At 69.2% G+C, this 114,153-nt stretch carries 106 protein-coding genes, 4 tRNA genes, 5 pseudogenes and 1 riboswitch (1 of these 116 only partly in view); of the genes and pseudogenes, 84 read left to right on the top strand and 31 right to left on the bottom strand.

Going from position 1 to position 114,153, the window contains the following annotated elements; genetic code table 11:
- From mqnE to BIV24_RS03485, 4 genes are all read left to right on the top strand, one after another.
- On the top strand, nt 1-548 hold the end of the coding sequence (gene mqnE, locus BIV24_RS03500) for an aminofutalosine synthase MqnE (protein ID WP_071364626.1). Its footprint begins 616 nt before the window's first position; the window shows 548 of its 1,164 coding nt (coding positions 617-1,164); its start codon lies beyond the left edge, outside the window; the stop codon is at nt 546-548.
- A gap of 111 nt (nt 549-659) precedes the next feature.
- Nucleotides 660-1,184, top strand: a complete 525-nt coding sequence (locus BIV24_RS03495) for a GNAT family N-acetyltransferase (RefSeq protein WP_071364625.1) — start codon at nt 660-662, stop codon at nt 1,182-1,184.
- Nucleotides 1,185-1,280: 96 nt separating this feature from the next.
- Nucleotides 1,281-1,580, top strand: coding sequence for a DUF4229 domain-containing protein (locus tag BIV24_RS03490; RefSeq protein ID WP_071364690.1), 300 nt, complete (start codon nt 1,281-1,283; stop codon nt 1,578-1,580).
- A gap of 325 nt (nt 1,581-1,905) precedes the next feature.
- On the top strand, nt 1,906-3,111 hold the full coding sequence (locus BIV24_RS03485) for a cytochrome P450 (protein ID WP_071364624.1): 1,206 nt from the start codon (nt 1,906-1,908) through the stop codon (nt 3,109-3,111).
- 37 nt (nt 3,112-3,148) lie between these two features.
- On the opposite strand, the gene BIV24_RS03480 is transcribed toward BIV24_RS03485, so the two are convergent.
- Nucleotides 3,149-4,126: a DUF8017 domain-containing protein gene (locus BIV24_RS03480; protein ID WP_071364623.1), complete on the bottom strand. Its 978-nt coding sequence runs from the start codon at nt 4,124-4,126 to the stop codon at nt 3,149-3,151.
- A gap of 421 nt (nt 4,127-4,547) precedes the next feature.
- On the opposite strand from BIV24_RS03480, the pseudogene BIV24_RS03475 reads away from it, so the two are divergent.
- Nucleotides 4,548-4,817, top strand: a pseudogene (locus BIV24_RS03475) (cupin domain-containing protein); the annotation flags it as partial.
- Between the two features lie 209 nt (nt 4,818-5,026).
- On the opposite strand, the gene BIV24_RS03470 reads toward BIV24_RS03475, so the two are convergent.
- Complete coding sequence (locus tag BIV24_RS03470; protein WP_043442843.1) at nt 5,027-5,230, bottom strand: cold-shock protein; 204 nt, start codon at nt 5,228-5,230, stop codon at nt 5,027-5,029.
- 354 nt (nt 5,231-5,584) lie between these two features.
- On the opposite strand from BIV24_RS03470, the gene BIV24_RS03465 reads away from it, so the two are divergent.
- The 6 genes from BIV24_RS03465 (at nt 5,585) to BIV24_RS03440 (ending at nt 11,333) form a co-directional block, all read left to right on the top strand.
- Nucleotides 5,585-6,433 (top strand): menaquinone biosynthetic enzyme MqnA/MqnD family protein, encoded by an 849-nt coding sequence (locus BIV24_RS03465; protein ID WP_071364622.1) that lies wholly within the window; start codon nt 5,585-5,587, stop codon nt 6,431-6,433.
- A 66-nt stretch (nt 6,434-6,499) separates the two neighbouring features.
- Nucleotides 6,500-8,221, top strand: coding sequence for a serine/threonine-protein kinase (locus tag BIV24_RS03460; protein WP_071364621.1), 1,722 nt, complete (start codon nt 6,500-6,502; stop codon nt 8,219-8,221).
- Nucleotides 8,222-8,246: 25 nt separating this feature from the next.
- Nucleotides 8,247-8,498: a zinc ribbon domain-containing protein gene (locus BIV24_RS03455; RefSeq protein WP_342745235.1), complete on the top strand. Its 252-nt coding sequence runs from the start codon at nt 8,247-8,249 to the stop codon at nt 8,496-8,498.
- 210 nt (nt 8,499-8,708) lie between these two features.
- Nucleotides 8,709-9,923, top strand: coding sequence for a cyclic dehypoxanthinyl futalosine synthase (mqnC, locus tag BIV24_RS03450; RefSeq protein ID WP_071364619.1), 1,215 nt, complete (start codon nt 8,709-8,711; stop codon nt 9,921-9,923).
- Nucleotides 9,924-9,930: 7 nt separating this feature from the next.
- A complete protein-coding gene (locus BIV24_RS03445) occupies nt 9,931-10,575 on the top strand; it encodes an imidazolonepropionase-like domain-containing protein (protein WP_071364618.1) in 645 nt (214 codons plus the stop codon).
- A gap of 62 nt (nt 10,576-10,637) precedes the next feature.
- The gene (locus tag BIV24_RS03440) at nt 10,638-11,333 is read left to right on the top strand and encodes a demethylmenaquinone methyltransferase (RefSeq protein WP_071364689.1); all 696 of its coding nucleotides are present in this window, start codon (nt 10,638-10,640) and stop codon (nt 11,331-11,333) included.
- On the opposite strand, the gene BIV24_RS03435 is transcribed toward BIV24_RS03440, so the two are convergent.
- Nucleotides 11,320-11,649, bottom strand: a complete 330-nt coding sequence (locus BIV24_RS03435) for a PASTA domain-containing protein (RefSeq protein ID WP_281247686.1) — start codon at nt 11,647-11,649, stop codon at nt 11,320-11,322. The genes BIV24_RS03440 and BIV24_RS03435 overlap by 14 nt on opposite strands.
- Before the next feature lie 122 nt (nt 11,650-11,771).
- The gene (locus BIV24_RS03430) at nt 11,772-12,278 is read right to left on the bottom strand and encodes a GNAT family N-acetyltransferase (RefSeq protein WP_071364616.1); all 507 of its coding nucleotides are present in this window, start codon (nt 12,276-12,278) and stop codon (nt 11,772-11,774) included.
- A 174-nt stretch (nt 12,279-12,452) separates the two neighbouring features.
- Here BIV24_RS03430 and BIV24_RS03425 point away from each other — a divergent pair, with 174 nt between their 5' ends.
- Nucleotides 12,453-13,742 carry a geranylgeranyl reductase family protein gene (locus tag BIV24_RS03425; RefSeq protein ID WP_071364615.1) on the top strand — a complete coding sequence of 430 codons (1,290 nt, stop codon included), beginning with the start codon at nt 12,453-12,455 and terminating at the stop codon, nt 13,740-13,742.
- On the opposite strand, the gene def is transcribed toward BIV24_RS03425, so the two are convergent.
- Nucleotides 13,708-14,385, bottom strand: a complete 678-nt coding sequence (def, locus tag BIV24_RS03420; RefSeq protein WP_071364614.1) for a peptide deformylase — start codon at nt 14,383-14,385, stop codon at nt 13,708-13,710. The genes BIV24_RS03425 and def overlap by 35 nt on opposite strands.
- Nucleotides 14,386-14,468: 83 nt before the next feature.
- Between def and BIV24_RS03415 the strand changes: the two genes are divergently transcribed.
- Complete coding sequence (locus BIV24_RS03415; RefSeq protein ID WP_071364613.1) at nt 14,469-14,981, top strand: winged helix-turn-helix domain-containing protein; 513 nt, start codon at nt 14,469-14,471, stop codon at nt 14,979-14,981.
- A 191-nt stretch (nt 14,982-15,172) separates the two neighbouring features.
- Here BIV24_RS03415 and BIV24_RS03410 read toward each other — a convergent pair whose 3' ends face one another.
- Nucleotides 15,173-16,048: a C40 family peptidase gene (locus BIV24_RS03410; RefSeq protein ID WP_071364612.1), complete on the bottom strand. Its 876-nt coding sequence runs from the start codon at nt 16,046-16,048 to the stop codon at nt 15,173-15,175.
- Between the two features lie 786 nt (nt 16,049-16,834).
- Here BIV24_RS03410 and BIV24_RS03405 point away from each other — a divergent pair.
- From BIV24_RS03405 to nuoN, 14 genes are read left to right on the top strand one after another with little or no spacing between them, the layout of a single operon-like run.
- Nucleotides 16,835-17,194: an NADH-quinone oxidoreductase subunit A gene (locus BIV24_RS03405; RefSeq protein ID WP_003992243.1), complete on the top strand. Its 360-nt coding sequence runs from the start codon at nt 16,835-16,837 to the stop codon at nt 17,192-17,194.
- A 13-nt stretch (nt 17,195-17,207) separates the two neighbouring features.
- Nucleotides 17,208-17,762 (top strand): NuoB/complex I 20 kDa subunit family protein, encoded by a 555-nt coding sequence (locus BIV24_RS03400; protein WP_071364611.1) that lies wholly within the window; start codon nt 17,208-17,210, stop codon nt 17,760-17,762.
- Nucleotides 17,759-18,559 (top strand): NADH-quinone oxidoreductase subunit C, encoded by an 801-nt coding sequence (locus BIV24_RS03395; protein ID WP_071364610.1) that lies wholly within the window; start codon nt 17,759-17,761, stop codon nt 18,557-18,559. The genes BIV24_RS03400 and BIV24_RS03395 overlap by 4 nt, the downstream gene beginning before the upstream one ends.
- Nucleotides 18,556-19,938, top strand: coding sequence for an NADH-quinone oxidoreductase subunit D (locus BIV24_RS03390; protein ID WP_071364609.1), 1,383 nt, complete (start codon nt 18,556-18,558; stop codon nt 19,936-19,938). Before BIV24_RS03395 ends, BIV24_RS03390 begins: the two co-directional genes overlap by 4 nt.
- Complete coding sequence (nuoE, locus tag BIV24_RS03385) at nt 19,935-20,777, top strand: NADH-quinone oxidoreductase subunit NuoE (protein WP_071364608.1); 843 nt, start codon at nt 19,935-19,937, stop codon at nt 20,775-20,777. Before BIV24_RS03390 ends, nuoE begins: the two co-directional genes overlap by 4 nt.
- Nucleotides 20,774-22,156 carry an NADH-quinone oxidoreductase subunit NuoF gene (gene nuoF / locus BIV24_RS03380; RefSeq protein WP_425442509.1) on the top strand — a complete coding sequence of 461 codons (1,383 nt, stop codon included), beginning with the start codon at nt 20,774-20,776 and terminating at the stop codon, nt 22,154-22,156. The genes nuoE and nuoF overlap by 4 nt, the downstream gene beginning before the upstream one ends.
- Nucleotides 22,153-24,657, top strand: coding sequence for an NADH-quinone oxidoreductase subunit G (locus BIV24_RS03375; RefSeq protein ID WP_071364606.1), 2,505 nt, complete (start codon nt 22,153-22,155; stop codon nt 24,655-24,657). Before nuoF ends, BIV24_RS03375 begins: the two co-directional genes overlap by 4 nt.
- Entirely contained in the window at nt 24,654-26,021 is a 1,368-nt protein-coding gene (gene nuoH, locus BIV24_RS03370) for an NADH-quinone oxidoreductase subunit NuoH (protein ID WP_071364605.1), read from the top strand. The genes BIV24_RS03375 and nuoH overlap by 4 nt, the downstream gene beginning before the upstream one ends.
- On the top strand, nt 26,014-26,616 hold the full coding sequence (gene nuoI, locus BIV24_RS03365; protein WP_071364604.1) for an NADH-quinone oxidoreductase subunit NuoI: 603 nt from the start codon (nt 26,014-26,016) through the stop codon (nt 26,614-26,616). The genes nuoH and nuoI overlap by 8 nt, the downstream gene beginning before the upstream one ends.
- Entirely contained in the window at nt 26,613-27,455 is an 843-nt protein-coding gene (locus BIV24_RS03360; RefSeq protein ID WP_071364603.1) for an NADH-quinone oxidoreductase subunit J, read from the top strand. Before nuoI ends, BIV24_RS03360 begins: the two co-directional genes overlap by 4 nt.
- Entirely contained in the window at nt 27,452-27,751 is a 300-nt protein-coding gene (gene nuoK / locus BIV24_RS03355; protein ID WP_023547474.1) for an NADH-quinone oxidoreductase subunit NuoK, read from the top strand. The genes BIV24_RS03360 and nuoK (BIV24_RS03355) overlap by 4 nt, the downstream gene beginning before the upstream one ends.
- Before the next feature lie 14 nt (nt 27,752-27,765).
- Nucleotides 27,766-29,661, top strand: a complete 1,896-nt coding sequence (gene nuoL / locus BIV24_RS03350) for an NADH-quinone oxidoreductase subunit L (RefSeq protein WP_071364602.1) — start codon at nt 27,766-27,768, stop codon at nt 29,659-29,661.
- A 5-nt stretch (nt 29,662-29,666) separates the two neighbouring features.
- Nucleotides 29,667-31,238 carry an NADH-quinone oxidoreductase subunit M gene (locus tag BIV24_RS03345; protein ID WP_071364601.1) on the top strand — a complete coding sequence of 524 codons (1,572 nt, stop codon included), beginning with the start codon at nt 29,667-29,669 and terminating at the stop codon, nt 31,236-31,238.
- A complete protein-coding gene (gene nuoN, locus BIV24_RS03340) occupies nt 31,235-32,884 on the top strand; it encodes an NADH-quinone oxidoreductase subunit NuoN (protein ID WP_071364600.1) in 1,650 nt (549 codons plus the stop codon). The genes BIV24_RS03345 and nuoN overlap by 4 nt, the downstream gene beginning before the upstream one ends.
- A 74-nt stretch (nt 32,885-32,958) precedes the next feature.
- On the opposite strand, the gene BIV24_RS03335 is transcribed toward nuoN, so the two are convergent.
- Entirely contained in the window at nt 32,959-33,561 is a 603-nt protein-coding gene (locus BIV24_RS03335; protein WP_071364688.1) for a Uma2 family endonuclease, read from the bottom strand.
- A gap of 198 nt (nt 33,562-33,759) precedes the next feature.
- Here BIV24_RS03335 and recQ point away from each other — a divergent pair, with 198 nt between their 5' ends.
- A complete protein-coding gene (gene recQ, locus BIV24_RS03330; protein ID WP_071364599.1) occupies nt 33,760-35,784 on the top strand; it encodes a DNA helicase RecQ in 2,025 nt (674 codons plus the stop codon).
- Between the two features lie 94 nt (nt 35,785-35,878).
- On the opposite strand, the gene fahA is transcribed toward recQ, so the two are convergent.
- Complete coding sequence (gene fahA, locus BIV24_RS03325; protein WP_071364598.1) at nt 35,879-37,105, bottom strand: fumarylacetoacetase; 1,227 nt, start codon at nt 37,103-37,105, stop codon at nt 35,879-35,881.
- A gap of 224 nt (nt 37,106-37,329) precedes the next feature.
- Between fahA and BIV24_RS03320 the strand changes: the two genes are divergently transcribed.
- The 3 genes from BIV24_RS03320 to BIV24_RS03310 all read left to right on the top strand — a co-directional run bounded on the left by BIV24_RS03320 (nt 37,330) and on the right by BIV24_RS03310 (nt 40,961).
- Entirely contained in the window at nt 37,330-38,628 is a 1,299-nt protein-coding gene (locus BIV24_RS03320) for a carboxylate--amine ligase (protein ID WP_245766652.1), read from the top strand.
- Between the two features lie 27 nt (nt 38,629-38,655).
- Nucleotides 38,656-39,858 carry an FAD-dependent oxidoreductase gene (locus tag BIV24_RS03315; protein ID WP_071364596.1) on the top strand — a complete coding sequence of 401 codons (1,203 nt, stop codon included), beginning with the start codon at nt 38,656-38,658 and terminating at the stop codon, nt 39,856-39,858.
- Nucleotides 39,859-40,148: 290 nt separating this feature from the next.
- Nucleotides 40,149-40,961: an HAD family hydrolase gene (locus BIV24_RS03310; RefSeq protein ID WP_071364595.1), complete on the top strand. Its 813-nt coding sequence runs from the start codon at nt 40,149-40,151 to the stop codon at nt 40,959-40,961.
- A 121-nt stretch (nt 40,962-41,082) separates the two neighbouring features.
- Here the strand turns inward: BIV24_RS03310 and BIV24_RS03305 are convergent, their stop codons facing one another.
- Entirely contained in the window at nt 41,083-41,583 is a 501-nt protein-coding gene (locus tag BIV24_RS03305; RefSeq protein WP_071364594.1) for a transglycosylase SLT domain-containing protein, read from the bottom strand.
- Nucleotides 41,584-41,587: 4 nt separating this feature from the next.
- A riboswitch (cyclic di-AMP (ydaO/yuaA leader) is annotated at nt 41,588-41,761 on the bottom strand.
- 1,028 nt (nt 41,762-42,789) lie between these two features.
- Between BIV24_RS03305 and BIV24_RS03300 the strand changes: the two genes are divergently transcribed.
- The 4 genes from BIV24_RS03300 to BIV24_RS03285 all read left to right on the top strand — a co-directional run bounded on the left by BIV24_RS03300 (nt 42,790) and on the right by BIV24_RS03285 (nt 47,314).
- On the top strand, nt 42,790-43,800 hold the full coding sequence (locus BIV24_RS03300) for a polyprenyl synthetase family protein (protein WP_071364593.1): 1,011 nt from the start codon (nt 42,790-42,792) through the stop codon (nt 43,798-43,800).
- Between the two features lie 382 nt (nt 43,801-44,182).
- Nucleotides 44,183-45,406 carry a LolA family protein gene (locus tag BIV24_RS03295; protein ID WP_071364687.1) on the top strand — a complete coding sequence of 408 codons (1,224 nt, stop codon included), beginning with the start codon at nt 44,183-44,185 and terminating at the stop codon, nt 45,404-45,406.
- Nucleotides 45,407-45,438: 32 nt separating this feature from the next.
- Entirely contained in the window at nt 45,439-46,431 is a 993-nt protein-coding gene (locus BIV24_RS03290; RefSeq protein ID WP_107459179.1) for an ABC transporter ATP-binding protein, read from the top strand.
- Nucleotides 46,418-47,314, top strand: a complete 897-nt coding sequence (locus tag BIV24_RS03285; protein WP_071364592.1) for an ABC transporter permease — start codon at nt 46,418-46,420, stop codon at nt 47,312-47,314. Before BIV24_RS03290 ends, BIV24_RS03285 begins: the two co-directional genes overlap by 14 nt.
- Nucleotides 47,315-47,347: 33 nt before the next feature.
- Here BIV24_RS03285 and BIV24_RS03280 read toward each other — a convergent pair.
- Both BIV24_RS03280 and BIV24_RS03275 read right to left on the bottom strand, forming a co-directional pair.
- Nucleotides 47,348-47,949 (bottom strand): annotated as a pseudogene (locus BIV24_RS03280) (flavodoxin family protein).
- Between the two features lie 83 nt (nt 47,950-48,032).
- Nucleotides 48,033-48,566 carry an NUDIX domain-containing protein gene (locus BIV24_RS03275; protein WP_071364591.1) on the bottom strand — a complete coding sequence of 178 codons (534 nt, stop codon included), beginning with the start codon at nt 48,564-48,566 and terminating at the stop codon, nt 48,033-48,035.
- Nucleotides 48,567-49,036: 470 nt separating this feature from the next.
- Between BIV24_RS03275 and BIV24_RS03270 the strand changes: the two genes are divergently transcribed.
- Nucleotides 49,037-50,179 (top strand): hypothetical protein, encoded by a 1,143-nt coding sequence (locus BIV24_RS03270; protein ID WP_071364590.1) that lies wholly within the window; start codon nt 49,037-49,039, stop codon nt 50,177-50,179.
- 25 nt (nt 50,180-50,204) lie between these two features.
- Here the strand turns inward: BIV24_RS03270 and rarD are convergent, their stop codons facing one another.
- From rarD to BIV24_RS03240, 6 genes are all read right to left on the bottom strand, one after another.
- Nucleotides 50,205-51,197: an EamA family transporter RarD gene (gene rarD / locus BIV24_RS03265; RefSeq protein ID WP_071364589.1), complete on the bottom strand. Its 993-nt coding sequence runs from the start codon at nt 51,195-51,197 to the stop codon at nt 50,205-50,207.
- A 183-nt stretch (nt 51,198-51,380) separates the two neighbouring features.
- Nucleotides 51,381-52,460: a 2-oxoacid:ferredoxin oxidoreductase subunit beta gene (locus BIV24_RS03260; protein ID WP_071364588.1), complete on the bottom strand. Its 1,080-nt coding sequence runs from the start codon at nt 52,458-52,460 to the stop codon at nt 51,381-51,383.
- Nucleotides 52,453-54,381, bottom strand: a complete 1,929-nt coding sequence (locus BIV24_RS03255; RefSeq protein ID WP_071364587.1) for a 2-oxoacid:acceptor oxidoreductase subunit alpha — start codon at nt 54,379-54,381, stop codon at nt 52,453-52,455. The genes BIV24_RS03260 and BIV24_RS03255 overlap by 8 nt, the downstream gene beginning before the upstream one ends.
- A gap of 337 nt (nt 54,382-54,718) precedes the next feature.
- Nucleotides 54,719-55,378: a LuxR C-terminal-related transcriptional regulator gene (locus BIV24_RS03250; protein WP_281247688.1), complete on the bottom strand. Its 660-nt coding sequence runs from the start codon at nt 55,376-55,378 to the stop codon at nt 54,719-54,721.
- Nucleotides 55,379-55,725: 347 nt separating this feature from the next.
- Nucleotides 55,726-57,075, bottom strand: coding sequence for a sensor histidine kinase (locus BIV24_RS03245; protein ID WP_071364585.1), 1,350 nt, complete (start codon nt 57,073-57,075; stop codon nt 55,726-55,728).
- A gap of 226 nt (nt 57,076-57,301) precedes the next feature.
- Nucleotides 57,302-58,495: a sensor histidine kinase gene (locus BIV24_RS03240; RefSeq protein ID WP_071364584.1), complete on the bottom strand. Its 1,194-nt coding sequence runs from the start codon at nt 58,493-58,495 to the stop codon at nt 57,302-57,304.
- Between the two features lie 237 nt (nt 58,496-58,732).
- Between BIV24_RS03240 and BIV24_RS03235 the strand changes: the two genes are divergently transcribed.
- The 13 genes and pseudogenes from BIV24_RS03235 to BIV24_RS35940 all read left to right on the top strand — a co-directional run bounded on the left by BIV24_RS03235 (nt 58,733) and on the right by BIV24_RS35940 (nt 70,347).
- A complete protein-coding gene (locus BIV24_RS03235) occupies nt 58,733-59,155 on the top strand; it encodes an NADH-quinone oxidoreductase subunit A (RefSeq protein WP_071364583.1) in 423 nt (140 codons plus the stop codon).
- Nucleotides 59,146-59,814 carry an NADH-quinone oxidoreductase subunit B gene (locus BIV24_RS03230; protein ID WP_071364582.1) on the top strand — a complete coding sequence of 223 codons (669 nt, stop codon included), beginning with the start codon at nt 59,146-59,148 and terminating at the stop codon, nt 59,812-59,814. Before BIV24_RS03235 ends, BIV24_RS03230 begins: the two co-directional genes overlap by 10 nt.
- A complete protein-coding gene (locus BIV24_RS03225; protein WP_071364581.1) occupies nt 59,811-61,031 on the top strand; it encodes an NADH-quinone oxidoreductase subunit C in 1,221 nt (406 codons plus the stop codon). The genes BIV24_RS03230 and BIV24_RS03225 overlap by 4 nt, the downstream gene beginning before the upstream one ends.
- Complete coding sequence (locus tag BIV24_RS03220; RefSeq protein ID WP_071364580.1) at nt 61,028-61,996, top strand: complex I subunit 1/NuoH family protein; 969 nt, start codon at nt 61,028-61,030, stop codon at nt 61,994-61,996. The genes BIV24_RS03225 and BIV24_RS03220 overlap by 4 nt, the downstream gene beginning before the upstream one ends.
- Before the next feature lie 110 nt (nt 61,997-62,106).
- Nucleotides 62,107-62,622, top strand: a complete 516-nt coding sequence (locus BIV24_RS03215) for a 4Fe-4S binding protein (RefSeq protein WP_071364684.1) — start codon at nt 62,107-62,109, stop codon at nt 62,620-62,622.
- On the top strand, nt 62,619-63,251 hold the full coding sequence (locus tag BIV24_RS03210; protein WP_079167968.1) for an NADH-quinone oxidoreductase subunit J family protein: 633 nt from the start codon (nt 62,619-62,621) through the stop codon (nt 63,249-63,251). Before BIV24_RS03215 ends, BIV24_RS03210 begins: the two co-directional genes overlap by 4 nt.
- On the top strand, nt 63,251-63,616 hold the full coding sequence (gene nuoK / locus BIV24_RS03205) for an NADH-quinone oxidoreductase subunit NuoK (RefSeq protein ID WP_071364579.1): 366 nt from the start codon (nt 63,251-63,253) through the stop codon (nt 63,614-63,616). Before BIV24_RS03210 ends, nuoK (BIV24_RS03205) begins: the two co-directional genes overlap by 1 nt.
- Nucleotides 63,613-65,604, top strand: coding sequence for an NADH-quinone oxidoreductase subunit 5 family protein (locus BIV24_RS03200; protein WP_071364578.1), 1,992 nt, complete (start codon nt 63,613-63,615; stop codon nt 65,602-65,604). Before nuoK (BIV24_RS03205) ends, BIV24_RS03200 begins: the two co-directional genes overlap by 4 nt.
- Before the next feature lie 6 nt (nt 65,605-65,610).
- Nucleotides 65,611-67,185, top strand: a complete 1,575-nt coding sequence (locus tag BIV24_RS03195; protein WP_071364577.1) for a complex I subunit 4 family protein — start codon at nt 65,611-65,613, stop codon at nt 67,183-67,185.
- The gene (locus BIV24_RS03190) at nt 67,182-68,681 is read left to right on the top strand and encodes an NADH-quinone oxidoreductase subunit N (protein ID WP_071364576.1); all 1,500 of its coding nucleotides are present in this window, start codon (nt 67,182-67,184) and stop codon (nt 68,679-68,681) included. The genes BIV24_RS03195 and BIV24_RS03190 overlap by 4 nt, the downstream gene beginning before the upstream one ends.
- A gap of 217 nt (nt 68,682-68,898) precedes the next feature.
- Entirely contained in the window at nt 68,899-69,762 is an 864-nt protein-coding gene (gene htpX / locus BIV24_RS03185) for a zinc metalloprotease HtpX (protein ID WP_071364575.1), read from the top strand.
- Nucleotides 69,759-69,922, top strand: a pseudogene (locus BIV24_RS35945) (YccF domain-containing protein); the annotation flags it as partial. The gene htpX and the pseudogene BIV24_RS35945, both read left to right, overlap by 4 nt.
- A 119-nt stretch (nt 69,923-70,041) precedes the next feature.
- On the top strand, nt 70,042-70,347 hold the full coding sequence (locus BIV24_RS35940) for a tetratricopeptide repeat protein (protein ID WP_079167967.1): 306 nt from the start codon (nt 70,042-70,044) through the stop codon (nt 70,345-70,347).
- Nucleotides 70,348-70,409: 62 nt separating this feature from the next.
- On the opposite strand, the gene BIV24_RS03180 is transcribed toward BIV24_RS35940, so the two are convergent.
- A complete protein-coding gene (locus BIV24_RS03180; RefSeq protein ID WP_071364574.1) occupies nt 70,410-70,811 on the bottom strand; it encodes a YccF domain-containing protein in 402 nt (133 codons plus the stop codon).
- 117 nt (nt 70,812-70,928) lie between these two features.
- Here BIV24_RS03180 and BIV24_RS03175 point away from each other — a divergent pair, with 117 nt between their 5' ends.
- Both BIV24_RS03175 and BIV24_RS03170 read left to right on the top strand, forming a co-directional pair.
- The gene (locus BIV24_RS03175) at nt 70,929-71,219 is read left to right on the top strand and encodes a YccF domain-containing protein (RefSeq protein WP_079167966.1); all 291 of its coding nucleotides are present in this window, start codon (nt 70,929-70,931) and stop codon (nt 71,217-71,219) included.
- 203 nt (nt 71,220-71,422) lie between these two features.
- Nucleotides 71,423-71,989 (top strand): SMI1/KNR4 family protein, encoded by a 567-nt coding sequence (locus BIV24_RS03170; protein ID WP_071364573.1) that lies wholly within the window; start codon nt 71,423-71,425, stop codon nt 71,987-71,989.
- Between the two features lie 127 nt (nt 71,990-72,116).
- Here the strand turns inward: BIV24_RS03170 and BIV24_RS03165 are convergent, their stop codons facing one another.
- A complete protein-coding gene (locus BIV24_RS03165) occupies nt 72,117-73,376 on the bottom strand; it encodes an APC family permease (protein WP_071364572.1) in 1,260 nt (419 codons plus the stop codon).
- A gap of 191 nt (nt 73,377-73,567) precedes the next feature.
- Between BIV24_RS03165 and BIV24_RS03160 the strand changes: the two genes are divergently transcribed.
- Nucleotides 73,568-73,834, top strand: coding sequence for a GlsB/YeaQ/YmgE family stress response membrane protein (locus BIV24_RS03160; RefSeq protein ID WP_071364571.1), 267 nt, complete (start codon nt 73,568-73,570; stop codon nt 73,832-73,834).
- Between the two features lie 98 nt (nt 73,835-73,932).
- On the opposite strand, the gene BIV24_RS03155 is transcribed toward BIV24_RS03160, so the two are convergent.
- A complete protein-coding gene (locus BIV24_RS03155; protein WP_071364570.1) occupies nt 73,933-74,421 on the bottom strand; it encodes a YajQ family cyclic di-GMP-binding protein in 489 nt (162 codons plus the stop codon).
- Nucleotides 74,422-74,645: 224 nt separating this feature from the next.
- On the opposite strand from BIV24_RS03155, the gene BIV24_RS03150 reads away from it, so the two are divergent.
- Nucleotides 74,646-74,727: transfer RNA gene (locus tag BIV24_RS03150), tRNA-Tyr, on the top strand.
- A 324-nt stretch (nt 74,728-75,051) separates the two neighbouring features.
- Here the strand turns inward: BIV24_RS03150 and BIV24_RS03145 are convergent.
- Nucleotides 75,052-76,005 carry an IS481 family transposase gene (locus BIV24_RS03145; protein ID WP_071364683.1) on the bottom strand — a complete coding sequence of 318 codons (954 nt, stop codon included), beginning with the start codon at nt 76,003-76,005 and terminating at the stop codon, nt 75,052-75,054.
- Between the two features lie 355 nt (nt 76,006-76,360).
- Between BIV24_RS03145 and BIV24_RS03140 the strand changes: the two genes are divergently transcribed.
- Together BIV24_RS03140 and BIV24_RS03135 are read left to right on the top strand one after the other, a co-directional pair.
- Nucleotides 76,361-76,576 (top strand): hypothetical protein, encoded by a 216-nt coding sequence (locus tag BIV24_RS03140; RefSeq protein ID WP_071364569.1) that lies wholly within the window; start codon nt 76,361-76,363, stop codon nt 76,574-76,576.
- Nucleotides 76,577-76,891: 315 nt separating this feature from the next.
- Nucleotides 76,892-77,212 (top strand): annotated as a pseudogene (locus BIV24_RS03135) (M1 family peptidase); the annotation flags it as partial.
- A 100-nt stretch (nt 77,213-77,312) separates the two neighbouring features.
- Here BIV24_RS03135 and BIV24_RS03130 read toward each other — a convergent pair.
- Complete coding sequence (locus BIV24_RS03130) at nt 77,313-77,627, bottom strand: hypothetical protein (RefSeq protein ID WP_071364567.1); 315 nt, start codon at nt 77,625-77,627, stop codon at nt 77,313-77,315.
- Nucleotides 77,628-77,657: 30 nt separating this feature from the next.
- On the opposite strand from BIV24_RS03130, the gene BIV24_RS36165 reads away from it, so the two are divergent.
- Nucleotides 77,658-78,302, top strand: coding sequence for an Lrp/AsnC ligand binding domain-containing protein (locus BIV24_RS36165; RefSeq protein WP_071364566.1), 645 nt, complete (start codon nt 77,658-77,660; stop codon nt 78,300-78,302).
- Nucleotides 78,303-78,460: 158 nt separating this feature from the next.
- Here BIV24_RS36165 and BIV24_RS03120 read toward each other — a convergent pair whose 3' ends face one another.
- The 3 genes from BIV24_RS03120 to BIV24_RS03110 all read right to left on the bottom strand — a co-directional run bounded on the left by BIV24_RS03120 (nt 78,461) and on the right by BIV24_RS03110 (nt 80,242).
- On the bottom strand, nt 78,461-78,643 hold the full coding sequence (locus BIV24_RS03120) for a hypothetical protein (protein WP_071364565.1): 183 nt from the start codon (nt 78,641-78,643) through the stop codon (nt 78,461-78,463).
- A 135-nt stretch (nt 78,644-78,778) separates the two neighbouring features.
- Nucleotides 78,779-79,126 (bottom strand): ATP-binding cassette domain-containing protein, encoded by a 348-nt coding sequence (locus BIV24_RS03115; protein WP_425442508.1) that lies wholly within the window; start codon nt 79,124-79,126, stop codon nt 78,779-78,781.
- 69 nt (nt 79,127-79,195) lie between these two features.
- Nucleotides 79,196-80,242 (bottom strand): S66 family peptidase, encoded by a 1,047-nt coding sequence (locus BIV24_RS03110; RefSeq protein ID WP_071364563.1) that lies wholly within the window; start codon nt 80,240-80,242, stop codon nt 79,196-79,198.
- 402 nt (nt 80,243-80,644) lie between these two features.
- Between BIV24_RS03110 and BIV24_RS03105 the strand changes: the two genes are divergently transcribed.
- The 3 genes from BIV24_RS03105 to BIV24_RS34985 all read left to right on the top strand — a co-directional run bounded on the left by BIV24_RS03105 (nt 80,645) and on the right by BIV24_RS34985 (nt 81,874).
- A complete protein-coding gene (locus tag BIV24_RS03105; protein WP_071364562.1) occupies nt 80,645-80,974 on the top strand; it encodes a hypothetical protein in 330 nt (109 codons plus the stop codon).
- Between the two features lie 149 nt (nt 80,975-81,123).
- Entirely contained in the window at nt 81,124-81,657 is a 534-nt protein-coding gene (locus BIV24_RS03100; protein ID WP_143064555.1) for a hypothetical protein, read from the top strand.
- 4 nt (nt 81,658-81,661) lie between these two features.
- Nucleotides 81,662-81,874, top strand: a complete 213-nt coding sequence (locus BIV24_RS34985) for a hypothetical protein (RefSeq protein WP_079167964.1) — start codon at nt 81,662-81,664, stop codon at nt 81,872-81,874.
- 182 nt (nt 81,875-82,056) lie between these two features.
- Here the strand turns inward: BIV24_RS34985 and BIV24_RS03095 are convergent, their stop codons facing one another.
- Entirely contained in the window at nt 82,057-82,713 is a 657-nt protein-coding gene (locus tag BIV24_RS03095) for an NAD(P)H-binding protein (protein WP_071364560.1), read from the bottom strand.
- A 172-nt stretch (nt 82,714-82,885) separates the two neighbouring features.
- Nucleotides 82,886-84,133, bottom strand: coding sequence for an amidohydrolase family protein (locus BIV24_RS03090; RefSeq protein WP_071364559.1), 1,248 nt, complete (start codon nt 84,131-84,133; stop codon nt 82,886-82,888).
- Nucleotides 84,134-84,445: 312 nt separating this feature from the next.
- On the opposite strand from BIV24_RS03090, the gene BIV24_RS03085 reads away from it, so the two are divergent.
- From BIV24_RS03085 to BIV24_RS03050, 8 genes are all read left to right on the top strand, one after another.
- Nucleotides 84,446-84,518, top strand: a tRNA-Thr gene (locus BIV24_RS03085).
- A 46-nt stretch (nt 84,519-84,564) separates the two neighbouring features.
- Nucleotides 84,565-84,637: transfer RNA gene (locus BIV24_RS03080), tRNA-Met, on the top strand.
- Nucleotides 84,638-84,730: 93 nt separating this feature from the next.
- Nucleotides 84,731-84,895, top strand: coding sequence for a 50S ribosomal protein L33 (gene rpmG, locus BIV24_RS03075; protein ID WP_004571794.1), 165 nt, complete (start codon nt 84,731-84,733; stop codon nt 84,893-84,895).
- A gap of 212 nt (nt 84,896-85,107) precedes the next feature.
- Nucleotides 85,108-85,563 (top strand): MaoC family dehydratase N-terminal domain-containing protein, encoded by a 456-nt coding sequence (locus BIV24_RS03070; protein WP_071364558.1) that lies wholly within the window; start codon nt 85,108-85,110, stop codon nt 85,561-85,563.
- 4 nt (nt 85,564-85,567) lie between these two features.
- The gene (locus BIV24_RS03065; RefSeq protein ID WP_071364557.1) at nt 85,568-85,996 is read left to right on the top strand and encodes a MaoC family dehydratase; all 429 of its coding nucleotides are present in this window, start codon (nt 85,568-85,570) and stop codon (nt 85,994-85,996) included.
- Between the two features lie 164 nt (nt 85,997-86,160).
- The gene (locus tag BIV24_RS03060; protein WP_177198612.1) at nt 86,161-86,727 is read left to right on the top strand and encodes a TetR/AcrR family transcriptional regulator; all 567 of its coding nucleotides are present in this window, start codon (nt 86,161-86,163) and stop codon (nt 86,725-86,727) included.
- 100 nt (nt 86,728-86,827) lie between these two features.
- Nucleotides 86,828-88,264, top strand: a complete 1,437-nt coding sequence (locus BIV24_RS03055) for a DHA2 family efflux MFS transporter permease subunit (RefSeq protein ID WP_071364556.1) — start codon at nt 86,828-86,830, stop codon at nt 88,262-88,264.
- Nucleotides 88,265-88,390: 126 nt separating this feature from the next.
- Nucleotides 88,391-89,446 carry a UDP-N-acetylmuramate dehydrogenase gene (locus BIV24_RS03050; RefSeq protein WP_071364555.1) on the top strand — a complete coding sequence of 352 codons (1,056 nt, stop codon included), beginning with the start codon at nt 88,391-88,393 and terminating at the stop codon, nt 89,444-89,446.
- A gap of 257 nt (nt 89,447-89,703) precedes the next feature.
- On the opposite strand, the gene BIV24_RS03045 is transcribed toward BIV24_RS03050, so the two are convergent.
- Nucleotides 89,704-90,336, bottom strand: a complete 633-nt coding sequence (locus BIV24_RS03045) for an NAD(P)-dependent oxidoreductase (protein WP_071364554.1) — start codon at nt 90,334-90,336, stop codon at nt 89,704-89,706.
- Between the two features lie 66 nt (nt 90,337-90,402).
- Between BIV24_RS03045 and BIV24_RS03040 the strand changes: the two genes are divergently transcribed.
- Complete coding sequence (locus BIV24_RS03040; protein ID WP_281247683.1) at nt 90,403-91,026, top strand: TetR/AcrR family transcriptional regulator; 624 nt, start codon at nt 90,403-90,405, stop codon at nt 91,024-91,026.
- Between the two features lie 54 nt (nt 91,027-91,080).
- Here BIV24_RS03040 and BIV24_RS03035 read toward each other — a convergent pair whose 3' ends face one another.
- Together BIV24_RS03035 and BIV24_RS03030 are read right to left on the bottom strand one after the other, a co-directional pair.
- Nucleotides 91,081-92,109, bottom strand: coding sequence for an adenosine deaminase (locus BIV24_RS03035; protein WP_071364553.1), 1,029 nt, complete (start codon nt 92,107-92,109; stop codon nt 91,081-91,083).
- A 137-nt stretch (nt 92,110-92,246) separates the two neighbouring features.
- The gene (locus BIV24_RS03030) at nt 92,247-93,473 is read right to left on the bottom strand and encodes a pyridoxal phosphate-dependent aminotransferase (RefSeq protein WP_071364552.1); all 1,227 of its coding nucleotides are present in this window, start codon (nt 93,471-93,473) and stop codon (nt 92,247-92,249) included.
- 472 nt (nt 93,474-93,945) lie between these two features.
- On the opposite strand from BIV24_RS03030, the gene BIV24_RS03025 reads away from it, so the two are divergent.
- The 16 genes from BIV24_RS03025 to BIV24_RS33780 all read left to right on the top strand — a co-directional run bounded on the left by BIV24_RS03025 (nt 93,946) and on the right by BIV24_RS33780 (nt 113,769).
- Nucleotides 93,946-94,018 (top strand) — tRNA-Trp (locus BIV24_RS03025).
- 109 nt (nt 94,019-94,127) lie between these two features.
- A complete protein-coding gene (secE, locus tag BIV24_RS03020) occupies nt 94,128-94,412 on the top strand; it encodes a preprotein translocase subunit SecE (protein ID WP_071364551.1) in 285 nt (94 codons plus the stop codon).
- Nucleotides 94,413-94,492: 80 nt separating this feature from the next.
- Nucleotides 94,493-95,314 carry a transcription termination/antitermination protein NusG gene (nusG, locus tag BIV24_RS03015; protein WP_071364550.1) on the top strand — a complete coding sequence of 274 codons (822 nt, stop codon included), beginning with the start codon at nt 94,493-94,495 and terminating at the stop codon, nt 95,312-95,314.
- Between the two features lie 169 nt (nt 95,315-95,483).
- Nucleotides 95,484-95,918 (top strand): 50S ribosomal protein L11, encoded by a 435-nt coding sequence (gene rplK, locus BIV24_RS03010; RefSeq protein WP_071364549.1) that lies wholly within the window; start codon nt 95,484-95,486, stop codon nt 95,916-95,918.
- A 94-nt stretch (nt 95,919-96,012) separates the two neighbouring features.
- Nucleotides 96,013-96,738, top strand: coding sequence for a 50S ribosomal protein L1 (gene rplA / locus BIV24_RS03005; RefSeq protein WP_071364548.1), 726 nt, complete (start codon nt 96,013-96,015; stop codon nt 96,736-96,738).
- Between the two features lie 202 nt (nt 96,739-96,940).
- Nucleotides 96,941-97,897 carry an SCO4651 family lipoprotein gene (locus BIV24_RS03000; RefSeq protein WP_245766651.1) on the top strand — a complete coding sequence of 319 codons (957 nt, stop codon included), beginning with the start codon at nt 96,941-96,943 and terminating at the stop codon, nt 97,895-97,897.
- Between the two features lie 299 nt (nt 97,898-98,196).
- Nucleotides 98,197-98,727, top strand: coding sequence for a 50S ribosomal protein L10 (gene rplJ / locus BIV24_RS02995; RefSeq protein WP_071364546.1), 531 nt, complete (start codon nt 98,197-98,199; stop codon nt 98,725-98,727).
- A 114-nt stretch (nt 98,728-98,841) separates the two neighbouring features.
- The gene (rplL, locus tag BIV24_RS02990) at nt 98,842-99,228 is read left to right on the top strand and encodes a 50S ribosomal protein L7/L12 (RefSeq protein ID WP_071364545.1); all 387 of its coding nucleotides are present in this window, start codon (nt 98,842-98,844) and stop codon (nt 99,226-99,228) included.
- A gap of 684 nt (nt 99,229-99,912) precedes the next feature.
- Nucleotides 99,913-103,398, top strand: a complete 3,486-nt coding sequence (gene rpoB, locus BIV24_RS02985) for a DNA-directed RNA polymerase subunit beta (RefSeq protein ID WP_071364544.1) — start codon at nt 99,913-99,915, stop codon at nt 103,396-103,398.
- A gap of 97 nt (nt 103,399-103,495) precedes the next feature.
- Nucleotides 103,496-107,395 (top strand): DNA-directed RNA polymerase subunit beta', encoded by a 3,900-nt coding sequence (locus BIV24_RS02980; RefSeq protein ID WP_071364543.1) that lies wholly within the window; start codon nt 103,496-103,498, stop codon nt 107,393-107,395.
- Nucleotides 107,396-107,957: 562 nt separating this feature from the next.
- The gene (gene rpsL / locus BIV24_RS02975) at nt 107,958-108,329 is read left to right on the top strand and encodes a 30S ribosomal protein S12 (RefSeq protein ID WP_003948652.1); all 372 of its coding nucleotides are present in this window, start codon (nt 107,958-107,960) and stop codon (nt 108,327-108,329) included.
- Nucleotides 108,330-108,331: 2 nt separating this feature from the next.
- Entirely contained in the window at nt 108,332-108,802 is a 471-nt protein-coding gene (gene rpsG, locus BIV24_RS02970; RefSeq protein ID WP_003992340.1) for a 30S ribosomal protein S7, read from the top strand.
- Between the two features lie 39 nt (nt 108,803-108,841).
- A complete protein-coding gene (fusA, locus tag BIV24_RS02965; protein WP_071364542.1) occupies nt 108,842-110,968 on the top strand; it encodes an elongation factor G in 2,127 nt (708 codons plus the stop codon).
- 143 nt (nt 110,969-111,111) lie between these two features.
- On the top strand, nt 111,112-112,305 hold the full coding sequence (gene tuf / locus BIV24_RS02960) for an elongation factor Tu (RefSeq protein ID WP_071364541.1): 1,194 nt from the start codon (nt 111,112-111,114) through the stop codon (nt 112,303-112,305).
- 207 nt (nt 112,306-112,512) lie between these two features.
- Entirely contained in the window at nt 112,513-113,424 is a 912-nt protein-coding gene (locus BIV24_RS02955; RefSeq protein ID WP_071364540.1) for an RpnC/YadD family protein, read from the top strand.
- 135 nt (nt 113,425-113,559) lie between these two features.
- A complete protein-coding gene (locus BIV24_RS33780) occupies nt 113,560-113,769 on the top strand; it encodes a hypothetical protein (RefSeq protein WP_143064554.1) in 210 nt (69 codons plus the stop codon).
- Here BIV24_RS33780 and BIV24_RS02950 read toward each other — a convergent pair.
- A pseudogene (locus tag BIV24_RS02950) lies at nt 113,741-114,153 on the bottom strand (helix-turn-helix domain-containing protein); the annotation flags it as partial. The gene BIV24_RS33780 and the pseudogene BIV24_RS02950 overlap by 29 nt on opposite strands.

Genomic DNA, 114,153 nt, shown 5'->3' with positions numbered 1-114,153 from the left:
ACGAGAAGGGTCTGAAGACCCCGTGCACCATGCTGTACGGGCACATCGAGGAGCCCCGTCACCGGGTGGACCATGTGCTGCGGCTGCGTGAACTCCAGGACGAGACCGGCGGTTTCCAGGTCTTCATCCCGCTGCGCTACCAGCACGACTTCGTGGACATGAAGGACGGCAAGATCCGCAACCGTCTTCAGGCGCGTACGACGATGGCGACCGGCGCGGAGGCCCTGAAGACCTTCGCGGTGTCGCGGCTGCTGTTCGACAACGTCCCGCACGTCAAGGTCTTCTGGGTGATGCACGGCGTGCAGACCGCGCAGCTGGCCCTCCAGCACGGCGCCGACGACATGGACGGCTCGGTCGTCGAGTACAAGATCACGCATGACGCGGACAACTACGGCACGCCGAACAAGCTGACCCGTGAGGACCTGCTCGACCTGATCCGTGACGCGGGCTTCAGGCCGGTGGAGCGGAACACGCGCTACGAGATCATCCGGGAGTACGAGGGCCCGGACCCGGCGCGACGGGACGAACCGCAGTCCATGCGCTTCTGAGCAGCGCCCCACAGCCTCGACAGGCCCCGGCTTCGGCCGGGGCCTGTCGTATGTACGGCGGTGGCGGGAAGGGGCTTGAGCCGCCGAGATGGTAATAGATACTCTCCCTCTATGCCCCTTACCTTTGAGCTCGATCCGGCCATGACCCCTGCCTTCCGCGACGACGTTCTCGACCTGTGGACCGAGGTGTCCAACGCGGGCGGGGCGGTGGGCTTCGTCCCGCCGGTCACGCGCGAGGAGATACGTCCGAGCCTCGTCAGGCAGCTGGCCGTGATGAGCGAGGGGCGCGCCCGGCTGCTCGTCGGGTACGACGAGCAGCGAAGGGCGGCCGCCACTGCCTTCCTCACCTTCAACACGGACCGGATGTCGGCGCACTGGCTGTGGCTCTACACGGTGATGGTGCATCCGCGGTACCAGGGCAAGGGCTACGGCCGGGACCTGATGGCCGCCGCGGCGGACGCGGCCCGCGGCTTCGAGGGCGTCGAGGCGATACGGCTCGCCTGCCGGGGCGGTCTCGGTCTGGAGCGGTTCTACGGCTCCTGCGGCTACAAGGAGGTCGGCCGGGTGCCCGGTGCGATCCGGGTGGCGAGCGGGGACGACCGCGACGACATCACGATGCTGCTGCCGCTGGGGTGAGGCGGCCGAGGCCCAACCCCCGTGCAAGATCAGGGCACCGGTCGTGTTTCACTGGACGGTGTTTGGGATTGTCCGGAACGGATGGAGTGGATTGAGATGCTCCGGTACACGCTGATGCGCCTCGGTATCTTCGTGGGCTGCCTCGTGGTCGTCTGGGGCCTCGTCTACTCGGGCATCGCCCCACGCGGCCTCGGCGACTCCAACGGCCTGTGGGTCATCCTGCTCGCCCTGGTGATCTCGGCCCCGATCAGCTTCGTGGTGCTGCGCAAGGAGCGGGACCGGGCCTCCGTGCAGATCGTGGGGAAGGTCGATCGCATGAAGGCCAACCTCGACGCGAACCGCACGCAGGAGGACAGCGCGGACGACGCCGTCAGGGCGCAGAGCCAGACGCCGTAACCATCGGCGGCCGACCGTCTGCCGGGTGCGCGGCACGCGTCCCGCGTGCTCGCACTCTCTGGTCGTCGGACAACTCCCGAGGTCTCGGTGGGGGCCTGTGGCCCCGCCGCGGTGAGGTGGCCCCGGTGCCTAGGCCGTCTCACCCGATCGCAAACGACTGCTAGCCCACCTGGCCCCAAGCGGTGGCGATGATGGCGGGCGTCCACTGCCCTGCGTGCTTCCATCTCGCAAGGAAGCTCACACGACGGCGGAGGACCGACAGCAGGACACCCACCCGCGAGCGGGTGCGGCGCGGCCTCGGCGGCTGGAAAAGGAGAACCGCGCGATGACCCCTGGCAGAGAAGCGATCACCTGTCCGTTCGACTTCAGCAAGGGGCTGGAGTTCGATCCCGCGTTCGCGGAGCTGATGGCCCGCGACTCCCTCACCCGGATCCGTCTGCCGTACGGCGACGCCGACGCCTGGCTGGTCACCGGGTTCGACGGGGTACGCCAGGTGACCACCGACCAGCGGTTCAGCCGTGCGGGGATCATCGGGTCCGACTACCCGCGGCTGACGCCGGAGCCCATCGTCTCCCCGGAGTCGATCAATGTGATGGACCCTCCGCACAGCAGCCGTCTCAGGCACCTGGCGTCACAGGCCTTCACCCCGCGGCACGTGGACCGGATGAGGCAGACGATCGTCCGGCTCGCGGACACCCTGCTCGACGAGATGGCTGCGCAGGGGCAGCCGGCGGACCTGGTGCACCATCTGTCGAACCCGCTTCCCCGGCAGACCATCTTCGATCTGCTCAGCATCCCCGAGAACGACTGGCCCCGGATGCAGGAGTACGTGCACCAGTTGCTCGCCACCGGCCCGGACAGCCGAGAGACCGCCGCGGCGGCCAAGGCCGAACTGCGGGCGTACTTCGGCGACTTGGTCGAACAGCGGCGGCGTTCCCCTGGGAAGGACCTGATCAGCGCGCTGGCCGCCGCCAAGGAGGGCGACGACACGTTCGACGACCAGGAACTGGCCGTCATGGCGCTGACGTTGACACTCAGCGGTCAGGACACGGCCACCTGCCAGATCAGCAACATCGCCTACCTCCTGCTGACCCGTCCCGAGCTGATGGATCACCTCAGGAGCCGGCCCGAGAGCCTGACAAACGTCCTGAACGAACTGCTCCGCTACATCCCCTTCCGCAAGGGCGTCGGTATCCCCCGGGTGGCGCGGGAGGACGTGGAGATGGACGGCGTACGGATCCGGGCAGGCGACTTCGTCCACGTCTCCTACCTGACGGCGAACCGCGACCCGGAGCGCTACCCGGACCCGCACGTCATCGACCCCGACCGGCCCTCCACGCCGCACATGACCTTCGGCTGGGGCGGACACCGCTGCATCGCCGTACCGCTGGCCATGGCGGAACTGGAAGTGGCCATCGGCCGGCTGCTGGAGCGCTTCCCGGGGCTGAGGCTGGCGGTACCGCCCAAGGAGGTGCGCTGGGACACGGAGACGATCCGCCGCTTCCCGATCGAGTTGCCCGTGGCCTGGTAGCGCCGGTGGCGGTTCAGCCGCTGTGGGGCCGCCCGTTTCAATTGGCGGGCGGCTCCTTGTAGAGGCGCACGGTGCTGAGGATCTTCCGCACGGTACTGTCCGGTATCTCGTCCTTCGCCCCCTTGACGCCCTCGAACGTCCATGACGCGAAGTCGCCTTCGGCGTTCTTGAAGGCGAACGTCATGGCCTTGCCGTCGAAGTCGCACTTGTCGCGCTTGCTGACGCCGGAGGACGTCGCCGTGCCCAAGCTGCCCGTGAGGCCGGACTTGGTGGTGTACGGCTCCACGGGACCGTTCTTGACGAGGTCCTTGTGCGGCTGGGTGTACCCGCCGTAGACCCAGAGGGCCGGGTCCTTGCCCGCGACCTCCTCCGTGCTCCGGGAGCCTTTGTTGCCCTTGGTGCCGGCGCCTCCCAGGGGGGTGTAGTCCACGGTGCCGTCCTTGTCGTCGTCGGACGCGCACCACTGTTCCTTGAGGAAGGCGGGCGCGGCGAAGGCGACGAGGGGCTTGTCCGACGGGTCGGTGTCCTCCGAGACATAGGACACCCAGCTCGTCGACTTGCGCGACCAGTCCGGCGGTACGTCGAATGCGATGCCCTGCTTCGGGTTCACGACGACTTTCCAGCCGGGGATGGTCGGCTTGTCCGTACCCCCGCTGCGTGGATTGCCCGACTCCGTGGGGTTCGACGTGTCCGACGTCGACGGATCCGGGTCGGCCTTGTCGTCCTTGCCGCCGCCCAGAACGACGAATCCGGTGACGCAGGCCGCGATCGCCACGGCGGCTGCGGCGACCGTCGCGATGACGGTGGTCCTGCGCTTGCCCTTGCGTGGCGGCTCGGGCGGGCTCGCGGTCAGCGTCGGCGCGTTCCACGGCGCCTGCTCCTGCCCCGGTGGCTGCTGCGCGTACGGGTTGGGCTGCTGGTACCCCGGCTGCTGATACGGATTCTGCCCCGAAGGGTTCGGCTGCTGTCCCTGCGGATTCTGCCCGCCCCCTGGCGGCTGCTCTCCTGGCCACATGGGCTGCAACCCTACGGGTTGTGCCGTGACCGAAGTCGGAGGGTGTCGGCCATGGTGATCATGGGATCTAGTGCTGTGGCCGGAAAGGTTCACCGGCTCGCGGCGTCCGGTGCTGGGGGCACCTCCCGAGCAGTCGAGCTACCGAACACTTGCCCAGTGCTCCACCCTTCAGGGTGGAGGTGAAGGGCGTCCGGTCCCTTGCGGCCCGGAGGGCCACAGCGGCATGGCTACGACTGCGTCATCCGATGACGGAGTTGTCGGATCTACCGCCGGACGGGCGGAAAGTGACGCCTGTGCAGGCCCCTGTAAGACCGATCTCCCCGGAGAGCGGCAAGGGCCGGTGAAGCAGGAACCCGAGGTGGCACCGCGTAGCGGTGCGGACCGCAATCTCCTGCCCTCGGGCAGGAGAGGACGTCAAACGGCGACCCTGCTCTCGGCGAGCCCGCCGGGTACCCGACGGGACATCTGTCAGGTCTGGTTGGAGCCGGGATCGGTGCGCGCGTCGGAGCCGCACCTCCCGGGTTCGATGGAGCACCTGGTGGTGAGCGCGGGGCGGGTCCTCGCGGGGCCGCGCGGCGAGGAGGTGGAGCTCGGCCCTGGCGACTACATGGCCTACCGCGGCGATGTGCCGCATTCCTATGAGGCGCTGGCGCCCGGGACCATGTTCGTGCTGATCATGCAGCACGTGTGAGTGGGTGGAGGGCGCGGTGCGAAGGGGCGCGAGGGGGGCGGCCCGGGCCGGGCGGCCGCCAAAAATGCAGGAGCCCCCTGCGCCGGAGGGCGCGCGGGGCTCCTTGGGTACTGCTGTCCGTTCCGGATCAAAGCATCGGGCTCAGTGAGCTCAAAGGCCCTGCGAGCCGAAGGCCTGGAACCGAAGACCGAAACTCCGAGACCGAGACCTCAGATGGCCGTGACGTTCTCCGCCTGCGGACCCTTCGGGCCCTGCGTCACGTCGAAGCTCACCTGCTGGTTCTCCTCGAGCGAGCGGAAGCCGTTCGCATTGATCGCGGAGTAGTGGACGAAGACGTCGGGGCCGCCGCCTTCCTGGGCGATGAAGCCAAAGCCCTTTTCGGCGTTGAACCACTTCACGGTTCCGGTAGCCATAAGCCCTCCTTGGGCCCAAAGGGTTGCCCTGCTCCAGAACCTGCAAGTGTGAAAACTGAGCGCCGCACAACTGCATATGTCTGAAAACGACGAGAGCCCGCGGTTACATGCTCCGCAGGCTCTGTACTGCAAGGAAACCAAACTGCAACTTGCGGCGAGCCTAGCACGCGGGCAGCCGAAAGCAATAGAGGTCAAGATCACGTCACCCGGATGTGGGCGCGGGCGGCGATCCGACTTGACGTCATTGCGTCTCATGGTAATCGCAGAGGTTGACACCAGGGGTACGGGGGGTCATTTAGGTCGCCTACGGGCCCTGGGGGGAGCACCGTACCGCATGGGGTCTAGTCTCGCGATGTGGACAATTCTCGCACCAGGCCACGCGTAGGCCACATTCAGTTCCTGAACTGCCTGCCCCTGTACTGGGGGCTTGCGAGAACCGGAACGCTCCTGGACCTCGAGCTCACCAAGGACACCCCCGACAAGCTCAACGAGATGCTGGTGCAGGGCGATCTCGACGTGGCGCCCGTCAGCCTGGTCGAGTTCCTCCGGAACGCCGACCAGCTGGTCGCCTTCCCCGACATCGCCGTCGGCTGCGACGGCCCGGTGATGTCCTGCGTGATCGTCTCCCAGGTTCCGCTGGACCGCCTCGACGGCGCCCGGGTCGCCCTGGGATCCACCTCACGGACGTCCGTACGCCTTGCGCGGCTGCTGCTCGCCGAGCGGTTCGGAGTGACGCCTGAGTACTTCACCTGCCCGCCCGACCTCAGCCTGATGATGCAGGAGGCCGAGGCGGCGGTGCTGATCGGCGATGCCGCCCTGCGTGCCAACCTGGTCGACGCACCGCGCTACGGCCTCGCCGTGCACGACCTCGGCACGCTGTGGAAGGAGTGGACGGGTCTGCCGTTCGTCTTCGCGGTGTGGGCGGCCCGGCGCGACTACCTGGAGCGCGAGCCGTCCATCACGCGCCAGGTGCACGAGGCCTTCCTGGCCTCCCGCGATCTGTCCCTGGAGGAGGTCGGCAAGGTCGCGGAGCAGGTGGCGCGCTGGGAGGCCTTCGACGAGCAGGCCCTGGAGCGGTACTTCACCACCCTCGACTTCCGCTTCGGCGGGCCCCAGTTGGAGGCGGTCGCCGAGTTCGCCCGGCGGGTCGGCCCGACGACCGGGTTCCCGGCGGACGTGAAGGTGAAACTCCTGGAACCGTAGGGGAGTTACGGCGGGAGCGGGCACTACCCTGCTGGGGACTCGAGGCGTATGGGGGAAGGGGACGCCATGCAGCCGCTCGAGGCCGGTGAGCCCATCGTCGTGGGGCCCTACCGGCTGCTCGGCAGGCTCGGCTCCGGCGGGATGGGCCGCGTCTATCTGGGGCGCAGCGCCGGCGGTCGCACGGTCGCGGTCAAGGTCGTGCATCCGCACTTCGCGCTGGACGAGGAGTTCCGTGCCCGCTTCCGCCGCGAGGTGGAGGCCGCGCGGCGGGTCGGTGGCGCGTGGACCGCGCCCGTCCTGGACGCGGACCCTCAGGCCCCGGTGCCATGGGTGGCGACCGGGTACGCAGCCGGTCCCTCGCTGGCCGCCGCCGTCGCGGACGGCGGCCCGCTGCCCACGCATTCGGTACGGGCCCTGGGCGCGGGCCTCGCGGAGGCGCTCACGGCGGTACACGGGCTGGGCCTGGTCCACCGGGACGTGAAGCCGTCGAACGTCCTGCTGACCCTGGACGGCCCCCTCCTCATCGACTTCGGCATCGCACGGGCCATCGACGGCACGGCGTCGCTGACCTCCACGGGCGTGTCCATCGGTTCGCCCGGCTATATGTCCCCCGAACAGATCCTCGGCAAGGGCGTCACGGGCGCGGCCGATGTCTTCTCACTGGGGGCCGTGCTGGCGTACGCGGCGACCGGGGAGTCCCCCTTCCCCGGCGACTCGTCCGCGGCACTGCTGTACAAGGTGGTCCACGAGGAGCCCGAACTCGGCTTGCTGGAAGGCGAGGTGCGCGAGCTGGTGGCCGTGTGCCTGGCGAAGGACCCGGCCGCGCGGCCCGCCCCGGCCGAGGTGGCCCGCCGCCTCGCCCCGCAGGGCGCGGCCGGCCTGGTGACGGGCGGCTGGCTGCCGGGCCCGCTGGTGGAACAGGTCAGCCGGAGCGCCGTACACCTGCTGAACCTGGAGGTGACGGAGGCGACGCCGTCGGGACCGGTGGGGTTCAGCAGGGCGTCGACGGGGGAGGTGCCCTGGGCGCCTGCCGGTGTGCCGCCGACCGGGGACGGCTCCGCCTCGGCTTCGGATCCGTCGGGGAGGTTCGGGCCGCCGCCCGCCGGCGTCTTCGGTCCGCCGCCCGACATGGCCGCACCCAAGGTGCCTCCCGCCCCCGTGCCGCAGGCTCGGCCGTCGAACGACGCGTCCCCCGCCGACGGCGGGCCCGGGAAGCTCTCCGTGAGTGTGGCCGCGACCTCCGCGCCGGGAGCGGGCGGGCGGGGCCGCCGGGTGAGCTGCACGGTCGCGCTGGTGGTCGCGGGAGCGCTGGCCGCCGTCACCATCGGGTCGGCGTTCGTGTCCGGGCTGTTCGACAACGGCTCCTCGAGTCAGGGGGGCGACTCCTCCCCCCTGCCCGACAGCAGTTCGGTCCCCTCCGGTGACGGCCGGGCCGGCGGCGTTCCCGCGGCCTACCTCGGCACCTGGGAGGGCGAGGCGAAGGCCCTCGGGGGCACGCTGCCGGCGGGCACGTTCCACCTGACCGTCCACCGGGCCGCCGCGGGCGAGGAGTTCGGCACGCTGCGGCAGACCGACCAGCTCGGCGGCATCTGCGAGGACGTACTCATCCTGGACAAGGCCACGAAGACACAGCTCGCCGCGACGAGCATGGCCAAGGCGACCAACCGCGCCGTGTGCACGAAGGGCAGGCACACCGTACGGCTGACCCCCGTCGGCGACGATCTCAAGGTCGAGATGCAGGACTCGGACGCGGGAAATCCGACGGCACGGCTGACGAAGATCAAGTAAGGGCGGTCCCGGATCGCGCGCGGTGGTGAACGCCCGGCAGACGGAGGACGGGTACAAGGCCGCCGAACACGGCCGGGTCTTCGTCAAGGTGGACCGGTCCTTCCTGTCGCCGCAGGTCTGCTCGGCCTGCGGCTTCAGGGACGGGCCCAAGCCCCTGCACGTGCGGGCATGGATGTGCCAGAACTGCGGCAGCGAGCACGACCGGGACCACAACGCAGCCAGGAACGTCCTTTCGAAGGGCGTCGGATCGTCGCCGCCGGACGGGCGGAGACGCTGAACGCCTCGCCGAGCGCAGACACCTCACGGTCGCAGCGCGGTGAAGCAGGAAGCCCCCGAGACGGTCAGCCGACCGTGGCATGAATCCCCGTCCATTAGGACAAGGAGCACGTCAAGTACGCTGGTTCGGTCCATCCGTCCGTCCCCCCAGCACCCTTGTTCGGAACGCGCTTCGCGCCTGTTTTTCTCCCCCTTACGAAAGGCACGCCCGGTGACCGAGAAGGCCGACCTCACGTCCATTGATGTCACAGCCGTCCTCGACCGTGCCGCCGCCGGTGGGCGGATCACTCCCGAAGAAGCGCTCGTCCTCTACCGTGACGCGCCGCTGCACGCGCTGGGCGCCGCCGCCGACGCCGTACGCCGCCGCAAGTACGCCGGCACCGAGCACATCGCCACGTACATCATCGAGCGCAACATCAACTACACGAACGTGTGCGTGACCGCGTGCAGGTTCTGCGCCTTCTACGCGGCCCCGAAGGACACGGCCAAGGGCTGGACGCGCGACCTCGACGACATTCTGCGGCGCTGTGCCGAGACCGTCGAACTCGGCGGCACCCAGATCATGTTCCAGGGCGGCCACCACCCGGACTACGGCGTCGAGTACTACGAGAAGCACTTCCGCGCCATCAAGGAGGCCTTCCCGCAGCTGGTCATCCACAGCCTGGGGGCGTCCGAGGTCGAGCACATGGCGCGGATCTCGGGTGTGAGCGTGGAGGAGGCCATCACGCGCATCCACGCCGCAGGGCTCGACTCGTTCGCCGGTGCCGGCGCCGAGCTGCTGCCCGAGCGGCCGCGCAAGGCCATCGCGCCGCTGAAGGAGAGCGGCGAGCGCTGGCTGGAGATCATGGAGATCGCACACGGGCTGGGTGTCGAGTCGACGTCCACGATGCTCATGGGCACGGGCGAGACCAACGCCGAGCGCATCGAGCACCTGCGGATGATCCGTGACGTACAGGACCGCACGGGCGGCTTCCGGGCCTTCATCCCGTACACCTACCAGCCCGAGAACAACCATCTGAAGGGCCGCACCCAGGCGACCATCTTCGAGTACCTGCGGATGATCGCGATCGCCCGCATCTTCCTCGACAACGTCCAGCACATCCAGGGCTCGTGGCTGACCACCGGTAAGGAGATCGGCCAGCTGTCCCTGCACTACGGCGCGGACGACCTCGGCTCGATCATGCTGGAGGAGAACGTCGTCTCCTCGGCCGGTGCCAAGCACCGCTCCAACCGCCAGGAGATCATCGACCTGATCCGGAAGGCGGGGCGGGTTCCGGCCCAGCGCGCCACCACGTACGAGCACCTCGTCGTCCACGACGACCCGGCGAACGACCCCGCCGACGAGCGGGTCGTGTCCCACATCTCCTCGACGGCGATCGAGGGCGGCACGGCGCATCCGGAACTGAAGCTGCTCCCCTCCAACTGACCTTCCCATGCTGACGATCCATGCCGCCGACCTTCTGATCACGGGGGACCGCCGGCGGCCGTCCGTAGCGGCCGGCGCGGTGCTCGTCGACGGCCGGGAGTGTGCAGCCGTCGGTCCGTTCGAGGAACTGGCGGCGGCGCATCCGGCCGCCCGCGTCCGGCGCTGGCCCGGGCTCCTCACGCCGGGGCTGCTGAATCCTTACGGTCCCGAACTGCTGGAGCAGGCCTACCATCCCGACCCGCGCGAGGCGGACCAACTGGGCACCGAACCGCTCATGGGCGAGGCCCTCGCGGCGCTCCCCATGGCCGACGCCCGCTGGGGCGCGAGCGCGCGACGCGGCGTGCAGCGGATGCTGGCGCACGGAACCGTCGCCGTGGCGGGGGACCTGTGGCGCCCCGCGGTGGTGGACGCCGTGTACCGGGCGGGACTGAGCGTGGAGGAGCGGTTCAGTGCTCCGAGTGGCCGGCCGAGCCTCGATCCGCTGGCCGGACGGAGCCTGGCGGAGGCGATGGTGTCGCCGTTCCCGCCGGAGGGCGTGGACGCCACGTTCGCGGTGTTCGACGTCCCGGACGAGGCCACGCTGACCGGACAGGGAGCCGGTACCTGCGTGGCGACGGTCGTCGCGGGACGCCTGGTGTACCGCCGCCGCTGAATCCCCGGCGCTCGGGCCGGGTGCCTGCGTCACGCCCTGCCCGTACTGCCACAATGGGGACCGTGACCCGCGCATCCCTGGACAAGCAGCCGCACGAAGTCGCCTCGATGTTCGACGGCGTGGCGGAACGGTACGACCTGACGAACGACGTGCTGTCACTCGGACAGGCGCGACTGTGGCGCAAGGAGGTCGCGAAGGCGGTCGACGCACGCCCCGCGCAGAAGGTCCTCGACCTGGCGGCGGGCACGGCGACCTCGTCGCTCCCCTTCACGCGCACCGGTGCGTACGTCGTCCCCTGCGACTTCTCCCTCGGGATGCTCCAGGTCGGCAAACAGCGGCACACCTGGATGCCGTTCACGGCGGGCGACGCGACGCGGCTGCCGTTCAAGGACGACGTCTTCGACGCGGTGACCATTTCCTTCGGGCTGCGGAACGTGCAGGACACGGACGCGGCCCTGCGCGAGCTGTACCGGGTGACGAAGCCGGGCGGACGGGTCGTGATCTGCGAGTTCTCGCATCCGACCTGGGCGCCCTTCCGGACCGTGTACACCGAGTACCTGATGCGCGCCCTGCCGCCGGCGGCCCGCGCGGTGTCGTCCAACCCCGACGCGTACGCCTACCTCGCCGAGTCCATCCGCGACTGGCCCGACCAGCCGGGCCTCGCCGAGCGGCTGCGCACGGCGGGCTGGTCGAAGGTGGCGTGGCGCAACCTGACCGGCGGGGTGGTCGCCCTGCACCGCGGCTTCAAGACGTCCTGACGGCCAGGGCTCGCCCGAGCAACCTGTCCCCCGGCTCGTCGAGTTCGCGGTGGCTCCCGCCCGGTGGCGGAATGGGCAGCCGCGGCTCGCGGACCCCCGCGCCTCCGTCGCCCTCGCCCTCACCGAGGTCGAACCACACGGTGATCGCGGCACCGCGTGGCACCTCGGCGCCGGGGGGGGGGAACTGGCGTACCACGTAATCGACGACGGTGCGGTGGAAGTCCGGGCGGTCGGGCGCGGCGAGCAGGGCGCCCCGCTTCGCGGCGGCCTCGCGTGCGTCCACCGCCATCAGTCCGACCAGTCGTGGCACACGCACTTCGGGTGTCTTGGGTGTTATGGGCACAGATGCCACCCCCAGCGGTAACCGGGAACGGTAACCGGCCGAGGGTGTCACCCGGAAGCGTTATCTGTCGTTCTGTAGCCTTCGATGACTCAGCGTCACAGATCGAGCCGGTAGCAGTGCCCCTCCTGCTGTGACTCGGGGGTGGTGAAGACCTCGGCGAGGTGCATGCCCAGCCGCCGGGTGACCGCGATCGACCGGGTGTTGCGGGCGTTGACCATGGCCACCACGCTGCCCACGCCCGCCGCCCGCACCCGCTCCAGCGTGGTGAGCGCGGCCGCGGTGACGTACCCCTTGCCCCAGTGCGCCCGGCCGAGCCGCCAGCCGATCTCGATCTCCCCCTTCGGGCCCCACTCGCGCGGCCACGGCTGCGCGCCCGTGAATCCGATGACCCCGCCCGCCTCGTCGAGCATGGTCCACAGGCAGAAGCCGTGCTCGGCGTCGTGCCTGCGCTGGCGGGCGGTGAGCTCCTCGTAGACGGACAGCTCGGCGGCCCGGCCGCCGTGGAACTCCATGACCTCGGGGTCGTCGAAGAGCCGGTGCCAGGCGACGGCGTCCTCGTCGGTGGGAACGCGCAGCCGTACATCGGGGAGGGTTCGGTTCACGGGAGGCAGCCCTTCAGCCGGGAGATCGGTACCGCTGAATAGACTGCCCATGTCCAGCGCCCGTCAGCACGCCGTTTTTGCCGCGGTTCTTCACCGTGGTTCTCGTGGCCGTTGTCGCTGCCGCCGCCGCTGGTGCCGTCACCGCCCGTCGTCGAGTCCCGTGGAGAACCCGTCGTGACCGAACCCCAGCCCCTTACCGAACACACCGCCGATGTGATCGTCGTCGGGGCCGGGCCAGCCGGTTCCACCACCGCGTACTACCTGGCGAAGTCCGGGCTCGACGTGCTGCTCCTGGAGAAGACCGCGTTCCCGCGCGAGAAGGTGTGCGGCGACGGGCTCACGCCCCGCGCCACCAAGCAGCTCGTCTCGATGGGCATCGACATCTCCGAGGAGGCCGGCTGGCTGCGCAACAAGGGCCTGCGCATCATCGGCGGCGGGGTACGGCTCCAGCTCGACTGGCCGGATCTCGCCTCGTACCCGGACTACGGCCTCGTCCGCAAGCGTGACGACTTCGACGAGCAGCTGGCCCGGCAGGCGCAGAAGGCGGGCGCCCGCCTGTACGAGCGCTGCAACGTGGGCGCGCCGATCATCGACGACCGCACCGGCCGCATCACCGGCGTGCACGCCAAGCTCGGCGAGGAGAAGCGCGAAGTCACCTTCCACGCGCCGCTGGTGGTGGCCGCGGACGGCAACTCCTCGCGTCTGTCGCTGGCGATGGGCCTGCACCGCCGCGAGGACCGCCCGATGGGCGTCGCGGTCCGTACGTACTTCACCTCCCCGCGCCACGACGACGACTACCTGGAGTCCTGGCTGGAGCTGTGGGACCGGCGCGGCGGCCAGGACCGGCTGCTGCCCGGCTACGGCTGGATCTTCGGCATGGGCGACGGCACGAGCAACGTCGGTCTGGGCGTCCTCAACACCTCGGCCTCCTTCAAGGAGCTGGACTGGCGCGAGGTCCTCAAGGCCTGGTGCGCCTCGATGCCCGAGGACTGGGGGTACACGCCGGAGAACATGACCGGCCCGATCCGCGGCGCCGCCCTGCCCATGGCCTTCAACCGCCAGCCGCACTACACGAAGGGCCTGCTGCTCGTCGGCGACGCGGGCGGCCTGGTCAACCCCTTCAACGGCGAGGGCATCGCGTACGCCATGGAGTCGGGCCAGATCGCCGCGGACGTCATCGTCCAGGCGCTGGCCCGCGCGACCCCGGCCCAGCGCGAACTGGCCCTGCAGAACTACCCGAAGATCCTCAAGGACACCTACGGGGGCTACTACACGCTGGGCCGCGCCTTCGTGAAGCTCATCGGCAACCCGAAGGTGATGAAGATCGCGACGCAGCGGGGCCTGACGCACCCGCTGCTGATGAAGTTCACGCTGAAGCTGCTGGCCAACCTGACGGACCCGACGGGAGGCGACGCGATGGACCGGGTGATCAACGGTCTGTCGAAGGTGGCCCCGAAGGCGTGACCTCTTGGGGGGCGCTCAGCTCCGCCTCCTTCGCCGCGCGCTGCGCGAACACCTCCTCGCGCCGGTCCGTCATCTGTCGAAGCGCGTCCTTGCGGTCGCGCTTCGACAGCCGGTCCAGATACACCTGCCCGTACAGGTGGTCCGTCTCGTGGAGGAGGCAGCGGGCGAAATAGCCCTTGCCCTCGAGGACGAGCGGTGTGCCGTCCTTGTCGTGGCCCCGGACCACGGCACGGTCGGGCCTCGGCACCTCCCGCCAGGCGCCCGGCACGGACAGGCAGCCCTCGGGCTCGTCGAGGAGGCGCCGGCCCGTGGTGTCCGGCTCGTCCACGACCGGGTTGACGATGTGGCCGACGTGGCGGTTGCCGTCCTCGTCGGGGCAGTCGAAGACGAAGAGACGGAGGTCCACGCCGACCTGGTTCGCCGCCAGGCCGCAGCCGTCGGCCACATACATCGTCAGGAACATGTCGTCGATGAGGGCGGCCAGGTCCGGGGAGCCGAACTCCGCCGCGGTGACCTCCCGGCAGGGCCGGTGCAGCACGTCCTCGCCCACCTCGGTGATCCGCCGCACGGCACCGCGGCGCGCCTCCGGTGCCGTCGCCGGGTACGAGGCTACGGGCTTCCCCTGCACGAACACTCCCGGCATCACTGCTCCTTGCTCCTGTGGCGGGCCATGCGGCCGCCGCCCACCGTTTGCCGATGGCTTTGCAAAGTAGCAGACTTTGCAAAGTGACCGAAGACGACGCGAGCCGTGTGTCCGAAACGCTGCCCGAGCACGAAGTGCGCACCGCCCTGCTGGAGTTGCTGGCCGAGGTGGGCACCGTCACCGCCACGGAGGCCGCCGCCCGGCTCGGCTACAGCTCCGGCCTGTGCTCCTTCCATCTGCGGCAGCTGGCACGGTACGGGCACATCGAGGAGGTTCCGGTCAGCCGGGGGCGGGCCAAACCGTGGCGGCTGCGGGGACAGAGCTCACAGCCCGTGGGCTTCGGGGAGCTGGCGCGGGGCCTGGAGGACGAGAGCTACCAGCAGTGGCTCGCGCAGAAGGAACGGGTGCCCGAACAGTGGCGGCGGGACGAGGCGTTCAGCGCGGTCGTCTATCTCACGCCGGAGGAGATGGCGTCCGTCGCGGACACCGTGCGCCGTGCGCTCGCCCGCTACCAGGACCGCGAACAGCGGCCCACCATCCGGCCGGACGGGGCCCGACCCGTCGCTGTGGTGACGCGTGTGTTCCCTTTGGTCTGAATCCGCAGGGCGTGAGGATGCCGCGCACGGCCGTGCGACAGCACGACAACGTACCGCCGGGCGCAGATGGTTCGGGCGCCGGGTGGCGCCGTGGGTGAGCGCTGTACGCACACATGCGGAGGGGCCGCCGCGCCAACCGGCGTGGCGGCCCTCATCCGTGGAGCCGATGGAGCCCGCCAGGGGCCCTGTGCTCAGAGCACGCGGACCGCGCCGGACGGCGGGTCGTACGACAGCGGCTTCTCGACGACGCCGGTGGCGGAGTTCTGCGCGCCGACGAACATGCCGCCGCCGACGTACACCGCCACGTGGTACGCGCTGCCCGCGCCGCCCCAGTAGAGGATGTCGCCCGGCTGCAGATTGCTCAGCGAGACCTGGGTGCCTGCGGTCGACTGGGCCTGCGAGACGCGCGGCAGGTTCACGCCGACCTGCTTGAACGCGGCCTGGACGAGACCCGAGCAGTCCCAGGAGTTGGGACCGGTGCCGCCGGAGACGTACGCGTCGCCGATCTGCGCCTTGGCGAAGGCGATGACCGTGGCGGCCGAACCGGTGGCCGTGGAGCTGCTGTTCTTCGCGGTGCTGGACGGCGCGCTGCTGGTCGAGGCGCTGACCGGCGCGGCGTCGGTGAGGACGGTGCGCTGGGCGCTGCGCGAGGCGGCGGCCTCGGCGGCCTTGCGCTCGGCTTCGGCCTTCCTCTCGGCCTCGGCCTTCTTCTTGGCCTCGGCCTTCCGCTTGGCCTCCGCGGCCTTCTTCTTGGCCTCGGCGAGGTCCGTCTTGGCCTGCTTCGCGGCCTTTGCTGCGGCGGCGTCACGCTCGGCCTGCAGCTGGTAGTTGGCGGCGGCCTGCTGAGTGGCCTCCGCGGACTGGGCGACCTGCGTGGCCAGGTCGGCCGTGAGGGTGGGCAGTTCGAGAGTCTGCGTCACCGGCTCGGCGGCGTACGCCGAGGCCGACGAGCCGGCCACGGCCAGGGTTCCGATGACGCCACCGGCAACTCCGGCCCGCATCGCGATCGTCGACGCGCTGCGGTTGCGGGGCTTCCGGTGGTTGCGTATGTGAGCGGTGTGGGACATGGCTACTAGCGGTATCAGGGGCCCCTCCATACCTTCAAGAAACGTGTGCTGCGCCACAGTTGTTCAGGTGGTGTCCTGAATCCCGGGCGTGTCGCTCTTTATTGACGCCGTAACGGGCATAGCGGACACTGATGATCAAGCCTGTGATCATGGGTTTTCGCTGTTACGCCCGAATTGCCCCGCGCCTACCATTCGTGGACCTGCATGGCCAAGCCCGCTTTATGCGGGCCTCACGCAGATGTGGCGGAGGTCACGGAACGGTCACCGCAGCGAGCGCGTCTCGCGCGTGACCCGCACTCCTCGTCCCGGCTGCGCGCAGGCGCCCTCTGTCCGCGAGGGGAGCTCCCGCTCGTGAACGCGTGCACGTGTCCACTTTCGTCCTCACTCCTCCCCTCAACGTGTGAACGCGACCTCCTATCAAGGGATCCGGTCCAGGGCCAATTTGCCTCGAGTGATCTCCGCTTGATAGTGCGAAACGGCCTCTACCTGCGACGACGATCGAAAATGTCACCTCTTGGTGATCACTTGGCTGCTTCGCGTACGAAGGTCACCGCTCATCCGACTTCATGATCCTTCGTCGGGTGGTAAAGATCACAAAGTACGTGGGCACCCCCGTGTCGCAGATCACATACGGCCGGGCATAAGATGCGGGACAGTTGGGCTTGTGACCTGCTTCACATGTACGCGATCTTCGCTGAGGCGAGCGGGGCTCGTGGGACAGGTGTGACCGCTGTGGGTCCAGTGCAACCGCCAGCAGTCAGTGCCGACTGAGAGGAGCGAGGAGCGGTGAACGCGTATGCGCCCATCCTCGTACTGGGAGCCCTCGGGGCAGGCTTTGCGATCTTCTCCGTGGTCATGGCCACGCTGATCGGTCCGAAGCGGTACAACCGGGCCAAGCTCGAGGCCTACGAGTGCGGTATCGAGCCGACCCCCACGCCGGCCGGTGGCGGGCGCTTCCCCATCAAGTACTACCTGACGGCGATGCTCTTCATCGTCTTCGACATCGAGATCGTCTTCCTCTATCCGTGGGCCGTCACCTTCGACGCCCTCGGGATCTTCGGGCTCGTGGAGATGCTGCTCTTCGTGCTCACCGTCTTCGTCGCCTACGCGTACGTATGGCGGCGTGGCGGCCTGGAATGGGACTGAGGGGCTTTACGTCATGGGACTCGAAGAAAAGCTGCCGAGCGGCTTCCTCTTGACCACCGTCGAGCAGGCCGCGGGCTGGGTGCGCAAGTCGTCGGTCTTCCCGGCCACCTTCGGTCTGGCCTGCTGTGCGATCGAGATGATGACCACCGGCGCCGGCCGCTACGACCTGGCGCGCTTCGGTATGGAGGTCTTCCGCGGCTCACCCCGCCAGGCGGACCTGATGATCGTCGCAGGCCGGGTCAGTCAGAAGATGGCGCCGGTGCTCAGGCAGGTCTATGACCAGATGCCCGCTCCCAAGTGGGTGATCTCCATGGGGGTCTGCGCCTCCTCGGGCGGCATGTTCAACAACTACGCGATCGTCCAGGGCGTCGACCACATCGTCCCCGTCGACATCTATCTCCCCGGCTGTCCGCCGCGGCCGGAGATGTTGATGGACGCGATCCTCAAGCTCCACCACAAGATCCAGACCTCCAAGCTCGGCGTCAACGCCGAGGAGGCGGCCCGCGAGGCGGAGGAAGCGGCGCTCAAGGCCCTCCCGACGATCGAGATGAAGGGGCTGCTGCGATGAGCGACGCGAAGAGCAATCACGCGAACACTCCGGGCAACGGCGCGAACGGGGCCGCGGCGAACGGGAGCGGCGGCAACGGCACCAACCCCGAGAAGGACCTCGGCGCCGCCAACCTCCCCGGCATGCGCGGCGACCACGGCGAGGAGATCCGCGTTCAGCGCGGCATGTTCGGCGCCAACAACGGCGGTGACACCTCCGGCTACGGCGGTCTGGTCCGCCCCGTGCGGCTCCCGGGCGCGGCCACCCGCCCCTACGGCGGCTGGTTCGACGAGGTCGCCGACGAACTGGAGGGCGCCCTGGAGGAGCAGGGCATCGTCCCCGAGAACGCCATCGAGAAGACCGTCGTCGACTGCGGCGAGCTGACCTTCCACATCGAGCGCGAGTTCCTCGTCGCCGTCGCCCAGATCCTGCGCGACGACCCGGCGCTCCGCTTCGAACTGTGCACGGGTGTAAGCGGAGTGCATTACCCGGGCGACAAGGGCCGGGAACTGCACGCCGTTTACCACCTGCGGTCGATCACCCACAACCGGCTGATCCGTCTCGAGGTCAGCGCGCCCGACGCCGACCCGCACATCGCGTCGCTCGTCTCCGTCTATCCCACGAACGACTGGCACGAGCGCGAGACGTACGACTTCTTCGGCCTGGTCTTCGACGGCCACCCGGCCCTGACGCGGATCATGATGCCCGACGACTGGCAGGGCCACCCGCAGCGCAAGGACTACCCCCTCGGCGGCATCCCCGTCGAGTACAAGGGCGCCCAGATCCCGGCTCCGGACCAGCGGAGGTCGTACTCATGAGCACACAGACCCCTTCCTCCTCCCACCCGTCGCCCGGCCACCACTCCTCATCGGGTTCCTTCGGGACGCAGAGTTCTCCGCGCGAGACCACCGAAGGCACCGTCTACACGGTCACCGGCGGCGACTGGGACGAGGTCGTCCAGTCCGCGGCCCGCGCCGACGACGAGCGCATCGTCGTCAACATGGGCCCGCAGCATCCCTCCACGCACGGCGTGCTCCGGCTCATCCTGGAGATCGACGGCGAGACCGTCACCGAGGCCCGCTGCGGCATCGGCTACCTGCACACCGGTATCGAGAAGAGCCTCGAATACCGCACGTGGACGCAGGGCACCACGTTCGTGACGCGCATGGACTACCTCACGTCGTTCTTCAACGAGACGGCGTACTGCCTCGCCGTCGAGAAGCTCCTCGGCATCGAGGATCAGGTCCCGGACCGCGCCACGATCATCCGCGTGCTCCTGATGGAGCTGAACCGGATGTCCTCCCACCTGGTGTGCATCGCCACCGGAGGCATGGAGCTCGGCGCCACCACGATCATGATCTACGGCTTCCGCGACCGGGAGATGATCCTCGACCTCTACGAGCTGATCACCGGCCTGCGGATGAACCACGCCTACATCCGCCCCGGCGGGCTCGCCCAGGACCTGCCGCCCGGCGCGGTGGACCAGATCCGCGAGTTCGTGAAGAAGATGAAGAAGAACCTCCCGGAGTACGACAAGCTCGCCACCGGGAACCCCGTCTTCAAGGGCCGTATGCAGGACATCGGCTATCTCGACCTCGCCGGCTGCATGGCCCTCGGCGCCACCGGTCCGATCCTGCGCTCGGCGGGCCTGCCGCACGACCTGCGCAAGACGCAGCCCTACTGCGGTTACGAGACATACGACTTCGACGTCCCGACCGCCGACACCTGTGACTCCTACGGCCGCTTCCTCGTCCGCCTGGAGGAGATGCGCCAGTCGCTCAGGATCATCGAGCAGTGCCTGGACCGGCTGCAGCCCGGCCCGGTCATGGTCGCCGACAAGAAGATCGCCTGGCCCGCCCAGCTCGCCCTGGGACCGGACGGGCTCGGCAACTCGCTCGACCACATCAAGAAGATCATGGGCACCTCCATGGAGGCCCTGATCCACCACTTCAAGCTGGTGACCGAGGGCTTCCGTGTCCCGCCGGGACAGGCGTACACGGCCGTCGAGTCACCCAAGGGCGAACTCGGAGTGCATGTCGTGTCCGACGGCGGCACCCGCCCCTACCGGGTCCACTTCCGCGACCCGTCCTTCACCAACCTGCAGGCCATGGCGGCGATGTGCGAGGGCGGCCAGGTCGCCGACGTGATCGTCGCCGTCGCGTCCATCGACCCCGTGATGGGAGGCGTCGACCGGTGACCAACAGTTCTTCGGAGCGCGGCGTCGGCCTGGGCATGCCCCAACTGCCCGCGCCCGCCTACCCGGACGACGTTCGAGCCCGGCTCGAACGGGACGCGCGCGAGATCATCGACCGCTACCCGGACTCGCGGTCCGCCCTCCTGCCGATGCTGCACCTCGTGCAGTCGGAGGAAGGCCATGTCACGCGTACCGGGATGCAGTTCTGCGCAGACATGCTGGACCTGACCACGGCCGAGGTCACCGCGGTCGCCACCTTCTACACCATGTACCGCCGCAAGCCCTCCGGTGACTACCAGGTGGGTGTCTGCACCAACACCCTGTGCGCCGTGATGGGCGGCGACGCGATCTTCTCCGCCCTCCAGGAGCACCTGGGCGTCGGCAACGGCGAGACCACCGGCGACGGCAAGGTCACCCTGGAGCACATCGAGTGCAACGCGGCCTGCGACTTCGCGCCGGTCGTGATGGTCAACTGGGAGTTCTTCGACGACCAGACCCCCGAGAGCGCCAAGCGCATGGTGGACGACCTGCGCGCGGGACGGCAGGTCGAGCCCACCCGCGGCGCCCCCCTGTGCACCTTCAAGGAGACGGCCCGGATGCTGGCCGGCTTCCCCGACGAACGGGACGGGGCCGTCGAGGCGACCGGCGGCGCGGGCCCGGCCTCACTGGTCGGACTGCGGCTGGCCAAGGGGGAGACCCCCGCCGCGCGCGTGGTGCACCCGCGGCACGGCGGGCCGCACGACGAGCCGCAGGACGCGGTGCAGGACACATCGGCCCCCGACCACCCGTCGCCCAACCGCACGTCTGATTCGGCCGGGCCCGTCGACGAGGAGGGGCAGTGATGACTTTGGCACCCGAGAACGGGGGCACCGCCCGCGGATTCGAGAGCGAGGGAGAGAGCAGCCCCGAGAAGCTGCTGACACCCGTCCTGTCGGCCTTCTGGGACGAGGACAAGTCCTGGACGCTGGACGTCTACCAAAGGCACGAGGGGTACGAGGGGCTCCGCAAGGCCCTCACCATGTCACCGGACGACGTGATCGCGTACGTCAAGGACTCCGGACTGCGCGGACGCGGCGGCGCGGGGTTCCCCACCGGAATGAAGTGGCAGTTCATTCCCCAGGGTGATGGCAAGCCTCACTATCTGGTTGTCAACGCCGACGAGTCGGAGCCCGGAACCTGCAAGGACATTCCGCTCCTCTTCGCGAACCCGCACAGCCTCATCGAGGGCATCATCATCGCGTGTTACGCCATCAGGTCGTCGCATGCCTTCATCTACCTGCGGGGTGAAGTCGTCCCCGTACTGCGGCGGTTGCACTCGGCCGTGCGCGAGGCCCATGCGGCGGGCTACCTCGGCAAGAACATCCTGGGCAGCGGACTCGACCTCGAACTCACCGTGCACGCGGGCGCGGGCGCGTACATCTGCGGTGAGGAGACCGCGCTGCTGGACTCGCTCGAAGGCCGCCGTGGTCAACCGCGGCTGCGTCCCCCCTTCCCTGCCGTCGCGGGCCTCTACGCGTGCCCGACTGTTGTGAACAACGTCGAGTCGATCGCTTCGGTTCCCGCGATCCTGAACCGGGGCAAGGAATGGTTCCGGTCGATGGGCAGCGAGAAGTCCCCGGGCTTCACGCTCTACTCGCTCAGCGGCCATGTCGCGAGCCCCGGCCAGTACGAGGCCCCGCTCGGGATCACGCTCCGCCAACTCCTCGACATGAGCGGCGGTATGCGGCCCGGTCACCACCTGAAGTTCTGGACGCCCGGCGGCTCCTCCACGCCGATGTTCACCGACGAGCACCTCGACGTCCCGCTCGACTACGAGGGCGTGGGCGCCGCCGGTTCCATGCTCGGCACCAAGGCCCTGCAGTGCTTCGACGAGACGACCTGCGTGGTCCGCGCCGTCACCCGCTGGACCGAGTTCTACGCCCACGAGTCCTGCGGCAAGTGCACGCCCTGCCGCGAGGGGACGTACTGGCTCGTGCAACTGCTGCGGGACATCGAGGCCGGCAAGGGCACGATGGCCGACCTCGACAAGCTCGCCGACATCGCCGACAACATCAACGGCAAGTCGTTCTGCGCCCTCGGCGACGGCGCCGCCTCGCCGATCTTCTCCTCCCTCAAGTACTTCCGCGCGGAGTACGAGGAGCACATCACGGGCCGGGGCTGCCCCTTCGACCCGGCCAAGACCACGGCCTGGGCGGACAAGCCCGCGGAGGTGAACGCATGACCATGGCGACCAACGCTCCCGCCGGGGGCGGCCAGGCGGGCCTCCCGCCGGAGGACCTCGTCACGCTGACGATCGACGGCGCCGAGATCAGCGTGCCCAAGGGCACCCTCGTCATCCGCGCCGCCGAACAGCTCGGCATCGAGATCCCCCGCTTCTGCGACCACCCCCTGCTCGACCCGGTCGGCGCCTGCCGCCAGTGCATCGTCGAGGTCGAGGGCCAGCGCAAGCCCATGGCGTCCTGCACGATCACGTGCACGGACGGGATGGTGGTGCGCACCCAGCTCACCTCGTCCGTCGCCGAGAAGGCCCAGAAGGGTGTGATGGAGCTTCTGCTCATCAACCACCCGCTGGACTGCCCGGTCTGCGACAAGGGCGGCGAGTGCCCCCTGCAGAACCAGGCCATGTCGCACGGCCAGGCCGAGTCCCGCTTCGAGGGCAGGAAGCGTACCTACGAGAAGCCCGTCGCGATCTCCACGCAGGTCCTGCTCGACCGCGAGCGGTGCGTGCTGTGCGCCCGCTGCACCCGGTTCTCCAACCAGATCGCGGGCGACCCGATGATCGAGCTGCTCGAGCGGGGCGCGCTCCAGCAGGTCGGAACCGGTGAGGGCGACCCCTTCGAGTCGTACTTCTCCGGGAACACCATCCAGATCTGCCCGGTCGGCGCGCTCACCTCGGCGGCGTACCGCTTCCGCTCCCGCCCCTTCGACCTCGTCTCGTCGCCGTCGGTGTGCGAACACTGCTCCGGCGGCTGCGCGACCCGTACCGACCACCGGCGCGGCAAGGTCATGCGGCGCCTCGCGGCCGAGGACCCCGAGGTCAACGAGGAGTGGATCTGCGACAAGGGGCGGTTCGCCTTCCGGTACGCGCAGCTCAAGGACCGGCTCGACCGGCCGCTCGTGCGGCGCGAGTCCGGTGAGCTGGAGCCCGCGTCCTGGCCGGAGGCACTCCAGGTCGCGGCACGGGGCCTGCTGGCCGCGCGCGGCCGGGCCGGTGTGCTGACCGGCGGACGGCTCACCGTCGAGGACGCCTATGCGTACAGCAAGTTCGCGCGCGTGGCGCTCGACACGAACGACATCGACTTCCGCGCGCGCGTGCACAGCGACGAGGAGGCAGACTTCCTGGCCGCCCGGGTCGCCGGACGCGGCCGCGACCTCGACGGGACGGGTGTCACGTACACCTCCCTGGAGAAGGCCCCCGCCGTCCTGCTCGTCGGGTTCGAGGCCGAGGAGGAGGCACCCGGTGTCTTCCTGCGGCTGCGCAAGGCCTGGCGCAAGCACGGGCAGCAGGTCTTCTCGCTCGCCACGCACGCCACCCGGGGTCTGACGAAGACCGGCGGCACGCTGCTGCCCGCCGCGCCCGGCACCGAGACCGAGTGGCTGGACGCGCTCGCGAGCGGGACGGGCCTGCAGGAGGACGGCGCACGGGCGGCCGAGGCGCTGCGCACCGAGGGCGCGGTCATCATCGTCGGCGAACGCTTCGCCGGTGTGACGGGCGGGCTCACCGCTGTCGTACGGGCCGCGGTGGCGACCGGCGCCGAGCTGGTGTGGATCCCGCGCCGGGCCGGGGAACGCGGTGCCATCGAGGCGGGTGCGCTGCCCTCACTGCTGCCGGGCGGTCGTCCGGCCATCGACCCGCGCGCGCGGGACGAGGTCGCCGCCGCCTGGGGCATCGCCGCACTCCCGCACCGCTACGGCCGCGACACGGCCCAGATCGTCGAGGCCGCGGCCGGCGGCGAGCTGCGGGCGCTGGTGGTCGCCGGCGTCGAGGTCGCCGATCTGCCCGATCCGGCACGCACGCGTGCCGCACTCTCCGCGGTGGACTTCCTGGTCTCCCTCGAGCTGCGTCCCAGCGACGTCACCGAGCACGCGGACGTGGTGCTGCCGGTCGCGGCGGTCGCCGAGAAGGCCGGCACCTTCCTCGACTGGGAGGGACGGGCCCGCCCGTTCGAGGCCGCGCTCAAGCCCGACCAGATGACCCGCCCCCTGGCACCCACCGACGCGCGCGTGCTCCAGATGCTCGCCGACGCGATGGACATCCATCTGGGGCTGCCCGATCTGCGCACCGCGCGCACGGAGCTGGACCGGCTCGGCACCTGGGACGGAGCGCGGGCGGACGATCCGGTGGGGACCTCCGACCGGCTGCCGCGCCCGGCCGCCGGGGAGGCCGTGCTCGCCGGGCACCGGCTGCTGCTCGACCAGGGCCGCCTCCAGGAGGGCGACGACGCGCTCGCCGGAACACGGCACGCCGCACGCGCGCGCGTGTCGGCCGCCACCGCCGCCGAGGCCGGCGTCGAGGACGGCGATCCGCTGACCGTGAGCGGCCCGTCCGGAACCGTGCAATTCCCGTTGCAGATCACCGAGATGCCCGATCACGTGGTCTGGCTCCCGATGAACTCCACCGGCGGCGGCGTCACGTCCGACACCGGGGCGCTGCCCGGCACCCTCGTCCGCATCGGCCCGGCCGCGCCGACCGCCGAAGCCCCCAAGGAGGCGAAGGCATGAGCCCGTACCTCGCCGCTGAAGACCTCTCCATGTTCGGCCACGACCCCTGGTGGCTGGTCGTCATCAAGGCGGTCTTCTGCTTCGCCTTCCTGATGGTGACCGTGCTGTTCTCCATCGTCTGGGAGCGCAAGGTCGTCGCCTGGATGCAGCTGCGCATCGGCCCCAACCGGCACGGCCCCTGGGGCATGCTCCAGTCGCTCGCCGACGGCGTGAAGCTGATGCTCAAGGAAGACGTCATCGTCAAGCGCGCGGACAAGGTGGTCTACGTCCTCGCGCCGATCGTCGCGGCCATCCCGGCCTTCATGGCGATCGCGGTGATCCCGTTCGGGCCCGCAGGCAACGAGATCTCGATCTTCGGCCACCGTACGACGATGCAGCTCACCGACCTGCCGATCGCGTTGCTCTACATCCTCGCGGTCGCCTCGGTCGGCATCTACGGCATCGTGCTGGCGGGCTGGAGTTCCGGATCCACCTATCCGCTCCTCGGCGGTCTGCGCTCCTGCGCGCAGATGATCTCGTACGAGATCGCCATGGGTGCCGCCTTCGCCTCCGTGTTCCTCTACTCGGGGTCGATGTCGACGTCGGCGATCGTCGAGCAGCAGCACGACCGCTGGTACATCGTGCTGCTGCCGGTCTCCTTCGTGATCTACATCGTGACGATGGTCGGTGAGACCAACCGCGCACCCTTCGACATGCCGGAGTCCGAGGGAGACCTGGTCGGCGGCTTCAACACCGAGTACTCGTCGATCAAGTTCGCGATGTTCATGCTCGCCGAGTACGTGAACATGGTGACGGTCTCGGCCGTGTCGACCACGCTCTTCCTGGGCGGCTGGCGGGCCCCGTGGCCGATCAGCACCGTCTGGGAGGGTGCGAACCACGGCTGGTGGCCGATGCTCTGGTTCGTCATCAAGGTCCAGCTGCTGCTGTTCTTCTTCATCTGGCTGCGCGGCACGCTCCCGCGCGTCCGCTACGACCAGCTGATGAAGCTCGGCTGGAAGGTTCTCATCCCGGTCTCCGTGGTCTGGCTGATGCTCGTCGCGACCGTGCGTGCGCTGCGCAACGAGAACTACGGCTTCGGCGACATCGCCCTGTACGTGGCCGGCGGCGTCATCACGCTGCTGGTGCTGTCGTTCGTCGTCGACATGTTCCGCGGCGCGAAGGCGAAGGAGGACGCGCAACCCGCCGGGGAACCGGCCGCCTTCGACCCGATGGGGGGCGGCTTCCCCGTACCGCCGCTGCCGGGACAGACGCTTCCGCCGGTGCCGCGACGCCGCTCGCGCCGGGAGCGGGAGCTGATTGTCAGTGGCGGAACGGACACTGTCAGTGACGGAACTTCGGATGGAAAGGAGGCGTCCGATGGCTGAGGAGCCCAAGGAGACCGCACCCGGTTTCCTGAACCCCGTGGCCGGCTTCGGCGTGACCTTCAGGGCCATGTTCAAGAAGCGGCTGACCGAGCAGTACCCGGAGCAGAAGAAAACCACGGCTCCGCGTTTTCACGGCCGGCACCAGCTCAACCGCCATCCGGACGGCCTGGAGAAGTGCGTCGGCTGTGAGCTGTGCGCCTGGGCCTGCCCCGCCGACGCGATCTATGTGGAGGGCGCGGACAACACGGACGAGGAGCGTTACTCCCCGGGCGAGCGCTACGGGCGCGTCTACCAGATCAACTACGCCCGCTGCATCCTGTGCGGCCTGTGCATCGAGGCGTGCCCCACGCGCGCGCTGACGATGACGAACGAGTTCGAGCTGGCGGACTCCAGCCGGGCCAACCTCATTTACACCAAGGAACAGCTGCTCGCCGGCCTCGAAGAGGGCATGGTCGACACCCCCCACGCCATCTACCCGGGGATGGACGAACAGGACTACTACCGGGGCCTGGTGACGGAGGCCGCGCCCGGCACGGAGCGCCAGGTCGCCGTCTCCAAGGGCGAGAAGCCCGAGGAAGAGGGGGCTGACGCATGACCACGCAGCTTGCCGCCTACACCACCTCCACAGGCGAGGCCTTCCAGTTCTGGGTCCTCGCGACCGTGGCGGTGATCGGCGCCCTGTGCACCGTCTTCATGAAGAAGGCCGTGCACAGCGCGCTCTGCCTGGCCGGCACCATGATCGTCCTGGCGGTGTTCTACCTCGCCAACGGTGCCTACTTTCTCGGGATCGTGCAGATCGTCGTCTACACCGGCGCGATCATGATGCTGTTCCTGTTCGTGGTGATGCTGGTCGGTGTCACCGCGGCGGACTCCCTGCGGGAGACCATCAAGGGCCAGCGCTGGCTGGCCCTGCTGTGCGGGGTCGGCTTCGGTGTCCTGTTGCTCGGAGGCATCGCCAACGCGTCCCTGAAGGACTTCGACGGCATCGGCAAGGCGAACGCCGGGGGCAATGTGGAGGGCCTGGCCGCTCTCATCTTCACCAGGTACGTGTTCGCCTTCGAAATCACCGGTGCCCTGCTCATCACGGCCGCGGTCGGCGCCATGGTGCTCACCCACCGCGAGCGCACCGAGCGGGCCCGGACCCAGCGCGAGCTGTCGGAGCAGCGCGTACGGGAGGGCAAGCACGTACCGCCGCTGCCGGCGCCCGGCGTCTACGCCCGGCACAACGCGGTGGACATCGCGGGCCTTCTCCCGGACGGCACCCCGTCCGAGCTGACCGTCAACAAGACGCTGCGGGACCGCGGCCAGATCCGCGATGTCTCCGATGAGGCCCTCAGCGATCTCAAGGCCCTGGAACAGCGCGCCGCCGAGCGCCTGGAGCGGGCCGAGGACGAGCGGCCGACGCACAAGAGGACCGAGGAGGCGTCGAAGTGAACCCGGTCAACTACCTGTATCTCGCCGCCCTGTTGTTCACGATCGGCGCGACCGGCGTGCTGATCCGGCGGAACGCGATCGTGGTGTTCATGTGCATCGAGTTGATGCTCAACGCCTGCAATCTCGCGTTCGTCACCTTCTCCCGGATGCACGGCAATCTCGACGGCCAGATCATCGCCTTCTTCACGATGGTCGTCGCCGCCGCGGAGGTCGTGGTCGGGCTCGCGATCATCGTGTCGCTGTTCCGTACCCGCCACTCGGCCTCGGTCGACGACGCCAGCCTGATGAAGCTGTGAGGGGTCGCTGAATCGTGGAGAACCTGATTGCGCTGCTGATCGCGGCGCCCCTGCTCGGAGCGGCCGTACTGCTGTGCGGCGGCAGAAGGCTGGACGCGGTCGGCCACTGGCTCGGCACACTGCTGGCCGGCCTCTCCTTCGTGCTCGGTGTCGTCCTCTTCACCGACATGCTCGGCAAGGCCGCCGGCCAGCGCGCCGTGACCCAGCATCTGTTCAGCTGGATCCCGGTGGCCGGCTTCCAGGCCGACGTCACCTTCCGGCTCGACCAGCTGTCGATGACGTTCGTCCTGCTGATCACCGGCGTCGGCTCGCTCATCCACCTGTACTCGGTCGGGTACATGGAGCACGACGAGCGCCGGCGTCGCTTCTTCGGCTATCTGAACCTGTTCCTCGCGGCGATGCTGCTGCTCGTCCTCGCCGACAACTACCTGCTGCTGTACGTCGGCTGGGAGGGCGTCGGCCTCGCCTCGTACCTGCTGATCGGCTTCTGGCAGCACAAGCCCAGTGCGGCGACCGCAGCGAAGAAGGCGTTCCTCGTCAACCGCGTCGGCGACATGGGCCTGTCCATCGCGATCATGCTGATGTTCACGACGTTCGGGACCTTTGCCTTCGTGCCGGTCCTCCACAGCGCGGACAGTGCCGGCGAGGGCAAGCTCACCGCCATCGGGCTGATGCTGCTGCTGGCCGCGTGCGGCAAGTCCGCCCAGGTGCCGCTGCAGTCCTGGCTCGGGGACGCCATGGAGGGCCCGACCCCGGTCTCGGCCCTCATCCACGCCGCGACCATGGTGACGGCGGGTGTCTATCTGATCGTCCGCTCCGGCGCCATCTTCAACGCAGCGCCCGACGCACAGCTGGTCGTCACCGTGGTCGGCGCCGTCACGCTCCTCTTCGGTGCGATCGTCGGTTGTGCGAAGGACGACATCAAGAAGGCGCTGGCCGGCTCGACCATGTCGCAGATCGGCTACATGGTGCTCGCCGCGGGCCTCGGCCCCATCGGCTACATCTTCGCGATCATGCACCTGGTGACGCACGGCTTCTTCAAGGCCGGGCTGTTCCTCGGCGCCGGTTCGGTCATGCACGGCATGAACGACGAGGTCGACATGCGCAGGTACGGCGGCCTCAGGACGTACATGCCGGTCACCTTCGTGACCTTCGGGCTCGGCTACCTCGCCATCATCGGCTTTCCGGGTCTGTCCGGCTTCTTCTCCAAAGACAAGATCATCGAGGCGGCGTTCGCCAAGGGAGGCGCCGAGGGCTGGATCCTCGGCGGTGCGGCCCTGCTGGGCGCGGCCATCACCGCGTACTACATGACGCGCGTGATGATCATGACGTTCTTCGGTGAGAAGCGCTGGCAGCCGGACGAGCAGGGCAACGAGCCGCACCCGCACGAGTCGCCCGGGGTCATGACGATCCCGATGATCGTGCTCGCCGTCGGGTCGGTGTTCGCGGGCGGGTTCTTCTCGATCGGCGACCGCTTCGTGCACTGGCTGGAGCCCGTCACCGGTCACGCGGAGGGCAATTCGCCGGTCAGCGCGATGACGGTCACGGTCGCCACCCTGGTGCTGCTCGTCGTGGGCGCCGGCATCGCCTACGCCCAGTACGGCCGCCGTCCCGTTTTGGCCGTCGCCCCGCGCGGATCGCTGCTCACCCGCGCCGCCCGGCGCGACCTCCTCCAGGACGACTTCAACCACGTCGTCCTCGTCCGCGGCGGAGAGCACCTCACGCGCTCCCTGGTGTACGTCGACCACACCCTGGTCGACGGTGTCGTCAATGGCACGGCGGCCTCGGTCGGCGGCCTGTCCGGCCGGCTGCGCCGGCTGCAGAACGGCTTTGCGCGGTCGTACGCGGTCTCGATGTTCGGCGGCGCGGCGGTGCTCGTCGCCCTGACCCTGCTGATGAGGGCGGTCTGATAGCGATGTCCTTTCCTCTGCTGACAGCGACGGCGGCGCTCCCGGCCGTGGGGGCGCTCGCCACGGCAGCCGTACCGGCCGCCCGGCGCACCACTGCCAAGTGGCTGGCGCTGACCGTCTCGCTCGCCACCTTCGTCCTGGCGGCGGTGATCGCGGTCCGCTTCGAGCCGGGAGGCGCTCGCTACCAGCTCACCGAGTCCCATGCCTGGATCAAGGACTTCGGGGTGCGGTACGAGCTGGGGGTGGACGGCATCGCGGTGGCGCTCGTCGCCCTGACCGCGCTGCTGATCCCGTTCGTGATCCTGGCGGGCTGGCACGACGCCGACCCGATGGAGACCGGGAGTCGGCGCTGGCGGCCGACGCAGGGCTTCTTCGCCCTGATCCTGGCCGTCGAGGCGATGGTGATCCTCTCCTTCGAGGCCACCGACGTCTTCGTCTTCTACATCTTCTTCGAGGCCATGCTCATCCCGATGTACTTCCTCATCGGCGGCTTCGGGGACCGTGCCCATGAGCACGGAGAGAAGGCGGCGTCCACGCAACGGTCCTACGCGGCCGTGAAGTTCCTCCTCTACAACCTGGCCGGCGGCCTGATCATGCTGGCCGCGGTGATCGGCCTGTATGTGCAGGCGGGGAACTTCTCGCTCCCGGAGATCGTGCAAGCGCGGGCGAGCGGCTCGCTCCACATGGCGACCAGCACCGAACGCTGGCTGTTCCTCGGCTTCTTCTTCGCCTTCGCGGTGAAGGCGCCCCTGTGGCCGCTGCACACCTGGCTGCCCAACGCCATGGGGGAGGCCACCGCCCCGGTCGCCGTGCTGATCACGGCGGTCGTCGACAAGGTGGGCACATTCGCGATGCTGCGCTTCTGCCTCCAACTGTTCCCGGAGGCGAGCAAGTGGGCGACACCCGTCATCCTCGTTCTGGCGCTCATCAGCATCATCTACGGGGCACTGCTCGCGGTCGGCCAGCGGGACATCAAGCGGCTGGTGGCGTACGCGTCGATCTCGCACTTCGGCTTCATCATCCTGGGCATCTTCGCGATGACCAGCCAGGGCCAGTCCGGCGCGACGCTCTACATGGTCAACCACGGGATCTCGACGGCCGCCCTGATGCTGGTGGCGGGCTTCCTGATCTCGCGCCGCGGCTCGCGTCTGATCGCGGACTACGGAGGCGTGCAGAAGGTCGCGCCGGTGTTGGCCGGCACGTTCCTGATCGGCAGCCTGGCCACCCTGTCCCTGCCGGGGCTGGCGCCGTTCGTCAGTGAGTTCCTGGTCCTGGTCGGCACGTTCACGCGGCACCCGGCGATCGGCATCATCGCCACCCTCGGCATCGTGCTCGCCGCGCTCTACACCCTCGTCCTCTACCAGCGGACGATGACGGGCCCGGTGAAGGCGGAGGTCGCCGAGATGCCGGACCTGCGGGTGCGGGAACTCCTGGTCGTCGCCCCGCTGATCGCATTGCTGATCTTCCTGGGTGTCTACCCGAAGCCGGTCGCCGACATCGTCAATCCGGCGGTCCGGCAGACCATGTCCGACGTACATCAGACCGATCCCCAGCCCAAGGTGGAGGCGGCGAAGTGAGCACAGCAGCCGTCCACAGCCTGTGGACAACCGCGGCCGATCCGATCTCGAAGTTCCAGGCCCCGAAGATCGAGTACGGCCAATTGTCGCCGACGTTGATCGTCATCGGTGCGGCGCTCGTCGGGGTGCTGATCGAGGCGTTCGTCCCCCGCAAGTCCCGTTACTACGCACAGGTGTTCATCTCGGTCGTCGCGCTCGCCGCCGCGTTCGCCGCGGTGGTGGCGCTCGCGGCGGGCGGGTACGGCACCACCAAGGCGCACATCGCGGCGATGGGCGCGCTCGCGGTCGACGGACCGTCCCTGTTCCTGCAGGGGACGATCCTGCTGGCCGGCCTGCTCGGCGTGTTCACCTTCGCCGAGCGGCGCCTCGACCCGGAGGCGCACGGCAACCGGGTCGACTCGTTCGCCGCGCAGGCTGCGTCCGCGCCGGGCAGCGAGAGCGAGAAGGCCGCCGTGAAGGCCGGGTTCACGACGACCGAGGCGTTCCCGCTGCTGCTGTTCGCGGTCGGCGGCATGCTCGTCTTCCCGTCGGCGAACGATCTGCTGACCCTCTTCGTCGCTCTGGAGGTCTTCTCGCTTCCGCTGTACCTGCTGTGCGCCCTGGCCCGCCGCAAGCGGCTCATGTCGCAGGAGGCCTCGGTCAAGTACTTCCTGCTCGGCGCGTTCGCCTCCGCGTTCACGCTGTTCGGCATCGCACTGCTGTACGGGTACGCGGGCTCGGTGTCGTACGCGACGATCGCACAGGTCGTCGACGGCACGGTCGCGAACGTCGACCCGGCCCTGGCCAACACCATGGGCAACGATGCACTGCTGCTCGTCGGCGCCGCGATGATCGTGATGGGTCTGCTGTTCAAGGTGGCCGCGGTGCCGTTCCACATGTGGACGCCGGACGTGTACCAGGGTGCGCCGACTCCGGTGACCGGCTTCATGGCGGCGGCGACCAAGGTGGCGGCGTTCGGCGCGCTGCTGCGGCTGCTGTACGTGGTGCTGCCGGGTATGCGCTGGGACTGGCGGCCGGTGATGTGGGCCGTCGCGATCGTCACCATGCTGGGCGGTGCGATCGTCGCGATCACGCAGACCGACATCAAGCGGCTGCTGGCGTACTCGTCGATCGCGCACGCCGGGTTCATCCTCGCGGGTGTCATCGCGACCACGCAGAACGGCGTGTCCTCGGTCCTGTTCTACCTGGCGGCGTACTCGTTCGTGACGATCGGCGCGTTCGCCGTCGTGACCCTGGTCCGCGACGCGGGCGGCGAGGCGACCCACCTGTCCAAGTGGGCCGGGCTCGGGCGCAGGTCACCCTTGGCGGCGGCCGTGTTCGCGGTGTTCCTGCTGGCCTTCGCGGGCATCCCGCTGACCTCCGGTTTCGCCGGGAAGTTCGCCGTGTTCAAGGCGGCGGCGGAAGGTGGGGCGATTCCGCTGGTCGTGATCGGTGTGATCTCGTCGGCGATCGCCGCGTTCTTCTACATCCGTGTGATCGTCCTGATGTTCTTCAGCGAGCCGCGCCCCGAGGGGCCGACGGTGGCGGTCCCGTCGCCGTTGACGCTGACGGCTATCGGAGTCGGAGTGGCGGTCACGCTGGTACTGGGCGTGGCGCCGCAGTACTTCCTGGACCTGGCGAGCCAGGCGAGCGTGTTCGTGCGCTGACGGGTGGTTCCCGCACGCGGCGGCCCGGCACCCGCTCGGGGGGTGCCGGGCCGCCGTGCGTGTGCGGAACCGGGTTACTGCTTGGGCGCGTGGCGCGTCCTGATCTGGGTGAGGTCCAGGTCCATCGGGAACGGAACGTCCGCCTTCATCCGCTCGCGGAAGATTCCCACACTGGTGTACGTGCCCGTGGTGGGCTCCAGCTCGAAGGCGTGCACGGCGGCGCGGCCGTTCTCGTTCTCGATCCGCCAGTAGTGGGGGATCTTGGCCCTGGCGTACTTCAGGGGCTTGGTCTCCCGGTCGCGGGAGACGGAGTCCTCCGAGACGACTTCGATGGCCAGGACGACGGCATCGGCCGGGAACCGGGTTTGCTGCGGGTCCTCCACCACGTGACCGCGCACTACGACCACGTCCGGCTCGGGCCTGTTCTGCCTGTCGAGATCGATGGTGAACTCGCGGAACACCTCAAGGTCCGCAGGTGCCAGAGACTGTAGCTGCCACTTGAAGTAGTCGATGGCACGTTCGTGAAAGATGGTCTGCGGACTCACGAAGACCAGGCTCCCGTCGATCAGTTCCGTGTGTGGAGGCAGATTCGGAAGCCGGTCCAGGTCGTCGGCGGTCCAGCCGCCCTCGGGCGGGATCGGCCACGTGGATCCTGACGCCTTCGGTGCGACGCTCATCAGTGCTCCCATAAGACGGAGTCTCGCCGGTGCATTCAGACTATCGACCGGAATCGGGCAGGTCTCCCATGCACGTGTGAACGAGTGTCGTGTCCTTGACCAGCACGGGGCAGGCGGCCTGTGGATAACTTCGGGGCTGTCGGCGCGGGCCCCTATCGTGGATGCAGTGGTCGAGGGACGACGCACGGGGGACGGGCGATGGACGGGACGAGTGTGATGACCGAGGCGGGCGTGAGGCCGGCGCCGGAGAGCGGGAGCGAGGCGCTGGCCCAGCTGCACCGGGTCTTCGGATACGAGGCCTTCCGGGGCGACCAGGAAGCGATCATCGAACATGTGGTGTCCGGCGGGGACGCCGTCGTCCTCATGCCGACCGGCGGCGGCAAGTCGCTCTGCTACCAGATCCCGGCCCTGGTCAGACCCGGCACGGGCGTGGTGATCTCCCCGCTGATCGCACTGATGCAGGACCAGGTGGACGCGCTGCGGGCACTCGGCGTGCGCGCCGGGTTCGTGAACTCCACACAGGACTTCGACGAGCGGCGCGTGGTGGAGGCGGAGTTCCTAGCCGGTGAGCTGGACCTGCTCTATCTGGCCCCGGAGCGGCTGCGTCTGGAGTCCACCCTCGGCCTGCTCGCGCGCGGCAAGATCTCGGTCTTCGCGATCGACGAGGCGCACTGCGTGTCGCAGTGGGGCCATGACTTCCGGCCCGACTACCTGGCGCTGTCCCTGCTGGGCGAGCGCTGGCCGGACGTCCCCCGGATCGCGCTCACGGCGACGGCGACGCACACGACCCACCAGGAGATCACCGGGCGACTGAACATGCCGGACGCCCGTCACTTCGTGGCGAGCTTCGACCGGCCCAACATCCAGTACCGGATCGTGCCGAAGGCCGACCCCAAGAAACAGCTGCTGTCGTTCCTGCGGGAGGAGCACGCGGGCGACGCGGGCATCGTGTACTGCCTCTCGCGGAACTCGGTGGAGAAGACCGCGGAGTTCCTGACCCGCAACGACGTCGAGGCGGTGCCGTACCACGCGGGCCTGGACGCGGGCACACGCGCGGCGCACCAGTCCCGCTTCCTGCGCGAGGACGGCCTGGTCGTGGTCGCGACCATTGCGTTCGGCATGGGCATCGACAAGCCGGACGTACGGTTCGTCGCCCACCTGGACCTGCCGAAGTCGGTCGAGGGCTACTACCAGGAGACGGGCCGTGCGGGCCGTGACGGACTGCCGTCCACCGCCTGGATGGCGTACGGGCTGAACGACGTCATACAGCAGCGCAAGCTGATCCAGTCCGGAGAGGGCGACGAGGCGTTCCGCCGCAGGGCCCAGGCGCACCTGGACGCGATGCTGGCGTTGTGCGAGACGGCGCGCTGCCGCCGTGGCCAGTTGCTGACCTACTTCGGCCAGGATCCCGAGACCGGAGCCTGCGGAAACTGCGACACGTGCCTGGTGCCGCCCGACACCTGGGACGGCACGATCGCGTCGCAGAAGGTGCTGTCCACGGTGTGGCGGCTGGACCGGGAGCGGCGGCAGAAGTTCGGTTCCGTGCAGATCGTCGACATCCTGCTGGGGCGGCGCACGGCCAAGGTCATCCAGTTCGACCACGACCAGTTGTCCGTGTTCGGTAAGGGCGAGGAGCTGACCGAGGGTGAATGGCGGGGTGTCGTCCGGCAGTTGCTGGCGCAAGGGCTGCTCGCTGTGGAGGGCGAGTTCGGGACGCTGGTGCTGACGGAGGCGAGCGGGGCGGTGCTGCGGGGGGATCGCGAGGTGCCGTTGCGCAGGGAGCCGAAGAAGCCGGCCGTGTCCCGGTCGTCGTCGGGGACCGCCCGGTCGGACCGCAAGCCGAAGACGGCCGCCGCCGAGCTGCCCCCGGAGCTGGCACCCGCCTTCGAGGCCCTGCGCGCCTGGCGCGCCGAACAGGCCCGGGAACAGGGCGTGCCCGCGTACGTCGTCTTCCACGACGCCACGCTCCGGGAGATCGCCACGGTGCGGCCGTCGACGGTGGCGGAGCTGGGTGGCGTCAGCGGAGTGGGCGAGAAGAAGCTGGCGACGTACGGGGAGGGGGTGCTCGGGGTGCTGGCGTCACTGGGCGGTGCACCCGGGGCCGTCGCGCCGGCCCCGGACGACGCCCCGGGACCGGACGACTGGCAGGAGCAGGAGCAGGAGCAGGAGCAGGAGCCGGAGCCAGAGCCGGAGGACTGGCCGGAAGCCGGCCTGGCCGACTAGTGCCCCGGCGGGCACCGTTCGCCCCGTCGCGGCGCCCGGCACACCGGGCGCCGCTCCCGGACGGGTCGTGCCGTCGGCAGACGTGCGGTGCGCCTCAGACCGAGGTGTCGACCGCCGGTACCACCCGGCCCGTCACCTCGCCGAGCCCCACCCTCGTCCCGTCCGGCCCCGGCGCCCAGGCGGTCAGCGTCACCACGTCGCCGTCCTCCAGGAACGTCCGCTTGCCGTCAGGGAGTTCGAGCGGATCCCGTCCGTTCCACGTCAGTTCGAGGAGCGAGCCGCGCTCGTGCTCCGCCGGGCCGCTCACGGTGCCCGAGCCGTACAGGTCGCCGGTCCGCAGCGACGCCCCGTTCACCGTCATGTGCGCCAGCTGCTGGGCGGCCGTCCAGTACATCGTCGAGAACGGAGGCTCGGAGACGACATGGCCGTTGATCGCGACGGAGATGCGCAGGTCGTAACCCGCCGGTTCCTCCTGCGCGTCGTCCAGGTACGGCAGTAGCGCGTGCGTGCGCGCCGGTGGCGCCACCCGCGCCTCCTCCAGCGCGTCCAGCGGGGTGATCCACGCCGAGACCGACGTGGCGAACGACTTGCCGAGGAACGGTCCGAGCGGCACGTACTCCCAGGCCTGGACGTCCCGGGCCGACCAGTCGTTGAGCAGGCACAACCCGAACACATGGTCCCGGAACCCGGACAGCCCCACCGGCAGGCCGTGCTGCGAGGGGACCCCCACCACGAACCCCACCTCCGCCTCGATGTCCAGGCGGACGGAGGGGCCGAAGACCGGCGCCAGGTCCGTGGGAGCCTTGCGCTGCCCCTGCGGTCGCACGACGTCCGTGCCCGACACCACCACCGTCCCCGACCGGCCGTGGTAGCCGATCGGCAGGTGCTTCCAGTTGGGGGTCAGGGAGTCCGCCGCGTCCGGGCGGAAGATCTGCCCGACATTGCGGGCGTGGTTCTCGGAGGCGTAGAAGTCGACATAGTCGGCGACCTCGAAGGGCAGGTGCAGGGTCACCTCGGAGAGTGGGCGCAGGAGGGGCTCGACGGTCTCCTGGTGCGCGGGCACCGTCACCCAGGCCGTCAGCGCCCGGCGCACGTCCGACCAGACGGTGCGGCCCGCCGCCAGCAGCGGGCCCAGGGACGGTTGCGCCAGCAGGGAGGCGTAGGGGGAGCCGAGCGCCGTCGCCGCGGCGCCCGCGTCCAGCACGTGGTCGCCCAGCCTGACGCCCACGGTCCGCTTGTCGGAGCCGGCCGGCGAGAACACGCCGTAGGGGAGGTTGTGCGGGCCAAAGGGGTCGCCCTCGGGGACATCGAAGGGGGGCATGGGATGCTGCCTCGCTTTCGTGCACTCCAGATGTGCCGTACATGGGGTGCGTTCCATGTGGTCTCGCCCCACACGTTACGGGTGAGCCGCCTGTCTTGGGCAGTGTCTAAAGGGTTCGCAATGTCCGAATAGGTCTTGTCGGAGGGTCCAATTCCGGCTTAGCGTCCCTTTGGGGACACGGACGGGGTGGGTCCGGCCCATAGGGGGGACACGTGGGGGGACCCGTGGCCAGGAGCACCAGCGGTGTGCCGTTCGACGGGGACCGCGAGGTGCCGGGACTCATCGTGAAGTTCGGCGACTACCCGCTGCACCACGGTGGGGTGGGAGCCATCCGCAGCCTGGGCCGGCTGGGCATACCGATGTATGCGATCACCGAGGACCGCTACACCCCGGCCGCCCTCTCCCGCTATCTGCGGCGCGCCTTCGTATGGCCGACCACCGGGACGGAGGAACCGGAGCGGCTCGTGGAGGGCCTGCTGCGCATCGGGCGCCGCATCGGCCGGCCGACGGTCCTCATACCCACCGACGAGGAGGCAGCCGTCCTGATCGCCGAGCATCAGGGCGTCCTGCGCGGCCCCTTCCTGTTCCCGAAAGTGGACGCCGGGCTTCCGCGTCTCCTCGCCAGCAAGCAGGGCCTGCACGACCTGTGTGTGGAACACGGCATCCCGAGCCCGGCGGCGTCCTTCCCGCAGTCGTACGACGACGTCGTGCGGTTCGCCGAGAAGGCCCGCTTCCCGCTGGTGGCGAAGAACCGCGAGGCCTTCGTCCGCCGTGAACGACCCGCCGTGAACGGCACCACGAAGATCATCACACGCGAGGGGCTCCTCACGCTCGCCCGTGACTGGGGCGAGCGACCGGGCGTGATCCTTCAGGAGTACCTGCCCCGGGAGGAGGCCGAGGACTGGATCGTGCACGGGTACTTCGACCAGAGCTCGACCCCGCTCGCCCTGTTCACCGGTGTGAAGGTCCGCTCCTGGCCACCGCACGCGGGCATGACGGCGAACGCGTACGTCGTCGACAACCCGGAACTCGCGGACCTCGCCGCGCGTTTCATCAAACAGATCGGCTTCACCGGCATCATCGACCTCGACCTGCGCTTCGACCGGCGTGACGGCCAGTACAAACTGCTCGACTTCAATCCGCGTATGGGCGCCCAGTTCCGCCTCTTCGAGAACGAGTCGGGGGTGGACGTCGTCCGCGCCATGCACCTCGACCTGACCGGCCGCGCGGTCCCGGAGGGGGAACAGCGCGTCGGCCACCGGTACATCGTGGAGAACATCGACCTGCCCGCGCTGATCGCCTACCACCGCAGCGGTTATACGACGCCGCACGCACCGGCCCGCGCGACCGGTACGGAACTGGCCTGGCTGGCGGGTGACGACCTGCGGCCGTTCTTCACGATGCTCGCGCGTCTCGTGCGCCCGGGCACGAAGCACCTGTATCGGCTGTGGCAAACCAACCGCCGTGGCAGCAGCGCCGGTTCGGGTAAGCGGCCCGGTTCGACCGACTCCACCACGAAGTAGGCACGTCGCGTCCTGGGGAGGGACTTCGTGATTCAACCGGTAGCAGTCATCGGTGCCGGGCCGTTCGGCCTGTCCACCGCCGCCCATCTGCGGGCGCGGGGCATCCCGGTACGCGTCTTCGGCGAGCCCATGGTGAGCTGGCGCGACCACATGCCCGAGGGCATGCTCCTCAAGTCGACCCCGGCCGCCTCGAACATCGACGCCCCCCAGCGGGGGCACACCCTGGTCGACTACTGCGACGCGGCGGGCATCCCCCGGCTGGTGACCGACGAGGACATCATCCCGATCGAGACGTTCCTCGCGTACGGGGAGTGGTTCCAGCAGAAGCTGGTACCCGAACTGGAGCGGGTCCGGGTCGTCTCCGTGGACCGCCGCCAGAGCGGTGGCTTCGAACTGAAGCTGGACTCGGGGGAGTTGTTCGCCGCGCGGGCGGTGGTGGTGGCGACCGGCCTGTCGGGTCTCGCTCATGTCCCGCATGAGCTGTCCGGGGCGGCGCCGGACGGGCCCGCCCCGACGGGCCCGGTTTCCCACAGCTCCCAGCACCACGACCTGACCCGGTTCTCCGGCAAGGACCTGCTGGTCGTCGGTGCGGGCCAGTCCGCTCTGGAGACGGCGGCACTGGCGGCAGAGGCGGGTGCACGTGTACGCGTGGTCTCGCGCGGCCGGGGCCAGGTCGCCTTCGGCGCTCCGCCCTGGCGGCAGCCGAGGCTGCGCCCCGAGTCGCCGTTCGGCCGCGCCTGGTCGTTGTGGGCCCTGAGCTACTACCCGCACCCGTACCGTTTCCTGCCCGCCCAGACCCGCCACTACCTGGTCCGCCGCGTCCTCGGCCCGCTCGGCGCCTGGTGGCTGAAGAACCGGTTCGAGGGCAACGTGGGGGTGCGTGAGGTCTCCCGCGTCGTCCGCGCGTCCGCGCCGGACGGCAGCCTTGCCCTGACGGTCCAGACCCATGCGGGCCGCATGGAGGAACTGACCGCGGACCACCTCATCGCCGCGACCGGCTACCGCGTGGACATCGCCGCGATGGACTTCCTGGGCCATGAACTGCGCACGGAACTGGCGGCGAGCCGGGGCGCGCCGAGGCTCGGCGCGGGCTATGTGTCGTCCGTCCCCGGTCTCTACTTCACGGGCCTTCCGGCGGCGGCCTCGTACGGCCCGGTGATGCGCTTCGTGTGCGGCACGGACTTCGCCTCCCCGCGACTGGCGAAGCATCTGGCGGCGGCGCACGGCTGAGGACCGAGGGCGCAGAGGCACGCGAACTCCGCGCGGCCGCCTGCGTCGTTGGGTGTCACCCGCTGGAGACCCGCGCGTGACGCATCCGGTGCGGCGGGACGGGGAGCCCAGCGCGGCGCTGTCGCGCTTTCGTTCAACGTCCGCCCGGACAGCCGCTGTTGGGGACGGGCGCGGGGGCGGCGGCGCGAACCGGGAACGTCGAATCCTCTACCGTAGCGCGTCCATCACGGTGCGCACGGGATACTCGACGTCGTCCGGTCACCGGGCGGATCCGTCCGTATTCTCTGATCATGGCCGCACCCCTCGCATACTCCCTCATCGCCACTGACCTGGACGGAACGCTGCTGCGCGGCGACGACACGCTCTCCGACCGGTCAAGGGCCGTGCTGGAGCGGGCCGCGGCGGCCGGCGCGCGGCATCTCGTGGTGACGGGGCGCCCGGCACCGAGGGTGCGTCCGCTGCTCGACGACCTCGGCAGCACGGGGCTTGCGGTGTGCGGACAGGGCGCGCAGGTGTACGACTCCGGTGCAAGCCGGCTGCTGTTCTCCGTCACCCTGGACCGGGAGTTGGCCGAGACCGCGCTGGGCAAGATCGAGGCCGAGGTCGGGCAGGTGTACGCGGCCGTCGACCAGGACGGGGTGGACGGGTTCACGCTCATCGAACCCGGCTATCTGATGCCGCACCCCACCCTGCCCGCGGTGCGGGTCGAACGGCGCGACGACCTGTGGTGCGAGCCCATCAGCAAGGTGCTGCTGCGCCATCACACCCTGTCCGACGACGAGTTGGCGGCGGTGGCGCGCGAGGCGGTCGGATCCCTCGCGACGGTCACCATGTCGGGGCCCGGCACCGTCGAACTCCAGCCCTGCGGTGTCACCAAGGCGACGGGGCTCGCGCTGGCCGCGGAGTACCTGGGCCTGTCGCGGTCGGCGACCATCGCCTTCGGCGATATGCCCAACGACATCCCGATGTTCCGCTGGGCCGCGCACGGCGTCGCCATGGCCAACGCCCATCCGGAACTCAAGGCGGTCGCGGACGAGATCACCACGTCGAACGAGGACGACGGCATCGCCGTCGTCCTCGAAAGACTCTTCAGGGACCGCTAGGGCCTGTCGTCACACTCCCCTCGGGCGACGACGGGAATGTGATGACAGGCCCTGGTGCTCAGTGGCAGATCTCGGCCCAGTGCTCCCACAGGCGCTCGCGCTTGTGGGAGCACCAGCCGTCTCAGTAGGCGCTGTTGACGTTGTCGATCGAGCCGTAGCGCGCGGCGGCGTAGTTGCACGCGGCCGTGATGTTCGCGACCGGGTCGTAGGGGTCGAACGCCGTACCCGGCACGTGGTACGTGCGGAAGGTCGGGTCGATGACCTGGAGGAGGCCCTTGGACGGGATGCCGGCTTGGGCGTTGGAGTCCCAGAGGTTGATGGCCTTCGGGTTGCCCGAGGACTCGCGCATCACATTGCGGTAGATGCCGTTGTACGAACCGGGGATGCCGTGCTGCGCCATGATCGTCAGCGACTGGCGGATCCAGCTGTCGAGGGTGGTGCCCTGGGTCTGCAGGGACACCGTCTGAACGGACGGGCTGGGGGCGGCGAAAGCGCTGGTGGCGCCGATGACCGGGAGGGCGAGAGCGGCTGCGCCGGCTCCTGCGAGACCGAGGGTGCGGGCGAGACGGGTGGCCTTGGAGCCACGGTCCCGACGGCGAGTGGGCAGGGCGAAAGCGGACATGTCGTATTCCTCTCCTACGCCTGCGAGGTGAGCTGTCGGGTTCGGGCGGGGAGGTGCCCGGTCGTGTCCTCGGTGCAGAGGGCACGACTTCACCCCAAGCCGTTCCGGCGCGGTGTCCGGATCGGCGACTTACCTGGGTCCCCCGCTCCTGCCGTTATGGGGTCGATGGGTTCTCGAGCGGTGGCAGGATTCGGCGTCCGCTCGGGTGAAGGGAAGGTATGCGGAAGCACATGTCCGGAACAAGACCGGAAATCACTCTCCGGCCTAAATGACCTTGAAGTGCAGGAATAGGGAAGATGATCCATTTTGTTGGGTGAGGTTCAACTTCCCATATGCAAACGGAGAATTGGTGGACGCCCTGAAGTCGCCCGGCCCGACGCCGGCGTGACCCATTTCACTCACGCCGCCTTGATCTCAAATGGTAATTAAGCCCCGTAGGGCAGAAATTCGGGCAAAGTGGTCGAAATTATCCCAACGGTGAGGATTTGCATGAGGGCTTCGGCCCCTCGCCCGCCCGGTATGGAATCCGCCCCTCGCGGATCCGGTGGGGCGCCGTCTCCTCGCCTTCCCCGCCGCCCTTGCGGGCGCCCTCGCCCTGGCCGGGCGGTGAAGTCCGTGACGATGCGGGTGATCTTGGAGTGCCCCTTCACCCTGGCGCGCCGCCCTCTCTTCGGGTGGTGCGACCGGATCGATCGGTCCGGGCGAATGCGGGTGGTCGGCGGGCTCGAGCGCTCGATGGTGTGCGCCTTCCGTGCGCCCGCGCGCCCTCGGATCCTGACCGCCGGCCCCGCGGCCCGGGCGTGCCGTCGCGCCGGGCGGGATGTGGGGGAAGGGGGTGGCGGCGTGCGCGTCCTACCGGGTGGCGATCGCCGACGGCGTCCCTTGCGGCGACCTGTGTCGGGGTGGTGGATGTCCCGGCGAACGGGGTCGCTTCCGGCCGTGAGGGCTGGTCTTCAGATGTGTCGATAAATACCTATTTGTACTATCCGATCGAGAACATGCCGTTCGTGATCCGATACCGCCCGGCCTGGAGCAGCGGGCGCTCGTGGTGATCGAAACGTGACCGGATACGCTGAGTTGAGTGATGGCGGCGACAGATCGACAAACTCGATGAGTCACGTCGACGGGCAACGTCATCGACTCAGTGACCGTTCTTGAGACCGACCGTGCGATCGTCAGCAGACGTCAGCAGACAGGAGACCCCACGTGACCGTCGTCAGGCCGTTCGGGCTGAGCGTGCGGGGCCCGGCTCTGGAAGCCGATGTCCAGGCCGGATTGGCCGCTGTCGAGGAAGGGCTGCTCGACGCCACCAAGAGTGAGGTCCCCTTCATCACGCAGGCCGCACAGCACCTCGTGCGCGCGGGCGGGAAACGGTTCCGGCCGCTGCTCGTCATGCTCGCGGCGCAGTTCGGCGACCCGTACGCGCCCGGGGTCGTGCCCTCGGCTGTGGTCGTGGAGCTGACTCATCTGGCGACGCTGTATCACGACGACGTGATGGACGAGGCCGAGGTGCGGCGCGGGGTGGACAGCGCGAACACCCGCTGGGGCAACTCGGTCGCGGTCCTCACCGGTGACTTCCTGTTCGCGAGGGCGTCCCACATCCTGGCCGACCTCGGCCCGGAGGCGGTCCGCATCCAGGCGGAGGCCTTCGAGCGGCTGGTCACGGGCCAGATCCTGGAGACGGCGGGTCCCCGGGACGGCCGCGACCCGGTGGAGCACTACCTCGACGTCCTCGGCGGCAAGACGGGTTCGCTGGTGGCGGTGGCGTGCCGGTTCGGCGCCATGATGTCGGGCGCCGACGAGACGGTCGTGGATGTACTGACGCAGTACGGCGAGCGGTTGGGCGTGGCGTTCCAGCTGGCCGACGACGTGCTGGACATCGCCTCGGACTCGCACGAGTCCGGGAAGACGCCCGGGACGGATCTGCGGGAGGGCGTCCCCACTCTTCCGGTCCTGCGACTGCGTGAGCGCGCGGAGCGCCTGGGGCTGCCCGAGGACATCGCCCTGCGCGAGCTGCTGGACTCGGACCTCACCGACGACGCCCGCCACGCCGAGGCCCTCACCCGCCTCCGTGTCCACCCGGCGCTGGAGCAGGCCCGCCGCGACACCGTCCGCTATGTGGAGGACGCCCGGGCGGCCCTGGTCCCGCTGCCGGAGTGCGATGCGAAGGCGTCTCTCATGCAACTGTGCGACGCGGTGGTGCACCGGGCGGGCTGACGCCGCCCCACCGGTGTCACTCGCCCCCTCCGCGCACGCCTGACGCATCCGTGACCGGTCTCCCGCCGACCGGGTTGCACACCAGGTGCGATCGTCGGCGTTCCGTACCGGGCGGACTACGTCTTTGTGCGGAAGCAGGCCGGCGAGTCACCCGTTTGCCACGGCGCCGCCTCCGACAACCCCTACGGGTCGGGTGAGGCGCCGCCCCACGCTGTCATACCCCAGGATTACGCGGAGTTGAGCCCGCGGTCTGACGCTTCTCTCCGGCCGATTTGGTCAGATGGGTGACACCACCTCACAGGAGTTCGGGTGACAATGGCGGCGCAGGGGTGGACGAATGTACGGAAGACAGGCCGCCGCCGACGACGGAGGTAAGGCACACATGGCACCGTACGAATCCGACGACAGCACACCCGCAGGAGAGGTCGAGGACGTACGCGACGGGCGGCGCAGGGCCGCGCGGTACGTCGTCCCGGTTGCGGTGGTGGGAGTGGCCGCAGCGACCATCGGGCTGGCCCCGGCGTTCGCGGGATCCGGCGACCCCGACCTGCCGAAGATCAGCGCACAGCAGCTCATCGAGAAGATCGCCAAGTCGGACGTCCAGCAGATGTCCGGCACGGTGCAGATCAGCACGGACCTGGGCCTGCCGAACCTCGGCGGGCTGGAGAACAGCCTTGCCTCGGGTGCGGTCTCCCAGGGAGTGAAGGGCAAGGACGGCTCGGCCGCCGACCCGAAATCCAAGATGCTCGAACTGGCTTCCGGCACCCACACCGTGCGCGTCGCGTCCGACGGCCAGGACAAGCGGAAGCTCTCGCTCATCGAGAAGGCCGCCGAGTACAGCGTCATCCGCAACGGCAACGACGTGTGGGCGTATGACAGTGCGTCGAACGAGGCGTTCCACTCGATCGCGGGCGAGCACAGGGGCGGCAAGGTGACACCCGAGGACGTGCCTGCCACGCCCAAGGACTTCGCCGAGGAAGCCCTGAAGGCCGCCGACAAGACGACCTCGGTCACGGTGGACGGCACGGCCCAGGTCGCGGGCCGGGATGCGTACAAGTTGGTCATCAGGCCGAAGCAGTCGGGCACCACGGTCGGCGCGATCAGCATCGCGGTGGACGCGAAGACCGGGATGCCGCTGAAGTTCACGCTGACCCCGGCGACGGGGGGCGCGGCCGTCGTGGACGCGGGCTTCACCAAGGTCTCGTTCGCCAAGCCGGCCGCGTCGACCTTCACCTTCACGCCGCCCAAGGGGACGAAGGTCACCCAGGGCGACGATCTGACGGCCGAGCAGCGCAAGACGCAGCCCAAGGGCATGGAGAAGAAGGCGCCCGAGGGGGCCCAGCCGAAGACCATAGGCCAGGGCTGGAACTCGATCGTCGTGCTCGACACCGGCGGCAAGGGCAAGATGCCCTCGGGCGCGTCGTCCGACGGCAGCCCGGTGTCCGGTTTCCTGAACTCGCTCGGCGACAGCGTCACCGGCGAGTTCGGCAAGGGCACGGTCTTCTCGACCCGCCTGGTCAACGCCCTGATCACGGACGACGGCAAGGTGTACGCGGGCGCGGTGACCAAGGACGCGCTGGTGAAGGCGGCGAACGCGGGGAAGTAGGCCCCGCGCCGACGGTACGAGCAGGAGAGCCCATGCAGGAGTGGTCCGCCGCGGAAGCGGAAGCGGGGCCGGACGTGGTGGCGAGTGACCGGGATGCCCCGGTCATCGCCACCCGTGCCCTCACCAAGCGCTACCGCGGCGGCCAGCTCGCCGTGGACGGGCTCGATCTGACCGTCCCGGCGGGCAGCGTGTTCGGCTTCCTCGGGCCGAACGGCTCCGGCAAGACCACCACCATCCGCATGTTGATGGGTCTGATCGAGCCCACCTCCGGCACGGCGCGCGTCCTGGGGCGGCCCATGCCCCGTTCCTCGCGCGCCGTGCTCCCGCACATCGGCGCTCTGATCGAGGGCCCGGCGCTGTACGGCTTCCTCTCCGGCCGCGACAACCTCCTGCGCTACGACGCCGCCGACCCCACCGCCGACCCGAGCACCCGGCGCACGCGCGTCGGGGCCGCCCTCGACCGGGTCGGCCTCACGACGGCCGCCGGTAAGAAGGCGAAGGCGTACTCCCTGGGCATGAAGCAGCGTCTCGGCCTCGCGGCCGCCCTGCTCCAGCCCCGCAGGCTCCTCGTCCTGGACGAGCCGACCAACGGCCTCGACCCGCAGGGCATGCGGGAGATCCGCTCGCTGGTCCGGGAACTGGCGTCGGACGGCACGACCGTCTTCCTCTCCTCCCATCTGCTCGACGAGATCGAGCAGGTCTGCACGCACGCCGCGGTCATGGCCCAGGGGCGGCTGATCACGCAGGGCGCGGTGGCGGACCTGGCGGCCGGAGCGCGCGGACGGCTCGTCGTGACGACCCCGGACGTGAGCGACGCGGCCCGTGTCCTGAAGGAACAGGGCGTGGCCGACGTGGTGGTGGCGGAGGACCGGGTGACGTGCGAACCCCCGGACCGCGAACTGGCCGATGTGAACGCCGCCTTGGTGACCGCCAACGTTCGGGTGCGCGGTTTCGGCGTCGAACGTGCCTCACTGGAGGACGCGTTCGTGGCACTGACAGGAGAGGGCTTCGATGTCGCCGGTTGAGACGGCCGTCACCGCGCAGCCGCCGGTGGTCCAGAAGCCGAACCCCCTGTGGACGTTCGGGCTGCTGCGCAGCGAGCTGGTGACCACCTTCCGGCGTTGGCGCACGCTCGCGCTGCTGGCGGTGCTGGCCGCCGTGCCGGTCCTGATCGGGATCGCCGTCAAGAGCCAGACGAACGGTGGGCCAGGTGGCGGCGGACACGGCGCCGACGGCGGTCCGGCGTTCATCACGCAGGTCACCAACAACGGGCTGTTCCTGGTGTTCACGGCGCTGGCCGCGACGCTCCCGTTCTTCCTGCCGATGGCGATCGGCGTCATCGCGGGCGACGCGATCGCGGGCGAGGCGAACTCCGGAACGCTCCGCTACCTCCTGGTCGCCCCCGCCGGCCGTACCCGCCTGCTGTTCGCCAAGTACACGGCCACGATGGCCTTCTGCCTCGTCGCCACCCTCGTCGTCGCCATCTCGGCGCTGGCGGTGGGCGCCCTGCTCTTCCCGTTGGGCGACCTGACGACGATCTCGGGCACACGCATCAGCTTCGCCGACGGGCTGGGCAGAGCTTTGCTGATCGCCCTGGTCGTCGCCGCGTCCCTGGTCGGTGTGGCGGCCCTGGGGCTGTTCGTCTCCACCCTCACCAACAGCGGCATCGCCGCGATGGCGACCACGGTCGGCCTGGTGATCACGGTCCAGATCCTCGACCAGATCCCCCAACTGCACGCGCTGCAGCCGTACTTCTTCTCGCACTACTGGCTGTCCTTCGCGGACCTCATGCGCGACCCGGTCTACTGGGACGACCTGATCCACAACCTCGGTCTCCAGGCCCTGTACGCGGCGGTCTTCGGCTCGGCGGCCTGGGCGCGCTTCACGGCGAAGGACATCACCGCGTAGGACATCACCGCGTAGGACATCACGGCGCAGGACTCACACGAGTGCCGTCTCAAGTGACGTCTCGTACGGGAAGCGGGCGAGCGGCGCCTCCTGCGCGAAGAACGTCCTGGCGCGGTTCAGCGCCTCCCCGTCCGCCAGCACGTCCCCGGGCCTGCTGCCGTTGCCGAGCAGGACCCCGCCGAAGCGCATCTTCAGATACGCGGCCGAGTTGCTGAGCGTGCCGATCGGGGGTCGGCGACCTCCTGTTCCTGGTGCGCGAGTGCGGTGACGCCCCACAGGGTACGGCCGGCCATCGCCTTCTTGAAGTCAAGCCCGGGGGTGCGCAGCCAGCCCGACCAGTAGTCGAGATAGCGCTTGGTGTGGGCGGACACCGAGTACCAGTACAGCGGAGAGGCGATCACGATGTCCGACGCCGCGAGCGTGGCGTCGAGCAGCATCGCCGCGGTGCCCTCGGTGGGGCGCACATGGTCGTGGTCGTGACGCAGGTCGGCGAAGTCGGGCAGTGGATGCTCGATGAGGCGGATCCACTGCTGCTCGACGTCGGCAGGCAAAGACGCGGCGGCTCGGCGTGCCAGCAGCTCCGTGTTGCCGTCACGGCGGGCGCTGCCGAGGACGAAGAGGAAACGCCGACTCATAGGGACCCCCTGGAAGCGTGCCGGAGCACGGCATGCGTCCATTGCCGCCGCGCTATATGCACACACATTAAATGCGCGTGCAATTAATATCCAGTGGTGACGTCGAGCAGCAGGGCCATCACCCCCACCAGCGTGGCGCTGCTGACGATCTGCCCATCCGTGATCAGCGCCCGCACCTTCGGCAGCGGGATCCACTCCAGGCGGTCCGACTCATTGCGCTCGGTCGGTTCGCCGACACGGGTGGCGTCGTCCGTACGGAAGACGAAGTGCCGGGAGTCGGTGATGCCCGCCGCGGGCTGGGCGTGGATGAGCGGCCGCAGCGAGCCGGCGCGCCGGCCGGTCTCCTCCTCGAGCTCGCGCGCCGCCGCCTCGGCGGGCGACTCGCCGTCCTCGACGAGCCCCATGGGCAGCTCCCAGGCCCAGGTGTCGGTGACGAAGCGGTGGCGCCACATCATCAGGACGCGCTCGTCGTCGACGTCGGCGGTGACGGCAAGGTCCCGCAGCCGGACCACGTGGTAGTCGCAGCGGGTCCCGTCGGGCTGTTCGACGTCCAGGGAGCGCAGCCGCACCCAGGGCGTTTCGTAGAGCGGACGTTCCCCGTGGACGGTCCACTGCATGGCCACTCTCCTCGGTCGGTTGTCGCCGCTCGATCTTCGCCTAGGAGGTGGGCTTCCGGCACGGGGAACGGTTCCTGGGACGAGTCTGTGACGCTGCGGTGACGCGGGGCGGGGACACGGGCGGGAGACTCGAGTGCGTAGGTACGTCTCCGTACAGATGTCCGGAGCCGTGGACCGAGGGGGGTCGATGTCGCAACGGAGTGGGAGAGCCGTGGGGGAGGCCGCGGGCGGTCGAACGGGTGCTGTGCACACGCCGGTTGCCGGGGCGACAACGCCGGGCGGCGTCCGTGCGGTCACCGGGGCCACGCCGGTCGCGGGCGCTGTCGCGGGGCGGGCGGGCGATGTCGGTGCCGCGTCGTGCGGCCCGCGTACGCTGGGCTCCCGTGCGTTCTTCCCAGGAGACGCGGCGATATCGCCTTCCTCCGTCACCGTCGCCCTTGCCTCGACCGACCGACCCGAGTGAGGGAACGATGTCTCGACTCAGTCGCGAAGAGAAGCAGGGGCGTTCCGCCGCGGGGGGCGCGCCGATCGAGGTACACGTTCCGGCGGCCGTGGAGGAGGGGGTGACGGCCGACGGCACGCCGGTGTCCGCGGGGCCCGGGGAGACGGTCCAGCAGGCCGTCCTGAACCACCTCCACCGCCTCGCGCTCGCTACCGGACATCCCGTCCTCGCGACGGTTCACGACGAACGGATCGGCTTCGCCGTACCACTCCGGGTGCACGTCGACGGATCGAGCGAGTTCGCGGGGGAGCCGAGGCGCGAGGGAGCGCCCGCCGCTGCGCTTTCGCCGTCCGTGACCCAGGTCCCCCGACCCGCCGCCCCTGCCCTGCCGTCCGCCCCTTCGGTGGCACCGCCCAAGCCGCTGGGCGGCCCCGGCACGCCTCCCTCGGCCCCCGGCGTGGCGAGGCAGCCCGTCTGGCCCGCGCCCGCCCCCTCGTCCGTGCAAAGCCCCGAGATGGCTGTACCCCCGACCACGGGCACGGACCCCGAGCCCTACCGGATGCCCACACCACCCAAGAGGCCCGTTCCGGTAGCCAAGGAGGACTCGGGGGGCCAGGCCAAGGAGCCGCCCGTGCGCGAGTTCGACTCCGTGGCCGAGGCCGTTCTCGCGCCCGAGTCCGAGGCCGTGCCCGGCGGCGCGGGCGGGCCGGTCGCGGAGCCCATGGCCCGGATCAACGCGGCCGTGAAACAGGGCCGTATCGAGGACGCCGCCGCCCTCGCCGAGCGGGCCGTCGCCGAGTCGGCCGCGACCCTCGGCGCCGACCACCCGGACGTACTGCGTCTGCGCGAACTCAGCGCGTACATCGCCTATCTGGCCGGGGACCCCCTGCGTTCCTTCCATCTGTCGCTCGACCTGGCCCGGCTCCGCCATGGCCTGGGCGACCCGCGCGGCGCCTACGGAAACGTGCAGAGCGCGGCCGCCGCCTGGCGTGCCGTCCGCGACCCGATCCAGGGCCTGAACCTCGGCCGCGACCTGATCGCCGTATGGACCGAACTCGCCGCAGGCGAGGGTCCCGCCGCCGACGACCTCGACCAGCTCGAACGGGCCCGCAGCCGGATGGGCCGCCTCGCCGAACGCGCCCGCAGGGCCGCCGCCGACGAGTCCCGGTAGGCGGTGGTCCGGTGGCGCCCCTCCGTCAGGAGCGGGATTCGGTCACGGGTGTGCGTACACCGGTGGCCGTGTCGCCGGACGCGACGGTGGTGCCCGGCGCGGCGAGCCCATCGCCGAGCATGCGCGCTGCCCGGCGGGCCGTGCGCAGTGCGTCGCCGGTCAGCAGCGACAGCGCGAGCCAGACGAGTGCGAAGCCCGCCCAGCGCTCGGGCGGCATGGCCTCGTGGAAGTAGAGGATGCCCAGCAGGAACTGGAAGACCGGAGCCAGGTACTGGAGCAGACCGAGCGTGGACAGCGGCACCCGGATCGCGGCGGCGCCGAAGCAGACGAGTGGAAGCGCGGTGACCACACCCGTGGCGGCGAGCAGCGCCGCGTGCCCCGACCCGTGGTCGGTGAACGTCGAGTCGCCGTGTGCCGACAACCACAGCAGATACGCCAGTGCGGGCAGGAACTGCACGGCGGTCTCCGCGGCCAGCGACTCGATGCCGCCCAGGTTGACCTTCTTCTTCACCAGGCCGTACGTGGCGAAGGAGAAGGCGAGGCAGAGCGAGATCCACGGCGGGCGGCCGTAGCCGAGGGTCAGGACGACCACGGCGGCGAAGCCGACCGCGACCGCCGCCCATTGGACGGGCCGCAGCCGCTCCTTGAGTATCAGCACGCCCATCGCGATGGTCACGAGCGGGTTGATGAAGTAGCCGAGCGAGGCCTCCACCACATGGCCGGAGTTCACGGCCCAGATGTAGACGCCCCAGTTGACGGTGATGACGGCGGCGGCGACCGTGATCAGCGCCAGCTTGCGCGGCTGCCGCAGCAGCTCGCCCGCCCAGGCCCAGCGCCGCATCACCAGGAGCACGAGGGCGACCAGGACCAGGGACCAGACCATCCGGTGGGCGAGGATCTCCATCGCCCCGGCGGGCTTCAGCAAGGGCCAGAAGAGGGGGACGAGCCCCCACATTCCATATGCCGCGAAGCCGTTCAGCAGACCTGTCCGCCGTTCACCCTTCGACTCCTCGGCCACGGGCCCCTCCTTCTCGCACGCGTGGCTGCTCTGGTGCAGCCTCCAAGAAGGTAAACCCGAGCGCACCCGCCTGTCATGCCCGTATCGCCATACGGTCATGACACCGGCGGAGTGAGGCCGTCCGGACACAGGACGAGGCCCGGGCGGCGAGCGCCCGGGCCTCGTCAACGTCGGCCGGACCTGTCAGCCGACGACGGTCCAGGTGTCGCCGCCGGCGAGCAGCGTGGCCAGGTCGCCCTTGCCGTTCTGCTCGATGGCGGCGTCGAGCTGGTCGGCCATCTGCGTGTCGTAGACGGGTCGGTCGACGGAGCGGAAGACGCCGATCGGGGTGCCCTGCAGGGTGTCCGGGTCGGCCAGCCGGGACAGCGCGAACGCGTTCGTGGGGGAGGCGGCGTGGGCGTCGTGGACGAGGACGTCGGCCTCGTTCTCCGGGGTGACCGTGACGACCTCGAGGTCCCCGGTCCGCGCATCGCGTACGACCCCGCGCGCGTTGTCGGGGCCGAAGCGGATCGGCTGCCCGTGCTCCAGGCGGATCACGGCCTCCTCGGCGGACTGCCTGTCCTTGAGGACGTCGAAGGCGCCGTCGTTGAAGATGTTGCAGTTCTGGTAGATCTCGAGCAGGGCCGTGCCCGGATGGGCGGCGGCCTGGCGCAGCATCTCGGTCAGGTGCTTGCGGTCGGAGTCCACGGTGCGGGCCACGAAGGACGCCTCGGCGCCGATCGCCAGCGACACCGGGTTGAAGGGCGCGTCCAGCGAACCCATCGGCGTCGACTTGGTGATCTTGCCGACCTCGGAGGTGGGCGAGTACTGGCCCTTGGTCAGGCCGTAGATCCGGTTGTTGAACAGCAGGATCTTCAGGTTGACGTTGCGGCGCAGGGCGTGGATGAGGTGGTTGCCGCCGATCGACAGCGCGTCGCCGTCACCGGTGACCACCCACACCGACAGGTCAGGGCGCGAGGAGGCGAGCCCCGTCGCGATCGCGGGCGCCCGGCCGTGGATGGAGTGCATGCCGTACGTGTTCATGTAGTACGGGAAGCGGGAGGAGCAGCCGATGCCCGAGACGAAGACGATGTTCTCCTTGGCCAGGCCCAGCTCCGGCATGAAGCCCTGGACGGCGGCGAGGATCGCGTAGTCACCGCAGCCGGGGCACCAGCGCACTTCCTGATCGGACTTGAAGTCCTTCATGGACTGCCTGGCCACGGCCTTGGGGACGAGGGAAAGCGCCTCGATCGTGCCTCTGCCTTCCGTGGACGTCTCAGCCATCGATGGCCTCCTTGAGAGCCGTGGCGAGTTGTTCGGCCTTGAACGGCATGCCGTTGACCTGGTTGTACGAGCGCGCGTCGACCAGGTACTTCGCGCGGATGAGGGTGGCGAGCTGACCGAGGTTCATCTCGGGGACCACCACCTTGTCGTAACGCCTCAGTACCGTGCCGAGATTCCCCGGGAACGGGTTCAGGTGCCGCAGGTGCGCCTGCGCGATGGACTCGCCGGCCGCGCGCAGCCGCCGCACCGCCGCGGTGATCGGGCCATAGGTGGAGCCCCAGCCCAGCACCAGGGTCCGGGCGCCGTGCGGGTCGTCGACCTCGATGTCAGGGACGTCGATGCCGTCGACCTTGGCCTGCCGGGTGCGGACCATGAGGTCGTGGTTGGCCGGGTCGTAGGAGATGTTGCCCGTGCCGTCCTGCTTCTCGATGCCGCCGATGCGGTGCTCCAGACCCGGTGTGCCCGGGATCGCCCAGGGACGGGCCAGGGTCTGCTGGTCGCGCTTGTAGGGCCAGAACACTTCGGTGCCGTCGTCCAGCGTGTGGTTCGGGCCCTGCGCGAACTGCACCCGAAGGTCCGGCAGCTCGTCCAGCTCCGGGATGCGCCAGGGCTCGGAGCCGTTGGCCATATAGCCGTCGGACAGCAGGAAGACGGGCGTGCGGTAGGTGAGCGCGATCCGGGCCGCTTCCAGGGCTGCCTCGAAGCAGTCGGCCGGGGTACGCGGGGCGATCACCGGAACCGGCGCCTCGCCGTTGCGGCCGTACATCGCCTGGAGCAGGTCGGCCTGCTCGGTCTTGGTGGGCAGGCCGGTGGAGGGGCCACCGCGCTGGATGTCGACGATGAGCAGCGGCAGTTCCAGGGAGACGGCCAGCCCGATGGTCTCGCTCTTGAGCGCCACACCCGGTCCGGAGGTCGTGGTCACCGCGAGCGAGCCGCCGAAGGCCGCACCCAGCGCCGCGCCGATACCGGCGATCTCGTCCTCGGCCTGGAAGGTCCGCACGCCGAAGTTCTTGTGCTTGGACAGCTCGTGCAGGATGTCCGAGGCCGGGGTGATCGGGTACGAGCCCAGGAACAGCGGCAGGTCCGCCTGGCGCGAGGCGGCGACCAGGCCGTACGCCAGGGCCAGGTTCCCGGAGATGTTGCGGTACGTGCCCACCGGGAACGCCTGGGTGGCCGGCGCGACCTCGTAGGAGACCGCGAAGTCCTCCGTCGTCTCGCCGAAGTTCCAGCCGGCGCGGAAGGCGGCGATGTTGGCGGCCGCGATGTCCGGCTTCTTCGCGAACTTCGACCTCAGGAACGTCTCGGTGCCCTCGGTGGGCCGGTGGTACATCCACGACAGCAGGCCCAGCGCGAACATGTTCTTGCTGCGCTCGGCCTCCTTGCGGGTGAGCTCGAACTCCTTGAGCGCCTCGACGGTGAGGGTCGTCAGCGGCACCGGGTGGACGTTGTAACCGTCCAGTGAGCCGTCCTCCAGAGGGCTGGCGGCGTAGCCGACCTTCTGCATCGCGCGCTTGGTGAACTCGTCCGTGTTGACGATGATCTCCGCGCCCCGCGGCAGGTCGTTGATGTTGGCCTTCAGCGCGGCCGGGTTCATGGCCACCAGGACGTTCGGCGCGTCCCCGGGGGTGAGGATGTCGTGGTCGGCGAAGTGCAGCTGGAACGACGAGACACCGGGAAGGGTGCCTGCGGGGGCACGGATCTCTGCGGGAAAGTTCGGCAGGGTGGACAGGTCGTTGCCGAAGGCCGCGGTCTCCGAGGTGAAGCGGTCACCGGTGAGCTGCATGCCGTCACCGGAGTCTCCCGCGAACCGGATGATCACCCGGTCGAGGCGGCGTACGTCCTTCCTGCCCGCCGGTTTGCGCTGTTCTCCTACAACGGCTCCGTCGGCCTGCTCCGCTGGACTGCTGACCTGGCTGGTCACTGAACTGGACCTCCCTCGAGGCTGCTGTCGGGGAGCGGCCGTCCCGCCGACCTTCCCAGGATCAACCCTACGTCGGTGAGGGTCACCTTCCTGCGGCCGTTCGCATGATGGACCTGATGGTGAGACGGTCCGACGCCCTGATGTGTCATGGTGTGCACGCCCCCCGGCGCTGCTGGTGAAGACGTTTCCTGCTCATCCTTTGGTTCTGCTGGGTACTCGCTTGGTTCGCTGGGTATTCGCTGGTCAGGCAGCCGCGACGGCTCCCTGTCCGGGTCCGCGGGCGGCACGGGTCGCTCGCGGGCATCTGCCGCCCGGTGACCGGTCCAGTGTCGGCCGATCAGGAGTTGAGGTAGGTGAGCACGGCCAGAACACGCCGGTGATCCCCGTCACTCGGGGACAGTCCGAGCTTCAGGAAGATGTTGCTGACGTGCTTCTCGACGGCTCCGTCGCTCACCACGAGCTGCCGGGCGACCGCGGAGTTCGTCCGCCCCTCGGCCATCAGTCCCAGGACTTCCCGCTCACGCGGGGTGAGCGCGGCCAGTACGTCCTGCTTGCGGCTGCGGCCGAGCAGCTGCGCCACCACCTCCGGGTCCAGCGCGGTGCCCCCCTGGGCCACCCGCACCACGGCGTCCACGAACTCGCGCACCTCGGCGACCCGGTCCTTGAGCAGATAGCCGACGCCACGACTCGAACCGGCCAGCAGTTCGGTGGCGTACCGCTCCTCGACGTACTGCGACAACACCAGCACACCGAGCCCGGGATGCGCCTTGCGCAGTTGCACCGCGGCCCGGACGCCTTCGTCCGTATGGGTCGGCGGCATCCGCACATCGGCGACGACGACATCGGGCAAGGCGCCGCCGTCGGCCAGCTCGGTGATGGTCTTGATCAGCGCGTCCCCGTCACCGACGCCGGCGACGACGTCATGTCCGCGATCGGTCAGTAGCCGGGTCAGGCCCTCCCTGAGCAGCACTGAATCCTCGGCGATGACCACCCGCACCCTGTCCTCCACGATCCTCGGCCCCCCACAGCCTGTTTCCTGCCCGCACCGGCGTCGCACGCGGGTCGGTTGCCGTCCGTACGACAGCCCCTAGCATCCCAGCAATCGGATCGATGTGCGCCGGCCTTGGGAAGCCCGTGCCGTGACAGGGGGCCCCAGGGCGTATGCGGTCGGGGGGAAAACGGGGATGCGGTCGGGGGCAGGGGGAGGTGGAGGGGGAGACAGGGCGGATGCGGGGCCGCGACTACTACCAGGGCTGGGCGACCGCTACCAGGGCGGCGACTGTGGCTGGGTGCCCGCGCGGGGGCGGGCCGGTGCGGGAGGCGGCTCTCGCCGTGTTCCGGACCTCACGCCCGCCACGGCAGTTCCGCCGTGATCCGGGTGGGTCCCCCCACCGGCGAATCCACGACCAGAACCCCGTCCACCGCGTCGAGCCGCCCCGCCAGACCAGCCAGACCCGACCCGCCGGAGGCGTCCGCACCGCCCACCCCGTCGTCCGTCACCTGGAGCAGCAGCCGGTTCTCCACCCGCCACACATCCACCGTCGCCCGCGACGCCCGCGCGTGCTTGCTGACGTTCTGCAGCAGCTCCGACACCGTGAAGTACGCGATCCCCTCGATCGCCGGCACCGGCCGCGTCGGCAGATCCACCTCCACCTGCACCGGCACGGTGCACCGCGAGGCGACTGCGGACAGCGCCGCGTCCAGTCCCCGGTCCGTCAGTACCGCGGGGTGGATCCCCCGCGCCAGGTCCCGCAGTTCCTGCAGGGCCGTCTTCACCTCGCCGTGGGCCTCGTCCACCATTCGCGCCGCCGCCTGCGGATCCTCCGTCAGCTTCTCCTTGGCCAGCCCCAGATCCATGGCCAGGTTCACCAGCCGCGCCTGCGCCCCGTCGTGCAGATCCCGCTCGATGCGCCGCAGGTCGGCCGCCGCCGTGTCGACGACCACCCCCCGGTCCGACTCCAGCTCCACCACGCGCGTCGCCAGCCGCGACGGCCCGAGCAGCCCGTACACCAGCAGCCGGTCCACCGTCGTCAGCCCCCTGACGATCCACGGCGTGGCCAGCGTGATCAACAGCCCCACCAGTGCGGTCACCGTGATTTCGAACGGGTTGTCGAGGTAGAACTGGTGCGTCTCGTCGCCGTACAGCTGGATCCCGTTCTGACCGCCGTTCAGCGGGAGCGCCCAGAACCACAGCGGATAGGTCAGCAGCGACCACCCGCACGTCCAGAAGACCACCCCCACGACGAACGAGAACACCGCCCACGGGAACTGCACCACCGTGTACAGCATCTGCCGCCACGACGTCCCGCTCTTGAGGATCGCCCCGATCCACGCCATCGGCCCGTCCCCCTTGACCCGCAGGGGCTCCGGAGCGGCCACGTCGAGCCCCAGCAGCCCCCGCGCCCGGGCCCGCTCCAGCGCCGCGAAGCCGCGGCAGCCCGCGAGCGCCGCCGCGAGTACGGGGATTCCCAGGAACGTCACCAGCAGCCCGGCCCCGAGGGAGAACATGGTGACGCTGTACGTGAACATCACGATCCCGATCGGCAGGCTCAGCAGCAGATAGCAGAGCTCACCCCAGCTGCGTGCCTCGATCGGCGCCCGCAGCGCGGCCGGAAGCCGGTGCGGCCTCCCCCCGGCGCCCTGGGATCCAGGGTCGCCCCACTCTCCGTACCCCTGCCCGTACTGCGTGGCCATCGGCGTCGTCCGTTCCCTCGTCGTCCAGCCCGACCTGGTCGGCCTTGTAGCTCCACCCTGCTGTCCGCGCGCCCGCCCGACCATGGAGCGGGTCGGCGTCTTGGCACGGGGGTTATCCCCACCCCGCGCACATCCGGCGCCCACGGAAGCAAGCCCCGGGTACGCCGAGGCGGCCGTACGACGCGCGTACGACCGCTCCCGCAGTGCCCACAGCCCGCCGCGCGACCTACTGCTTTCGCGCCTGGTCCTCCGGGCCCCGCCAGGGCAGCTCCGCCGTGACGGTCGTCGGGCCGCCCAGCGGCGAGTCGATGACGAACAGGCCGTCGACCGCGCCCAGCCGCTCCGCGAGTCCCGCCATGCCGGTGCCGCCGTCCAGGCGTGCGCCGCCGCGGCCGTCGTCCCGCACCTGGATGAGCAGCCGTTCCTCGCTCCGCCACACGTCGACGGAGGCGGACCTGGCGCCGCTGTGCTTGCTGATGTTCTGCAGCAGCTCGGAGACCGTGAAGTAGGAGATGCCCTCGATCGCGGCGGCAGGCCGCACGGCCAGGTCCACGGTCACCTTCACCGGCACGGTGCAGCGCGAGGCGACCGACGACAGCGCGGCGTCCAGGCCGCGGTCGGTGAGGACCGCGGGATGGATCCCCCGTGCGAGGTCCCGCAGCTCCTGCAGCGCCAGCTTCACCTCGCCATGCGCCTCATCGACCATGGCCGCCGCCGAGTCGGGGTCCTCCAGCAGCTTCTCCTTGGCCAGCCCGAGCCCCATCGCCAGGTTCACCAGCCGGGCCTGCGCCCCGTCGTGCAGATCGCGTTCGATGCGCCGCAGATCGGCCGCCGCAGTGTCCACGACCACCCCGCGGTCGGACTCCAGCTCGCGGATGCGCCGCTCCAGCTCGTCGGAGGGGGACAGCAGGCCGCGCACCATGGCCCGGTCCACGTTCGCCAGCCCGCGCGCGAGGAACGGCAGGATGGGCCACAGGACGAACAGCGACACCAACGTCACCGTGAAGGTCAGGATCCCCCAGGGCAGCCGGATGAACTGGTACAGGCACGTCCGCCAGCCCACCGGGTCCTTCAACGCCAGCCACACCCGCTGAAAGATCCCGCCGCCCCTGCGCAACGGCAGTGGGCTCGGCTCCTCCACCCGCACCCCGAGCAGCGCCCTGGCCCGCGCCCGCTCCAGCTTGCCCAGCTGCCGCGTGCCCAGCAGACCCAAAGCCAGCGCCGGGAAGCCGATCACGGTCACCGTCAGCCCGGCACCCACGGACAGCGCCGTGACCACGTAGACGAACCCGACCAGCGCCGCCGGCAGATTCGCGAGGAGGTGCGCGATCTCCCGCCAGGTGTGGTTGTTCAGGGCAAGACGTGGGGGCGGCGGACGCTCGCCGTCCAGCGCGCCGGGGCTCGTGATGTGTTCGGTCATATCTGCCGGCCTCGTTCGGTCATGCCCGCAAGCCTGCCGTGCGTCGCGCCGCGATGCCATGAGGCGGACCGCCGAGGTTCACTGGGGGAAACCCCACCCTCGTGTGACGGGCTGCTTACCCTTTCTTTAGCAGGGCCTAGACTCCCGTGCGTACAGATCGTCGAATACAAGGTTCACCAAGGTCGCGAGGTCAGGGAGCGAGGAGCTGACGTGCCGGATCCGACCGCCGTTGCTGTCATGGCGGAGACCGGGAGCGCGAGGACCGCCGGAAACGCCGGGACCGTCGTCGCGGCGGGCTACTTCCACTCCTACTCCGTCGTCGGGTTGCTCGCTGTCGTCGGCGTGCTCTTCGTCGCCGTCGCCTTCGGCGCGAGCCGCCTGCTGCGCCCCATGGTGCCCACCCCCGAGAAAATCCTGACGTACGAGTGCGGAGTCGACCCCGTCGGTGAGGGCTGGGCCCACACCCAGGTCCGCTACTACGTGTACGCGTTCCTGTACGTGATCTTCGCGGTCGACTCGATCTTCCTCTTCCCCTGGGCGACGGTCTTCGCCGATCCCCGCTACGGCGCGACCACGCTCGTGGAGATGTTCGTCTTCCTCGGCTTCCTGGCCGTGGGACTGCTGTACGCATACAAGAAGGGCGTCCTGTCATGGACGTGAACCCCTCGACTCCTTTGACCTCCCCGTCTTCCGAGCCGGTGTCCCTGCCGGCGCCTGGGGGGCTTCCCGCCGAAGGCAGGGGGAGGCTGGGTACGCTCGCACGCCTTGCCCCCGAGCCGATGAAGGTGGTCCTGAACTGGGGCCGCCGCTACTCGCTGTGGGTCTTCAACTTCGGCCTCGCCTGCTGCGCGATCGAGTTCATCGCCGCGTCGATGGCACGCCACGACTTCATCCGCCTCGGCGTGATCCCCTTCGCGCCCGGCCCGCGCCAGGCCGATCTGATGGTCGTCTCCGGCACCGTCACCGACAAGATGGCCCCGGCCGTCAAACGCCTGTACGAGCAGATGCCCGAGCCGAAGTATGTGATCTCCTTCGGCGCCTGCTCGAACTGCGGTGGCCCGTACTGGGACTCGTACTCCGTCACGAAGGGTGTCGACCAGATCATCCCGGTGGACGTCTACGTCCCCGGCTGCCCGCCGCGGCCCGAGGCGCTCCTCCAGGGCATCCTCAAGCTCCAGGAGAAGATCGCGCGCGAGTCGCTGGGGAAGCGGTACGGGGCATCGCGGCCGTCGGCCGCGGCCCTGCAGAGCGGTCTGGTCCGGCCGCCGTCCGCGGCCTCGGGCCCGGAGACGGGCTCGGCCGCTGGGGAGGGGCGATGACCGCGGTCGGCTGGCTGCCCGCACCCGCCCAGGACCTCTTCGGACCCGAGGCCACGGCCGAGGAGGCGTATGACGTCCTGACGGTCGACGTGCCGCCGACGGGCTGGATCGAGGCGCTGCGCGTCGCGCGCGACGAACTGGGCTGCACCTACTTCGACTGGCTCAGCGCCGTCGACGAACCGGGCACGGGCCTGCGCGTCTCGGCCCATGTCGTGGCGCTGTCCCCGGTCCGCCGCCTTCTCGTCCGCACGACCGTCCCGCACGAGGCACCTGTTCTGCCCTCCGCCGTGGCGGTCTACGCGGGCGCCGCCTGGCACGAACGCGAGACCCACGAAATGTTCGGCGTGACCTTCGAGGGCCACCCGGCGCTGGACCACCTGCTGCTGCCCGAGGGCTTCGAGGGCCACCCCCTGCGCAAGGACTTCGTCCTGGCCGCCCGGGTCGCCAAGGCCTGGCCCGGCGCGAAGGAGCCCGGCGAGTCCGATCACGGCGGCCCCAAGCGCCGCCAGATGCTGCCGCCAGGTGTCCCCGACCCGAACGAGTGGGGCCCCCTGAAGGGCCAGCTTCCCCCGGCTCCCGCCCGCCCGGCCCGAGCCGCGGGGCGGGCGGCGGGCGACCGTCCGGTAAGCCGCACCCGCACGGCGGCGCAGGGCTCGGCGAGCCAGGCCCCGGCCGACGCCGAGGCCACGACGGCGCCGGTTGCACCGCGTCGTGCGCGGAGTGCGTCGCAGGGCTCGGTTTCGCAGCGCGGCGCGGAGGGCGGCGCAGTGCCGGCGGCTTCTCCCGCGTCGGGTCCGCGTCGCGCACGGAGTGCGTCGCAGGGCTCCGCCTCGCAACGCGGCGGGGGTGGTGAGCCAGCGGCTGCTCCCGCGGCCCCGGCCGGTCCCCGTCGTGCGCGCAGCGCTTCCGAGGGCTCCGCCTCGCAACGGGCGGATGCGTCGGCAGCCCAGGGCGCGGCCCCCGAGCCCCCTGTCGCGCCGCGCAGTTCGGACGCCCCCTGGCACCATGCCCGCCCGGCCTTCGACGAGTCCGAGCCCGAGTCCGTCGCCCAAGAACCGCCGACCGAGGCGGACGCGGAGGCGGACGGCGAGGACCAGGCGGCTGCCGTGCCCGGTACGGCCGACGGCAAAGCCGGCTCGGGCGACGCCCGGCCCCCGAAGCCTCCGGCCCCCGAAGCACCCCACACCCCCGACGACCCCTCCGGAGGCACGCAGTGAACGGCGCTCTCGACGTCGTCCTGCGGCTCCTCGCCGTGTTCGTCGTCTTCCTCACCTTCCCGCTGATTGTCGGCCAGACCGAACACAAGGTCATGGCCCATATGCAGGGCCGCCTCGGTCCGATGTACGCCGGCGGCTTCCACGGCTGGGCCCAGCTCATCGCCGACGGCGTCAAGTTCGCGCAGAAGGAGGACATCGTTCCGGCGGGCGCGGACCGACGCATCTTCCAGCTGGCCCCCGCCGTCGCCCTCCTCCCGTACCTCCTCGTCCTCCTCGCCATCCCGATCGGCCCGAGCGAGGGCGCCGTCGGCCAGGCCGTCGACGCGGGCATCTTCTTCGTCCTGGCCGTCATGGGCGTCGGCGTCCTCGGTTCGCTCATGGCCGGCTGGGCCTCCGCCAACAAGTTCTCCCTCCTCGGTGGCCTGCGCACCGCGGCTCAGCTCCTCGCCTACGAACTCCCCATGCTGCTCGCCGCCGCCTCGGTGGCGATGGCGGCCGGCACCGTCTCGCTGCCCGGCATCCTCAACGCCTTCCAGTGGTGGTGGCTGCCCTGGCAGATCGTCGGCGCGATCGTCTTCTTCGTCGCAGGCCTCGCCGAACTGCAGCGCCCGCCCTTCGACATGCCCGTCGCCGACTCGGAGATCATCTTCGGCGCCTACACCGAGTACACCGGCCTCCGCTTCGCCCTGTTCCTGCTTGCCGAGTACGCCGGAATCATCGTCCTGTGCGGTCTGACCACCGTCCTCTTCCTGGGCGGCTGGCACGGCCCCTGGGGTGCCGACGGCCTCGGCTGGCTGTGGACGCTCCTGAAGACCGCGATCCTCGCCTTCGTCGTCATCTGGCTGCGCGTGACCTACCCCCGCCTGCGCGAGGACCAGCTCCAGAAACTCTCCTGGACCCTCCTCGTCCCCCTCGCCCTCGCCCAGATCGCCCTCACCGGCATCGTCAAGGTGGTGATCTCCTGATGTCCCGCCCGACGCCCGACCAGCGCCCCTCGACGGCACCCTCCGAGCGGCCCCGCTTGTCGATTCCCGGCTCCGGCCTCGCCAAGGGCCTGGCCGTCACCCTCCGCACGATGACGAAGAAGTCCGTCACCGAGCAGTACCCCGACGTCCAGCCCGCGCTCCCGCCGCGCAGCCGCGGCGTCATCGGACTCTTCGAGGAGAACTGCACGGTCTGCATGCTGTGCGCCCGGGAGTGCCCGGACTGGTGCATCTACATCGACTCCCACAAGGAGACGGTCCCGGCCGCCACCCCTGGCGGGCGCGAGCGCAGCCGCAACGTTCTCGACCGCTTCGCCATCGACTTCTCCCTCTGCATGTACTGCGGCATCTGCATCGAGGTCTGCCCCTTCGACGCCCTGTTCTGGTCCCCGGAGTTCGAGTACGCCGAGACCGACATCCGCGATCTCACCCACGAACGCGACAAGCTCCGCGAGTGGATGTGGACGGTTCCCGCCCCGCCCGCCCTGGACCCCGGCGCGGAGGAACCCAAGGAGATCGCCGCCGCCCGCAAGACCGCCGAGAAGCTCGCCGCAGCCCGGACCGAACCGACCGAGGCCCCCGCCGATCCACAGGAAGGAGAGTCGTGAACCCCGCCTCCGCCGCGCTGGCCACGGCCGCCGCCGGCACACACGGCTTCCTCTCCCCGACCGGCGTCGAGATCGCCTTCCTCCTCGTCGGTGTCGTCACCTTCGGCGCCGCGCTCGTCACCGTCTCCACCAAACAGCTGGTGCACGCCGCCCTGTGGCTCGTGGCGACCCTCGGCGGCCTCGCCGTCGAGTACCTCCTGCTCACCGCCGAGTTCATCGCCTGGGTGCAGGTCCTCATCTACGTCGGTTCCGTCGTCGTCCTCCTCCTGTTCGGCCTGATGCTCACCAAGGCCCCCATCGGCCGCTCCCCGGACGCCGACTCCGGCAACCGCTGGGCCGCCCTCACCGTGGCCATAGCCGCCGCGGCCGCCCTGGTCTGGGTGGTGGTCGACGCCTTCCGCACGACCTGGATCGACCTGAGCGGCCCCGCGTCCGGCTCCACGGAGGTCACCGGCGCGAGCCTGTTCCAGCACTGGGTCCTCCCCTTCGAGGCGCTCTCCGTCCTCCTCCTCGCCGCCCTGGTCGGCGCGATCGTCCTCTCCCGCAAGGCCAAGGCGGACGCGGCGGCCACCGCGGCGAGCACCCCGACCGTCCCGGGCAGCCGGAGCGAGAAGGAAGGTGTCCGCTGATGCACCTCGCCTATCCCGCCGTGCTCTCCGCCCTGCTCTTCTGCACGGGCCTGTACGGCGTCCTCGCCCGCCGCAACGCGGTCCTCGTCCTGATGTCGGTCGAGCTGATGCTCAACGCCGTCAACCTCAACCTCGTCGCCTTCGACGTCTGGCTGAGCAGGACCGCCCGCGAGACGCTGCACTCCGGCCAGGCCCTGACCCTGTTCACGATCGCCATCGCGGCCGCCGAGATCGGCATCGGCCTGGCCATCGTCCTGGCTGTCTACCGCAACCGCGGTACCTCGGACATCGACAGGCTCCGCGACACCGCCGAGGGCCACGAAGACGACACCCCTGCGGCTGAGAAGGCTGAGGCCACCGCGTGACCACGACCACCCTCGCCGTCCTCGTCCCCCTTCTTCCGTTCCTCGGCGCCGCGGCCGGCCTGCTGCTCGGCCGCACGGCCCCCGGCTTCGTCCGCCCGCTCGCCGTCCTGCCGACCCTCACCTCACTCGTGCTGGCGGTGCTGGTCGCCGCACGCCAGGGTGGCGGCCGGGCCCTCGACTCGGCCACCGAGCTGACGCCCACCGGCTCGGTCCCCATCGAGCTCGCCCTGCACATCGACGGCTTCGCCGCCCTCGTCGCCATCCTGGTCGGCGTCGTCGCCACCTGCGTGCAGATCTACTCAACGGGCTATCTGCGCGACGACCCGCGCTACCCCTCCTACGCCGCTCTCGTCTCCCTGTTCAGCTCCGCCATGCTCCTGGTCGTCTACTCCGGCGACCTGATCGTGCTGCTGGTCGGCTGGGAAGTCATGGGCATCTGCTCCTACTTCCTGGTCGGCCACTACTGGGAGACCCCCGAGGCCCGCGCCGCCTCCATCAAGGCCTTCCTGGTCACCAAGCTCGGCGACGTCCCCTTCCTCATCGGCCTGTTCGCGCTCGCCACCGACGCCGGCTCCTTCCGCATCACGACGGTCCTCGGCACCGTCGCGAGCGGCGGACTGCACCACCCGACCCTGATCGCCCTGCTGCTCCTGGCCGGCGTAGCGGGCAAGTCGGCACAGTTCCCGCTGCACACCTGGCTTCCCGACGCGATGGCGGGCCCCACCCCCGTCTCCGCGCTGATCCACGCCGCGACGATGGTCGCCGCCGGCGTCTACTTCATCGCCCGTCTCCTCCCGGTCTTCGAGGCCTCCTCGGCCGCGATGGTGGTCCTTGCCGTCATGGCCGCCGTGACCATGGCGGGCTCGGCGCTCGCGGCACTCGCCCAGGACGACATCAAGCGCGTCCTCGCCTATTCGACGATCGGCCAGCTCGGCTACATGACCGGTGCCCTCGCCGTCGGCGACCGCGGTGCCGCCGTCTTTCACCTCCTGTCCCACGGCGCCTTCAAGGCGCTGCTCTTCCTCGCCGCCGGTGTGATCATCCACGCCGCCGGCACCAACTCGCTGGCCGCCATGTCCCGCATGAAGGACCTGCGCGCCCGCGTCCCCGACGCCTACTGGACGATGACCGTGGCGCTCCTCGCGCTCGCCGCGATCCCGCCGTTCGCCGGCTTCTTCTCCAAGGAGTCCGTCCTCGGTGCCGCCGAGCACGTCGCCACCGGCCACACCGAGCACGCTCCCGGCGCCGCGGGCTGGATCGTCCTCGTCGCCGGCCTGGTCACGGCACTGATCACCGCCGGGTACGCGACCCGTCTGTGGCTGCTCGCATTCCGCGGCCGCGGCGCCGAGGCTCCCGACCACGGCAGGCAGCCCCTCGTCATGAACGCCGTGCTCTGGGTGCTCGCCGTCCCCTCACTGGCGTTCGGGCTCACCTACCGCGTCCTGCCGGACTGGTTCGGCGGAAGCGACCTGACGCCGACGCTCACCACCTCCGTCCTCGGCACAGGCTTCGCCCTGGTCGGCGGCCTTGTCACGTACGGTGCCTGGCAGCACACCACCGCGCTCGCGGCCCGCGCTCCCCTGGGAGCGGTGGCGGCCCACCCCGAGGCGGACGCCGGACTGGTCGAGGCCGAGGCCATCGCGAGCCGCGCGCCCGCGTACGGCGATGTGGCCTACGCGCCCGACCCCGGTGACCCGGGACGCCTCCTGCTCGGCCCGCTGCACCGCCATGCGGCCCTCGGCTTCCACCTGGACGCCGTGTACGACGCGCTCTTCGTCCGCCCGGTCAGGGCCGGAGCGAGCCTCGTCCGGTTCCTGGACCGCGAGGTCGTCGAGACCTACGTGCACGGCGCGAGTGCCCTACCCCGCCTGCTCGGCGCCGCCGTACGGCGCGCCCAGACCGGCAACGTGCAGACCTATGTGAGCGCGCTGCTCGCCGGCACCGTCGTCCTGGCGGTGGCCGCCCTCCTCGTCGCCACGGGAGTGTGAGCCGGCGTGATCGATATCAGTGAGTCCGTGATGCAGATCCTTCTGGCATTCATCGTCGTCGTGCCGCTCATCGGCGCGCTCGCCGCCCTCCTGCCGGCCCCGCCCGGACTGAAGGGGAAGTCGCCCGAGCAGGCCGTGCTGCGGCACGGCGTGACGGTCACCGGCGCCGTGCTCATCGCGGCGATCGTCCTCGCGCTCGGCTTCGACCACGCCCACCCGTCGACGATGCAGGCCACGACCGACATCAGCTGGATCCCTGCGCTCGACGTGCGGATCCACCTGGGCATCGACGGCATCTCCCTCCCCCTCCTGCTCCTGACCGCGCTGCTGACCTTCCTCTGCGCGCTCTTCTCGTACTTCAAGCTGCCTTCGGGCCCGTCGCCGAAGGCCTTCGTCGCCCTGCTGCTCGTCCTCGAGTCCGGCACCCTCGCGACCTTCGCCGTCCTCGACCTGCTGCTGTTCTTCCTCGCGTTCGAGATGGTCCTCATCCCGATGTACTTCCTCATCGCCGGCTGGGGCGGTGCGGGAAGGACCCGGGCCGCCTGGAGGTTCATCCTCTTCACGCTGCTCGGCTCCGTCGTCATGCTGCTCGGCCTGCTCCTGATCGGAATCAAGGCGGGCACGTTCGACATGGTGGCACTCGCCACTGACAACGGCCGGTCACTCACCGCATCCGTGCAGGTCATCGCCGTTTTGGCGATCGGGATCGGACTCGCGGTCAAGGCGCCGATGTGGCCGCTGCACAGCTGGCTGCCCGACGCCCACACCTCCGCACCGACCGTCGGCTCGGTCCTGCTGGCCGGGGTCCTGCTGAAGATGGGTACGTACGGGTTCGTTCGGATCATCCTGCCGGTTGCTCCCCACGGCTTCCACACCTTCGCGCCGTACCTCGCCGCCTTCGCCGTCGTCGGGATCATCTACGGGTCCCTCGCCTGTCTCGCCCTCGCCAAACAGGGCGCCAAGGGCGACCTCAAGCGGCTGATCGCCTACTCCTCCGTCGGCCACATGGGCTTCGTGCTCCTCGGCATCGCGACGACGACCCCGACCGGCGTCAACGGCGCGCTGTTCGCCAACATCGCCCACGGCCTCATCACCGGTCTCCTCTTCTTCCTGGTCGGCGCGCTGAAGGACCGCACCGGCACAACCGACCTCGACACCCTGTCCGAGAAGACCGGCGCCGCCCTCTACAGCAAGGCCCCCCGCCTTGGCGGCCTGCTCGCCTTCGGCGCCGTCGCCTCACTCGGTCTGCCGGGACTCGCCGGGTTCTGGGGCGAAATGCTCGCGCTGTTCGGCGCGTTCAAGCCCGCCGCGGACCTCAGCCGCCCGGCCTTCCTCACGTTCATGGCGATCGCCGCCTTCGGCACCCTGCTCACCGCCGCCTACATGCTCGTCGTGGTCCGCCGTGTCTGCATGGGAGCCGTCCCGCAGGAGGCCCCGAAACTGGCCGACGTCCACATGTACGAATTCGCGGCCTGGACGCCGCTCGTCGCCCTCACCGTCGCCGCCGGCCTGTGGCCGAAGGCCCTCCTCGGCCTGACCGACCCGGCCGTGCAGCAGCTCCTGGCAGGAGGCACCCGATGAGCTCCCTCGTCCAGTCCGTCGACTGGCTGGCGATCGCGCCGCCCACCCTCGCAGCGGTCGTCGGACTCGTCGTCCTCGTCGCCGACCTCTTCCTCACCGAGCAGCGCAAGCCCCTCCTGGGCTGGGTCTCCATCGCGGGACTGGCCGCCGCGATGTTCATGCTGCTGCCCCTACTGAACGGCGACCGTGCCACCTTCTGCCTGAAGGGGGACCCGCACGTCTGCAGCTACACGGCGGACCGTTTCACCCTCGTCATCCAGTTCCTCGTCCTCGTCGGCGCCCTTCTCGCCGCCCTCCTGTCGGTCACCGCGCTCAAGGACGCCAAGAAGGAAGTCCCTGAAGGCGAGTTCTGGTTCCTGCTGCTCTCCAGTGCGGCCGGCGCGGCCCTGCTGCCCGCCTCCCGCGACCTGGCGACCCTCATCGTCGCCCTGGAAGTAGCCTCCCTGCCCGCGTTCGCCCTCGTCGGCATCCGGTACGGCGACAAGAGGTCCTCCGAAGCCGCCCTGAAGTTCTTCCTGTCCTCCGTCACCGCGACCGCCGTGAGCCTCATGGGCGTCAGCTTCGTGTACGCCTCCACGGGCACCCTGCACCTCACCCGGATCGCCGACCGTATCCAGCACGTGGACGGCCAGCTCCACACGCTCGCCCAGGCGGGCGTCGTCCTCACCCTCGTGGGCTTCGCCTTCAAGACGGCGGCGGTCCCGTTCCACTTCTGGGTGCCCGACACCTACGTGGGTGCGCCCCTCCCGGTCGCCGCCTATCTGTCGGTCGTCGGCAAGGCGGTCGGCTTCTCCGGCCTGATCCTCGTCACTGTCGTCGCCCTCCCGTCGTACTCCGACGTCTGGGGCCCGGCACTCGCCGCGCTGGCCGCCCTCACCATGACCGTCGGCAATGTCGGCGCGCTCCGCCAGCAGGCCACGCGCGCGTACAGCGCGGTACGCCTGCTCGCCTGGTCCTCCGTAGGCCAGGCCGGCTACCTGCTGGTGCCGATCGCCGCGGCTGCCTACTCCAAGGACGCCCAGAAGTCGATCGGCTCCACCGTGGCGTACGCCCTGATGTACGCGGCGGTGAACCTCGGAGCCTTCGCCGTGGCCGCCCTCGTGGGCCGTACGAGGGCCCACAACCGCATCACCGACTATCGCGGCCTGTACGCGTCCAACCCTCTGGCCGCCCTGCTCCTGGCCTTCTTCCTGCTCTGCCTCGCGGGCCTCCCGCCGGGCGTCATCGGCCTCTTCGCGAAGGTCACCGTCTTCTCCGCGGCCGTCGACGCCGGCCTCGGCTGGCTCGCCGTGGTCATGGCCGTGAACGTGGTGATCGCGCTCTTCTACTACCTCCAGTGGACGGCCCTGCTCTTCCGCGCCCCCGAAGGCGAGCCCGAGAAGCACCGCGCCCCGGCCCCGCTCACGGCCGCCATCGCCCTGACCGCCGTCCTGGGCATCGCCCTCTCCGGGGCGCCCCAGCTGGTGCTCCGCTTCTCGGCCATCGGCCTCTTCTGACGGGCGCCGTCACGCGCGCGTGCACATGAGACAAGCGCACGCGCGCGTGAGGCGATGCCGGCGCATCACCCGGACGGGTCACAGGCTGCGGCCCGCGCACAAGGGAACTTGCGCTCCCCGCCTGGCGTTGACCAGTACGGGAGGGTCCACTGAGAAGTGGAGTCAACAGCATTCACAGGCAAAGGGTTCCCCTGCCGCACCACTTGGAGGGCGTACCGTGCACCGCCGGCACAACGGACTCAGGACCGCAGTACTCCTCGGGGGACTGTCCGCCCTCATCATCGTCATCGGTAGCTTCTTCGGCCGTACAGGCCTGGTGGTCGCGGTGCTCATCGCGATCGGCACGAACGCGTACGCGTACTGGAACAGCGACAAGCTCGCGCTGCGCGCGATGCGCGCGCGCCCAGTCAGCGAGTTCGAGGCACCCGCGCTGTACCGCATGGTCCGCGAGCTCTCCAACCAGGCAAGGCAGCCCATGCCTCGCCTGTACATCTCGCCGACGGAGGCACCGAACGCGTTCGCGACGGGACGCAACCCTCGCAATGCGGCCGTGTGCTGCACCGAGGGCATTCTCCGCATCCTCGACGAGCGCGAGCTGCGCGGCGTCATCGGGCACGAACTGAGCCATGTCTACAACCGCGACATCCTGATCTCGTCGGTCGCCGGTGCCCTCGCCTCGGTGATCATGTTCCTGGTGAACTTCGCCTGGCTGATGCCGGTCGGCCGCTCGAACGACGACGAGGGCCCCGGCCTCCTCGGCATGCTGCTGATCATGATCCTGGGCCCGCTCGCCGCGACCGTCATCCAGCTCGCCATCAGCCGCTCCAGGGAGTACGAGGCGGACGCCTCCGGCGCCCAGCTGACCGGCGACCCCCTCGCGCTCGCGAGCGCTCTGCGCAAGCTGGAGATGGGCACCAGCCAGCTCCCGCTGCCGCACGAGCCGCGCATCGAGACGGCGAGCCACATGATGATTGCGAACCCCTTCCGGCCGGGCCAGGGGCTCTCCAAGATGTTCTCTACGCACCCGCCGATGGCGGAGCGCATCGCCCGACTCGAGCAGATGGCAGGTCGCCACCAGTGAAGACGATCCTGAACGTGATACGGCTTGGCTGGTCCTGAGCGGTTTCTGGCTTTTCCTGGGCCATTTGTTCGCGGGAGTGCTGCTCTGCATCACGGTTATCGGCATCCCGTTCGGCATCGTTCTTCTGGGTTCAGCATTGCGCTCGGGTCGACGCGCCCTTCGGTGATCATCGACGGTAGTAGCCGAGGTTCGGGGAGAGACCTGCTCCATGTCTGACAGAGCAGCGGTCACGCGGTTCCACGTGTCATCTGCCGTCCAGGCGTTGAAGTGTTTTGAGGCTTGGATCGTGGGGCCGGTGTCTTTGATCATGGGCGCGCAGGGGCCGGGCGTCGACCTGGGCGCCCCAGCGCAAGGCCAGCTCACCCACGGCGAGGCTGTAGGGGTGCACTGGGCTCAGACCACCCCGACACGCTCGTCTCCCGCAACAATCTCGCGGGCGCCTACGGGGCAGCGGGGAAATTCGGCCGGGCTATCCCGCTGTTTGAACAGAACCTGACCGATTGCCTACGCGACTTGGGCGAGGACCACCCCATCACCCGTCTGGGCAGTGCCCGTCTCACCTACCTGAAATGGATCAGCTCCTGATCCGCTTCGACGCGAGAGAGCCCCGGCTCGCCGTGCCGGGGCTCCACTACCGAGAGCTGAATTCAGCGTCCGCCGAACCTTTCCTCAGTTGACACGACCTCGTGGCCCAGCGGCGTAAGGGAGATGGGAATCATCTTGAGGTTTGCCCAGCCGAAGGGGATGCCGATGACCGACAGGAAGAGGGGGATGCTCGTGATCAAGTGCCCCAGCGCCAGCCACCAGCCCGCGAAGACGATCCAGATCACGTTGCCGATGCACGACGGCGCCCCGGCGCCGGGTCGCTCCACAGTGGTGCGGCCGAACGGCCAGAGTACGAACCCGGCGATGCGCAGCGACGCAATGCCGAACGGGATGGTGACGATGAAGATGAAGCAGATCAGCGCAGCGATCAGGTAACCGATCGCCATCCAGAGGCCGCAGAAGACGAGCCACAGGATGTTGAGCAGGAAGTTGAGCAGCTTCATGATCGCTACCTCTCCGGTTGGTCCGTCGGCACTGCCTGCCACCACAAGTATCAACTGGTCATGCGTTCAGACGGAACCTCAACGGCCTTGTAGCGTGATCGGGAACGTTCCGAGACGATCCCGTTCGGCATTGCGTCGCTGCGCATCGCCGGGTTCGTACTCTGGCCGTTCGGCCGCACCACTGTGGAGCGGCCCGGCGCCGGGGCGCCGTCCTGCATCGGCAACTTACTGTGGCTGGTCCTGGCCGGCTGGCGGCTGGCCATCGCCCACATCGTCACGGGCATCGCCCTGTGCATCACGATCACCGGCATCCCGTTCGGCATCGCCGGCTTCGAACTCATCCCGGTCTCGCTGCTTCCGCTGGGGCGTGAAATCGTGCCTACGAAGCAGCCGTTCGCGACACGCTGACGAGAGGCCCGGCCGGGGCGGGACCGCCGCTATACCTCCGGAACCATCGGGGGCTCGTGCGACGTGGCGCATGTACGGGAGGCGCGGCCCGAACCCTGCGGTGCCCACCTCTTCAGAACGACGCGTCGACATCCGCCGCGGGAGGGATCCGAGGGTTGTCCACAGGCCGCCCGACTGTCAGTGGCGCCCTGCATCATGAACCCATGACCGACACCGAGCAGTTGCTGGAAAGGGTGGCGGAGCAGGCCCGCAACACCCGCCCCTGGGGCTGGCCTTCGCTCCCGGAGCCCGTGGACGACGCCGTGCTCGCCCGCGCCGAGGCGGCTCTGGGCTTCTCCCTGCCGCCGCTGCTCGCCGCGCTGTATCTGCGGGCAGGAGACGGCGGATTCGGCCCGGAGTACGGTCTGTTGCCCCTGCTCGACAGCCCACCGGCCGGCGAACCGGCCGCCGTCCCGCAGTACCTCGCGAATCGCGAGAGCGCCCGCAAGGACCCCGCCTGGCCCTGGCCCGAGGGCGTTCTGCCGATATCCCACTGGGGCTGCGGAATGTACGCGTGCGTGGACTGCCACACCCCGCGCGGCGCGGTCCTGCTCTATGACCCCAACGTCGACGAAGCCGACCACGCCTGGTACGTGGACGCCCCGGGTCTCGCGCAATGGCTTCAGACCTGGCTCGACGGCACAGGCTGGTACGAGGAGACCGACGACGGCACGGACCTGGCGCCATGGCCGGACTTCTCGATACGTACGGGTGCCACGCGGGCGTCGTGAAGGGCATCTGCGCGCGGCGGCGGCAGTGCGGGAAGAGGCGTGAGGTGTGCTCGTGCGGCGGTGGCTGCGCCGAGCGCACGGCACGGACTGCCGGACACCGACGGGTGGCCCGGATACGCCCGGACGACTACCGCGCGGCACCCCACCGCCGTATGCCGTACGCCGCCGCCCCCACAGCCAGCACAATCGCCCCCACTCCCACCGACACCCCTGGCAACGCGAACGCCAGCGTGACGCACCCGAGGAGTCCGACAGCCGGTACAACGCGCGATGACGGCGCCGGATTCAGCGTCCAGGCGGATGCGTTGGCGATCGCGTAGTAGGCCAGCACCCCGAAGGAGGAGAAACCGATCGCGCCCCGCACGTCCACCGTCGCGGCAAGCGCGGCCACCACGGCACCCACGGCCATCTCGGCCCGGTACGGCACCTGGAAGCGCGGGTGCACGGCGGCCAGGGCACCCGGCAGGTGCCGGTCGCGCGCCATGGCCAGCATGGTCCGTGAGACGCCCAGGACGAGCGCCAGCAGCGAGCCCAGGGCCGCCACCGCAGCGCCCCCCCGCACCACCGGCGCGAGACCGGGCACGCCCGCCGCCCGTACCGCGTCGGCCAGCGGCGCCGCCGCACCCCCCAGCCCGTCCGCGCCCAGCACGGAAAGGGCCGCGAGGGCCACCGCGGCGTACACCACCAGCGCGATGCCCAGGGCCAGCGGGATCGCACGCGGGATGGTGCGCGCCGGATCCCGTACCTCCTCGCCGAGGGTGGCGATCCGCGCGTACCCGGCGAACGCGAAGAAGAGCAGCCCGGCCGCCTGCAACACCCCGCCGGCGCTGGCGCCTCCGACGGACAGTCGTGAGGCATCGGCGGCCCCGGACCCGAGACACACGACCACCACGGAAGCGAGGACAGCCAGGACCACCGCCACGATCACTCGTGTCAACAGGGCCGACTTCTGCACGCCGCCGTAGTTCACGGCGGTCAGCGCCACCACGGCCGCGACCGCCACCGCGTGTGCCTGCCCGGGCCAGACGTACGCCCCCACGGTGAGCGCCATCGCCGCGCAGGAGGCGGTCTTCCCGACGACGAACGACCAGCCCGCCAGATACCCCCAGAACGTTCCGAGCCGCTCGCGCCCGTACACGTACGTACCGCCCGAGGCCGGGTACAGGGCGGCCAGCCGAGCCGCGGAGGTCGCATTGCAGTAGGCGACCACGGCGGCGACCGCGAGGCCGAGCAGCAGCCCGGATCCGGCCGCGTGCGCCGCGGGGGCCAGGGCCGCGAAGATGCCGGCACCGACCATGGAACCGAGCCCGGTGACGACGGCGTCCCCGACCCCCAGGGTGCGGCGCAATCCCACGTCACCGGGCCGATGCGCCCCGGACTGTGTCATGGGACCGAACCTTACTGATCCTCGGCAACCGGTGGCTGTCGCCGAGGCGTCCTTCCCGATGACGACCCAGCCGTTCGAAACGCAGGTGCGAGCGCGACCGGTGGCATCGGGCGGCGGCGTCGACGCATGAACACAGCCTGGCCTGAGCAGGAGCACAGCGCAGGCAGAGCGCGGAGAGGCGGGTTCAAGGCATGGGAATTGTCGGCTGGATCATTCTGGGGCTGTTGGCAGGGGCCATCGCCAAGTTCCTGCTGCCGGGCAAGGACCCCGGCGGCTTCATCGGTACGACCCTCATCGGCATCGCGGGTGCCTTCATCGGCGGCTGGATCTCCGCCCGCTGGCTGCACCACCCGATCACGAAGCAGTTCTACGACGGCGCGACCTGGCTGGCCGCGATCGGAGGCTCGCTCGTGCTGTTGATCCTCTACCGCGTCCTGTTCGGTGACTCACGTCGCTGAAGGCCCCTCGAAGCCGCAGCCGGCAGCAGAGAAGGGTGGTCACCCCGTGCGCTGGGGTGACCACCCTTCCTCGTACGGTCACCGAACCGCCGAAAGTTCTACCGGTAGTTCACGAACTGCAGCGCGAAGTCGAAGTCCTTGCCCTTCAGGAGGGCGATCACGGCCTGCAGGTCGTCGCGGCTCTTCGAGGTGACGCGCAGCTCGTCGCCCTGCACCTGCGCCTTGATGCCCTTCGGGCCCTCATCGCGGATGATCTTCGCCACCTTCTTCGCGTTCTCCTGGGAGATGCCCTCCTCGATCGAGGCGAAGATCTTGTACTCCTTGCCGGAGAGCTGCGGCTCACCGGCATCCAGCGACTTCAGGGAGATCCCGCGCTTGATCAGCTTCGACTGGAAGACGTCGAGGATGGCCTTCACTCGGTCCTCGGAGTTGGCCTGCATCAGGATCTTGTCGCCGGACCAGGCGATCGAGGCGCCGACGTTCTTGAAGTCGTAGCGCTGAGAGATCTCCTTGGCGGCCTGGTTGAGGGCGTTGTCGACCTCCTGCCGCTCGACCTTCGAGACGATGTCGAAACTGGAGTCGGCCATGTCCTGTGGCTCCTTGTATCGGGATGGATCGGGATGCGTATCGGCGTGCGGGAGAGCGGCCGCCCGGCCCGGCGTGGATCCCGGGCCGCATCCGCATAAGCCTAGCCATCCCTCGCCCGTCGGGGCGTTGATCTATCGGGTGGCGAAGCACCCCTACGCATCAGGTATCGTTTACGTCGTTGCCAGGGAGCACCGCAGAAACGCGGCCTCCTCGACAACAACTTGGCGGTGTGCCCGAGCGGCCAAAGGGAGCAGACTGTAAATCTGCCGGCTCAGCCTTCCTAGGTTCGAATCCTAGCGCCGCCACACGGAAACGAAGGGCCCGTGACCTGCTGTTTCAGCAGGTCACGGGCCCTTCGTCATGTACCCCTGTGATCGAGGGACTGTCTTACTCTGTCTCGCGTTCGAACGTCTCGTCTCGGGGTGCGTGGACGGCGTACGGACGGGATTTTCGGCTGCTCAGCCGTGCTGTCCCAGGCGGGCTGAGATCTTGGCGTTCGCAGCCTCAGCCACCAACTGAGGTTCGACTCCGGACCTGAGCCAAGTGGACCGAACTCGCTTCGTGCCTCCCGAGTCCGACGAACCTCACGTGGTGTACGCGGCGGCGATCCTGCGGCCGTGATCGCGGCACTAGCTGTATTGCCCTGTGAGGTTGGGGACGCGGCTGGCGGGTGGTTTGCCTGCGAGCGCGGTGTGTCCGCGGTGGTGATTGTAGGTGTGCAGCCAGTCGCTGAAGGCGGCGCGACGTTCGGCCTCGGAGCGGTAGGGGCGTGCGTAGGCCCATTCGTCGAGCAGGGTCCGGTTGAGGCGTTCGACTTTGCCGTTGGTCTGGGGTCGGTAGGGCCGGGTTCGTTTGTGGGTGATCCCGGCCTGCGTCAGCGTTTCCCGCCAGGCGTGGGACTTGTAGCAGGCGCCGTTGTCGGTGAGGACGCGTTCGACGGTGATCCCGCACGAGGTGAAGTAGGCGTGGGCCCGGGTCCAGAAGGCGGTGGCGGTTTCCTTCTTCTCGTCGGTGAGGATCTCGCTGTAGGCGAGGCGGGAGTGGTCGTCGACGGCGGTGTGGATGTAGCTGTAGCCGGCGTTCGAGCGGTTCTTGCGGCCTGCGGGGCGGCCGAGGGCCTTGTGACCGCCGCCGTCGGGGATGTTGCCGAGTTTCTTGATGTCGACGTGGACCAGCTCGCCGGGCCTTTCGCGTTCGTAGCGGCGTATGACCTGGCCGGTGGCCCGGTCCAGATGGGTCAGGCGGGCCAGGCCGGAGCGGGTCAGCACGCGGTGCACGGTCGAGGGGGCCAGGCCCAGGAAGTGGGCGATGCGGGCCGGGCCCCACCGGCGCAGGAGCCGGACTTTGACGATTCGGCGCTCGGTGCGGGTCGGGGTGCGGCGCGGACTCGTGTGCGGGCGGGAGGACCGGTCGCACATCCCGGTCTCGCCGAACTGCCGGTAGCGGTCGGCCCATTGCTGGGCCGTGGTGGGCGAGACCTGGAAGCGCTCGGCGGCCCGGCGCAGGGGCCAGCCGTCCTCGACCACGCAACGGGCCAGACGCAGGCGACCGGTCTCGGTCAGGGGTGCATTACGGTGGGGCACGAGGGCCTTTCGGTTGGTGTAGACGTCGCAATCCACACCGAGCCAGAAGGCCCTCACCCATTTCAAGACCAGTCAGCCGTGAGCCCTGTCACCGTCTACAACCTCCCCGGACAGAACAACTAGAGCGTGTCTGACGGGTCGCGTCATGCAGACCGTCCCCACCCTCAGAGCTGCCATCGCTCCGCCGTCCGTCCCGCCTTCCCAGTCGGCCGCGAAGGCCTTGGGCGGGCAGGGTCAGCGGCCCCGCTCCCGACAGCCATGTCACCTGAATGGCGCACCAAGACGTGCCACCCACATGGGCGAAGCTCAAGCTGGCTAGTGCCCCAACCGAGGTAATCCGTGAAAGGGGAACCAAATGCGCATTCGACGAATTCTCGCCGCCGTCATCGCCTCGGCAGCCCTCGCCGGACTTGGCCTCACAGGCGCCGCCACCGCCACCGCCGCCACCGCAAAGGGTGCCCCATCCTACGTCACCCCTGATCAGTGCAGGCAGGGCGGCGGAGAGCCCCGGATCGACTTGCCGGGCAACCCCTGCAGGGGCGGCACGTACGACGGGGAGACGGTCGACTAAGCCCCACAAGGCGCCCCGCAGCCACGCGCTGCGGGGCGCTCCCGCGCGAGCGTAGCCGGGAGAGTCGCAGGGACTGTGCCGACCCGTCGGACACGCCCTGGACGCCAGCCGATCCCGGCCTCAGTCTGAGGCCGGTTGACGCGTGGCAAGTCGATGGAGTCCACGCAGCAACAAGGTTCCGCCCGAACGCGAGGGCGACGCTTCCGGGAGCATCGTGGGGCACGTGTGGGGCACGTGTGGGGCACGGAGCGGCGCACTGCGGGAACTGACGCCAGCCCTGTTGCCGACGGGGTACCTCCCGTCGGGTGATCCACGCTGGCCCTCCAGGTCCTGCGCAACGAGATCGGCGACAAGGACTTCTTCGCGATTCTGAAGGGCTGGCCGACCGTGAACGCCGGCGGCAATGCCAGCGTCGCCGACTTCATCGCGTACGCCGAGAAGGTCTCGGGCAGGGACCTCGGGGCGCTCTTCGACACCTGGCTGTTCACCCCGTCAAAGCCTGCCTCACCGGCCGCTGCCCGGGCGGGCATCTCCGCGAGCGCGGCGAAGGAGCGGGTGCAGCCCAAGTCGTGGAAGAAGATCGCCGAGACGAACACCATCCATGACCACGGTGACCGCCACGGGGGCGGTCACTGACCGTCCGCTGGTTCAGACGGCGCGTGAGGCCCGATGTCGTGCCCGGGCCTCACGCGCCGGCGGCAGGTAGCGCAGCCGCTCGGGAAGGCCTGAGCATGCGCTACAGCTTCGGCGTGGTCGAAGGCGAGATCGATGAGAGCACGGTCACCTGGAACCTCGCCTCCACGGCCCTCGGCAAGGGTCTCGCCGAGTCCGACGCGATTTTGCAACCTTTGTCGCACGGCAGGATCACCGTCCGCTCGTTGGCGCCGATGGAGGCGCCCATCGCGCGCCGCTGCTCGGCAGTCGGCGCCTGCCCGGCGGCGGGCACCTTGCCGATGACCAAGAAGGACCCGTCGCCCAGCTCAAAGACGTCGGGGCGCTTGGTGTAGCCGGTCGACCCGCGCTCGGCGGTGGTGGATCCGATGCGGCGCATGGTGCTCCTTGCCGTGGCAGGATCGGAGCTATGGGCACCGAGACGGACTGGGTGTACCGGGTGTTCGAGCCGCACGGCTCGGAGGGATGGCGCCCCTACGGCAGCGACCTCGAACGGTGGCGGGGCACGATCACCGCCGACGATTCGAGCGAGGGCCCCCAGTACGCCCTTTCCCTCGTCGTCGCCGACCTGATGACCGAGTGGAAGGTGCGCGGCCTACACCGGGCGAAGCACGTGCGGGTCTACCTCTGGCGCGACGAGGAGGGCGACCAGGAGGACGCCGACGCCATCGTGGAGGTCCGGCCGAGCATCCACGCTGAGTTACCGGCGAGAGACCGGATCCGCGCACCGGCGGGACACCGGCCCAGGGGGCGAGCGATTGATGGATCAAGGGACGAGCAGGGGGCGCTTGTCACTGTGGGTGAGCTCGATATCACCACCGCACCCTCGGCCCTGGACACGGCGGGTCGTGCGCTCGCAGCCCATCCTCAGATCGCGTTCGCCGCCGCGACATCCGGACCAAGCAATGTGATCACGGTGGCCATGACCCGCGACATCGCGGACCTCTATACGCATCTCAGCGGGAGACTGGGGCAGTTGGAGGGCGCTCAGCACGTCAGGACGGCGCCGTTCCTTCGGCGGGTCAAGCAGCTGACATTCCAGCCGATGCACTGAACCAGGCCTCCCTCCCGCCTGATCAGGCGCTGACCGAATACATCCGGTACGCGGGTGATGCTCCGCCTTGCGATGTTCCCCCACTGCCTGAAGGGCGGGGGAGGTGTCCCCAGCACCGGACGCCGCGAGCTTTCCGGCAAACCTTTCCGGTCACAGCACTAGCCGCGGCGGCCCAGACGTGCGCCGAAGCCGTAGTACAGGCCGAGCAGCACGCCGCCCACCGTGGCGACGATGCCCGTCGCCGAGCCGGTGCCGAAGGACGCCGTCAGGACGATCGCCGCGGCGTACAGGCTCGGCAGCCACCAGTTGAACCGGGCTCGCGTGGTGGGTCGCTGGTCCATGTCTACTCCCCCTCGGTGCAGATGGCCGGCGCAACCGGCGTCACGTAGGTGATCTTTCCAGTTCGTTCGGATCTCCGGAACGGCTTCGGCAAAGTCCGCTCACCGTGCGGCAGTTCGGACAGGAGGGCGCGCCGGTCATTCCTGACCCTGCGCGGCGAGTTGCGGACCGGCGAGCCGGGCGAACAGCCCGTCCGTCTCGGTCAGCAACCCCTCGTACGGGTCCTGCTGCGCGACGCGGCCCGGGTCCGTCACGACGATGCGGTCCGCGTCGAGCACCGTCGACAGTCGGTGCGCGGTGACGAGACGGGCGGCTTCGAGTCGGCGGGTGGACTCCGCGACCAGGCCCTGCGTCGGGTTGTCGAGCGCGCTGGTCGCCTTGTCGAAGAAGACGAGGCGCGGCCGCGCGACGAGCGCGCGGGCGATCACCAGCCGCTGGCGCCGGCCGCCGGAGAGTGTGTTGGTGCCCCCCCGATGAGCAGGCAAGGGCACCACGGGCGGCCAGTTCGCCGCCAGTGATGCCTACCGTGAGTTCTTGGACGACGCCCAGAACCGTCAGTACGTCACCGTGATCCGCCGCGCCGGGCCGTCCACGCTGACCGATCCGCCGTACGGGATCACCAGTTGGGGATCGGTGTGCCCGAAGTCGACGTCGAACACCGCCATGGTGCGCGCGGCATACGCCGCCAGCGCACGCAGCACCGCGTCCCGCTGCTCAGCGGCATAACGCCGCCTGTCCTCCATGGTGTTCGGCTGCTGGAAGGACCACGCTTTGGCACGGGCCATCAGCAGGGCCGGGAAGCGAGCCAGCAGGCCCCGTTCCCCCATGTTGCGCAGGATCCGGAAGACCTCCTGCGCGCTCGGCAATTCCTCTGACGTCTCCAGGAACAGCACACCACCCTCGTAGGCGGCGGGGTCGCGCTCGATCTCGCGGTCGGCCATCAGCAGCCACGACAAGATCTCCAGATTGCCGCCCCAGGCACGGCCGTTGACGACTTGGTCGGGCTGGTGCCAGATCCAGCCGCCGGCGGGCTGCGAGTCCGGTTCCCTCTCGAAGGTGGCCGGGTCGGCCCAGTCACGGTCGGTGTCGCGGTAGAGCTCGGCGGGGCGGAGTTCGTATGGACCCGAGGTGAACAGGGCCGCGCGTACCGAATCAGCGGTCAGGGGATGAAGCGCGTACGGGCGGCCGATCTCGGTCATCACGCAGGCACCGTGATAGCCGACAATGCCCAGATTGTGCAAGAAGGCCAGCAGATTGGTGTTGTCGCTCGAGCCGAAGAACGGTTTGGGATTGGCGCGGATCAGCTCGCGATCCAGCAATGGAAGAACGGTGATCTGATCGTCGCCGCCGATGCTGGCCATCACCGCCTTGACCGTGGGATCGGCGAACGCGGCGTGAATGTCGTCGGCGCGCTCCTTGGGTGTGGAGCCCATCTTGCGTGTACTCGGGTATTCCACCGGTTCGAGGCCGAAATCCTCACGCAGCCGCTTGAGCCCCAGCTCGTGAGGAAGGGGGAGAGGACCCGGCAGACCGGACCCGGGCGAAATGATCGCTATACGGTCGCCGGGCACGGGCTTGGGCGGATACGCGGGTGAGGTCATGCCAGTCAGATTAGGAGCCTGGTCGACTTCCGATCATCTCTATTTCCGGTGGGGTCTGCTGCCGGAACGCGACGGTTCGCGGACTCGCACGTCATGGCGAGGGCCGAGCCCCGGCAGCGGGCAGGCCGCCTTCCGGTCCGCCAACGCGCCCGGTGTCCACGGCCGAGCGGGGCTGACCAGCACAGGCCGACCCCCCAGGGCTGCGGCGGCGTGGGCGCCCCGGATGCCGTCTGGTTGCTGTTGCCGTTGCTGGGCTCTGGCAAGGAATCGCATGCGCAGGCTGCCGGTGAGGGATCTCCCGCCTGAGGCCGGGCCACGCGATTTTGTCCGGGCCGCCGACACAGCAGAGAGCGCGGCTACGCACGCGGAAGGCGGCTGCACACATACAGGGAGGGGTGGCGCATGGACTGGGTGGATCTGTCTCTACTGCGGCGCGGCAGCCGCGTCCACTTCCTTCTCGCCTGGGCACTCTGCGTGCTCGCGCTGCTGCTCGCGGCGGCGACATGGCTGCCCGGACCGAACGGGGTTCCCTTCGGCGCGGTGGGTTTCCTGTTCATTGCGATCTTCCCGGTCGTCGGGGCCGCCCTGCTGCTGGCCTTGTTCTCCGAAGGTGGCAGAGCCATGGGCGGCCTTGTCGTCCTCGTTGCCGCGGCGCCTGAGGTCACCCTGCGCGGGACCACGGGCGCCGGCTCAGGATCGCGCTCCGGAAGAGCGGCGAGACCACCGGCCTGAAACGCGCCGTCGTCATTGCCGCGCGCCTTCAACATGAACAGACCGTACGCATCGCGTTCCATTCCGGAAGGACGAACCTTGTTCCTGTCCCTGCCCGCGTATGCTTGGCCGTCATTGCCGCCGCCGTCACTCCGGTCCACATTGGCGTGATGCGCTGGGTGATGCCGACACCGAAGGCGAAGAAGAGCGTCTCTTTCGGTCCTCTCGCGGGGGGCATGACTCTGATCATGTATGCGGTAGTGAAGAGCTACTCCCTTTCCGTCACCCTGTACGTGTACACATCCGGCCTGCTGATGTTCCTCATCATGTTCGTCCCGGTGAAGAAGTGGGTCGCAGCCGACATCTTGAAGCAGGAGCAGAATCCGGGCATCAAGGTGAAGCCGCACACGGCTTCTCTGGTGTGGTTCATTCTCTCCGGGACCACCGTGGCGGGAATCGTGGCCGCCGTGGTGGCTGTCGAACACGTAGGCAACTCCGCGGCCGGTCCGACCGACCTGTTCGCCTGGTGCAACTCAACGCGGCTGACGGGTACTGGGTCTTCGCGCTCTTCCTCACCGACAGGGGCATGGGCCTCTGCCGAACCGCCTTCAGGCTCACCGTTCGTCAGGGGCACACGGCATGCGGTGAGCCGGCACCGCGGCGCCGGATCGACCCGGCCCGTGCTCTGCGCCGTCGTACGCTGAGGGCATGTCGTCGCGCCGCAGGAACTGTCCCGAGTGTCGTCGGGAGATCGCCGTCGTCGCGGGGCGGTTCGCGCGGCACGACCCGCCGGGGGCGCGGAGCGAGGGGTCACTTGTCTCGTGCCCCGGATCCCGCAGGCTCGCCCAGGCCGATGCCGCGCAACCCGCCCTCGACGGTTACCTCCCACCGGAGTTCCCCGGGCAGCTTCCCCTCTTCTGAGTCCGGGGCTGCGGCCTCTTCCGCGACCTGGCCCGACGCACCGTCAAGGTTGCTGGACATCAACCCGGTTGACCAGATTCTCCGCGTGCGGGACGTGCGCGTCCCGGCCGTCCGCGGCGAACACCCCGTGCACCTGTCGTAGCAGCACCGCCCGCGCCCCCCTTTCGGCACCGGCACTTCGTTCAATTCCCCGCCACCGCTTTCACCGCCACCGACACCGGGGTCGAACCGCTGACCAGTTCCAGGGTCAGACCGGCCGTCGCGGGCGTGTCGACCAGTTCCGCGAGGACCGCCGCCACGTCGTCGCGCGGGATAGTGCCGCGACCGGTGTGCGCCTCCAGCCGTACGAGACCCTTGCCGGCATCACTCGTCAGCGAGCCGGGGCGCAGGATCGTCCAGTCCAGGGACTTGTGGGCGCGTACGTACGCGTCGGCCTCGCCCTTCGCGCGCAGGTAGACGTCGAAGACCTCGTCACCCGAGTGCTCCGGGTCCGCGCCCATGGACGAGACGACGACGACACGGCGTACGCCCGCCCGTTCCGCCGCGTCCGCGAACAGGATCGCCGCGTCCCGGTCCACGGTGTACTTGCGGGCCGCGCCGCTGCCCGGGCCCGCACCCGCCGCGAAGACGGCCACGTCGGCCCCCTCCAGGTGTCCCGCAACCACCTCGACCGACACCGATTCCAGATCGCACACGATCGGTTCGGCGCCCGCCGCCCGCAGATCGTCGGCCTGCTCCGCATGGCGGATGATCCCCGCCGCCTCGTCACCGCGCGCGGCGAGCAACCGCTCCAGCCGCAGCGCGATCTGACCATGACCACCAGCGATGACAATGCGCATGTTTCCGACCGTACGCCCAGGCAGACGCCTTCGCCGCGCGACTTCGCACACGGCTCGACTCTCACGCCCGAACACCACGCTGCCGGGCACCCCGTGCCGCCCGCGCACGCCATCCCTGCCCTGTGCGGCTCCGGCCTGCGCCGCCCCGACCCGCACCCCCGGGCAGTGCGCCCTACGGTTCCGTGACCCGCCCCTGCCGGGGCAGGTCCAGTGCCACGGCCGCCGAGTCGCAGTACTCCCGAACCGCGCTCGTACGAGCCACCACGCGCCCCCGATGCACCACGACGCGGCTGTACGCGAGCGAGAGCGCGCCCGCCAGCCGGGCGCCGCGCACCGCGAGCAGTTCGGCGGGGAAGCCGGCCTCCACGCGCACCTCGGGCAGACCGAGCACGGCCCGCGCGGACGCGCTCACCGTGTCGTACGCCTCCTCGGGGCTCAATCCGTACCGCGACGCCAGCAGATACGCAGCCTCCAACGGGTCGCCGCGCCCCACGGGATTCGCCACGTCCCTGAGCGCCCCGCTGCCCGCCGCCACCCGCACCCCGGCTGACCGCAGCAGCCGTACCGGAGCCGTGCCGCGCCGGTCGACGCCGCCGCAGCCTCCCTGCGGCAGGCAGATCACGGTCACTCCGGCGGCGGCGAGTTGGTCGGCGGCACGGGCGGCGGCCCCCGCCGGAAGGCGCCCAAGACCGCCGCACGGGCCGAGTGTCACCCCGGGGCGCAGCCCGCCCGCCATCGCCGCGATCCGGGCCAGGCGCGCCGGATCTTCGGCGTCCGTGTGCAGATCGACCGGGCAGCCGGACTCGGAGGCCAGTTCGAGAACCGCTTCCACATAGCCGGTCGGATCCGGGTCCGTGTCCGGGCAGCCGCCCACCACCGTCGCGCCCATCTTCACCGCGTCCCGCAGTATCGCGAGCCCGTCCGCGCCGGCGGCTCCGGTGAGCACCCGCGGCATCGCCACCGCCGTCAGCTCAACAAGCCCGCGGAGTGAGCGCCGAGCCTCCAGCACCGCCTCCAGCGCGTCCAGGCCCTGTACGTCACCGATGTGCACATGCGACCGCAGGGCCGTCGCGCCGTGGCCGAGCTGCAGCAACGCCGCCTCGGTGGTGCGGCGCTGGACCTCCTCGGGGGCGTACGACACCGGTCCGTCGCCGTCCGCCGAAAGGGCCGTGTCGCAGTGCGCGTGCGGCTCGGCGGGGGCCGGCAGGAGCAGATAGCCCCTGAGGTCGACGCGGGCCCCGACGATTCCCGTCGCCAGGCTGCCGCCGGTGCCGACCGCCTCGATGCGCCCGCCGCCCAGCCGCACGTCCACGGTCCGGCCGTCGGTGAGCCGTGCCCCGCACAGCAGCAGGGCGGTCGGGTCGGCCGGTCCCGATGACGAGGACGAGGAAGGGGGCGGCTGCGGTCGGCTGTCGGCCATCGCGCTCCTGAGGGCTCGGGGGCTGCGCTCAAGGGCGCAAGATCACGCAGAGTGAGTCGAGCCTAGGGTGACGACCCGGCCGGGGCGGGGAGGAACGCAATAGTCGTACCGGTGTGGCCCGTACAACCTTCTGCCAGGGCCCCCTTCCGATCCTGCCGCTTCCGGCGCCCCGACGGCGCGCTGCAGTCGCCGTCGCCGCGGCACACGAGGGGTTCGGGAAGTGTCCTGGGAGCTGCGGGGAACAGGCCGCGGTGGGCGCCGCGGAACGGATTTGGGCGAACGGCGGGCGACCGTGTAATGTCTTCATCGCTCGCCCCAATAGCTCAGTCGGCAGAGCGTCTCCATGGTAAGGAGAAGGTCAACGGTTCGATTCCGTTTTGGGGCTCTGGTGTGAGAGGTTTCCGCCGTCAGGCGGGATCTGATCGCATCGCAGCGGTGTAGCTCAGTCGGTAGAGCAAGCGGCTCATAATCGCTGTGTCACCGGTTCAAGTCCGGTCACCGCTACTCAAAAGTAGCCGATTGCGGGGTCGGTCCTTCAGTCGGCTACTCTTTCTTGCGTTATATTTTTCGTCCACCTGTTCGTCAAGGAGCACTCACGTGGCTGCCACCGACGTCCGCCCGAAGATCACGCTGGCCTGCGTGGAGTGCAAGGAGCGGAACTACATCACCAAGAAGAACCGGCGCAACGACCCGGACCGTCTTGAGATGAAGAAGCACTGCCCGCGCTGCAACGCGCACACCGCGCACCGCGAGACGCGATAACACCAGGCTCGTAGCGAGGCCGCCCCCATCTCCAAGGGGGCGGCCTCGCGGCGTTACGGCACCCTGGGGCGGCCCGCCGGCCGACGCGCACCGGCCGCATCGGCGAGTCCGCGACCGTCGGTGCAGAATCGGTCACGTCGTCCGAACGGAGAGGGCCCGCCGGCGCCCCCGGCGAGGCCGAACCCGCTGAACAACCAGGAGGTGCCGAGCCCATGGCGCTCGACCAGTCCTTCGTGGGGCGGTCCTACCCGCCCACCGACCCGTACGAGGTCGGCCGGGAGAAGATCCGCGAGTTCGCGGAGGCGATCGGTGACGCCAACCCGGCCTACACCGACCCGGAGGCCGCCAAGGTGCTCGGGCACACCGATGTGATCGCCCCGCCGACGTTCGTCTTCGCCATCACCTACAAGGCCGCGGGCCAGGTCGTCCAGGACCCCCAGCTCGGCCTGGACTACAGCCGGGTGGTGCACGGCGACCAGAAGTTCGCCTACAGCCGCCCGGTACGCGCCGGCGACCGGCTGAGCGTCACCTCGACCATCGAGTCGATCAAGTCCCTCGCCGGCAACGACATCCTGGACATCCGCGGCGAGGTCCACGACGAGGCCGGTGAGCATGTGGTGACCGCCTGGATCAAGCTCGTGGCCCGCGCGCCGGAAGAGGAGGCATGACGCGATGACCGCGAAGATCGCGTACGACGCCGTCGAGGTCGGTACCGAACTGCCGGCGCAGAGCTTCCCCGTCACCCGAGCCACGCTCGTGCAGTACGCGGGTGCCTCCGGGGACTTCAACCCGATCCACTGGAACGAGAGGTTCGCCAGGCAGGTCGGCCTGCCGGACGTGATCGCGCACGGCATGTTCACCATGGCCGAGGCGATTCGCGTGGTCACGGACTGGCTGGGCGACCCGGGTGCGGTCGTCGAGTACGGCGTCCGCTTCACCAGGCCCGTCGTCGTGCCCGACGACGACCAGGGGGCCCTGATCGAGGTCAGCGGCAAGGTCGCGGCCAAGCTCGACGACAACACCGTCCGCGTCGACCTCACGGCGACGAGCGCCGGCCAGAAGGTCCTGGGCATGTCACGAGCGGTCGTACGGCTGGCCTGAGAGCGGGGCAAGACGGCAGTACGACCGGCTGTACAGGGGCGTCCGCAATCGCGGGCGCCCCTTTCGCGGCAACAGCCTCCCTCCTTGGCGAACGGCTCATAGGGAACGGGTTTCGTGCCGCAAGCCCCTTGACGTATTTAGTGATTGAGCACTAACTTTCCGGCATGGTCAGGATGAGTGCAGAGGAGAGGCGCGAGAGCGTCATCCGCGCGGCGATCGCCGAGTTCGCCCAGAAGGGCTACTTCGGCACCTCCACCGAGGCGATCGCCAAGCGTGTCGGCGTTTCACAGCCGTATCTCTTCCGGCTCTTCCCTAACAAGAAGGCGATCTTCGCCGCCGCCTCGCGCCGGTGCATGGAGGACACCTGCAAGGTCTTCGAGGAGGCTGCCCAGGGGCTGGGCGGCGAGGAGGCTCTGCATGCCATGGCGAACGCGTACACGCGGCTCGCGGAGCACCCCGAAAGGCTCCAGATGCAGATGCAGACGTACGTCACCGTGGCGGCCGTCGAAGCGGAGGGTGACCACGAGTTCGGTGAGGCCGTACGGGCCGGATGGATGAAGCTCTGGGAGACGGTGCACCTGCCGCTCGGGGCCGACGAGAAGGACACCACGATGTTCCTGGCGTACGGCATGCTGGTCAACACCCTTGCGACCATGGGGTTCCCGCCCGAGCACCGGGTCTGGCAGGGGATGTACCCGTCGGCCCGGCTCGACGGGCGGCTGGAGAAGTAGGGGAGCAGGGCATGGGGCTCGTGCCGAGGGCCCTTTCATGCTTCAGAAAGTTAGTAAGTAATAACTAATCAACCGATGTACTGAACCCGCTGGGGGAGCGATGTCACAGCAGCAGACAGGACGACGCGGGGAAGCGGCCTGGGCCCTCGTGATCACCGGCGTCGCCGGATTCATGGCGGCCCTCGACAACCTCGTCGTCACCACCGCACTGCCCTCCATCCGGAAGAGCCTCGGGGGCGCACTGGACGACCTGGAGTGGACCGTGAGCGCGTACACGCTCACCTTCGCGGTCCTGCTCATGTTCGGCGCGGCCCTCGGCGACCGGTTCGGCCGCCGCCGGCTCTTCCTCATCGGGCTGGGCGTCTTCACCGCCGCCTCCGCGGCCGCGGCCATGGCCCCCGGTATCGACTCCCTGATCGCGGCCCGCGCGGTGCAGGGCGTCGGCGCGGCCATCATGATGCCGCTCACCCTGACCCTGCTGACCGCCGCTGTTCCGGTCGAGAAGCGCGGGATGGCGTACGGGATCTGGGGCGCCGTCAACGGACTCGCGGTCGCCTCCGGGCCCCTCATCGGCGGCAGCCTCACCGAACACATCTCCTGGCACTGGATCTTCTGGCTGAACGTCCCGCTGGGCCTCGCCGTGATGCCTCTCGCCCGCCTCCGCCTCGCCGAGTCGTACGGCAGCGGCTCCCCGCTCGACGTGCCCGGCACCCTGCTCGTCAGCGGCGGCCTCTTCGGGATCGTGTACGGGCTGGTACGCGGCCCGGTCGACGGCTGGACCAGCCCCCTTGTACTGGCCGGCCTGTTCGTGGGCACCGTGCTGCTCGCCGGCTTCGTCCACCACGGCATCCGCCGCAAGAACCCCATGCTCCCCATGAGGCTCTTCCGCTCCCGCGCCTTCTCCGGGATCAACGCCGCGAGCCTGCTGATGTATCTGGGGATGTTCGGCTCGATTTTTCTGCTCAGCCAGTACCTGCAGGGCGTGCTGGGCTACTCGCCGACCCAGGCGGGCCTGCGGATGCTGCCCTGGACGGGCATGCCCATGCTGATCGCACCGATCGCCGGGTACCTCTCCGACCGCATCGGCGGACGCCCGGTCGTCGCCGCCGGACTCTTCCTGCAGGCCGTCGGGCTCGCCTACTACGCCGCCGTGGCCGCCGCGGACACCTCGTACGCCGTCCAGTTGCCCGCCCTGATCATCAGCGGCGTCGGGATGTCCCTCTATTTCGCCCCGGCTTCCAGCCTGGCCATGTCCAGCGTCCGGCCCCGGGAGCAGGGCATCGCCTCCGGCGCGAACAACGCCCTGCGCGAGGTCGGCGGCGCGCTCGGCGTCGCGATCATGTCGTCGATCTTCGCGGCGCAGGGCGGCTACGAGACCGCACAGCACTTCGTGGACGGGCTGCGGCCGGCGCTGGTGGTGGGGGCCGCGGTGGTGGCCCTGGGCGGGGTCGCGGCCTTGTTCATCCCGTCCCGGCAGCCCGCCGGAGAGGACCTGGTGGCGGCGCAGGTTCCGGTCCTGGAGACGACCGCCCCCTGAGTCATCCGGCCTGCTTACGTGGCGAACGACGGTCCCGCCGGTCCTTGGGCGGGGCCGTCCGCGTGCGCCGCGGGGCGATCCGTATGCCATGCGGAGCCGCCGGCGCCGTCTCGTAGTCTTGGGCGCGTGCTGGAACTCCACGACGCCCCGCTCGCCCCGCTGACCACCTTCCGGCTGGGCGGCCCCGCCACCCGCCTGATCACCGCCACCACCGACGCCGAGGTGATCTCCGCCGTCCAGGAGGCGGACGACTCCGGTACCCCGCTGCTGCTGATCGGCGGCGGATCCAACCTGGTCATCGGCGACAAGGGTTTCGACGGCACCGCCCTGCGCATCGCCACGACGGGCTTCTCCCTCGACGGCACGAGGCTGGAGCTGGCCGCCGGCGAGGTGTGGACCGATGCCGTCGCCCGCACCGTCGGGGCCGGACTCGCCGGCATCGAGTGCCTCGCCGGAATCCCCGGCTCCGCGGGTGCGACCCCGATCCAGAACGTCGGCGCGTACGGCCAGGAGGTCTCCTCGACGATCACCGAGGTGATCGCGTACGACCGCAGGGCGCGGGAGACGGTCACGCTGACGAACGAGGAGTGCGCCTTCTCGTACCGCGCGAGCCGTTTCAAGGCCGCCCCCGAGCGCTATGTGGTGTTGCGCGTCCGCTTCGGACTCCAGGACGCGCAGGGGCTCTCGGCTCCCCTCAGGTACGCCGAGACGGCCCGCGTCCTCGGCGTCGAGGCGGGCGACCGCGTGCCGCTGGCCACCGCCCGGGAGACCGTCCTGAAGCTGCGTGCGGGGAAAGGCATGGTCCTGGACCCCGAGGATCACGACACCTGGTCGGCGGGTTCCTTCTTCACCAACCCGATCCTCACCGACGAGGAGTTCGCCGCGTTCCACGCGCGCGTGAAGGAGCGGCTGGGAGAGGGCGCGCAGCCGCCCGCGTTCGCGGCGGGCAACGGGCATGTCAAGACCTCCGCCGCCTGGCTGATCGACAAGGCGGGCTTCACCAAGGGGTACGGCAGCGGACCCGCCCGCATCTCCACCAAGCACACCCTGGCCCTCACCAACCGCGGCGAAGCCACCACCGAGGACCTGCTCGCCCTGGCCCGTGAGGTCGTGGCCGGAGTCCGCGATGCCTTCGGGATCACGCTGGTGAACGAGCCGGTGACGGTGGGCGTGAGCCTCTGAGGTGCGGGTGGCTCCTAGGTCTTTACTAGTGCCGCGGCAGGCAACGTTCGCCCCGTCGCGACGCCCGGCACGCTCCCCCAAGCTCTTCGAGCAGGGGGTACCCCCACTCGCCGCGCCAGACGAAAGCCCAAGTACGTCCAGTACGAGGGCTTCCGTCCGGCACGCCGAGAGCACGCTCCCCCACTCTCGGCTTCGCTCGAGCGGGAGGTGCCCCCACGACGCCGCTCCTTAACGGGCAAACGTTGCCTGCCACGGCACTAGTAGGCCACCCCCACCCCCTGCTTCACCGTTCCCGGGTCGCCGGTCATCGCCAGCATCGCGTGGGCGACGTCGGCACGGCCGATGAAGCGGCCCTTGAGCGGGTTGCCGCCGACGACCGTGCGGTACGAGCCCGTGAGCGGCTTGTCCTGCAGGCGCGGCGGGCGTACGACCGTCCAGTCCGTGGCGCTGCGGGCCAGTTCCGCCTCCATCTCCCTCAGGTCGGCGTAGACGTGCTTGAGGATCGCCGAGACGAGGCCGCGGACCATGTGGTCGAGGGTGCCCGTGCCCTCGGGCACGGGGCCGAGAGGAGCGGCGCTCACCACCAGCAGCCGGCGCACCCCCTCCGCCTCCAGAGCGCCCAGCATCGTGCGCGTCAGCCGCGTCGCCACCCCGGCGTCCTTGCGGCTGCGGGGGCCCAGCCCTGACAGGACCGCGTCGCGGCCGGCGACCGCCGGACGCAGCGCGTCGACGTCCGTCAGGTCCGCCCGCACCACCTCCAGGCCCGCGCCGGTCACGGCGAGCCGGGCTGGATCCCGTACGACGGCGGTGACCCGATGGCCCGCTGCCAGGGCCTGCGTGACGATCTCCCGGCCGATGCCGCCGGTGGCACCGAAAACGGTGAGCTGCATGGCGTATCTCCCGTATTTCCGTTCGAGTTTCCGTTCGAGCGCGATGGAATCAGCGGTGGGTGAGCATTGAGACCGGCGCGGGTCCGCATCCTCGATGCCGCACACCAGATGATGCTCACGGTGGGGCTCACCCGCGCCACGACCAAGGAGATCGCCAAGGCGGCGGGCTGCTCCGAGGCCGCGCTCTACAAGTACTTCGCGAGCAAGGAGCAACTGTTCATCCGGGTCCTCGCGGAGCGACTGCCCCGGCTGAGCCCGTTGCTGAGCGATCTGGCGGCCGAGCCGGGCCGGCACCCACTGGAGGAGAACCTCACCGAGATCGCCCGCAGAGCGGCACTCTTCTATGAGCAGAGCTTCCCGATCGCCGCGTCGCTGTACGCCGAGCCGCAGCTCAAGCGGCGGCACGAGGAGGCGATGCGGCAGATGGGATCGGGGCCGCACATGCCGATCCACCTGCTCGACGCGTACCTGCGCGCCGAGCAGGCGGCCGGACGGGTCCGCGCCGACGCGGACACCTTCGCCGCGGCTTCGCTCCTGCTCGGCGCCTGCGCCCAGCGGGCGTTCGCGTACGACGCGACGGAGGAGGGCGGCCCCCCGCCCGTGGACGACTTCGCGCGGCGCCTCGCCCGGACGCTGCTGGGCGGACTGTCCGCGGCCGAGACCCCTCGTGACGCGACGCCCGGGGCATGAGGCCCCCGTACGCGGCCGACCCCCAGGTCACGCCGTATCCGCCACGCGCCCTCTTCAAGCGGCCGGGCCGCTGAGCCAGTCGTCCACCCCCGACAGCAATGCCGCTTGCACGTCCTGGGGTGCCGCCGACCCGCGTACCGACTGCCGTGCCAGCTCCGCCAGCTCCTCGTCCGTGAAGCCGTGGTGGTGGCGGGCGATCTCGTACTGGGCCGCCAGTCGGGAGCCGAACAGCAGGGGGTCGTCGGCGCCCAGTGCCATCGGGACGCCCGCCTCGAACAGCGTCCGCAGCGGGACGTCCTCCGGCTTCTCGTAGACGCCGAGCGCCACGTTCGACGCGGGGCACACCTCGCACGTCACCCCCCGGTCTGCCAGGCGCCTGAGCAGCCGTGGGTCCTCCGCGGCCCGCACTCCGTGGCCGATCCGCGTCGCGTGCAGGTCGTCCAGGCAGTCGCGGACCGACGACGGCCCGGTCAGCTCGCCACCGTGCGGCGCCGACAGCAGGCCGCCATCACGGGCGATGGCGAATGCGCGGTCGAAGTCCCGTGCCATGCCCCGGCGTTCGTCGTTCGACAGTCCGAAGCCCACCACCCCGCGGTCCTGGTACCGCACCGCCAGACGCGCCAGCGTGCGCGCCTCCAGGGGGTGCTTCATACGGTTCGCGGCAACCAGGACACGCATCCCGAGGCCCGTCTCCCGTATCGCCGTCTCCACCGCGTCCAGGATGATCTCCAGCGCCGGGAGCAGACCGCCCAGGCGCGGCGCGTACGACGTCGGGTCCACCTGGATCTCCAGCCAGCCCGAGCCGTCCTTGAGGTCCTCCTCCGCGGCTTCCCGTACCAGCCGCTGGATGTCCTCCGGCTCCCTCAGACACGAACGTGCCGCGTCGTACAGCCGCTGGAAGCGGAACCAGCCCCGCTCGTCCGTCGCCCGCAGCTTCGGCGGCTCCCCGCTGGTCAGCGCGTCGGGCAGCCGTACGCCGTACTTGTCGGCCAGTTCCAGCAGGGTCGTGGGTCGCATCGACCCGGTGAAGTGCAGGTGCAGATGGGCCTTCGGCAGCTCAGAGACATCACGTACACGCTCCATCTGAGGATCGTGCCGTACGCCCCCGCCCCGCCGGTAGCGCTTTCCCCTTCCGTGGTCTTGCTCGCACAAACAAACGGGGACCTCCCACTTACCCACGGAGGGAGGTGGAAGGTCCCCGGAGAAACCGGAGCAGGACGTCAGTCCCGCGCCTCCGCGAGCAGCTTCCGGATCCTGCTCACGCCCTCGACCAGGTCCTCGTCTCCGAGGGCGTAGGACAGCCGCAGATAGCCGGGGGTGCCGAATGCCTCGCCCGGGACGACCGCGACCTCGGCCTCCTCCAGGATCAGCGCGGCCAGCTCCACCGAGTTCTGCGGGCGCTTGCCGCGGATCTCCTTGCCGATCAGGGCCTTGACCGAGGGGTACGCGTAGAAGGCGCCCTCGGGCTCGGGACAGACCACACCGTCGATCTCGTTCAGCATCCGCACGATCGTCCTGCGGCGCCGGTCGAAGGCCTCGCGCATCCTTGCGACCGCGTCCAGGTCGCCCGACACGGCCGCCAGCGCCGCCACCTGCGCCACGTTCGACACATTGGACGTGGCGTGCGACTGCAGGTTCGTCGCGGCCTTGACCACGTCCTTCGGGCCGATGACCCAGCCCACGCGCCAGCCCGTCATCGCGTACGTCTTGGCGACACCGTTGACCACGATGCACTTGTCGCGCAGCTCGGGCAGGAGCGCGGGCAGCGAGGTGAACTTCGCGTCGCCGTAGACCAGGTGCTCGTAGATCTCGTCCGTCAGCACCCACAGGCCGTGCTCGACCGCCCAGCGGCCGATCGCCTCGGCCTCGGCCTCGCTGTAGACAGCGCCGGTCGGGTTCGAGGGGGAGACGAAGAGGACGACCTTCGTCTTCTCCGTGCGGGCGGCCTCCAGCTGCTCGACGGAGACGCGGTAGCCGGTCGTTTCGTCCGCGACGACCTCCACCGGGACGCCGCCGGCCAGCCGGATCGACTCCGGGTACGTGGTCCAGTACGGCGCCGGGACGATCACCTCGTCGCCCGGGTCCAGGATCGCGGCGAAGGCCTCGTAGATGGCCTGCTTGCCGCCGTTGGTGACCAGGACCTGGGAGGCGTCCACCTCGTAGCCGGAGTCGCGCAGCGTCTTCGCGGCGATCGCGCTCTTCAGCTCCGGCAGACCGCCGGCCGGCGTGTAGCGGTGGTACTTCGGGTTCTTGCAGGCCTCGATGGCCGCATCGACGATGTAGTCCGGCGTCGGGAAGTCGGGCTCACCGGCACCAAAGCCGATCACTGGGCGTCCGGCGGCCTTGAGGGCCTTGGCCTTGGCGTCCACGGCAAGGGTGGCGGACTCGGAGATCGCGCCGATCCGGGCAGAGACCCGGCGCTCGGTGGGTGGGGTTGCAGCGCTCATGGAACCCATCGTTCCAGACCGGAATCGCCCGCGGTACGCAGGTTTGGCTTGCCGACCGAAGTCACTGGTCCAAAGCCCTGCGACGGCGTGAACCGGCTTAACCGTGGACGTGGTTTCGATCGACGCCGGCCAGGACGATGCCGCCGGGGCCGTCGCTCCCGCACCCGCTCGGGCGGCTTACGGGAGCGACGCCCGCAGTCGGCGGTGGCCGGAGGGGCGCGACGAGGCGCCGGGCAGGCGGCAGACTGAACAGGACAGGAGGGGAACAAACGTCCTGAGCCGGGCGCCGACGTGGTCGATCTTCCGGCGATCCGCCGCCGATCTTCAGCCGACAATGCCCCTACGGGCACTTTCTGTTCGACGACCGGCCGTTGAACACGTACACTCTCACCTCGTTGGCCTTCGGCGGCCGCGATCGAGCAGGTGCACACCGAGCACCCGCCCGGATGCGGTACGTTGGGGTACACAGCAAAGGGTCGTAGCTCAATTGGTAGAGCACTGGTCTCCAAAACCAGCGGTTGGGGGTTCAAGTCCCTCCGGCCCTGCTACACACTCCCCGATCAGGAAGTGTGCGCACAGTACGTACGTATTGCACTCGCCGTGCGGCTCCACCGGGCGCGGCACGGCCACGACCCGGGAATCAGGTGAGGACGCGTGACGGACGCCGTGGGCTCCATCGACATGCCTGACGCCCAGGACGAGGTGCAGGAATCGAAGAAGACCCGCAAGGGTGGCAAGCGAGCCAAGAAGGGCCCGCTCAAGCGCCTTGCCCTCTTCTATCGTCAGATCATCGCGGAGCTGCGCAAGGTCGTCTGGCCGTCGCGCAACCAGCTGACGTCCTACACCACCGTGGTGATCTTCTTCGTCGCGATCATGATCGCGCTGGTGACTCTGATTGACTATGGGCTCAACCACGCCACAAAGTACGTCTTCGGCTGAGCCGAGAGCGAAGGACGCCGCGGTGCCCGGCGTCCGTTTCGCATGTTCCACCCCTATGTATCCAGGAAGAAGCAGCCACCGTGTCTGACCCGAACCTGAACGACGCCATGGAGCCTCGCGGGGAGGCCGTCGAGTCCGTGGACAACGAGCTGGACATCGTCGAGGGCGCGGACGAGGTCGACGAGACCGAGGCTGCCGAAGCCGTCACGGGCGAGCCGGCCGAAGAGGCCGCCATGCACGTCGTGGACGAGGACGAGGTCGTCGAGGGCGAGCAGGAGCCCGCGCTCGACCCGGTCGAGCAGCTCCGCGAGGAGCTGCGCTCCCTGCCCGGCGAGTGGTACGTGATTCACACGTACGCCGGCTACGAGAACCGCGTGAAGACCAACCTCGAGCAGCGCGCCGTCTCGCTGAACGTCGAGGACTACATCTTCCAGGCCGAGGTGCCGCAGGAAGAGGTCGTCCAGATCAAGAACGGCGACCGTAAGACCATCCGCCAGAACAAGCTCCCCGGCTATGTCCTGGTGCGCATGGACCTGACGAACGAGTCCTGGGGCGTCGTACGCAACACCCCTGGCGTCACCGGCTTCGTGGGCAACGCCTACGACCCGTACCCGCTGACCCTGGACGAGATCGTCAAGATGCTCGCCCCGGAGGCCGAGGAGAAGGCCGCCCGTGAGGCCGCCGAGGCCGAGGGCAGGCCGGCGCCGCAGCGCAAGGTCGAGGTCCAGGTGCTGGACTTCGAGGTCGGCGACTCGGTCACCGTCACCGACGGCCCGTTCGCGACGCTGCAGGCGACCATCAACGAGATCAACGCCGACTCCAAGAAGGTCAAGGGCCTCGTGGAGATCTTCGGTCGCGAGACTCCGGTCGAGCTCTCCTTCGACCAGATCCAGAAGAACTAGTTCTTTCTGGACCGACCGCTTCCGACCAGGTCAGACGGGCTGCCCACAGTCCGTCTGACCTGGTCGGTTTTTGGCCGCGCATCCATACCCGTTATCGTTGTGCGGTATGCCTGCATCCGGGTGGTCCCCGGGAGCGGGCAGGACCCGAATCGAAAGGACCCGGAGAGCTATGCCTCCCAAGAAGAAGAAGGTCACGGGGCTCATCAAGCTCCAGATCAAGGCCGGTGCCGCCAACCCGGCCCCGCCGGTCGGCCCGGCGCTGGGTCAGCACGGCGTCAACATCATGGAGTTCTGCAAGGCCTACAACGCCGCGACCGAGTCGCAGCGCGGTTGGGTCATCCCGGTGGAGATCACGGTCTACGAGGACCGTTCCTTCACCTTCGTCACCAAGACGCCGCCGGCCGCCAAGATGATCCTCAAGGCCGCGGGTATTGAGAAGGGCTCCGGCGAGCCGCACAAGACCAAGGTCGCCAAGATCACCGAGGCGCAGGTCCGCGAGATCGCCGAAACGAAGATGCCCGACCTCAACGCCAACGACCTGGACGCTGCCGCGAAGATCATCGCCGGCACCGCGCGTTCCATGGGCGTCACGGTCGAGGGCTGAACCCCACCTTCGTAGAACCATGCGGCTGAGGCCGCACGTGGCAGGGCCCGCTCGGCCCGCACCACGACTCCTTTCAGAACACACAGGAGCAATTGTGAGCAAGCGCAGCAAGGCTCTCCGCGCTGCGGACGCCAAGATCGACCGGGAGAAGCTGTACGCCCCGCTCGAGGCCGTCCGTCTCGCCAAGGAGACCTCCACGACCAAGTTCGACAGCACTGTCGAGGTCGCCTTCCGCCTGGGTGTCGACCCGCGCAAGGCCGACCAGATGGTCCGTGGCACCGTGAACCTCCCGCACGGCACCGGTAAGACCGCCCGGGTCCTGGTCTTCGCGACCGGTGACCGTGCCGAGGCCGCTCGTGCCGCGGGCGCCGACATCGTCGGCGCCGACGAGCTGATCGACGAGGTGTCGAAGGGCCGTCTGGACTTCGACGCCGTCGTCGCCACCCCGGACCTCATGGGCAAGGTCGGCCGCCTCGGCCGCGTGCTCGGTCCCCGTGGTCTGATGCCGAACCCCAAGACCGGCACCGTGACCCCGGACGTGGCGAAGGCTGTCACCGAGATCAAGGGTGGCAAGATCGAGTTCCGCGTGGACAAGCACTCGAACCTGCACTTCATCATCGGCAAGGTGTCCTTCGACGACACCAAGCTGGTGGAGAACTACGGCGCGGCCCTGGAGGAGATCCTCCGTCTGAAGCCGTCCGCCGCCAAGGGTCGCTACATCAAGAAGGCCGCCATCACCACCACGATGGGCCCCGGCATTCCGGTCGACTCGAACCGCACCCGCAACCTCCTCACCGAGGAGGACCCGGCCGCCGTCTGACCCATACGGTCACCGGCAGCCGCGTCGCGCACGCGCTCCACGGGCCCCGCACCTTCCCTGGTGCGGGGCCCGTGCCCGTTTCACGCGGGCCGCACCAGACGTCAGGCAACCGATGGAAAACGGTCCAACAGGTGACGATCGGGTAGGGTCCACGGCAGGAGATCGATCATTTGTTCCCGGAACTCCAAGGGGTGGACTGTCCATGAAGAATGCGATGCGAGCCGGGCGCAGGAACGCGGTGGGAGCGCTGGTCGTCGTCGCGCTGCTCGGGGGAGCTGTCGGCTGCAGCGGTTCCGACGGAGCCGCCAAGGAAACCAGGAAGAACACCAAGGCCGAGTCGGCGCAGTCGGGGCAGTCGGCCGCGAACGTCATCACGGCCGCGTACAAGAAGACCGCTGCTGCGAAGTCGGCCAGGGTTGAGATGTCCATGTCGATGCCTGAGTCGGCGGACGGCGGGGGCGCGATCAAGGTCACCGGTATGCAGGGCTGGGACCCCACCGTGATGGACTTCACGATGGACGGCTCGATGCTGGCGAAGGCCGGGTCGGACGGCCCGAGCAAGGTCCGCATGATCTGGCGCGACAACATCATGTACATGGACATGGGTGCCGAGGCCGCCAAGGAGCTGCCCGACGGCAAGCGCTGGATGAAGATGGACCTGGGCGCCATGGCCGAGCAGTCCGGTGACGCGCAGGCTATGAAGGCGATGACCTCCGGCCTCGACGACATGAACCAGAACCCGGCGCAGCAGCTCGCCCTGCTGCTCGAGTCGCCGAACCTGAAGCACCTCGGCGCCGCCACGGTCGACGGGGTGAAGACCGAGCACTACAAAGGCCATCTCACCGTCGACGAGATGATGAAGTCGAACAGCGCGCTGGACGTCCTCGAGCCGAAGGACCGCAAGCAGTTGCTCGACAACATCGAGAAGACGGGCATCAAGGGGTACGACACCGAGGTCTGGGTCAACCAGGACAACTTCCCGGCCCGTATGGACGTCACCATGAAGACCCCCAAGGGCGACATGAAGGTGATGTCCAAGTACTCCGACTACGGCGCCGCCATCCAGGTCAAGACGCCGCCCGCCGGTGAGACCGTCGACTTCATGGACCTGATGAAGGAGCTCGGCCAGAATGCCGGCGGAGCCGGTGCGAGTTCCTGACCGAGCTCCCGTCCCCGGCATGGATTTGCTTGCCTCGTGGGACATGACGTAATCTCCCACTGAAGCCAAAGACCGCTGGTCGTTGCCGTGCACTCGAACGAGGGCGCGGTGGCCGAAGGATCCGCTGAATTGCGGACGACCCGCGCAGGTGACAGTGGAAGAACTCCTGGAGTACGCGCCTCTGCCGTGCGTAAGACCAGTTGAGTACGCCCCGTGCGCCTGCGCCGGGGCGTTTCGTTTTCCCCAGACCTCCTTCGGGTCCGCGCGGTCCGAATCACCCGGAAGGAGGCCGAGGCTCTATGGCGAGGCCCGACAAGGCTGCCGCGGTTGCCGAGCTGACGGACAAGTTCCGCAGCTCCAACGCCGCCGTGCTGACCGAGTACCGCGGTCTCACCGTGGCGCAGCTCAAGACGCTGCGCCGGTCGCTCGGTGAGAACGCCCAGTACGCCGTGGTGAAGAACACGCTGACCAAGATTGCGGCCAACGAGGCCGGGATCACGACGCTGGACGACCTGTTCAACGGTCCGACGGCTGTCGCCTTCGTCACCGGTGACCCGGTGGAGTCGGCGAAGGGTCTCCGTGACTTCGCCAAGGACAACCCGAATCTCGTCATCAAGGGCGGTGTCCTTGAAGGCAAGGCGCTGTCCGCCGACGAGATCAAGAAGCTTGCGGACCTCGAGTCCCGCGAGGTTCTGCTCTCCAAGCTGGCCGGTGCGTTCAAGGGCAAGCAGTCCCAGGCTGCCTCTGTCTTCCAGGCGCTCCCGTCGAAGCTCGTCCGCACCGTGGACGCGCTTCGTGCCAAGCAGGACGAGCAGGGCGGTGCCGAGTAATTCGGCTCGCTTTCCGATCCTCGCCGCGTGAGGTGAGGGTCGATGCGGGCCCGACGTACGCCCGCCTTACCCAGTACATCCGGCACCTGCCGATTTAGTGGAAGGACCGCCATCATGGCGAAGCTCACCCAGGACGAGCTGCTTGCCCAGTTCGAGGAGATGACCCTCATCGAGCTCTCCGAGTTCGTGAAGGCCTTCGAGGACAAGTTCGACGTCACCGCCGCCGCTGCCGCGCCGGTCATGGTCACCGGTGCCGCCGGTGTCGGTGCCGCCGAGGCCGTCGAGGAGAAGGACGAGTTCGACGTCGTCCTCACCGGTGCCGGCGACAAGAAGATCCAGGTCATCAAGGTCGTGCGCGAGCTGACCTCCCTCGGCCTGAAGGAGGCCAAGGACCTGGTGGACGGCGCCCCGAAGCCCGTCCTCGAGAAGGTCGCCAAGGACGCCGCGGACAAGGCCAAGGAGGCCCTCGAGGGCGCCGGCGCCTCCGTCGAGGTCAAGTAAGACCTTTTCGGGTCCGCAGTGGACTCATGGGCCGTACGGGGCTCCGCTCCGTACGGCCCGGCGCACGGCGTCCACAGCCGGTTCGAACACGGGCCGTGGCCCCCTCACGGGGCCCGTCACGGCTCACTCGTAGGGCTGTAACGCGAACGCGCAGAAGAGCGATCATCCATCCGGGTGGTCGCTCTTCGTCGTTCCAGTGGGTCCGGCGGCGGCTGCCTTGCGCCCGTCGCCGCGGAGGGTATGGTGATCTTCGCCGTGCCTCCGAGGCCCCCGGCGACAGGCTGCAAGTGACGAGCGCAGCACCCGGTTTGGGCAGGGGAGGCCTTGACGAACCGCACGCAGCGCGCAATTCTCAGGACGCGTCGTCACAACGATCCGGATCCGAGGCATGGATCGACGACGAAGAGGGCAGTATCGATGTGCATCGAGGGCGTGGCTTGCCGCAGGTGTTGAGGAACAACGAGGGTCTCCGTCGAGAGCCTGTAAACCCGCACTGGACATCAGTGTGCCAAGTGGCTACACTGACCCTTTGCGCTGCCTGTTAGCTGCTTCCTGCCCGTCACCAGGAGCATGCCCCTCGCTTGAGCATCGACGTTGAAGAGTCTCTGACCTGGGACTTTCCACCTCCGTGCCTGGTGGGGGTGGCACGCGCGTAGTGAGTCCGAGCCCTCGGAAGGACCCCTCTTGGCCGCCTCGCGCACCGCCTCGACCGCGAATACGAACAACGGCGCCAGCACCGCCCCGCTGCGCATCTCCTTTGCAAAGATCAAGGAGCCCCTCGAGGTTCCGAACCTTCTCGCGCTGCAAACCGAGAGCTTCGACTGGCTGCTCGGTAACGACGCGTGGAAGGCTCGCGTCGAGGCGGCTCTGGAGTCCGGTCAGGACGTTCCCACCAAGTCCGGCCTCGAGGAGATCTTCGAGGAGATCTCCCCGATCGAGGACTTCTCCGGGTCGATGTCGCTGACCTTCCGCGACCACCGCTTCGAGCCGCCGAAGAACTCCATCGACGAGTGCAAGGAGCGCGACTTCACGTACGCGGCTCCCCTCTTCGTCACGGCCGAGTTCACCAACAACGAGACCGGCGAGATCAAGTCCCAGACCGTCTTCATGGGCGACTTCCCGCTCATGACGAACAAGGGCACCTTCGTCATCAACGGCACCGAGCGTGTCGTGGTGTCTCAGCTGGTCCGTTCCCCCGGCGTCTACTTCGACTCCTCCATCGACAAGACGTCCGACAAGGACATCTTCTCCGCCAAGATCATCCCGTCCCGGGGTGCCTGGCTGGAGATGGAGATCGACAAGCGCGACATGGTCGGTGTCCGCATCGACCGCAAGCGCAAGCAGTCCGTGACCGTCCTCCTGAAGGCGCTCGGCTGGACCACCGAGCAGATCCTCGAGGAGTTCGGCGACTACGAGTCCATGCGCGCCACCCTGGAGAAGGACCACACCCAGGGCCAGGACGACGCGCTGCTCGACATCTACCGCAAGCTGCGTCCGGGCGAGCCCCCCACGCGTGAGGCCGCGCAGACGCTGCTGGAGAACCTCTACTTCAACCCCAAGCGCTACGACCTCGCGAAGGTCGGCCGCTACAAGGTCAACAAGAAGCTGGGCGCGGACGCCCCGCTGGACGCCGGGATCCTGACCGTCGAGGACATCATCTCGACGATCAAGTACCTGGTGCAGCTGCACGCCGGCGAGATCGAGACGGTCGGTGACAACGGCCAGAAGGTCGTCGTCGAGACCGACGACATCGACCACTTCGGCAACCGCCGCCTGCGCAGCGTCGGCGAGCTGATCCAGAACCAGGTCCGCACGGGTCTGGCTCGTATGGAGCGTGTCGTGCGCGAGCGCATGACCACGCAGGACGTCGAGGCGATCACGCCGCAGACCCTGATCAACATCCGGCCGGTCGTCGCCTCCATCAAGGAGTTCTTCGGCACCAGCCAGCTGTCCCAGTTCATGGACCAGAACAACCCGCTGTCTGGTCTCACGCACAAGCGTCGTCTCTCGGCGCTCGGCCCCGGTGGTCTGTCCCGTGAGCGGGCCGGCTTCGAGGTCCGTGACGTGCACCCCTCGCACTACGGCCGCATGTGCCCGATCGAGACGCCGGAAGGCCCGAACATCGGTCTGATCGGCTCGCTCGCCTCTTACGGCCGGGTCAACGCGTTCGGTTTCGTCGAGACCCCGTACCGCAAGGTCAACGACGGCCAGGTCACCGACGAGGTCGACTACCTGACCGCCGACGAAGAGGACCGCTTCGTCATCGCGCAGGCCAACGCCACGCTGACGGACGACCTCCGCTTCGCCGAGGCCCGCGTCCTGGTCCGCCGCCGTGGCGGTGAGGTCGACTACGTCAGCCCCGAGGACGTCGACTACATGGACGTCTCGCCGCGCCAGATGGTGTCGGTCGCGACCGCCATGATCCCGTTCCTGGAGCACGACGACGCCAACCGTGCCCTCATGGGCGCGAACATGATGCGCCAGGCCGTGCCGCTGATCAAGTCCGAGGCCCCGCTCGTCGGCACCGGCATGGAGTACCGCTCCGCCGTCGACGCCGGCGACGTCGTCAAGGCCGAGAAGGCCGGTGTGGTCCAGGAGGTCTCCGCGGACTACATCACCACCGCCAACGACGACGGCACGTACATCACGTACCGCCTGGCCAAGTTCGCCCGCTCCAACCAGGGCACCTCGGTCAACCAGAAGGTCATCGTCAACGAGGGCGACCACGTCATCGAGGGCCAGGTCCTCGCCGACGGTCCGGCCACCCAGAACGGCGAGATGGCGCTCGGCAAGAACCTGCTCGTGGCGTTCATGCCGTGGGAGGGTCACAACTACGAGGACGCGATCATCCTGTCGCAGCGCCTCGTGCAGGACGACGTCCTCTCCTCGATCCACATCGAGGAGCACGAGGTCGACGCCCGTGACACCAAGCTCGGCCCCGAGGAGATCACCCGGGACATCCCGAACGTCTCCGAGGAGGTCCTCGCCGACCTCGACGAGCGCGGCATCATCCGCATCGGTGCCGAGGTCATCGCCGGTGACATCCTCGTCGGCAAGGTCACCCCGAAGGGTGAGACCGAGCTGACGCCCGAGGAGCGCCTGCTGCGCGCGATCTTCGGTGAGAAGGCCCGTGAGGTCCGTGACACCTCGCTGAAGGTGCCGCACGGTGAGACCGGCAAGGTCATCGGCGTGCGCGTCTTCGACCGCGAGGAGGGCGACGAGCTGCCGCCGGGCGTGAACCAGCTGGTCCGCGTCTACGTCGCGCAGAAGCGCAAGATCACCGACGGTGACAAGCTCGCCGGCCGCCACGGCAACAAGGGTGTCATCTCCAAGATCCTGCCGATCGAGGACATGCCGTTCCTGGAGGACGGCACCCCGGTCGACATCATCCTCAACCCGCTCGGTGTGCCGTCCCGAATGAACCCGGGACAGGTCCTGGAGATCCACCTCGGCTGGCTCGCCAGCCGCGGCTGGGACGTCTCCGGTCTCGCCGACGAGTGGGCGAAGCGCCTGCAGAACATCGGTGCCGACCAGGTCGCCCCGCGCACCAACGTCGCCACCCCGGTGTTCGACGGTGCACGCGAGGACGAGCTCGCCGGCCTGCTGCAGCACACCATCCCGAACCGCGACGGCGAGCGCATGGTGCTCCCGTCCGGCAAGGCCCGGCTGTTCGACGGCCGCTCCGGTGAGCCGTTCCCGGACCCGATCTCGGTCGGGTACATGTACATCCTGAAGCTGCACCACCTGGTCGACGACAAGCTGCACGCCCGCTCGACCGGTCCGTACTCGATGATCACCCAGCAGCCGCTGGGTGGTAAGGCCCAGTTCGGTGGCCAGCGCTTCGGTGAGATGGAGGTGTGGGCCCTCGAGGCCTACGGCGCCGCGTACGCCCTCCAGGAGCTGCTGACCATCAAGTCCGACGACGTCACCGGCCGCGTGAAGGTCTACGAGGCCATCGTCAAGGGCGAGAACATCCCTGAGCCCGGCATCCCCGAGTCCTTCAAGGTGCTCATCAAGGAGATGCAGTCCCTGTGCCTGAACGTGGAGGTGCTGTCCAGCGACGGTATGTCCATCGAGATGCGTGACACCGACGAGGACGTCTTCCGCGCTGCGGAGGAGCTCGGCATCGACCTGTCCCGGCGCGAGCCGAGCAGCGTCGAAGAGGTCTGACGGGAGTCCGGCGGGCCTTGAGCGATCAAGGCCCGCCGGCCCCAGGACCCCCGTATCAGACCCAAAGACTTACGACCCTGAGAGGGATTGACGCATAGTGCTCGACGTCAACTTCTTCGACGAGCTCCGGATCGGCCTGGCCACCGCTGACGACATTCGCCAGTGGAGCCACGGCGAGGTCAAGAAGCCCGAGACCATCAACTACCGCACCCTCAAGCCCGAAAAGGACGGCCTCTTCTGCGAGAAGATCTTCGGCCCCACCCGGGACTGGGAGTGCTACTGCGGCAAGTACAAGCGCGTCCGCTTCAAGGGCATCATCTGCGAGCGCTGTGGCGTTGAGGTCACGCGCGCCAAGGTGCGCCGTGAGCGGATGGGCCACATCGAGCTCGCCGCGCCCGTCACGCACATCTGGTACTTCAAGGGCGTTCCGTCGCGCCTCGGCTACCTGCTCGACCTCGCCCCGAAGGACCTGGAGAAGGTCATCTACTTCGCGGCGTACATGATCACGTACGTCGACGAGGAGCGCCGCACCCGCGACCTGCCCTCCCTGGAGGCGCACGTCTCCGTCGAGCGGCAGCACATCGAGAACCGTCGCGACTCCGACCTGGAGGCCCGCGCCAAGAAGCTCGAGGGCGACCTGGCCGAGCTGGAGGCCGAGGGTGCCAAGGCCGACGTGCGCCGCAAGGTGCGCGAGGGTGCCGAGCGTGAGATGAAGCAGCTGCGCGACCGCGCGCAGCGCGAGATCGACCGCCTCGACGAGGTATGGACCCGGTTCAAGAACCTCAAGGTCCAGGACCTCGAGGGTGACGAGCTGCTCTACCGCGAGCTGCGTGACCGCTTCGGCACGTACTTCGACGGCTCGATGGGTGCCGCGGCGCTGCAGAAGCGCCTGGAGTCCTTCGACCTCGAGGAGGAGGCCGAGAGGCTCCGCGAGATCATCCGTACCGGCAAGGGCCAGAAGAAGACCCGTGCCCTCAAGCGCCTGAAGGTCGTCTCCGCGTTCCTGCAGACGTCCAACAGCCCCAAGGGCATGGTCCTGGACTGCGTCCCGGTCATCCCGCCGGACCTGCGTCCGATGGTGCAGCTGGACGGTGGCCGCTTCGCGACCTCCGACCTGAACGACCTGTACCGCCGTGTCATCAACCGCAACAACCGTCTGAAGCGGCTCCTGGACCTCGGTGCCCCGGAGATCATCGTCAACAACGAGAAGCGCATGCTTCAGGAGGCTGTTGACGCCCTCTTCGACAACGGTCGTCGCGGTCGCCCGGTCACGGGCCCCGGCAACCGCCCGCTGAAGTCCCTCAGCGACATGCTGAAGGGTAAGCAGGGTCGCTTCCGTCAGAACCTGCTCGGTAAGCGTGTCGACTACTCGGCGCGTTCCGTGATCGTCGTCGGCCCGCAGCTGAAGCTGCACCAGTGCGGTCTGCCGAAGGCGATGGCGCTGGAGCTCTTCAAGCCGTTCGTGATGAAGCGCCTGGTCGACCTGAACCACGCGCAGAACATCAAGAGCGCCAAGCGCATGGTCGAGCGCGGCCGCACGGTCGTGTACGACGTGCTGGAAGAGGTCATCGCGGAGCACCCGGTTCTGCTGAACCGTGCGCCCACCCTGCACCGCCTCGGCATCCAGGCCTTCGAGCCGCAGCTGGTCGAGGGCAAGGCCATCCAGATCCACCCGCTCGTCTGCACCGCGTTCAACGCGGACTTCGACGGTGACCAGATGGCCGTGCACCTGCCGCTGTCCGCGGAGGCGCAGGCCGAGGCCCGCATCCTGATGCTGTCCTCGAACAACATCCTCAAGCCGGCCGACGGCCGTCCGGTCACGATGCCGACCCAGGACATGGTCCTCGGTCTGTTCTTCCTGACCACGGACGGCGAGCTGCGTGACGTCAAGGGCGAGGGCCGTGCGTTCGGCTCCACGGCCGAGGCGATCATGGCGTTCGACGCCGGCGAGCTCGCGCTGCAGTCGTCGGTCGACATCCGCTTCCCGGTGGGCACCATCCCGCCGCGCGGCTGGACCCCGCCGGCGCAGGAGGAGGGCGAGCCGGAGTGGCAGCAGGGTGACAGCTTCCGGCTGCGCACCACGCTGGGCCGTGCGCTCTTCAACGAGCTGCTGCCCGAGGACTACCCGTTCGTCGACTACTCGGTGGGCAAGAAGCAGCTCTCCGAGATCGTCAACGACCTGGCCGAGCGCTACCCGAAGGTCATCGTGGCGGCGACGCTCGACAACCTGAAGGCGGCCGGCTTCTTCTGGGCGACCCGTTCCGGCGTCACCGTGGCCATCTCCGACGTCGTCGTTCCCGAGGCGAAGAAGGAGATCGTCAAGGGCTACGAGGCGCAGGACGAGAAGGTCCAGAAGCAGTACGAGCGCGGTCTGATCACCAAGGAAGAGCGCACTCAGGAGCTCATCGCGATCTGGACCAAGGCGACCAACGAGGTTGCCGAGGCGATGAACGAGAACTTCCCCAAGACCAACCCCATCTTCATGATGGTTGACTCGGGTGCCCGAGGAAACATGATGCAGATGCGGCAGATCGCCGGTATGCGTGGTCTGGTGTCGAACGCGAAGAACGAGACCATCCCGCGTCCGATCAAGGCGTCCTTCCGTGAGGGCCTGTCCGTGCTGGAGTACTTCATCTCCACGCACGGTGCCCGTAAGGGTCTGGCGGACACCGCTCTGCGTACCGCCGACTCGGGTTACCTCACCCGTCGTCTGGTCGACGTCTCCCAGGACGTCATCATCCGCGAGGAGGACTGCGGCACCGAGCGCGGCCTCAAGCTCAGGATCGCGGAGCGGGGCGCGGACGGCGTGCTGCGCAAGGCGGACGACGTCGAGACGTCCGTGTACGCGCGCTGCCTCGCCGAGGACATCGTGGTCGACGGCCAGGTGCTGGCCCCTGCCGGCACCGACCTGGGCGACGTCCTCATCGAGGAGCTTGTCGGCCGTGGCATCGAGGAGGTCAAGACCCGCTCGGTCCTGACCTGCGAGTCCGCCGTCGGTACCTGCGCGATGTGCTACGGCCGTTCGCTCGCCACCGGCAAGCTGGTCGACATCGGTGAGGCGGTCGGCATCATCGCCGCCCAGTCCATCGGTGAGCCCGGTACCCAGCTGACGATGCGTACCTTCCACACCGGTGGTGTGGCCGGTGACGACATCACCCAGGGTCTGCCGCGTGTCGTCGAGCTCTTCGAGGCCCGTACGCCGAAGGGTGTCGCCCCGATCTCCGAGGCGGCCGGACGCGTCCGCATCGAGGAGACCGAGAAGACCAAGAAGATCGTCGTCACGCCGGACGACGGCAGCGACGAGAGCGCGTACCCGATCTCGAAGCGCGCCCGTCTCCTGGTCAGCGAGGGCGAGCACGTCGAGGTGGGCCAGAAGCTCACCGTGGGTGCCACCAACCCGCACGACGTGCTGCGCATTCTGGGCCAGCGTGCCGTCCAGGTCCACCTGGTCGGCGAGGTCCAGAAGGTGTACAACTCGCAGGGTGTGTCGATCCACGACAAGCACATCGAGATCATCATCCGGCAGATGCTCCGCCGCGTGACGATCATCGAGTCCGGCGACGCCGAGCTGCTGCCCGGCGAGCTGGTCGAGCGCTCGAAGTTCGAGACCGAGAACCGTCGTGTGGTCCAGGAGGGCGGCCACCCCGCCTCCGGCCGTCCGCAGCTGATGGGTATCACCAAGGCGTCGCTGGCGACCGAGTCGTGGCTGTCCGCGGCGTCCTTCCAGGAGACGACCAGGGTCCTCACGGACGCGGCGATCAACGCCAAGTCCGACTCCCTGATCGGCCTCAAGGAGAACGTCATCATCGGTAAGCTCATCCCGGCCGGTACGGGCCTGTCCCGTTACCGCAACATCCGGGTCGAGCCGACCGAGGAGGCCAAGGCCGCGATGTACTCGGCCGTCGGCTACGACGACATCGACTACTCGCCGTTCGGTGCCGGCTCCGGCCAGGCCGTGCCGCTGGAGGACTACGACTACGGTCCGTACAACCAGTAAGCGAGCAGCATGAAGGGCGGCCACTCCGACTGGGGGTGGCCGCCCTTCGGCATGTCCGAAACGTCACAGCGGTGCGGGCCCAGGTGGGGCTCCAGGGCGCTCAGCAGGGTGCGGCGGTCCGGGTGGGCGGACAGGAGCCGGACCGGGGCGCCAGGCGCGCAGCGGCCCGTTCTTGCTGGTCAGGGGCCACCGCAGGGAAGTCGTTTGCCCCAAGGACCGCTCAACGTACGCAAGTGACGGGCCGCGCGGAGACGGAACGGTCGGCTCACGTGGAAGCGACTGGAACTCGGAGCAAGGAACCAGGACAAGTCCGGCGTGTCGGGGCCCGCTCCATTTGTTTTGACCGAAGTCCGTGAGGTAGGTACGCTCATACCTTGTGCCTGGGGTGTGCCCTGGCTTGCCTGCGTGCCTTCAACCGCAGGGCGAGCCGTCACCGGCCACCGTAATCTGCGCCTCCTTCTGCTTCGCAGTGGGAGTCCGCGGGGTTCGACACACCCGACCGCGTGGGTCGGAGGCGTTCCAGGTTAGCTGTACCTATCGGCACACAGAAACCGGAGAAGTAGTGCCTACGATCCAGCAGCTGGTCCGTAAGGGCCGGCAGGACAAGGTCGAGAAGAACAAGACGCCCGCACTTGAGGGTTCCCCTCAGCGTCGTGGCGTCTGCACGCGTGTGTTCACGACCACCCCGAAGAAGCCGAACTCGGCCCTGCGTAAGGTCGCGCGTGTGCGTCTGACCAGCGGGATCGAGGTCACCGCTTACATTCCGGGTGAGGGACACAACCTGCAGGAGCACTCCATCGTGCTCGTGCGCGGCGGCCGTGTGAAGGACCTGCCGGGTGTTCGCTACAAGATCATCCGCGGCTCGCTCGACACCCAGGGTGTCAAGAACCGCAAGCAGGCTCGCAGCCGTTACGGCGCCAAGAAGGAGAAGTAAGAATGCCTCGTAAGGGCCCCGCCCCGAAGCGCCCGGTCATCATCGACCCGGTCTACGGCTCTCCTCTGGTGACCTCGCTGATCAACAAGGTGCTGCTGAACGGCAAGCGCTCCACCGCCGAGCGCATCGTCTACGGCGCCATGGAGGGTCTGCGTGAGAAGACGGGCAACGACCCGATCATCACGCTGAAGCGCGCGCTGGAGAACATCAAGCCGACCCTCGAGGTCAAGTCCCGCCGTGTCGGTGGTGCGACCTACCAGGTTCCGATCGAGGTCAAGCCCGGTCGCGCCAACACCCTCGCGCTGCGCTGGCTCGTCGGTTACTCCCGCGCCCGTCGCGAGAAGACCATGACCGAGCGTCTGCTGAACGAGCTCCTCGACGCCTCCAACGGCCTCGGCGCCGCTGTGAAGAAGCGCGAGGACACCCACAAGATGGCCGAGTCCAACAAGGCCTTCGCGCACTACCGCTGGTAGTCGCTACCCCATCGAGAACCGAGAGAAGACTGAAGCCTTATGGCTACCACTTCACTTGACCTGGCCAAGGTGCGCAACATCGGCATCATGGCCCACATCGACGCGGGCAAGACGACCACCACCGAGCGGATCCTGTTCTACACCGGTCGTTCCTACAAGATCGGTGAGGTCCACGACGGCGCTGCCACCATGGACTGGATGGAGCAGGAGCAGGAGCGTGGCATCACGATCACCTCTGCTGCCACCACCTGTCACTGGCCGCTGAACGGCGTCGACCACACCATCAACATCATCGACACCCCGGGGCACGTCGACTTCACCGTCGAGGTGGAGCGCTCCCTGCGCGTGCTCGACGGTGCCGTGACGGTGTTCGACGGTGTCGCCGGTGTCGAGCCCCAGTCCGAGACGGTGTGGCGTCAGGCGGACCGCTACGGCGTGCCGCGTATCTGCTTCGTCAACAAGCTCGACCGCACCGGTGCGGAGTTCCACCGCTGTGTCGACATGATCTCCGACCGCCTGGGCGCTCAGCCGCTGGTCATGCAGCTGCCGATCGGCGCTGAGGCGGACTTCCGGGGCGTCGTCGACCTGGTGACGATGAAGGCGTACGTCTACCCGGCCGAGGCGGCCAAGGGCGAGATGTACGAGACCATCGACATCCCGGCCACGCACACCGAGGCTGCCGAGGAGTGGCGCGGCAAGCTGCTCGAGGCCGTCGCGGAGAACGACGAAGAGGTCATGGAGCTGTACCTGGAGGGCGAGGAGCCCACCCAGGAGCAGCTGTACGCCGCGATCCGTCGCATCACCATCCGCTCCGGCAAGGCCACCGAGACCACGGTCACCCCGGTGTTCTGTGGCACCGCGTTCAAGAACAAGGGCGTTCAGCCCCTGCTCGACGCGGTCGTGCGCTACCTCCCGACCCCGCTTGACATCGAGGCCATCGAGGGCCACGACGTCAAGGACCCCGAGGTCGTGATCAAGCGCAAGCCGTCCGAGGACGAGCCGCTGGCCGCTCTTGCGTTCAAGATCATGAGCGACCCGCACCTCGGCAAGCTCACCTTCGTCCGGGTCTACTCGGGCCGCCTGGTGTCCGGCACGTCGGTGCTGAACTCCGTCAAGGGCAAGAAGGAGCGCATCGGCAAGATCTACCGCATGCACGCCAACAAGCGTGAGGAGATCGAGTCGGTGGGCGCCGGTGACATCGTCGCCGTCATGGGCCTGAAGCAGACCACCACCGGTGAGACGCTGTCCGACGACAAGAGCCCGGTCATCCTGGAGTCCATGGACTTCCCGGCGCCGGTCATCCAGGTCGCCATCGAGCCCAAGTCGAAGGGCGACCAGGAGAAGCTGGGCGTCGCGATCCAGCGCCTGGCCGAGGAGGACCCGTCCTTCCAGGTCCACTCGGACGAGGAGACCGGCCAGACCATCATCGGTGGTATGGGCGAGCTGCACCTCGAGGTGCTGGTCGACCGTATGCGCCGTGAGTTCAAGGTCGAGGCCAACGTCGGCAAGCCGCAGGTCGCCTACCGCGAGACGATCCGCAAGGCCGTCGAGCGCGTGGACTACACCCACAAGAAGCAGACCGGTGGTACCGGTCAGTTCGCCAAGGTGCAGATCGCGATCGAGCCCATCGAGGGCGGCGACGCCTCGTACGAGTTCGTGAACAAGGTGACCGGTGGCCGCATCCCGAAGGAGTACATCCCTTCGGTCGACGCCGGTGCGCAGGAGGCCATGCAGTTCGGCATCCTCGCCGGCTACGAGATGACGGGCGTCCGCGTCATCCTCATCGACGGTGGCTACCACGAGGTCGACTCCTCCGAGCTCGCCTTCAAGATCGCCGGTTCGCAGGCCTTCAAGGAGGCCGCGCGCAAGGCTTCGCCCGTGCTGCTCGAGCCGATGATGGCCGTCGAGGTCACCACGCCCGAGGACTACATGGGTGAGGTCATCGGCGACATCAACTCCCGCCGTGGCCAGATCCAGGCCATGGAGGAGCGGGCTGGTGCCCGCGTCGTGAAGGGCCTCGTGCCCCTCTCGGAGATGTTCGGCTACGTCGGAGACCTCCGCAGCAAGACGTCGGGTCGCGCAAGCTACTCGATGCAGTTCGACTCCTACGCCGAGGTTCCGCGGAACGTCGCCGAGGAGATCATCGCGAAGGCCAAGGGCGAGTAACGCACCCCGTTTACACGCTTTAGGCTTGACACCGACCGCCGGGGACACTTCCCCGCGAAGGATCCCCGGCGGGCGGCACCCCAGCAAAGATCACCTGGCGCCGATGAGTAAGGCGTACAGAACCACTCCACAGGAGGAACCCAGTGGCGAAGGCGAAGTTCGAGCGGACTAAGCCGCACGTCAACATCGGCACCATCGGTCACATTGACCACGGTAAGACGACCCTTACGGCCGCCATTACCAAGGTGCTGCACGACGCGTACCCGGACCTGAACGAGGCCACCGCGTTCGACAACATCGACAAGGCTCCTGAGGAGCGCCAGCGCGGTATCACCATCTCCATCGCGCACGTCGAGTACCAGACCGAGGCGCGTCACTACGCCCACGTCGACTGCCCCGGTCACGCGGACTACATCAAGAACATGATCACCGGTGCCGCGCAGATGGACGGCGCGATCCTGGTGGTCGCCGCCACCGACGGCCCGATGCCGCAGACCAAGGAGCACGTGCTTCTGGCCCGCCAGGTCGGCGTTCCGTACATCGTTGTCGCCCTGAACAAGGCCGACATGGTGGACGACGAGGAGATCCTGGAGCTCGTCGAGCTCGAGGTCCGTGAGCTCCTCACCGAGTACGAGTTCCCGGGCGACGACGTCCCGGTCGTCAAGGTCTCGGCGCTCAAGGCGCTCGAGGGCGACGAGAAGTGGACCAAGTCGGTCCTGGAGCTCATGAGCGCCGTCGACACCGCGATTCCGGAGCCGGAGCGCGACGTCGACAAGCCGTTCCTGATGCCGATCGAGGACGTCTTCACGATCACCGGTCGCGGTACGGTCGTCACCGGCCGTATCGAGCGCGGTATCCTCAAGGTCAACGAGACCGTCGACATCATCGGCATCAAGACCGAGAAGACCACCACCACGGTCACCGGCATCGAGATGTTCCGCAAGCTGCTCGACGAGGGCCAGGCCGGTGAGAACGTCGGTCTGCTGCTCCGCGGCATCAAGCGCGAGGACGTCGAGCGCGGCCAGGTCATCATCAAGCCGGGCTCGGTCACCCCGCACACCGAGTTCGAGGCGCAGGCCTACATCCTGTCCAAGGACGAGGGTGGCCGCCACACGCCGTTCTTCAACAACTACCGTCCGCAGTTCTACTTCCGTACGACGGACGTGACCGGCGTTGTGACCCTCCCCGAGGGCACCGAGATGGTCATGCCGGGTGACAACACCGAGATGAAGGTGGAGCTCATCCAGCCCGTCGCCATGGAAGAGGGCCTGAAGTTCGCCATCCGTGAGGGTGGCCGCACCGTGGGCGCCGGCCAGGTCACCAAGATCGTCAAGTAAGTTCCGCTTGCTTGAGGGTTACTGACCTGACCCAGGAGAGGCCCGTACGACTTCGGTCGTGCGGGCCTCTTCGCATGGGGCTGTGGGCTGTGTCAACATCCACACCTTGGCGCCTGCGTCAAGTCCACCGCCGCGCGGAGACACCCGATAGCAGTAACCACCGGCATATGCCCCTCGCCGTCGACTGCCCCGGCCTACCTTCGCCACATGGTCAGTTCATCCCATGAGGCCCTTCACCGGATCTTCCAAGAAGACCCGGGCCTCTTTGCCCGCGCTGTCAAAGGCCTCGGCGTCCTCTTCGACACCCCCGTCTCGGCATCCCCGCTCCCCACCGACCTCACAGAGAACCGCCCGGTGGAGCGGCGGGTGGACACCTTGCTGCGGATGGACGCGGCGGACGGCCTCAGCTTCGTTCTCGCGGTCGAGTCCCAAAGCAGACGCGACCCGGACAAGCCCGCGAGCTGGGCCTACTACCTCTCCCACCTGTACACCAAGTACCGGATACCTCCGGTCCTCCTCGTCGTCTGTCCGGACAGGAGCACTGCGGCCTGGGCGGCGCGCCAGGTCGACATCGGCCCGCCGCAGTGGCCCTCGCTCACTCTCCGCCCCCTGGTTCTCGGCCCGGACGACCTGCCCGTGATCGACAGCGCGGAGGAAGCAGCCCGCGACATTCCGCTGACCGTCCTCTCCGCAGCGTTGCACCGCCGCGACCGTGACGCCGCTGCCATACTGAAGGCGCTGGCCACGGCACTGAAAGGCCTGCTGGCCGACGACGAGAGCGCTGCAGGCATCCTCATCGAGCTCACCGAACAAGGCCTCGGCAAGACGCCGGCCGCAGATCTCTGGAGGCACCTCATGGCCGCCGATCTCTCCTTCTTCCAGTCCCAGACCGCACAGAGTCTTCGTGCCGAGGGGCGTGCCGAGGGGCGTGCTGAGGGGCGTGCCGAGGACATACTGCTTCTGCTGGACCGCCGGGGGATCGAGGTCTCCGAGGAAGACCGGGAACGGATCGTCGGCTGCGCCGACCTCGACACGTTGAGTACCTGGTTCACGCGGGCCATCACGGCGGCGTCGACGGCCGAGGTCTTCATGTCGGCCGACGGCGGATCCGGTGACTGACCTCGACCCGACCCGCGGGGCCCGCGTTCCGTAGTCCCTGGGGCACGGCCCCTGGGCCTTGACCAGGGGCTCGCGGATCCCTTCCTTCGCTGCGCAGGCGCACTCCCCGGGCCTGCTCAAGCGCGTACTGCCTGCGTGGCCTCGTCCAGGACGGCGCTCAATCAGCGGTGCGAAGGATTTCTGGCCGCCAGGCAGGACGACGTGGAACGCCTGCTCGCGAGCATCCGAGCGGTCTGCCGGTTCAGCGACCGGGCCATGGCGATCGTCGACGAGCTGGGGCGGTTCCGCGACCACGAGGTCCCCGCGGCGTTCCTGGTCAGTGGGCGTACGAGGCGCTGGCGCTGAGCGAAGTGCCTGTGCGGTCGGAGGTCAGCGAACGGCACTCGCGGCAGCAGCCGGGCTCGGGTGCGCGGAAGGCGCGGTCGCAGGTTTCGCAGTTCTGGAGGGGATGTCGTACGGGCGGTGGGGCGGACGGGGCGCGGAACGGGGGCGGGGGTGGCAGCTGGGCCGTGAGGCGGTGGGCCAGGAGGGCCGCCGGGCGGCGTACGCCCTCGGGAGGCAGGTCGGTCGTCAGGGCGTGGCGTACGGCTGATGGCGGTACGTCGCGTTGCAGCCAGGCGGCCACTCCGGGGGCGAGGTGGGCCGTGTCGCAGGCGCTGAGCAGCAGGCGGGGGTCTTCGCGATGCAGGCCGGCGAGGACGTCCGTGGCCGTCTGGAGGAGGGTGGGGG

It is taken from the genome of Streptomyces colonosanans, from assembly GCF_001866645.1.
In the GTDB taxonomy this organism is placed as follows: Bacteria; Actinomycetota; Actinomycetes; order Streptomycetales; family Streptomycetaceae; genus Streptomyces; species Streptomyces colonosanans.
Note: the sequence above shows the minus strand (reverse complement) of the source record. Positions and strands in the feature narration are given on the sequence as shown.

Bases quoted from the DNA above. Each gene is read 5' to 3' on its own strand.
- BIV24_RS02955 (WP_071364540.1), top strand. From the start codon at position 112,513: ATGGTCAGTTCATCCCATGAGGCCCTTCACCGGATCTTCCAAGAAGAC.
- BIV24_RS03160 (WP_071364571.1), top strand. From the start codon at position 73,568: ATGGGAATTGTCGGCTGGATCATTCTGGGGCTGTTGGCAGGGGCCATC.
- BIV24_RS03480 (WP_071364623.1), bottom strand. From the start codon at position 4,126: ATGTGGCCAGGAGAGCAGCCGCCAGGGGGCGGGCAGAATCCGCAGGGA.
- BIV24_RS34985 (WP_079167964.1), top strand. From the start codon at position 81,662: ATGTCGTCGCGCCGCAGGAACTGTCCCGAGTGTCGTCGGGAGATCGCC.
- BIV24_RS03030 (WP_071364552.1), bottom strand. From the start codon at position 93,473: ATGAGCGCTGCAACCCCACCCACCGAGCGCCGGGTCTCTGCCCGGATC.
- BIV24_RS03470 (WP_043442843.1), bottom strand. From the start codon at position 5,230: ATGGCTACCGGAACCGTGAAGTGGTTCAACGCCGAAAAGGGCTTTGGC.
- BIV24_RS03180 (WP_071364574.1), bottom strand. From the start codon at position 70,811: ATGAAGCTGCTCAACTTCCTGCTCAACATCCTGTGGCTCGTCTTCTGC.
- rpsG (WP_003992340.1), top strand. From the start codon at position 108,332: ATGCCTCGTAAGGGCCCCGCCCCGAAGCGCCCGGTCATCATCGACCCG.
- BIV24_RS03130 (WP_071364567.1), bottom strand. From the start codon at position 77,627: ATGCGCCGCATCGGATCCACCACCGCCGAGCGCGGGTCGACCGGCTAC.
- BIV24_RS03495 (WP_071364625.1), top strand. From the start codon at position 660: ATGCCCCTTACCTTTGAGCTCGATCCGGCCATGACCCCTGCCTTCCGC.
- BIV24_RS03035 (WP_071364553.1), bottom strand. From the start codon at position 92,109: ATGGAGCGTGTACGTGATGTCTCTGAGCTGCCGAAGGCCCATCTGCAC.
- BIV24_RS03460 (WP_071364621.1), top strand. From the start codon at position 6,500: ATGCAGCCGCTCGAGGCCGGTGAGCCCATCGTCGTGGGGCCCTACCGG.
- BIV24_RS03110 (WP_071364563.1), bottom strand. From the start codon at position 80,242: ATGACCTCACCCGCGTATCCGCCCAAGCCCGTGCCCGGCGACCGTATA.
- BIV24_RS03270 (WP_071364590.1), top strand. From the start codon at position 49,037: ATGTCTCGACTCAGTCGCGAAGAGAAGCAGGGGCGTTCCGCCGCGGGG.
- def (WP_071364614.1), bottom strand. From the start codon at position 14,385: ATGCCGGGAGTGTTCGTGCAGGGGAAGCCCGTAGCCTCGTACCCGGCG.
- BIV24_RS03245 (WP_071364585.1), bottom strand. From the start codon at position 57,075: ATGGCCACGCAGTACGGGCAGGGGTACGGAGAGTGGGGCGACCCTGGA.
- BIV24_RS03360 (WP_071364603.1), top strand. From the start codon at position 26,613: ATGACCACGCAGCTTGCCGCCTACACCACCTCCACAGGCGAGGCCTTC.
- BIV24_RS03240 (WP_071364584.1), bottom strand. From the start codon at position 58,495: ATGACCGAACACATCACGAGCCCCGGCGCGCTGGACGGCGAGCGTCCG.
- nuoI (WP_071364604.1), top strand. From the start codon at position 26,014: ATGGCTGAGGAGCCCAAGGAGACCGCACCCGGTTTCCTGAACCCCGTG.
- BIV24_RS03140 (WP_071364569.1), top strand. From the start codon at position 76,361: ATGCGCATTCGACGAATTCTCGCCGCCGTCATCGCCTCGGCAGCCCTC.
- BIV24_RS03155 (WP_071364570.1), bottom strand. From the start codon at position 74,421: ATGGCCGACTCCAGTTTCGACATCGTCTCGAAGGTCGAGCGGCAGGAG.
- BIV24_RS03485 (WP_071364624.1), top strand. From the start codon at position 1,906: ATGACCCCTGGCAGAGAAGCGATCACCTGTCCGTTCGACTTCAGCAAG.
- BIV24_RS03190 (WP_071364576.1), top strand. From the start codon at position 67,182: ATGAGCTCCCTCGTCCAGTCCGTCGACTGGCTGGCGATCGCGCCGCCC.
- BIV24_RS03105 (WP_071364562.1), top strand. From the start codon at position 80,645: ATGGACTGGGTGGATCTGTCTCTACTGCGGCGCGGCAGCCGCGTCCAC.
- BIV24_RS36165 (WP_071364566.1), top strand. From the start codon at position 77,658: ATGGGCACCGAGACGGACTGGGTGTACCGGGTGTTCGAGCCGCACGGC.
- fahA (WP_071364598.1), bottom strand. From the start codon at position 37,105: ATGCCCCCCTTCGATGTCCCCGAGGGCGACCCCTTTGGCCCGCACAAC.
- BIV24_RS03165 (WP_071364572.1), bottom strand. From the start codon at position 73,376: ATGACACAGTCCGGGGCGCATCGGCCCGGTGACGTGGGATTGCGCCGC.
- BIV24_RS03070 (WP_071364558.1), top strand. From the start codon at position 85,108: ATGGCGCTCGACCAGTCCTTCGTGGGGCGGTCCTACCCGCCCACCGAC.
- BIV24_RS03230 (WP_071364582.1), top strand. From the start codon at position 59,146: ATGGACGTGAACCCCTCGACTCCTTTGACCTCCCCGTCTTCCGAGCCG.
- BIV24_RS03170 (WP_071364573.1), top strand. From the start codon at position 71,423: ATGACCGACACCGAGCAGTTGCTGGAAAGGGTGGCGGAGCAGGCCCGC.
- BIV24_RS03095 (WP_071364560.1), bottom strand. From the start codon at position 82,713: ATGCGCATTGTCATCGCTGGTGGTCATGGTCAGATCGCGCTGCGGCTG.
- BIV24_RS03275 (WP_071364591.1), bottom strand. From the start codon at position 48,566: ATGCAGTGGACCGTCCACGGGGAACGTCCGCTCTACGAAACGCCCTGG.
- BIV24_RS03215 (WP_071364684.1), top strand. From the start codon at position 62,107: ATGACGAAGAAGTCCGTCACCGAGCAGTACCCCGACGTCCAGCCCGCG.
- BIV24_RS03290 (WP_107459179.1), top strand. From the start codon at position 45,439: ATGCAGGAGTGGTCCGCCGCGGAAGCGGAAGCGGGGCCGGACGTGGTG.
- BIV24_RS03100 (WP_143064555.1), top strand. From the start codon at position 81,124: ATGCGCTGGGTGATGCCGACACCGAAGGCGAAGAAGAGCGTCTCTTTC.
- BIV24_RS03305 (WP_071364594.1), bottom strand. From the start codon at position 41,583: ATGTCCGCTTTCGCCCTGCCCACTCGCCGTCGGGACCGTGGCTCCAAG.
- nuoH (WP_071364605.1), top strand. From the start codon at position 24,654: ATGAGCCCGTACCTCGCCGCTGAAGACCTCTCCATGTTCGGCCACGAC.
- BIV24_RS03055 (WP_071364556.1), top strand. From the start codon at position 86,828: ATGTCACAGCAGCAGACAGGACGACGCGGGGAAGCGGCCTGGGCCCTC.
- BIV24_RS03395 (WP_071364610.1), top strand. From the start codon at position 17,759: ATGAGCGACGCGAAGAGCAATCACGCGAACACTCCGGGCAACGGCGCG.
- rplJ (WP_071364546.1), top strand. From the start codon at position 98,197: ATGGCGAGGCCCGACAAGGCTGCCGCGGTTGCCGAGCTGACGGACAAG.
- rplK (WP_071364549.1), top strand. From the start codon at position 95,484: ATGCCTCCCAAGAAGAAGAAGGTCACGGGGCTCATCAAGCTCCAGATC.
- BIV24_RS03335 (WP_071364688.1), bottom strand. From the start codon at position 33,561: ATGAGCGTCGCACCGAAGGCGTCAGGATCCACGTGGCCGATCCCGCCC.
- BIV24_RS03285 (WP_071364592.1), top strand. From the start codon at position 46,418: ATGTCGCCGGTTGAGACGGCCGTCACCGCGCAGCCGCCGGTGGTCCAG.
- BIV24_RS03410 (WP_071364612.1), bottom strand. From the start codon at position 16,048: ATGTCCCACACCGCTCACATACGCAACCACCGGAAGCCCCGCAACCGC.
- BIV24_RS03375 (WP_071364606.1), top strand. From the start codon at position 22,153: ATGACCATGGCGACCAACGCTCCCGCCGGGGGCGGCCAGGCGGGCCTC.
- BIV24_RS03045 (WP_071364554.1), bottom strand. From the start codon at position 90,336: ATGCAGCTCACCGTTTTCGGTGCCACCGGCGGCATCGGCCGGGAGATC.
- BIV24_RS03235 (WP_071364583.1), top strand. From the start codon at position 58,733: ATGGCGGAGACCGGGAGCGCGAGGACCGCCGGAAACGCCGGGACCGTC.
- BIV24_RS03120 (WP_071364565.1), bottom strand. From the start codon at position 78,643: ATGGACCAGCGACCCACCACGCGAGCCCGGTTCAACTGGTGGCTGCCG.
- BIV24_RS03390 (WP_071364609.1), top strand. From the start codon at position 18,556: ATGAGCACACAGACCCCTTCCTCCTCCCACCCGTCGCCCGGCCACCAC.
- BIV24_RS03000 (WP_245766651.1), top strand. From the start codon at position 96,941: ATGAAGAATGCGATGCGAGCCGGGCGCAGGAACGCGGTGGGAGCGCTG.
- BIV24_RS03445 (WP_071364618.1), top strand. From the start codon at position 9,931: ATGCTGACGATCCATGCCGCCGACCTTCTGATCACGGGGGACCGCCGG.
- BIV24_RS03225 (WP_071364581.1), top strand. From the start codon at position 59,811: ATGACCGCGGTCGGCTGGCTGCCCGCACCCGCCCAGGACCTCTTCGGA.
- nuoK (WP_071364579.1), top strand. From the start codon at position 63,251: ATGCACCTCGCCTATCCCGCCGTGCTCTCCGCCCTGCTCTTCTGCACG.
- fusA (WP_071364542.1), top strand. From the start codon at position 108,842: ATGGCTACCACTTCACTTGACCTGGCCAAGGTGCGCAACATCGGCATC.
- recQ (WP_071364599.1), top strand. From the start codon at position 33,760: ATGGACGGGACGAGTGTGATGACCGAGGCGGGCGTGAGGCCGGCGCCG.
- BIV24_RS03310 (WP_071364595.1), top strand. From the start codon at position 40,149: ATGGCCGCACCCCTCGCATACTCCCTCATCGCCACTGACCTGGACGGA.
- BIV24_RS03490 (WP_071364690.1), top strand. From the start codon at position 1,281: ATGCTCCGGTACACGCTGATGCGCCTCGGTATCTTCGTGGGCTGCCTC.
- rplL (WP_071364545.1), top strand. From the start codon at position 98,842: ATGGCGAAGCTCACCCAGGACGAGCTGCTTGCCCAGTTCGAGGAGATG.
- BIV24_RS03295 (WP_071364687.1), top strand. From the start codon at position 44,183: ATGGCACCGTACGAATCCGACGACAGCACACCCGCAGGAGAGGTCGAG.
- BIV24_RS03400 (WP_071364611.1), top strand. From the start codon at position 17,208: ATGGGACTCGAAGAAAAGCTGCCGAGCGGCTTCCTCTTGACCACCGTC.
- BIV24_RS03345 (WP_071364601.1), top strand. From the start codon at position 29,667: ATGTCCTTTCCTCTGCTGACAGCGACGGCGGCGCTCCCGGCCGTGGGG.
- BIV24_RS03065 (WP_071364557.1), top strand. From the start codon at position 85,568: ATGACCGCGAAGATCGCGTACGACGCCGTCGAGGTCGGTACCGAACTG.
- BIV24_RS03260 (WP_071364588.1), bottom strand. From the start codon at position 52,460: ATGGCTGAGACGTCCACGGAAGGCAGAGGCACGATCGAGGCGCTTTCC.
- BIV24_RS03090 (WP_071364559.1), bottom strand. From the start codon at position 84,133: ATGGCCGACAGCCGACCGCAGCCGCCCCCTTCCTCGTCCTCGTCATCG.
- BIV24_RS03060 (WP_177198612.1), top strand. From the start codon at position 86,161: ATGGTCAGGATGAGTGCAGAGGAGAGGCGCGAGAGCGTCATCCGCGCG.